The organism is Angustibacter sp. McL0619 (genome assembly GCF_049994355.1).
Lineage (GTDB): Bacteria > Actinomycetota > Actinomycetes > Actinomycetales > Angustibacteraceae > Angustibacter.
The window spans coordinates 2551504-2664823 of the sequence record NZ_CP188257.1; the positions used below are offsets into that span (position 1 = coordinate 2551504).

The 113320-nt window shown below is 71.2% G+C and carries 110 protein-coding genes, 1 tRNA gene, 1 pseudogene and 1 riboswitch (1 of these 113 cut by a window edge); of the genes and pseudogenes, 34 read left to right on the forward strand and 78 right to left on the reverse strand.

Translation table 11 applies throughout. The features are described from left to right. The 7 genes from ACPPVT_RS11825 to ald all read right to left on the reverse strand — a co-directional run. Positions 1–399, reverse strand: partial view of a pseudouridine synthase gene (locus tag ACPPVT_RS11825; protein WP_426560444.1) — the 5' end (the start) only. 612 nt of this gene lie to the left of the window's left edge; only the first 399 of its 1011 coding nucleotides appear in the window; the start codon lies at positions 397–399; the stop codon falls past the left edge of the window. Then, a complete protein-coding gene (scpB, locus tag ACPPVT_RS11830; RefSeq protein ID WP_426560446.1) occupies positions 396–1040 on the reverse strand; it encodes an SMC-Scp complex subunit ScpB in 645 nt (214 codons plus the stop codon). Before scpB ends, ACPPVT_RS11825 begins: the two co-directional genes overlap by 4 nt. 36 nt (positions 1041–1076) lie before the next feature. Beyond that, positions 1077–2465, reverse strand: a complete 1389-nt coding sequence (locus tag ACPPVT_RS11835; RefSeq protein ID WP_426560448.1) for a glycoside hydrolase family 25 protein — start codon at positions 2463–2465, stop codon at positions 1077–1079. 41 nt (positions 2466–2506) lie between these two features. Then, a complete protein-coding gene (locus tag ACPPVT_RS11840) occupies positions 2507–3361 on the reverse strand; it encodes a segregation and condensation protein A (RefSeq protein ID WP_426567139.1) in 855 nt (284 codons plus the stop codon). A 33-nt stretch (positions 3362–3394) separates the two neighbouring features. Then, a complete protein-coding gene (locus ACPPVT_RS11845; RefSeq protein ID WP_426567140.1) occupies positions 3395–4231 on the reverse strand; it encodes a ParA family protein in 837 nt (278 codons plus the stop codon). Between the two features lie 199 nt (positions 4232–4430). Then, the gene (gene xerD / locus ACPPVT_RS11850) at positions 4431–5378 is read right to left on the reverse strand and encodes a site-specific tyrosine recombinase XerD (protein WP_426567141.1); all 948 of its coding nucleotides are present in this window, start codon (positions 5376–5378) and stop codon (positions 4431–4433) included. 11 nt (positions 5379–5389) lie between these two features. Beyond that, positions 5390–6505 carry an alanine dehydrogenase gene (ald, locus tag ACPPVT_RS11855; RefSeq protein ID WP_426560450.1) on the reverse strand — a complete coding sequence of 372 codons (1116 nt, stop codon included), beginning with the start codon at positions 6503–6505 and terminating at the stop codon, positions 5390–5392. 167 nt (positions 6506–6672) lie between these two features. Between ald and ACPPVT_RS11860 the strand changes: the two genes are divergently transcribed. Next, entirely contained in the window at positions 6673–7290 is a 618-nt protein-coding gene (locus ACPPVT_RS11860; RefSeq protein ID WP_426560452.1) for a hypothetical protein, read from the forward strand. A gap of 3 nt (positions 7291–7293) precedes the next feature. Here ACPPVT_RS11860 and ACPPVT_RS11865 read toward each other — a convergent pair whose 3' ends face one another. After that, on the reverse strand, positions 7294–7707 hold the full coding sequence (locus tag ACPPVT_RS11865; RefSeq protein WP_426560453.1) for a pyridoxamine 5'-phosphate oxidase family protein: 414 nt from the start codon (positions 7705–7707) through the stop codon (positions 7294–7296). Positions 7708–7749: 42 nt separating this feature from the next. Here ACPPVT_RS11865 and ACPPVT_RS11870 point away from each other — a divergent pair, with 42 nt between their 5' ends. Both ACPPVT_RS11870 and ACPPVT_RS11875 read left to right on the forward strand, forming a co-directional pair. Next, entirely contained in the window at positions 7750–8376 is a 627-nt protein-coding gene (locus ACPPVT_RS11870; protein WP_426560455.1) for a nitroreductase family protein, read from the forward strand. Between the two features lie 69 nt (positions 8377–8445). Next, on the forward strand, positions 8446–10890 hold the full coding sequence (locus ACPPVT_RS11875; RefSeq protein ID WP_426560457.1) for a DNA gyrase/topoisomerase IV subunit A: 2445 nt from the start codon (positions 8446–8448) through the stop codon (positions 10888–10890). Between the two features lie 4 nt (positions 10891–10894). Here the strand turns inward: ACPPVT_RS11875 and ACPPVT_RS11880 are convergent, their stop codons facing one another. Beyond that, positions 10895–13033: a DNA gyrase/topoisomerase IV subunit B gene (locus ACPPVT_RS11880; protein WP_426560459.1), complete on the reverse strand. Its 2139-nt coding sequence runs from the start codon at positions 13031–13033 to the stop codon at positions 10895–10897. A 244-nt stretch (positions 13034–13277) separates the two neighbouring features. Here ACPPVT_RS11880 and ACPPVT_RS11885 point away from each other — a divergent pair, with 244 nt between their 5' ends. Then, positions 13278–13505 (forward strand): DUF7455 domain-containing protein, encoded by a 228-nt coding sequence (locus ACPPVT_RS11885; protein ID WP_426560461.1) that lies wholly within the window; start codon positions 13278–13280, stop codon positions 13503–13505. A 73-nt stretch (positions 13506–13578) separates the two neighbouring features. Continuing rightward, entirely contained in the window at positions 13579–14055 is a 477-nt protein-coding gene (locus ACPPVT_RS11890; protein ID WP_426560463.1) for a DUF456 domain-containing protein, read from the forward strand. Between the two features lie 15 nt (positions 14056–14070). Here the strand turns inward: ACPPVT_RS11890 and ACPPVT_RS11895 are convergent, their stop codons facing one another. From ACPPVT_RS11895 to ACPPVT_RS11905, 3 genes are all read right to left on the reverse strand, one after another. Then, positions 14071–14883: a hypothetical protein gene (locus ACPPVT_RS11895; RefSeq protein ID WP_426560465.1), complete on the reverse strand. Its 813-nt coding sequence runs from the start codon at positions 14881–14883 to the stop codon at positions 14071–14073. Between the two features lie 110 nt (positions 14884–14993). After that, positions 14994–16571 (reverse strand): RNA polymerase sigma factor, encoded by a 1578-nt coding sequence (locus ACPPVT_RS11900; protein ID WP_426560467.1) that lies wholly within the window; start codon positions 16569–16571, stop codon positions 14994–14996. Positions 16572–16808: 237 nt separating this feature from the next. After that, positions 16809–17210 (reverse strand): universal stress protein, encoded by a 402-nt coding sequence (locus tag ACPPVT_RS11905; RefSeq protein ID WP_426560469.1) that lies wholly within the window; start codon positions 17208–17210, stop codon positions 16809–16811. A 132-nt stretch (positions 17211–17342) separates the two neighbouring features. On the opposite strand from ACPPVT_RS11905, the gene ACPPVT_RS11910 reads away from it, so the two are divergent. After that, positions 17343–19019, forward strand: a complete 1677-nt coding sequence (locus ACPPVT_RS11910) for a glutamate-cysteine ligase family protein (protein ID WP_426560471.1) — start codon at positions 17343–17345, stop codon at positions 19017–19019. On the opposite strand, the gene metX is transcribed toward ACPPVT_RS11910, so the two are convergent. The 5 genes from metX to ACPPVT_RS11935 form a co-directional block, all read right to left on the reverse strand. Beyond that, positions 19006–20145, reverse strand: coding sequence for a homoserine O-acetyltransferase MetX (metX, locus tag ACPPVT_RS11915; RefSeq protein WP_426560473.1), 1140 nt, complete (start codon positions 20143–20145; stop codon positions 19006–19008). The two genes, ACPPVT_RS11910 and metX, sit on opposite strands and share 14 nt — an antisense overlap. Next, on the reverse strand, positions 20145–21461 hold the full coding sequence (locus tag ACPPVT_RS11920) for a bifunctional o-acetylhomoserine/o-acetylserine sulfhydrylase (RefSeq protein WP_426560475.1): 1317 nt from the start codon (positions 21459–21461) through the stop codon (positions 20145–20147). The genes metX and ACPPVT_RS11920 overlap by 1 nt, the downstream gene beginning before the upstream one ends. Before the next feature lie 171 nt (positions 21462–21632). Continuing rightward, positions 21633–21747: riboswitch (SAM riboswitch) on the reverse strand. Between the two features lie 74 nt (positions 21748–21821). Further along, entirely contained in the window at positions 21822–22901 is a 1080-nt protein-coding gene (locus tag ACPPVT_RS11925) for a DUF4192 domain-containing protein (protein WP_426560477.1), read from the reverse strand. A gap of 113 nt (positions 22902–23014) precedes the next feature. Further along, on the reverse strand, positions 23015–23401 hold the full coding sequence (locus ACPPVT_RS11930) for a YkvA family protein (protein WP_426560479.1): 387 nt from the start codon (positions 23399–23401) through the stop codon (positions 23015–23017). A gap of 82 nt (positions 23402–23483) precedes the next feature. Next, positions 23484–24191, reverse strand: a complete 708-nt coding sequence (locus ACPPVT_RS11935; RefSeq protein WP_426560481.1) for an EcsC family protein — start codon at positions 24189–24191, stop codon at positions 23484–23486. 109 nt (positions 24192–24300) lie between these two features. On the opposite strand from ACPPVT_RS11935, the gene ACPPVT_RS11940 reads away from it, so the two are divergent. The 3 genes from ACPPVT_RS11940 (at position 24301) to ACPPVT_RS11950 (ending at position 27340) form a co-directional block, all read left to right on the forward strand. Then, positions 24301–25869 (forward strand): ATP-dependent DNA ligase, encoded by a 1569-nt coding sequence (locus ACPPVT_RS11940; RefSeq protein WP_426560483.1) that lies wholly within the window; start codon positions 24301–24303, stop codon positions 25867–25869. A gap of 137 nt (positions 25870–26006) precedes the next feature. Continuing rightward, a complete protein-coding gene (locus ACPPVT_RS11945; RefSeq protein WP_426560485.1) occupies positions 26007–26900 on the forward strand; it encodes a sulfurtransferase in 894 nt (297 codons plus the stop codon). After that, positions 26897–27340, forward strand: coding sequence for a SufE family protein (locus tag ACPPVT_RS11950; RefSeq protein WP_426560487.1), 444 nt, complete (start codon positions 26897–26899; stop codon positions 27338–27340). Before ACPPVT_RS11945 ends, ACPPVT_RS11950 begins: the two co-directional genes overlap by 4 nt. Positions 27341–27352: 12 nt before the next feature. Here ACPPVT_RS11950 and ACPPVT_RS11955 read toward each other — a convergent pair whose 3' ends face one another. Beyond that, positions 27353–27862 carry a hypothetical protein gene (locus tag ACPPVT_RS11955; protein WP_426560489.1) on the reverse strand — a complete coding sequence of 170 codons (510 nt, stop codon included), beginning with the start codon at positions 27860–27862 and terminating at the stop codon, positions 27353–27355. A gap of 145 nt (positions 27863–28007) precedes the next feature. On the opposite strand from ACPPVT_RS11955, the gene ACPPVT_RS11960 reads away from it, so the two are divergent. From ACPPVT_RS11960 to ACPPVT_RS11980, 5 genes are all read left to right on the forward strand, one after another. Further along, positions 28008–29780: a DNA polymerase gene (locus tag ACPPVT_RS11960; RefSeq protein ID WP_426560491.1), complete on the forward strand. Its 1773-nt coding sequence runs from the start codon at positions 28008–28010 to the stop codon at positions 29778–29780. A 13-nt stretch (positions 29781–29793) separates the two neighbouring features. Then, positions 29794–30618, forward strand: a complete 825-nt coding sequence (locus ACPPVT_RS11965; protein WP_426560493.1) for a patatin-like phospholipase family protein — start codon at positions 29794–29796, stop codon at positions 30616–30618. 45 nt (positions 30619–30663) lie between these two features. Further along, the gene (locus tag ACPPVT_RS11970) at positions 30664–31656 is read left to right on the forward strand and encodes a 1-acyl-sn-glycerol-3-phosphate acyltransferase (RefSeq protein ID WP_426567142.1); all 993 of its coding nucleotides are present in this window, start codon (positions 30664–30666) and stop codon (positions 31654–31656) included. Positions 31657–31743: 87 nt separating this feature from the next. Beyond that, complete coding sequence (locus ACPPVT_RS11975) at positions 31744–32559, forward strand: DUF1206 domain-containing protein (RefSeq protein ID WP_426560495.1); 816 nt, start codon at positions 31744–31746, stop codon at positions 32557–32559. Positions 32560–32638: 79 nt separating this feature from the next. Beyond that, positions 32639–34771 (forward strand): RecQ family ATP-dependent DNA helicase, encoded by a 2133-nt coding sequence (locus tag ACPPVT_RS11980; protein ID WP_426560497.1) that lies wholly within the window; start codon positions 32639–32641, stop codon positions 34769–34771. Here ACPPVT_RS11980 and ACPPVT_RS11985 read toward each other — a convergent pair. Both ACPPVT_RS11985 and ACPPVT_RS11990 read right to left on the reverse strand, forming a co-directional pair. Then, a complete protein-coding gene (locus ACPPVT_RS11985) occupies positions 34768–36114 on the reverse strand; it encodes an MFS transporter (protein ID WP_426560500.1) in 1347 nt (448 codons plus the stop codon). The genes ACPPVT_RS11980 and ACPPVT_RS11985 overlap by 4 nt on opposite strands. Positions 36115–36157: 43 nt before the next feature. Further along, positions 36158–37111 (reverse strand): acyl-ACP desaturase, encoded by a 954-nt coding sequence (locus tag ACPPVT_RS11990; RefSeq protein ID WP_426560502.1) that lies wholly within the window; start codon positions 37109–37111, stop codon positions 36158–36160. 151 nt (positions 37112–37262) lie between these two features. Between ACPPVT_RS11990 and ACPPVT_RS11995 the strand changes: the two genes are divergently transcribed. Then, positions 37263–38900: an ABC-F family ATP-binding cassette domain-containing protein gene (locus ACPPVT_RS11995; protein ID WP_426560504.1), complete on the forward strand. Its 1638-nt coding sequence runs from the start codon at positions 37263–37265 to the stop codon at positions 38898–38900. Between the two features lie 173 nt (positions 38901–39073). Here ACPPVT_RS11995 and selA read toward each other — a convergent pair whose 3' ends face one another. The 12 genes from selA to serA all read right to left on the reverse strand — a co-directional run bounded on the left by selA (position 39074) and on the right by serA (position 52050). Beyond that, positions 39074–40405 (reverse strand): L-seryl-tRNA(Sec) selenium transferase, encoded by a 1332-nt coding sequence (selA, locus tag ACPPVT_RS12000; protein ID WP_426560505.1) that lies wholly within the window; start codon positions 40403–40405, stop codon positions 39074–39076. 9 nt (positions 40406–40414) lie between these two features. Beyond that, a complete protein-coding gene (locus ACPPVT_RS12005; protein ID WP_426560507.1) occupies positions 40415–41197 on the reverse strand; it encodes an SDR family NAD(P)-dependent oxidoreductase in 783 nt (260 codons plus the stop codon). 33 nt (positions 41198–41230) lie between these two features. Next, complete coding sequence (locus ACPPVT_RS12010; protein WP_426560509.1) at positions 41231–41524, reverse strand: Fe-S cluster assembly protein HesB; 294 nt, start codon at positions 41522–41524, stop codon at positions 41231–41233. Positions 41525–41643: 119 nt separating this feature from the next. Next, positions 41644–42126: a DUF5709 domain-containing protein gene (locus tag ACPPVT_RS12015; RefSeq protein WP_426560511.1), complete on the reverse strand. Its 483-nt coding sequence runs from the start codon at positions 42124–42126 to the stop codon at positions 41644–41646. Continuing rightward, a complete protein-coding gene (gene selB / locus ACPPVT_RS12020) occupies positions 42123–43919 on the reverse strand; it encodes a selenocysteine-specific translation elongation factor (protein ID WP_426567143.1) in 1797 nt (598 codons plus the stop codon). The genes ACPPVT_RS12015 and selB overlap by 4 nt, the downstream gene beginning before the upstream one ends. Before the next feature lie 61 nt (positions 43920–43980). Then, positions 43981–44074 (reverse strand) — tRNA-Sec (locus ACPPVT_RS12025). Between the two features lie 103 nt (positions 44075–44177). Then, on the reverse strand, positions 44178–45104 hold the full coding sequence (gene nrfD, locus ACPPVT_RS12030; protein WP_426560513.1) for an NrfD/PsrC family molybdoenzyme membrane anchor subunit: 927 nt from the start codon (positions 45102–45104) through the stop codon (positions 44178–44180). Continuing rightward, a complete protein-coding gene (locus ACPPVT_RS12035) occupies positions 45101–46009 on the reverse strand; it encodes a 4Fe-4S dicluster domain-containing protein (protein WP_426560515.1) in 909 nt (302 codons plus the stop codon). Before ACPPVT_RS12035 ends, nrfD begins: the two co-directional genes overlap by 4 nt. Then, entirely contained in the window at positions 46006–49212 is a 3207-nt protein-coding gene (gene fdh, locus ACPPVT_RS12040) for a formate dehydrogenase (RefSeq protein ID WP_426560517.1), read from the reverse strand. Before fdh ends, ACPPVT_RS12035 begins: the two co-directional genes overlap by 4 nt. A 46-nt stretch (positions 49213–49258) precedes the next feature. Beyond that, positions 49259–50293 (reverse strand): L-glyceraldehyde 3-phosphate reductase, encoded by a 1035-nt coding sequence (mgrA, locus tag ACPPVT_RS12045; protein ID WP_426560519.1) that lies wholly within the window; start codon positions 50291–50293, stop codon positions 49259–49261. Positions 50294–50373: 80 nt separating this feature from the next. Further along, the gene (locus tag ACPPVT_RS12050) at positions 50374–50577 is read right to left on the reverse strand and encodes a cold-shock protein (RefSeq protein WP_426560521.1); all 204 of its coding nucleotides are present in this window, start codon (positions 50575–50577) and stop codon (positions 50374–50376) included. 276 nt (positions 50578–50853) lie between these two features. After that, positions 50854–52050, reverse strand: a complete 1197-nt coding sequence (serA, locus tag ACPPVT_RS12055; RefSeq protein WP_426560523.1) for a phosphoglycerate dehydrogenase — start codon at positions 52048–52050, stop codon at positions 50854–50856. A 110-nt stretch (positions 52051–52160) separates the two neighbouring features. On the opposite strand from serA, the gene ACPPVT_RS12060 reads away from it, so the two are divergent. Next, complete coding sequence (locus tag ACPPVT_RS12060; RefSeq protein WP_426560525.1) at positions 52161–52937, forward strand: spermidine synthase; 777 nt, start codon at positions 52161–52163, stop codon at positions 52935–52937. Here ACPPVT_RS12060 and ACPPVT_RS12065 read toward each other — a convergent pair. Next, entirely contained in the window at positions 52934–53857 is a 924-nt protein-coding gene (locus tag ACPPVT_RS12065) for a proteasome assembly chaperone family protein (protein ID WP_426560527.1), read from the reverse strand. The genes ACPPVT_RS12060 and ACPPVT_RS12065 overlap by 4 nt on opposite strands. Positions 53858–53974: 117 nt before the next feature. Further along, complete coding sequence (locus tag ACPPVT_RS12070; RefSeq protein WP_426560529.1) at positions 53975–54121, reverse strand: hypothetical protein; 147 nt, start codon at positions 54119–54121, stop codon at positions 53975–53977. A gap of 155 nt (positions 54122–54276) precedes the next feature. On the opposite strand from ACPPVT_RS12070, the gene ACPPVT_RS12075 reads away from it, so the two are divergent. The 3 genes from ACPPVT_RS12075 to fabG are packed head-to-tail and all read left to right on the forward strand — an operon-like array spanning position 54277 to position 57142. Beyond that, positions 54277–54591: a hypothetical protein gene (locus tag ACPPVT_RS12075; protein ID WP_426560531.1), complete on the forward strand. Its 315-nt coding sequence runs from the start codon at positions 54277–54279 to the stop codon at positions 54589–54591. Further along, a complete protein-coding gene (locus ACPPVT_RS12080; RefSeq protein ID WP_426560533.1) occupies positions 54588–56333 on the forward strand; it encodes a putative T7SS-secreted protein in 1746 nt (581 codons plus the stop codon). Before ACPPVT_RS12075 ends, ACPPVT_RS12080 begins: the two co-directional genes overlap by 4 nt. A gap of 56 nt (positions 56334–56389) precedes the next feature. Next, positions 56390–57142, forward strand: coding sequence for a 3-oxoacyl-ACP reductase FabG (fabG, locus tag ACPPVT_RS12085; protein WP_426560535.1), 753 nt, complete (start codon positions 56390–56392; stop codon positions 57140–57142). Here fabG and ACPPVT_RS12090 read toward each other — a convergent pair whose 3' ends face one another. Further along, a complete protein-coding gene (locus ACPPVT_RS12090) occupies positions 57143–58195 on the reverse strand; it encodes an App1 family protein (protein WP_426560537.1) in 1053 nt (350 codons plus the stop codon). 64 nt (positions 58196–58259) lie between these two features. Here ACPPVT_RS12090 and ACPPVT_RS12095 point away from each other — a divergent pair, with 64 nt between their 5' ends. After that, positions 58260–58883, forward strand: coding sequence for a flavin reductase family protein (locus tag ACPPVT_RS12095; protein WP_426560539.1), 624 nt, complete (start codon positions 58260–58262; stop codon positions 58881–58883). A 79-nt stretch (positions 58884–58962) separates the two neighbouring features. On the opposite strand, the gene ACPPVT_RS12100 is transcribed toward ACPPVT_RS12095, so the two are convergent. From ACPPVT_RS12100 to ACPPVT_RS12145, 10 genes are all read right to left on the reverse strand, one after another. Further along, entirely contained in the window at positions 58963–59103 is a 141-nt protein-coding gene (locus tag ACPPVT_RS12100) for a hypothetical protein (protein WP_426560541.1), read from the reverse strand. Positions 59104–59267: 164 nt separating this feature from the next. Next, entirely contained in the window at positions 59268–60050 is a 783-nt protein-coding gene (nagB, locus tag ACPPVT_RS12105; RefSeq protein ID WP_426560542.1) for a glucosamine-6-phosphate deaminase, read from the reverse strand. Between the two features lie 2 nt (positions 60051–60052). Beyond that, positions 60053–61195: an N-acetylglucosamine-6-phosphate deacetylase gene (gene nagA, locus ACPPVT_RS12110; protein WP_426560544.1), complete on the reverse strand. Its 1143-nt coding sequence runs from the start codon at positions 61193–61195 to the stop codon at positions 60053–60055. Beyond that, positions 61192–62178, reverse strand: a complete 987-nt coding sequence (locus tag ACPPVT_RS12115; protein WP_426560546.1) for an ROK family protein — start codon at positions 62176–62178, stop codon at positions 61192–61194. Before ACPPVT_RS12115 ends, nagA begins: the two co-directional genes overlap by 4 nt. After that, on the reverse strand, positions 62175–63611 hold the full coding sequence (locus ACPPVT_RS12120) for a glycoside hydrolase family 3 N-terminal domain-containing protein (RefSeq protein WP_426560548.1): 1437 nt from the start codon (positions 63609–63611) through the stop codon (positions 62175–62177). The genes ACPPVT_RS12115 and ACPPVT_RS12120 overlap by 4 nt, the downstream gene beginning before the upstream one ends. 10 nt (positions 63612–63621) lie before the next feature. Next, positions 63622–64548, reverse strand: a complete 927-nt coding sequence (locus tag ACPPVT_RS12125) for a carbohydrate ABC transporter permease (RefSeq protein ID WP_426560550.1) — start codon at positions 64546–64548, stop codon at positions 63622–63624. Further along, positions 64545–65459: a carbohydrate ABC transporter permease gene (locus ACPPVT_RS12130; RefSeq protein ID WP_426560552.1), complete on the reverse strand. Its 915-nt coding sequence runs from the start codon at positions 65457–65459 to the stop codon at positions 64545–64547. Before ACPPVT_RS12130 ends, ACPPVT_RS12125 begins: the two co-directional genes overlap by 4 nt. Before the next feature lie 98 nt (positions 65460–65557). Then, the gene (locus ACPPVT_RS12135) at positions 65558–66820 is read right to left on the reverse strand and encodes an extracellular solute-binding protein (RefSeq protein ID WP_426560553.1); all 1263 of its coding nucleotides are present in this window, start codon (positions 66818–66820) and stop codon (positions 65558–65560) included. Positions 66821–66909: 89 nt separating this feature from the next. Continuing rightward, positions 66910–68055 (reverse strand): ROK family protein, encoded by a 1146-nt coding sequence (locus tag ACPPVT_RS12140; RefSeq protein ID WP_426560555.1) that lies wholly within the window; start codon positions 68053–68055, stop codon positions 66910–66912. A 59-nt stretch (positions 68056–68114) separates the two neighbouring features. After that, positions 68115–70616: a DEAD/DEAH box helicase gene (locus tag ACPPVT_RS12145; RefSeq protein WP_426560557.1), complete on the reverse strand. Its 2502-nt coding sequence runs from the start codon at positions 70614–70616 to the stop codon at positions 68115–68117. A 47-nt stretch (positions 70617–70663) separates the two neighbouring features. On the opposite strand from ACPPVT_RS12145, the gene ACPPVT_RS12150 reads away from it, so the two are divergent. After that, positions 70664–71071 (forward strand): pilus assembly protein CpaE, encoded by a 408-nt coding sequence (locus ACPPVT_RS12150; RefSeq protein WP_426560559.1) that lies wholly within the window; start codon positions 70664–70666, stop codon positions 71069–71071. 10 nt (positions 71072–71081) lie between these two features. Here the strand turns inward: ACPPVT_RS12150 and ACPPVT_RS12155 are convergent, their stop codons facing one another. The 4 genes from ACPPVT_RS12155 to ACPPVT_RS12170 are packed head-to-tail and all read right to left on the reverse strand — an operon-like array spanning position 71082 to position 74290. Next, positions 71082–71246: a hypothetical protein gene (locus ACPPVT_RS12155; protein WP_426560561.1), complete on the reverse strand. Its 165-nt coding sequence runs from the start codon at positions 71244–71246 to the stop codon at positions 71082–71084. Positions 71247–71293: 47 nt separating this feature from the next. After that, positions 71294–72079, reverse strand: coding sequence for a GAF domain-containing protein (locus tag ACPPVT_RS12160; RefSeq protein WP_426560563.1), 786 nt, complete (start codon positions 72077–72079; stop codon positions 71294–71296). A 52-nt stretch (positions 72080–72131) separates the two neighbouring features. Then, positions 72132–73292, reverse strand: a complete 1161-nt coding sequence (locus ACPPVT_RS12165; protein WP_426560565.1) for an FAD-dependent oxidoreductase — start codon at positions 73290–73292, stop codon at positions 72132–72134. 56 nt (positions 73293–73348) lie between these two features. After that, entirely contained in the window at positions 73349–74290 is a 942-nt protein-coding gene (locus tag ACPPVT_RS12170) for an exopolyphosphatase (RefSeq protein WP_426560567.1), read from the reverse strand. 168 nt (positions 74291–74458) lie between these two features. Between ACPPVT_RS12170 and ACPPVT_RS12175 the strand changes: the two genes are divergently transcribed. Both ACPPVT_RS12175 and ACPPVT_RS12180 read left to right on the forward strand, forming a co-directional pair. After that, complete coding sequence (locus ACPPVT_RS12175; RefSeq protein WP_426560569.1) at positions 74459–74650, forward strand: hypothetical protein; 192 nt, start codon at positions 74459–74461, stop codon at positions 74648–74650. Beyond that, the gene (locus ACPPVT_RS12180; RefSeq protein WP_426560571.1) at positions 74647–75093 is read left to right on the forward strand and encodes an NUDIX domain-containing protein; all 447 of its coding nucleotides are present in this window, start codon (positions 74647–74649) and stop codon (positions 75091–75093) included. Before ACPPVT_RS12175 ends, ACPPVT_RS12180 begins: the two co-directional genes overlap by 4 nt. A 51-nt stretch (positions 75094–75144) precedes the next feature. On the opposite strand, the gene ACPPVT_RS12185 is transcribed toward ACPPVT_RS12180, so the two are convergent. Together ACPPVT_RS12185 and ACPPVT_RS12190 are read right to left on the reverse strand one after the other, a co-directional pair. Beyond that, positions 75145–76131 carry a sigma-70 family RNA polymerase sigma factor gene (locus ACPPVT_RS12185; RefSeq protein ID WP_426560573.1) on the reverse strand — a complete coding sequence of 329 codons (987 nt, stop codon included), beginning with the start codon at positions 76129–76131 and terminating at the stop codon, positions 75145–75147. Between the two features lie 100 nt (positions 76132–76231). Further along, positions 76232–76801 (reverse strand): HhH-GPD-type base excision DNA repair protein, encoded by a 570-nt coding sequence (locus tag ACPPVT_RS12190; RefSeq protein ID WP_426560575.1) that lies wholly within the window; start codon positions 76799–76801, stop codon positions 76232–76234. Between the two features lie 113 nt (positions 76802–76914). Here ACPPVT_RS12190 and ACPPVT_RS12195 point away from each other — a divergent pair, with 113 nt between their 5' ends. After that, entirely contained in the window at positions 76915–77844 is a 930-nt protein-coding gene (locus ACPPVT_RS12195) for a DMT family transporter (protein ID WP_426560577.1), read from the forward strand. Here ACPPVT_RS12195 and ACPPVT_RS12200 read toward each other — a convergent pair. After that, a complete protein-coding gene (locus tag ACPPVT_RS12200; protein ID WP_426560579.1) occupies positions 77787–79067 on the reverse strand; it encodes a cytochrome P450 in 1281 nt (426 codons plus the stop codon). The genes ACPPVT_RS12195 and ACPPVT_RS12200 overlap by 58 nt on opposite strands. Before the next feature lie 166 nt (positions 79068–79233). On the opposite strand from ACPPVT_RS12200, the gene ACPPVT_RS12205 reads away from it, so the two are divergent. After that, entirely contained in the window at positions 79234–80118 is an 885-nt protein-coding gene (locus ACPPVT_RS12205; protein WP_426560581.1) for a hypothetical protein, read from the forward strand. 19 nt (positions 80119–80137) lie between these two features. On the opposite strand, the gene ACPPVT_RS12210 is transcribed toward ACPPVT_RS12205, so the two are convergent. Then, positions 80138–81127 carry a sulfotransferase family protein gene (locus tag ACPPVT_RS12210; protein ID WP_426560583.1) on the reverse strand — a complete coding sequence of 330 codons (990 nt, stop codon included), beginning with the start codon at positions 81125–81127 and terminating at the stop codon, positions 80138–80140. Between the two features lie 46 nt (positions 81128–81173). Continuing rightward, positions 81174–81964 (reverse strand): annotated as a pseudogene (locus tag ACPPVT_RS12215) (alpha/beta hydrolase). A gap of 59 nt (positions 81965–82023) precedes the next feature. Here ACPPVT_RS12215 and ACPPVT_RS12220 point away from each other — a divergent pair. Beyond that, complete coding sequence (locus tag ACPPVT_RS12220) at positions 82024–82833, forward strand: class I SAM-dependent methyltransferase (RefSeq protein ID WP_426560585.1); 810 nt, start codon at positions 82024–82026, stop codon at positions 82831–82833. A gap of 9 nt (positions 82834–82842) precedes the next feature. Here ACPPVT_RS12220 and ACPPVT_RS12225 read toward each other — a convergent pair whose 3' ends face one another. The 4 genes from ACPPVT_RS12225 to ACPPVT_RS12240 all read right to left on the reverse strand — a co-directional run bounded on the left by ACPPVT_RS12225 (position 82843) and on the right by ACPPVT_RS12240 (position 85445). Beyond that, positions 82843–83274 (reverse strand): TIGR03668 family PPOX class F420-dependent oxidoreductase, encoded by a 432-nt coding sequence (locus tag ACPPVT_RS12225; protein ID WP_426567144.1) that lies wholly within the window; start codon positions 83272–83274, stop codon positions 82843–82845. Further along, on the reverse strand, positions 83271–83651 hold the full coding sequence (locus tag ACPPVT_RS12230) for an SHOCT domain-containing protein (protein WP_426560587.1): 381 nt from the start codon (positions 83649–83651) through the stop codon (positions 83271–83273). Before ACPPVT_RS12230 ends, ACPPVT_RS12225 begins: the two co-directional genes overlap by 4 nt. A 144-nt stretch (positions 83652–83795) precedes the next feature. Continuing rightward, positions 83796–84305 (reverse strand): mycothiol transferase, encoded by a 510-nt coding sequence (locus ACPPVT_RS12235; protein ID WP_426560589.1) that lies wholly within the window; start codon positions 84303–84305, stop codon positions 83796–83798. A gap of 21 nt (positions 84306–84326) precedes the next feature. After that, positions 84327–85445: a 5-methyltetrahydropteroyltriglutamate--homocysteine S-methyltransferase gene (locus tag ACPPVT_RS12240; RefSeq protein WP_426560591.1), complete on the reverse strand. Its 1119-nt coding sequence runs from the start codon at positions 85443–85445 to the stop codon at positions 84327–84329. A 148-nt stretch (positions 85446–85593) separates the two neighbouring features. Here ACPPVT_RS12240 and ACPPVT_RS12245 point away from each other — a divergent pair, with 148 nt between their 5' ends. After that, positions 85594–86202: a DUF5134 domain-containing protein gene (locus tag ACPPVT_RS12245; protein ID WP_426560593.1), complete on the forward strand. Its 609-nt coding sequence runs from the start codon at positions 85594–85596 to the stop codon at positions 86200–86202. Here the strand turns inward: ACPPVT_RS12245 and ACPPVT_RS12250 are convergent. From ACPPVT_RS12250 to ACPPVT_RS12295, 10 genes are all read right to left on the reverse strand, one after another. Continuing rightward, positions 86192–87052: a PhzF family phenazine biosynthesis protein gene (locus ACPPVT_RS12250; protein WP_426560595.1), complete on the reverse strand. Its 861-nt coding sequence runs from the start codon at positions 87050–87052 to the stop codon at positions 86192–86194. The genes ACPPVT_RS12245 and ACPPVT_RS12250 overlap by 11 nt on opposite strands. Beyond that, complete coding sequence (locus ACPPVT_RS12255) at positions 87049–87402, reverse strand: hypothetical protein (RefSeq protein ID WP_426560597.1); 354 nt, start codon at positions 87400–87402, stop codon at positions 87049–87051. The genes ACPPVT_RS12250 and ACPPVT_RS12255 overlap by 4 nt, the downstream gene beginning before the upstream one ends. A gap of 19 nt (positions 87403–87421) precedes the next feature. Beyond that, a complete protein-coding gene (locus ACPPVT_RS12260) occupies positions 87422–87808 on the reverse strand; it encodes a hypothetical protein (protein WP_426560599.1) in 387 nt (128 codons plus the stop codon). A 54-nt stretch (positions 87809–87862) separates the two neighbouring features. Further along, a complete protein-coding gene (locus ACPPVT_RS12265; RefSeq protein WP_426560601.1) occupies positions 87863–88279 on the reverse strand; it encodes a VOC family protein in 417 nt (138 codons plus the stop codon). Between the two features lie 102 nt (positions 88280–88381). Further along, positions 88382–89623, reverse strand: coding sequence for a family 1 glycosylhydrolase (locus ACPPVT_RS12270; RefSeq protein WP_426560603.1), 1242 nt, complete (start codon positions 89621–89623; stop codon positions 88382–88384). A gap of 1 nt (position 89624) precedes the next feature. Continuing rightward, the gene (locus tag ACPPVT_RS12275; protein ID WP_426560605.1) at positions 89625–90065 is read right to left on the reverse strand and encodes a VOC family protein; all 441 of its coding nucleotides are present in this window, start codon (positions 90063–90065) and stop codon (positions 89625–89627) included. After that, positions 90058–91443, reverse strand: a complete 1386-nt coding sequence (locus ACPPVT_RS12280) for an FAD-binding oxidoreductase (RefSeq protein ID WP_426560607.1) — start codon at positions 91441–91443, stop codon at positions 90058–90060. Before ACPPVT_RS12280 ends, ACPPVT_RS12275 begins: the two co-directional genes overlap by 8 nt. Further along, positions 91440–92090: an SDR family NAD(P)-dependent oxidoreductase gene (locus ACPPVT_RS12285; protein ID WP_426560609.1), complete on the reverse strand. Its 651-nt coding sequence runs from the start codon at positions 92088–92090 to the stop codon at positions 91440–91442. Before ACPPVT_RS12285 ends, ACPPVT_RS12280 begins: the two co-directional genes overlap by 4 nt. Beyond that, positions 92087–93328, reverse strand: coding sequence for an FAD-dependent oxidoreductase (locus ACPPVT_RS12290; protein ID WP_426560611.1), 1242 nt, complete (start codon positions 93326–93328; stop codon positions 92087–92089). The genes ACPPVT_RS12285 and ACPPVT_RS12290 overlap by 4 nt, the downstream gene beginning before the upstream one ends. 111 nt (positions 93329–93439) lie before the next feature. Continuing rightward, complete coding sequence (locus ACPPVT_RS12295) at positions 93440–93964, reverse strand: VOC family protein (RefSeq protein WP_426560613.1); 525 nt, start codon at positions 93962–93964, stop codon at positions 93440–93442. A gap of 72 nt (positions 93965–94036) precedes the next feature. On the opposite strand from ACPPVT_RS12295, the gene ACPPVT_RS12300 reads away from it, so the two are divergent. After that, a complete protein-coding gene (locus ACPPVT_RS12300; RefSeq protein ID WP_426560615.1) occupies positions 94037–94666 on the forward strand; it encodes an MBL fold metallo-hydrolase in 630 nt (209 codons plus the stop codon). A 14-nt stretch (positions 94667–94680) separates the two neighbouring features. On the opposite strand, the gene ACPPVT_RS12305 is transcribed toward ACPPVT_RS12300, so the two are convergent. The 9 genes from ACPPVT_RS12305 to ACPPVT_RS12345 all read right to left on the reverse strand — a co-directional run bounded on the left by ACPPVT_RS12305 (position 94681) and on the right by ACPPVT_RS12345 (position 104828). Further along, complete coding sequence (locus ACPPVT_RS12305; RefSeq protein WP_426560617.1) at positions 94681–97317, reverse strand: family 78 glycoside hydrolase catalytic domain; 2637 nt, start codon at positions 97315–97317, stop codon at positions 94681–94683. Positions 97318–97329: 12 nt separating this feature from the next. Continuing rightward, entirely contained in the window at positions 97330–98127 is a 798-nt protein-coding gene (locus ACPPVT_RS12310; protein ID WP_426560619.1) for an ATP-binding cassette domain-containing protein, read from the reverse strand. A 5-nt stretch (positions 98128–98132) separates the two neighbouring features. Further along, positions 98133–99218 carry an ABC transporter permease gene (locus tag ACPPVT_RS12315; protein WP_426560621.1) on the reverse strand — a complete coding sequence of 362 codons (1086 nt, stop codon included), beginning with the start codon at positions 99216–99218 and terminating at the stop codon, positions 98133–98135. Positions 99219–99221: 3 nt separating this feature from the next. Next, the gene (locus tag ACPPVT_RS12320; RefSeq protein WP_426560623.1) at positions 99222–100223 is read right to left on the reverse strand and encodes a sugar ABC transporter substrate-binding protein; all 1002 of its coding nucleotides are present in this window, start codon (positions 100221–100223) and stop codon (positions 99222–99224) included. 157 nt (positions 100224–100380) lie between these two features. Further along, entirely contained in the window at positions 100381–101286 is a 906-nt protein-coding gene (locus ACPPVT_RS12325) for a flavodoxin family protein (protein WP_426560625.1), read from the reverse strand. 31 nt (positions 101287–101317) lie between these two features. After that, on the reverse strand, positions 101318–102268 hold the full coding sequence (locus ACPPVT_RS12330; protein WP_426560627.1) for a ketopantoate reductase family protein: 951 nt from the start codon (positions 102266–102268) through the stop codon (positions 101318–101320). Beyond that, a complete protein-coding gene (locus ACPPVT_RS12335) occupies positions 102265–103239 on the reverse strand; it encodes a GlcG/HbpS family heme-binding protein (protein WP_426560629.1) in 975 nt (324 codons plus the stop codon). The genes ACPPVT_RS12330 and ACPPVT_RS12335 overlap by 4 nt, the downstream gene beginning before the upstream one ends. A gap of 2 nt (positions 103240–103241) precedes the next feature. Then, complete coding sequence (locus tag ACPPVT_RS12340) at positions 103242–104036, reverse strand: SDR family NAD(P)-dependent oxidoreductase (protein WP_426560631.1); 795 nt, start codon at positions 104034–104036, stop codon at positions 103242–103244. Positions 104037–104069: 33 nt separating this feature from the next. Beyond that, positions 104070–104828, reverse strand: coding sequence for an SDR family NAD(P)-dependent oxidoreductase (locus tag ACPPVT_RS12345; protein WP_426560633.1), 759 nt, complete (start codon positions 104826–104828; stop codon positions 104070–104072). 158 nt (positions 104829–104986) lie between these two features. On the opposite strand from ACPPVT_RS12345, the gene ACPPVT_RS12350 reads away from it, so the two are divergent. The 4 genes from ACPPVT_RS12350 (at position 104987) to ACPPVT_RS12365 (ending at position 108248) form a co-directional block, all read left to right on the forward strand. After that, positions 104987–105829 (forward strand): IclR family transcriptional regulator, encoded by an 843-nt coding sequence (locus ACPPVT_RS12350; protein WP_426560635.1) that lies wholly within the window; start codon positions 104987–104989, stop codon positions 105827–105829. After that, on the forward strand, positions 105826–106404 hold the full coding sequence (locus tag ACPPVT_RS12355) for a carboxymuconolactone decarboxylase family protein (protein WP_426560637.1): 579 nt from the start codon (positions 105826–105828) through the stop codon (positions 106402–106404). Before ACPPVT_RS12350 ends, ACPPVT_RS12355 begins: the two co-directional genes overlap by 4 nt. A 95-nt stretch (positions 106405–106499) precedes the next feature. Beyond that, positions 106500–107384 (forward strand): fumarylacetoacetate hydrolase family protein, encoded by an 885-nt coding sequence (locus ACPPVT_RS12360; RefSeq protein WP_426560639.1) that lies wholly within the window; start codon positions 106500–106502, stop codon positions 107382–107384. A gap of 21 nt (positions 107385–107405) precedes the next feature. After that, entirely contained in the window at positions 107406–108248 is an 843-nt protein-coding gene (locus ACPPVT_RS12365; protein WP_426560641.1) for a fumarylacetoacetate hydrolase family protein, read from the forward strand. Between the two features lie 35 nt (positions 108249–108283). Here ACPPVT_RS12365 and ACPPVT_RS12370 read toward each other — a convergent pair whose 3' ends face one another. Continuing rightward, positions 108284–108715, reverse strand: a complete 432-nt coding sequence (locus ACPPVT_RS12370) for a YdeI/OmpD-associated family protein (protein ID WP_426560643.1) — start codon at positions 108713–108715, stop codon at positions 108284–108286. Between the two features lie 199 nt (positions 108716–108914). On the opposite strand from ACPPVT_RS12370, the gene ACPPVT_RS12375 reads away from it, so the two are divergent. Beyond that, positions 108915–111965, forward strand: a complete 3051-nt coding sequence (locus ACPPVT_RS12375) for a S8 family serine peptidase (RefSeq protein ID WP_426560645.1) — start codon at positions 108915–108917, stop codon at positions 111963–111965. 179 nt (positions 111966–112144) lie between these two features. Then, positions 112145–113242 carry a DUF2278 family protein gene (locus ACPPVT_RS12380; RefSeq protein WP_426560647.1) on the forward strand — a complete coding sequence of 366 codons (1098 nt, stop codon included), beginning with the start codon at positions 112145–112147 and terminating at the stop codon, positions 113240–113242. The last annotated feature ends 78 nt before the right edge of the window (positions 113243–113320 follow it).

Genomic DNA, 113320 nt, shown 5'->3' on the forward strand with positions numbered 1-113320 from the left:
AACGACGACGTGGCCGTCCACCTGCACCCGCCCCGAGGCGATCATCACCTCGCAGGCACGCCTGCTGCCGACCCCGGCCTGGGCCAGCACCTTCTGCAACCGGACGCCGTCCTCGACGTGCACGTCGACCGCGACCGCCGGGATCGGCGCCTGGGCCCGGCGAGGCCGGCCGGGGCGCGGGTTGGCGCCCTTGCCGGCCGGCTTGCCGCCCTTGGCACCCGGCTTACCACCCTTGCCGACCGGCTTGCCACCCTTCCCGGCCGGCTTGCCACCCTTCCCGGCCGGCTTGCCCGCACCGCTGGGCCTGCCGGCACCCGAACCTGCACCAGGCTTGCCCTTCCCGGACCCGCCGCCGGGGTTGCCCTGGCCGGGCCCCTTGCGCGGTGCGCCGGGCGTCATCGGTGCAGTCCGTCGGACAGCTCGTCGAGCACATCGATCTCGGGCAGGTACGGGGCGAGAGCCGGCAGCTCGTCAAGCCCGGTCAGACCGAGCCGCTCCAGGAAAGTGGAAGTGGTCGCGTACAGGATCGCGCCGCTCTCGTGGTCGGTGCCGCGCTCCTCGACCAGCCCACGGCTGACCAGCGTCCGCATCACGCCGTCCACGTTGACCCCGCGGACCGCGCTGACCCGGGCCCGGCTCACCGGCTGTCGGTACGCCACCACGGCCAGCGTCTCGAGGGCTGCCTGGGTCAGTCGCGCCTGCTGCCCGCCGACCACGAACCGCTCGACGACGGGCGCGTAGTCCGTGCGGCTGAAGATCCGCCACCCACCGGCGACCTCGCGCAGCTCGAAGCCGCGACCCTGCTCGTCGTACTCCGCGGCGAGCTCGCGAACCAGCTGCGACACCTCGCCGGGCGGCAGCGCGAGGGTCTGGGCCAGCGTCATCTCGGCGATCGGCTCGTCCACCACCATCAGGACGGCCTCGAGCGCCCCACGGGCGCCGGAGGGCAGGTCGTCGAGCACCAGCTCGTCAGGCTGCGGCTCTTCCTGGGTGACCTGGTCGGGCTGGCCGTCGGCCGCCTGAAGCGGGTGGTCCGTCATGGGCGCCGAGTCTAGTGGCGCCGGGAGGGGTCGAGGTCAGCGGAGCCGGACGGTACGTGCCGCGGACCGGCTGGGCAGGATGGAAAGGGACCCGCCGAACACGGCCTGGTAGCTGGTCGCCCGGGTCGGGTGCACGGTGAGCGAGAAGCGTGCTGCGCTCGCAGAGGTGGTCACCGTGCGCACCGCGGTCCACCGGCCGGTGCCCACGCGCTGGTAGACCACCACATGCCTGCGGGTCAACGGGGTGCCGTTGGCGCGCAGCAGCCGACCCGACAGGTGCACGGTGCCGCCCTTGCGGACCCGCGACACGTCGGTGACCAGCTCGGTGCCGGTGACCACACGGTTCCGGATGGTGTGGCTGCGTTGGTAGGACCAGGACGCCGCGAACCGGGTGCTCCCCGAGAAGCGCACCCGGTACCGCGCAGCCGTGGTCGGCCTGAGCACGAACCGGTACGCGGCGGTGACCGCAGAGGTGCGGGTTTTGGCCACCGCAGTCCACGGGCCGAGCCCGACCTGCCGGTACAGCGTGACGCTGGTGTCGGTCAGCGGCACACCGCCGGCCCTCGTCAGCCGACCAGAGACCTGCCAGGGCGAGCCGCGGTAGGCGGTCGGACCCGTGGTCACCACGGTCGGGTGGGTGGCCGGGTGGGCGAAGGCGGCCAGCTGTGACGCGGATCCGTTGAAGACGTTCAGGTCGACGTCAGTGCCGATGCCGGAGACCCGACCTGAAGCGGAGTACTGGTGCACCGCGTACGTCGGCCACTTGCCGGGCAGGGACGGCGCACCGCTGGTCCAGTGCGCGATCCACAGCGGGTAGGCGTGGAAGGCGGTGCTGTCGTCCATCGCGCTGCGCCAGAACGACGGGGAGGTGTAGATCATGGGCTGGCGTCCGGTCAGGGCACGCACCGTGGTCAGCCAGGTGTGCGCCCAGCTGGCCAGCTGGGTCGGCTTGAGACCGCCGGAGGCCTCCAGGTCCAGGACGGGCGGAAGGTCCCCGGCGCCCTGCATCCCGCCCGTGACGGCCACGAAGGCACGCGCGTCGCGGACTGCCGAACCAGCGGTCTTGCGCGGCATGGCGTAGTGGTAGGCGCCGCGGTACAGACCGCGTGCCCTGGCTCCCGCCCGGTTCCGGGCGAAGCACGCGTCTCTGCTGGTCTTCATGCCGGAGGTCCGCGTCGCCCGGATGAAGACGAAAGTGCGGCTGGTGCGCGAGACCTTCGCCCAGTCGATGCCGCCCGTCGCGCAGGTGTCCGCGGGACCCGCGCTCTGCCAGCGCGAGACGTCGATACCCGCCGGGCGTGGCCGGACGGCCGCGGACGCGGCTGGCGCCGGCTGCGCGGCCAGCAGTCCGAGCGCCAGCGCCAGGCCGGCCAACATGCTGCTCAGGATGTGGGCGCGACGCACGGGGCGGAACGTGGCAGTCATACCAACCACCTCGACCGTCTTGGCCGGTGCTTGAGGGGTTGCTACTCCTGGTTGTGCTCTGCGGGCAGGTCTGGGTCGGGGAGGACGTCGTCGCCGTCGTCGAACTCGTCGCTGACCACGACGTCGCCCTGGTCGGCGCCGGTCCACCGGACGGTGAGCTCGCCGAGCGGGCTGACCTGCTCGAAGCCGACGGCGCCGTCCCGGAACAGCTCCAGCAGCGCGAGGAAGCGGGCCACCACCATCAGGGTGGAGTCGGCGTCGGCGATCAGCGTGCGGAAGGTGGTCGTGCGGGTCCGCCGCAGCACGTCGATGATCACCGCCGCCTGCTCGCGGACGCTCACCGCCGGCGCGTGCAGGTGGGCCAGCCCCACCGTCGGGGCGACCTTCGGCGTGAGCGCGGCCGCAGCGATGGCGGCGAGCTGCTCCGGCGTGATGCTCATGATCAGCTCGGGCAGCAGAGTGGCGAACTGTGGCTCCAGCGTGGTCTGCCGACCGACCCGCCGCCCGGCCTCCGCCATCCGCTCGGCGAACACGGCTGCCACCTGCTTGAACGCGCGGTACTGCAGCAGCCGGGCAAAGAGCAGGTCCCGCGCCTCGAGCATCGCCAGGTCGTCCTCGTCCTCCACCTGGGCCGACGGGAGCAACCGGGCGGCCTTGAGGTCGAGCAGCGTGGCGGCCACCACCAGGAACTCGCTGGCTTGGCCGAGGTCCCACTCCCCCGCCTCGCCGGTGTGGCTGCGGATGTGTGCCATGAAATCGTCGGTGACCGTGGCCAACGCGACCTCGGTGATGTCCAGCTGGTGCTTGGAGATCAGGCCCAGCAGCAGGTCGAAGGGGCCCTCGAAGACGTCACCGAGGTGCACCTGGAACGGTGCCGACCGGCCGCGTCCGGCCATCGGAGCGGCGTCGTCCACGACGACCACCTCGGATCAGGCGGCGTCGCCGCGGGCGATGAGCTCGCGGGCCAGCTGCCGGTAGGACTCGGCACCGGCGTGCGTCGACGCGTACGTGGTGATCGGCTCGGCGGCCACCGACGCGTCCGGGAACTTCACGGTGCGGGAGATCACCGTGCGGAACACGCTGTCGCCGAACGCCTCGACGACCCGGGCCACCACCTCACGACTGTGCAGCGTGCGGCTGTCGTACATGGTCGCCAGGATGCCGTCGATCTCCAGCGCCGGGTTCAGCCGGTCCTTCACCTTCTCGATGGTCTCCACCAGCAGCGCGACCCCGCGCAGCGCGAAGAACTCGCACTCCAGGGGGATCAGGACGCCGTGCGCCGCGGTGAGCGCGTTGACGGTGAGCAGACCCAGCGAGGGCTGGCAGTCGATCAGCACCACGTCGTAGTCGTCCAGGATCGGTCGCAGGGCACGGCCGAGCACCATCTCGCGGGCCACCTCGCCGACCAGCTGCACCTCGGCGGCGGACAGGTCGATGTTCGCCGGCAGCACGTCCAGACGCTCGATGGCGGTGTGCCGGACGACGGAGTGGATGTCGGTGGTGCGGTCCATCAGGACGTTGTAGATCGTCACGTCCAGCTCGTGCGGGTTGATGCCCAGCCCGACCGACAACGCGCCCTGCGGGTCGAAGTCGACCAGCAGGACCTTGCGACCGACCTCGGCCAGTGCCGCCCCGAGGTTGATCGTCGTCGTGGTCTTGCCGACGCCGCCCTTCTGGTTGCACATCGCGATGATCCGGGCCGGACCGTGCGAGGACAGCGGCGCGGGGTCCGGGAACTCGACCACCGGCCGACCGGTCGGCCCCATCGCGGCAGACGCCACCGCGAGGTGCGACCCGTCGTCCGAGGCCGTCAGCTGCGGCTGGTCCGATGCCGATGCGGTCTCGGCGGTCGGCGGGTGGGCGGTCACGGGCTGTCGGCTCCAGTTGCGGGCAGGTCAGGCGAGCAGTGTCCGTGACCCTAGCCGCGGGCGACGGCGGGCATCAAGGCGCCCCGCCGTTGTGGCCTCACAACGCTCGGGGATGTGCTGCCGCGTACACCTCACGCAGTCGCTCGGCCGTGACCAGCGTGTACAGCTGGGTCGTGGTGACGGAGGCGTGGCCCAGCAGCTCCTGGACGACGCGGACGTCCGCACCGCCGTCGAGCAGGTGGGTGGCGAACGAGTGACGCAGGGTGTGCGGGCTGACGTGCCCAGCCAGGTGGGCCCGGTCTGCGGCGGCGCGCAGCACGGTCCAAGCACTCTGCCGGGACAGCCGCCCACCCCGGGAGTTCAGGAACAGGGCGGTGGTGCCGCGCCCGGTGCGGGCCGAGCCGTTGGCGGCGAACCCGGGCCGGGCCCGCACCGTGTAGGCGTGCACCGCGTCCCGGGCGAAGGAGCCGAGCGGGACCACCCGCTCCTTGCGACCCTTCCCGAACAGCCGCACCGAGCCGTGCTCGAGGTCGACGTCGTCGACGTCCAGTCCGACCGCCTCGCTGATCCTGGCGCCGCAGCCGTACAACAGCTCGAGCAGGGCACGGTCGCGCAGCGAGGCGGCGGTGTCACCTAGCGAGGCCGCGTCCAGCAGCCGCTCCACCTCGGAGGTGCTGATGGCCTTGGGCAGCCGCTTCGGCGTGCTCGGCGGACGAACGTCCGTCGCCGGGTCGTGCGTGGTGACGTCCTCGAGCAGCAGGAACTTGTGCAGGCCTCGCACTGCGACCAGGCAGCGGGCGGCCGAGGTGGCGGTCAGCGGGCGGTGGTCGGCGTCGCCCTCGCGCAGGTGCGTCACGAACGCGGTGACGTCCCGTTCGGCCACCGACTGGGGGTCGGTGACCGAACGGTCGGCCAGGAACGCCACGTAGCGGCGCAGGTCGCGTCGGTAGGACGCGAGCGTGTTGACGGCCGCACCACGCTCGATCTCGAGGTGCTCCAGCCAGCCGGAAACGGCGCCGACGAGTGCCGTCGACGCCTGTGGCAGCGGCTGTGCGCTCAGCCGAGCACCTCCGCCAGGGACACCGACGACATCCCGTGAGCCGCGGCGACGGGCTCGTAGGTGACCGCACCGTCGTGGGTGTTCAGGCCCAGTGCGAGCGCTGCGTCCGCCCGCAGCGCGGAGCGCCACCCGCGGTTGGCCAGCTCGACCGCGTACGGCAGCGTGACGTTGGTGAGTGCGTACGTCGAGGTGTGCGGGACGGCACCGGGCATGTTGGCCACGCAGTAGAAGACCGAGTTGTGCACCTGGTAGGTGGGCTCGGCGTGGGTGGTCGGACGCGAGTCCTCGAAGCAGCCGCCCTGGTCGATGGAGATGTCCACCAGCACGCTGCCCGGCTTCATCCGCGACACCTGCTCGTTGGTCACCAGAGTCGGGGCCTTGGCCCCGGGCACCAGCACGGCGCCGATGACCATGTCGGCGTCCATGATCGCCTTCTCGACCTCGTAGGCGTTGGAAGCGACGGTCTGGCAGTGCCCCTGGTAGATCGCGTCGACCTGGCGGAGCCGGGCGACGTTGCGGTCCAGCAGCAGCACCTCGGCCTGCATGCCGAGGGCGATCGCGGCGGCGTTCATCCCGGACACGCCGGCACCGATCACGACGACCTTCGCGGCGTAGACGCCCGGGACCCCACCCATCAGGATCCCGCGTCCGCCCTGGGCGCGCATCAGCGTGGCGGCGCCGACCTGGGGCGCGAGCCGGCCGGCCACCTCGCTCATCGGCGCCAGCAGCGGCAGGCTGCGGTCCGCCAGTTCCACGGTCTCGTAGGCGATTCCGGTGACCTTGCGCTTGGCCAGCTCCTCGGTGAGCGGGCGATCGGCGGCCAGGTGCAGGTACGTGAACAGCGTCTGACCTTCGCGCATGCGGTGGTATTCGGAGGCGATCGGCTCCTTGACCTTCAGGATCAGGTCCCCGGTGGCCCACACGTCGTCCGCGGAGGACAGGATCTTGGCACCGGCTGCGACGTAGTCCTCGTCGAGGATGGACGAGCCGAGCCCGGCCTCGGTCTCGACGAACACTTCATGGCCGTTGCGCACGAGCTCGTTCACCCCGGACGGCGTGATCGCCACCCGGTACTCGTGGTTCTTGACCTCGCGGGGGATTCCGACCTTCACGGCCACACGTCCTTCTACGCACCGCCACCGCCAGGCGCCTTTGCCTCGCGGTCAACCCCGATCTGGAGTGGCAGCGCGAGTCTAGCCGGGGTAGGTGTGGCGTCCCGGCCTGCACAGTGTCTGCCGAGCAGGCGGTTCTCTACACCTCTCACGATCGGAGGGCCGACGTGCGGATCTACTCCCAGCTCCCGGTGCGAGCCGGACGCCAGGTGGTCGCGGACGCGCTGCTCGCCGTTTGGGTCGTCCTCTGCGTGCGCGCCGCCCTCGCCGTACATCGGTACACCCTTGCGCTGGCCGAGCCGGGCCGGCGTCTGGCGGACGCCGGGCGTGGCCTCGGCGCGAGCCTGTCCGACGCGGCGAACAGGCTCAGCGGACTGCCGCTGGTCGGCGACGACGTCCGAGGCCCGCTGGACGCCGCCAGCCGGGCCGCCGGGACGCTGGTCCGCGCGGGGCAGGAGCAGCAGCAGGCCGTCGAACGGCTCGCCCTAGTGCTCGCCCTGGTCGTCGCCGTGCTGCCGATCCTGGCGGCGCTCGTGCTGTGGGGCGTCCCCCGGATCGCCTTCGTGCGCCGCGCGCGGGCAGCCCAGCGGTTCGTCGACGCGGACGCCGACCTGGACCTGTTCGCCCTGCGAGCGATGGCCAACCAACCGATGCACGTGCTGGCCAGGGTGAGCGACGACCCCGCCGGCGCGTGGCGGCGCGGTGACGCCCCGGTCATCCGCGCGCTGGCCGTTCTGGAGCTGCGCGCCGTCGGCCTGCGACCGCCGCCCGTCACCTCTGGCTGAGCCTCAATCCTTGGCCCGTGCCTCGCCCCAGCCGTGCCAGTGCTCGATCTCGATCCAGGCGCTCACCCTGCGGCGATCCCTGGTCGGGTAGGGACGGCCCCCGTAGTGCCGGCTGAGCCGGTCGATGTCAGCCAGTCCCTCGTCGTCGCGCCAGCTCACGATGCGCCCGCGCACGCTCACGTGGGTGTACCACTCCCCATCCTTCAACGCGGTCAGGGCGATCCGCGCGTCCTGCCTCATCCACGCGACCCGGGCACGTCCGGCGTCCATGTTGACCAGCACGCGCCCGTCGTCCTCGACGAGGTACCAGGTGGCCACCGACATCGGCTGGCCGTCCGGCATCAGGACGGCGACCACGGCCGGGTTGGGCCGGCGCAGCAAGGCCATGGTGTCCTCTGGCAGGGGTGGCTTCGGCACGTTCGGTCCTCTCCTCGCGGCACGGGCTGCGACGATCCTGGCATGGAGCTGCACGAGGTGATCCGACGCCGACGGATGGTTCGCGCGTACGACCCCGGCCGGCCGGTGCCGGACGACGTGGTCGACCAGCTGCTGGAGCACGCGGTCCGGGCGCCGAGCGCGGGGTTCAGCCAGGGCTGGGACTTCGTGGTCCTTCGCGACCCACAGGTCCGAGGCAGGTTCTGGGACGCCACGACGGAAGACGAGGAGCCCGATGCCTGGCTGCGCGGGCTGATGTCGGCGCCGCTGCTGGTGCTCTGCCTGAGCGACAAGAACGCTTATCTGGACCGCTACGCCGAGGCGGACAAGGGCTGGACCGACCGGGCCGAGTCACGCTGGCCGGTCCCCTACTGGGACGTCGACACCGGCATGGCAGCGATGCTGATGCTGCTGACCGCCGTGGACCGTGGTTTGGGCGCGTGCTTCTTCGGCGTCCCACCCGCGGCCCACACCTCGCTGCGTGCCGCGTTCGACGTCCCCGCCGACCGACGGTTGGTCGGGGTGGTGTCGGTCGGCTACCCGGCTGCGGACCGACGCAGTCCGAGCCTGCGTCGTGGGCGTCGTCCGGTCGCTCAGGTGGCGCACGAAGGCCGGTTCGGCTCGCCCTACCGGACCGCCCGCGAGGGCTGAGCGCGACACCGGCGGCCGTGCAGCCCCGCCTGCGCGGTCCAGTCAGCGGTGTACGTGATGATGGACGCCATGGCCCGTCGTTCGTCGTCCACCCCACCGCCCGAGGACTACACGGAGCGGATCGTCGACATCGACGTCCAGTCCGAGATGCAGGACTCGTTCCTGGAGTATGCGTACTCGGTGATCTACTCGCGTGCCCTGCCGGACGCGCGGGACGGCCTGAAGCCGGTGCAGCGCCGGATCCTCTACTCGATGTCCGAGATGGGCCTGCGTCCCGAGCGCGGGCACGTGAAGAGCTCGCGCGTGGTCGGCGAGGTCATGGGCAAGTACCACCCGCACGGCGACGGCGCGATCTACGACGCGCTGGTCCGGATGGCCCAGCCCTTCTCGCTGCGCCTGCCAGTGGTCGACGGCCACGGCAACTTCGGCTCACCGGACGACGGGCCGGCGGCCATGCGCTACACCGAGGCCCGGCTGGCCCCGGCGGCCCTGCTGATGACCAGCTCGCTGGACGAGGACACGGTCGACTACGTCCCGAACTACGACGACCAGCTGACCCAGCCCGACGTGCTGCCGGCGGCGTACCCGAACCTGCTGGTCAACGGCGCCAGCGGCATCGCGGTCGGGATGGCGACGAACATGGCGCCGCACAACCTGGTCGAGGTCATCGGCGCGGCCCGGCACCTGATCGCCAACCCGGACGCGAGCCTGGACGACTTGATGCGCTTCGTGCCCGGCCCGGACCTGCCGACCGGAGGGCGGATCGTCGGACTGGATGGCATCCGCGAGGCCTACGAGAGCGGTCGTGGCTCGTTCCGCACCCGTGCGACGGCACGGATCGAGTCGATCACCCCGAGGCGCAAGGGGATCGTGGTCACCGAGCTGCCCTACGCGGTGGGCCCGGAGAAGGTCCGCGAAAAGATTGTCGACCTGGCTCGTGCCAAGAAGATCCAGGGAATCTCGGACGTCGTCGACCTGACCGACCGCAACCACGGCCTGCGGCTGGTCATCGAGGTCAAGAACGGCTTCAACCCCGACGCCGTGCTCGAGCAGCTCTACCGGCTCACGCCGATGGAGGACTCGTTCGGCATCAACAACGTGGCCCTGGTGGACGGTCAGCCTCGGACCCTGGGACTGCGCGAGCTGCTGAAGGTCTACGTCGACTTCCGCATCGACGTCGTGCGCCGGCGCAGCGCGCACCGGCTCGCCCGGCGCGAGGATCGGCTGCACCTGGTCGAGGGTCTGCTGATCGCGATCCTGGACATCGACGAAGTCATCGCGATCATCCGCTCCAGCGACGATGCTGACACGGCCCGCACCCGGCTGACCCAGGTCTTCGACCTGTCGACCGCGCAGTCGGAGTACATCCTCGAGCTCAGGCTGCGCAGGCTGACCAAGTTCAGCCGGATCGAGCTGGAGAAGGAGTCCGAGGAGCTGCGCCGGCAGATCGACGAGCTGCGTGCGGTGTTGGGCGACGACGCGGCCCTGCGCCGCCTGGTGTCGGAGGAGCTCGCCGAGATCGCCAAGACCCACGGCACGCCACGGCGGACCGTGCTGCTCGCGTCAGCCGGCGCGCCGACCCCGGCGGCCGCGGCGACGCCGCTGGAGGTCACCGACGACCCGTGCTGGGTGCTGCTGTCGTCCACCGGGCTGCTGGCGCGCACCGGCACCGACGACCCGCTGCCGGTGGCCGCAGACCGGCACCAGCACGACGCCATCGTCAGCGCGGTGCGCACGACCGCCCGAGGAGAGATCGCCCTGGTCACCTCGCGCGGTCGTGCCCTGCGGCTGTCCGCCCTCGAGCTCCCGGCGCTGCCGCCGACGAACGGGTCACCGAGCCTGGCCGGGGGTGCCCCGCTCGGCGCCTTCGTCGACCTGCCGCCCGGCGAACGGGTGCTGACCCTGACCTCGCTGTCCCCGGCCGGGCTCGCTCTCGGCACTGCCCAGGGCGTGGTCAAGCGGGTGCTGCCGGACCACCCCACCGGCCGCGACGAGTGGGAGCTGATCGGGCTCAAGGACGGCGACGAGGTGGTCGGGGCAGTCGAGCTGGCCAGCGAATCGGTGGAGCTGTGCTTCATCACCAGCGACGCCCAGCTGCTGCACTTCCCCGCCGCGACGGTCCGCCCGCAGGGGCGCCCCGCGGGTGGAATGGCCGGGGTCAAGCTGTCCGCCGGCGCCGGCGTCGTGTGGTTCGGAGCCGTGGACTCCACTGCCGATGCGGTCGTGGTGACGGTGGCGGGATCGACGGGAGCGCTGCCCGGCACCGAGCCCGGCTCGGTCAAGGTGACGCCGTGGTCGGAGTACCCGGGCAAGGGGCGGGCCACCGGCGGCGTGCGTTGCCACCGCTTCCTGCGCGGCGAGGACACCTTGATCCTCGGCTGGGCCGGAGCGACCCCGGCGCGCGCGAGCGCTGCCAATGGCGGCGCCGTCGACCTTCCTGCCGCGACCGGACGGCGGGACGGGTCAGGCACCCCGGCGGCCGCTCCGATCGCAGCGGTGGCGCCGCCGGCCTGACCGGTCAGGCGTCGATGCGTTCGCGGTCCAGGTCGGCCGCGCCCTCGACGATGAAGTCCTTGCGCGGGGCGACCTCCGAGCCCATCAACAGCTCGAAGACCCGCTCCGCACGCTCTGCGTCCGGCACCGTGACCCGGCGTAGCGTGCGGTGGCGAGGGTCCATGGTCGTCTCGGCCAGCTGGTCGGCATCCATCTCGCCCAGACCCTTGTAGCGCTGGATGGGCTCCTTGTAGCGCTTGCCCTTCTTCTCCAGCTGCTTGAGCAGGCTGCGCAGCTCGGCTTCGGAGTAGGTGTAGACGACGTCGTTCTTCTTGCTGCCGGGGTTGACGATCTCGACCCGGTGCAGCGGGGGCACGGCGGCGTACACGCGGCCGGCGTCGACCAGTGGCCGCATGTACCGGAAGAAGAGCGTGAGCAACAGGGTGCGGATGTGCGCGCCGTCCACGTCGGCGTCGGTCATCAGCACGATCCGGCCGTAGCGGCGGGCCTCGAGGTCGAACGAGCGTCCGGAGCCGGCCCCGACCACCTGGATGATCGAGGCGCATTCGGCGTTCTTCAGCATGTCCGCGACGGACGCCTTCTGGACGTTGAGGATCTTGCCGCGGATCGGCAGCAGGGCCTGGTAGTCCGAGGACCGCGCGAGCTTGGCGGTGCCGAGCGCGCTGTCACCCTCGACGATGAACAGCTCACTGCGCTCCAGGTCGCTGGTGCGGCAGTCCGCGAGCTTGGCGGGCAACGACGAGGTCTCCAGCGCGTTCTTGCGGCGCTGGGTCTCCTTGTGCAGGCGGGCGCTGATCCGCGTCTTCATCTCGGCGACGACCTTCTCGAGCAGTAGCGCCGACTGCTGCTTGGCACCACGCTTGGTCGAGGTGAGCAGCTCGGTGAGCTCCTTCTCGACCACCCGGGAGACGATCCCGCGCACGGCGTTGGTGCCGAGCACCTCCTTGGTCTGGCCCTCGAACTGGGGCTCGGCCAGCCGCACCGTGACCACCGCCGTCAGGCCGGCCAGCACGTCGTCCTTCTCGACCTTGTCGCCGCCGGCCTTCAGCCGACGCGCGTTGGTCTCGATCTGCTTGCGGAACGTCTTGAGCAGGGCGGCCTCGAAGCCGGCCAAATGCGTGCCGCCCTTGGGGGTGGCGATGATGTTCACGAAGCTGCGCACATGGGTGTCGTAACCGATGCCCCAGCGCAGCGCGATGTCGACCTCGCACTCGCGCTCGACCTCTGTGGCATTCATGTGACCCTGCTCGTCGAGCACCGGAACCGTCTCGTGGAAGTGCCCGGTGCCCTGCAGGCGCCATACGTCCGTGACCGCGCCGTCGGCAGCCAGGAAGTCGACGTACTCGGTGATCCCGCCCTCGTGCAGGAACACCTCCTCGTACGGGCCGGACTCCCCCGCGGTCCCGGGCAGCCGGCGCTCGTCGCGCAGCACCAGGGTCAGTCCGGGCACCAGGTACGACGTCTGCCTGGCCCGGGTGACGAGGTCCTCGTAGGTGAACTGCGCCTCCTTCAGGAACACCTGCGGGTCTGCCCAGTACCGGATCCTGGTGCCGGTGACGCCGCGCTTCGCCCTGCCGCTGACGTGCAGCTCGGAACGGGAGACGAACGGCTCGAACGGGGACTGCGGGGTGGGCTCGCCGCGCCCGTCCCCGAACGTGCCCGGCTCGCCGCGCCGGAAGCTCATCGAGTGCACCTTGCCGCCGCGCTCGACGTGCACGTCCAGGCGCGAGGACAGGGCGTTCACGACGCTCGCGCCGACGCCGTGCAGGCCGCCGGTGGCCGTGTAGGAGCTGCCCCCGAACTTGCCGCCGGCGTGCAGCTTGGTGAAGACCACCTCGACCCCGGACAGGCCCGTGCGTGGCTCGATGTCGACCGGGATGCCGCGCCCGTCGTCGTGCACCTCGACGGACCCGTCCGCGTGCAGGGTCACCTCGATGCGGTGACACACCCCGGCCAGGGCTTCGTCGACCGCGTTGTCGATGATCTCCCACAGGCAGTGCATGAGGCCGCGACTGTCAGTCGACCCGATGTACATGCCAGGCCGCTTGCGCACGGCCTCGAGCCCCTCGAGGACCGACAGGTGCCGGGCGTTGTAGTCCCCAGCCGGGGCCGGCCTGCGACGAGCAGCGGGCTGTGCGCTCAAGGGTGCTGTGCTCCTGGGTAGCTTTTTTGGTCGGCCGTCTCAAGGGCCCTCAGCAGGCTACCGATTCATACTGACAGCACCTCGGAGGCTGGCCCGCCGCAAGGTCGCTGCTTTTCTGCGTTGAGCGAACCACCGCCCAAGCTACCCGGCGGGAACGATCTGACGTGCTTGACTGTTATCCAGGTCGACGGCGCCGGATGTACCCGGCGCCACCGTTGTCCCTGACGAGGAAGAGGAAGGTGACGTGACCACTACTCTCGCCACCACCCAGCTCACCGCAGCCGACCGCTGCGACCGCTGCGGGGCGCAGGCCTACGTCCGTGTCGTGCTCATCAGCGGCGGGGAGCTGCTGTTCTGCGCGCACCACGGCCGTGAGCACGCCACCGCCCTGACGTCGGCCGCCGCTTCCATCACGGACGAGAGCGACCGGCTTCACGAGACCCCCGCCATCGCGCCCGAGGACGAGCGCTGACCTCGTCTCACTCGACGCCTCGACAGGCCCCGGCGCACTGCGCCGGGGCCTGTCGGGTCCCGGCGGGCCGACGATGACCGGCTTGGACGTCGTCGTGGGGCTGGGGGTCCTGGTGGGGTTGGCCGGGGTGGTCGTCCCGGTGCTGCCCGGCCTCGTGCTGGTTCTGGGCGCCATCCTGGTGTGGGCCATCGAGCGGCAGGACGCGACCGGCTGGATCGTGCTGGGCACGGTCGTCCTGCTGTTCGTCGTCGGTCAGATCGCGAAGTACCTGCTCCCCGGTCGCCGGCTGCGCGAGGCGGGCGTGCCGGCGTCCACCATGCTGGCTGGCGCCGGGCTGGGTCTCGTCGGCTTCTTCGTCGTCCCGGTGGTCGGGGTCTTCCTCGGTTTCGTGCTCGGGGTCTACCTGGCCGAGCTGGCCCGGGCGCGCTCGCACGCGCGGGCCTGGCCGATGACGCTGCACGCGCTCCGCGCGGCCGGCTGGAGCATCCTCATCGAGCTCGCCGCAGGCCTGATGATGGCCGGCACGTGGCTGTTGGGGGTCCTGGTCTGACCCGCACAGGATGGGTCAGCCGATGGTCAGCACCACGTTGTCGACCCGGCCGTTCAGCTGGTCGGTGTCACGGGCCAGAGCCCCGTCGTTGGTGAGCTTGCCGCCGATGCTCAGCGGTATGGCCGAGCCCGACGCTTGAACATCGCCTGTCGGGCCGTTCGCCGACCAGGTTTCGCTGGACAGCACCTCGCCGTACTCGTCGTAGTGCGTGGCGCTCAGCGACAGCGTGCTGCCGTCTCGCTGGCAGGTGAGGGTGTACCAGTCGCCGCGGACGACCTCGGCACCCTTGACCATCAGCGTGCCCGACGATCCCTTCACCCGGCAGGATGGGACTGCGTGGTCGAGCTGGAGCTTGTACTGGGCCTCGTCGGAGAACCGACCGCGCTGCAGAACGTTGTCGCCGTTGTCGCTGGCGGCGAAGCCCGGCACGCTCGTCGTCCCGACGTCGAGGCGCACGTCCGCGCCGAAGGTGAACGGCGCGGTGCCGGGGCTCAGCGGGTCCCCTGAGGTCGACCACACGCCGACCACCGCGCGGGGGCCGGAACCGTCGTCGGCGAACGTGGGCATCCGCGCCGCGTGGCCCTCGCCTGGCCTGCTCCTGACGGTGTCCAGCGTGCCGGTCGACTGGCCGACCACGGAGACGTCGACAGCGGCGGAGCCGAGGTTGGCCAGCACCGGGGTTCCTCCGGCGGCGTCGTTGAAGTCCAGCCGCAGCGCTTCGGCGGCCGCGCCGGGAGGCGTTGGTTCGGCTGCAGCGTCACTGCTGGCCGCCTGCACCGGCAATGACGCCAGCGCGAGGAATGTACCTACCACGAGTGCTCGGCGCATGGCCGCAACCCTCGCAGCCGTCGGCTCCGTTGTCGATTCGAGATGCGGCCTACTGCCCGGTGCCCTATCTGTGTGACCTGACGCAAGGGGGGGTTACGGGCTGGTGAGCCTCAGTCCAGGTAGTCGCGCAGGACCTGGCTGCGGCTCGGGTGGCGCAGCTTGCTCATCGTCTTGGACTCGATCTGCCGGATCCGCTCGCGCGTGACGCCGTAGACCTTGCCGATCTCGTCGAGCGTCTTGGGCTGGCCGTCGGTCAGACCGAAGCGCATCGAGACCACCCCGGCCTCGCGCTCGGAAAGCGTGTCGAGCACCGAGTGCAGCTGCTCCTGCAGCAGGGTGAAGCTCACCGCATCCGCAGGGACGACGGCCTCGGAGTCCTCGATCAGGTCACCGAACTCGCTGTCGCCGTCCTCGCCGAGCGGGGTGTGCAGGGAGATCGGCTCGCGGCCGTACTTCTGCACCTCGACGACCTTCTCGGGCGTCATGTCGAGCTCCTTGGCCAGCTCCTCCGGCGTGGGCTCGCGGCCCAGGTCCTGGAGCATCTGGCGCTGCACGCGGGCGAGCTTGTTGATGACCTCGACCATGTGCACCGGGATGCGGATGGTGCGCGCCTGGTCAGCCATGGCCCGGGTGATGGCCTGTCGGATCCACCACGTCGCATAGGTGGAGAACTTGTAGCCCTTGGTGTAGTCGAACTTCTCAACCGCGCGGATCAGTCCGAGGTTGCCCTCCTGGATCAGGTCCAGGAAGAGCATGCCGCGGCCGGTGTAGCGCTTGGCCAGGGACACCACCAGGCGGAGGTTGGCCTCGAGCAGGTGGTTCTTGGCCTTCTTCCCGTCCTGGGCGATCCACCACAGCTCGCGCTTGAACTTGGGCTCGATCTTGACGCCGGAGTTCAGCCGCTCCTCGGCGAACAGCCCGGCCTCGATGCGCTTGGCGAGCTCGACCTCCTGCTCAGCGTTCAGCAGGGCGACCTTGCCGATCTGCTTGAGGTAGTCCTTGACCGGGTCGGCCGTCGCGCCCGCCGTGGCGACCTGCTGCGCAGGAGCGTCGTCGTCGTCGTCGGTGATGACGAAGCCGGTCTCCTCGACATCCTCGGCGGCGTCGGCAGCCTCACCCTCGGGCACCTCGACGGGAGTCTCCGCGTCCTCCGCCTCTGGGGCGACGTCGGCAGCGGGGGTCTGCTTCTCTGCGGTCTTCCTCGCCGGGGCGGCCTTCTTGGCCGTCGCCGCCTTGGTCGCCGGCTTCGCGGCCGCAGCCACGGCGGCCTCCGCAGCATCCGGTGCGGTCGCCTTCTTGGCGGGGGTCTTCTTCGCCGGTGCGACCTTGCTGGCTGCCTTGGCCGGCGCCTTCGGCGCCTCAGCGGTCTTGGACGCAGCCTTCTTGGCCGCGGGCTTCGACTCGGCGCGCGCGGTGCTGGCCGACGCGCTTGTCCGCTTGGTTGCGGTCGCGGCTACGGCGCCGGCCGGGACCGCGTCGAGGTGCACCTGGACGCCGTGCTCGTCGAGGGTACGGAGCACTGCCTTCATCCGCTTCAGCGGGAGGTCAGCCTCTTCCAGGGCGTGCTTGACGGACTCCGCGTCAACGAAGCCGTTGGTACGGCCTCGGCGCAGGAGGTCCTGCAGTGCTGGATGCGTGAACTCCGCGGGGAGTGCGGAGCTGAACCGGGCGGTCGGGACCGACGACACGGACTACCTTTCGTCGCGGATGATCTGGTGGGCGCTCAGGGATGGCTTGGACTCGGCGGACGGGCAATCCGACCGGCATCCCGCACAACGCACAGAACCGGCCAAAAATGCCCGGGCCGCGAGAAACTTGCTCCCCCGGCCGGACTCAACATCCCATTGTGTCATGCGTTCGCAGAGTTCTGCTGGACCGGTCGCCCGTTCGGGCGTCGGTGCCGCGAACGGGGTGCTGTCACGCTGTCAGGCGTCGGCCTTGACAGCAAGCACCGGGCAGGGGGCGTCGAGCAGGATCCGCTGCGCGTTCGACCCCAGGATCAGCTTGCCGACCGGACTGCGACGGCGCAGGCCGATGACGATGAAGTCGGCACCGATCTCGGTCGCCACGGCGATCAGGTCCTCTGCCGGTTCGAGGCCACGCACCAGCTGACGCACCTCGTGCTCGATACCGGCCTCTGCCAGCTCGCGCTGCACTGCGGCGAGCTCGCTCTCGTAGCGGACGGCATCCTCGGAGGCGAGGTCCTTGCCCCCTCGGTTGGAGTTGATCACGACCAGGCGCGTTGAACGCAGCCTCGCCTCTTCCGCGGCCCGCCTCAGGGCGGCCTTGCCCTCGTTCGTCGGAACGAAGCCCACGACGATCGCCATCGATCCCTCCTCGCTGCCCGCGTCCGCGCTCCCGACGGACGGGGACGACCGTACCGGACACACCGTCGCCGTGCCGATCCGTAGGCTGGGCCTGAGCTGGACCGCGCACGCCTGACACGGGACGAGGTCACGATGCCGCAAGCCACGCCCGGACCCACGCTGGGGCTGGAAGAGGAGCTCCACCTGTGCGACGCGGCGAGCGGTGAGCTGCGCAGCCGGGCGGACGAGCTGCTCCCCGTACTGACCTCCGCTGCCCAGCGCGAGCGGCTAGGGCCTTCGGGCGCGGTGGTCGCCGAACTTCCGCTGTCCCAGATCGAGACGGTGACGGGGGTCAGCGCGGACGTCGAGAGCCTGCTCGGCCGCGCCCTGCACCTGCGCTCGGCGACCGCCGAGGCGGCGTCCGCACTGGGGCTTGGACTGCTCGCCGCCGGGACTCCCCCGCTGGGTGATGCCGCTGCGCAGACCGTCTCCCCCGACGAACGCTACGGCCGGCTGCGGGACCGCGCGGCCGGCCTGGTCGGCCAGCAGCTCATCGCCGGCATGCACCTGCACGTCGGGGTCGGCGTGGCCGACACGGCCGACTGGGCCGACGGGGCCGACGGGGAGAGCGCCGGTGAGGCGGACGACGACGCGCGGGTGGCGGTCGTCGCCGCCCTCCGGCCGTGGTTGCCGGCGCTGCTCGCACTGACGGCCAACTCGCCGTACTGGCTGGGCTCCGACACCGGGTTCGCCTCCTATCGGCAGGTGCACTGGCAGCGCTGGCCGGTGGCCGGGCCACCGCCGGTGACCCGGGACGCGCAGGGCTGGCACCGCGCGGTCTCGGCCCTGGTGGACGCCGGCGTGGTGGACGACGCGAGCTACGTCTACTGGGACGTCCGGCTGGCCACCCGGTTCCCGACGGTCGAGGTGCGCATCGCGGACGTGGTGCCCCGCCTCGAGGACGCTGTGGGCTTCGTCACCGTGGTCAGGGCGCTGGCCGCGGGAGCGCTGGCCGACCACGAGGCCGGACGGCGGGCCCCTGAGGTCGAGCTGACCGCTCTGCGCGCCGCGACCTGGCGGGCGGCCCGTTACGGCCTGACCGACCAGCTGGTGGACGCGGCGACCGGGAGCCTGGCCCCCGCGTACGAGGTGCTTCGTTCGATGCTGCGGGCCGCCGAGGTCGGGCTGGAGATCACCGGTGACGGCGAGCTGGCCCGGGACGGGCTGGCCCGGGTCGCGCGCGAGGGCAACGGTGCAGACCGGCAGCGCCGCGCGTTCGCGCGCTTCGGCTGGGCGGGCGTGCTGGACGTCATACGGGTCGACCCGGCCGCCGCTCTGCCTCGGGTCACCCAGGGCGACGGGAACGGGTGGGTCGAGTGCCGGTGCGGGCAGCGGCACTGGGGCCGGCACGGCGCCGCTGGGCTGCTGCTCAGCCGACCCGGCGAGGACGGAGTCGAGGTGCTGCTGCAGCTGCGCGCGCCGTGGACGCACCAGGGGGGCACCTGGGGCCTGCCAGGCGGGGCACGGGACAGCCACGAGAGCACGACCCAGGCAGCCCTCCGGGAGGCGCAGGAGGAGGCGGGCGTCGACCCGGCGGTGGTGGGCGTGCTGGGCGAGGACCGCGACGACCACGAGACCTGGTCCTACACCTACGTGCTCGCCGAGGCTGCGAGTGGCGCGAATGCCGCGGCGGCCAACCTCGAGTCGGACGCCGTGGAGTGGGTGCCGGTCGACGAGGTGGCAGCCCGCGCACTCCACCCGGCGTTCGCGCTGGCCTGGCCGCGACTGCGGTCCCGCCTCGCCGACCCGACCGGGGTCAGCGGACGCTGACCCGGATATCCAGGCCGTTCAAGCAGTCCCGCACCACCTCGCCGACCTGCGAGGTCTCGATCAGGAAGCCGTCGTGCCCGTACGGCGAGCTCACCGTGCGTAGCTGGCGGGCCGTCGGCGCGCCGTCCACGATCTCCACGGACAGCCGTGGCGGGTAGAGACGATCGCTGTCCACGGCTGCCACGTGCAGGTCGCAGCTGATCCGTTGCAGCGCAGCGCTGGTGCCGCCTCGGCCTCGCCCGACGTCGTGCGAGTTCATGGCCTCGGTCAGCACCACGTACGACCCGGCGTCGAAGCGTCGGCGCAGCTTGTCCGCGTGGTGGTCCAGGTAGCTCTCCACCGCGTAGCGACCGGACCCACCGATCGGCTGCTCGTCGCCCTGGGCCTCGCGCCCGAACCGCTCGGCGAGCTCCAGCTCGCTGCGGTAGGTGACGTGCGCGATGCGACGGGCGATGCCCAGCCCGGCGACCGGTCCGGGTCCATCGGCCTCGTGGTAGTCGCCGCCCGCCCAGTTCGGGTCGGCCCGCACCGCAAGCAGCTGCGGCTCGCACCAGGCGATCTGCTCCGCGGTGGCGTAGGCCGACGAGGCCAGCACCACGGCGGAGCGCAGGCGGTTCGGGTAGGTCACGGCCCACTCGAGCACCCGCATCCCACCCATCGAGCCGCCGATCACGCTGGCCCACGCGTCGATGCCCAGCCGGTCCGCCAGGCGCGCCTCGGCTGTCACCTGGTCGCGCACGGTGATGAACGGAAACCGCGATCCCCAGGCCCGTCCGTCGGGCGCCGGGGACGCCGGCCCGGTGGTCCCCTGGCAACCCCCGAGCACGTTCGGCGCCACCACGAACCAACGATCGGTGTCCAGTGCTCGACCAGGCCCGACCAAGGCGTCCCACCAACCTGCGGTGGGGTGACCGCTGCCCGCCGGGCCGGACACGTGGCTGTCACCGGTCAGGGCATGCAGCACTAGGACGGCGTTGTCCCGGGCCTCGTTCAGCGTCCCCCAGGTCTCGTAGGCCACGGTGACGTCCGGCAGCGCGCCCCGGGCCTCCAGGGTGAGCGTGCCGACGTCGGCGAACTGGCGACGACCGGTCGGATCGTCGTCCCCCCAGGCTCCGCCGCCACTCATCAGGAGACCTTGGCCGCGCGGAAGCCAGCCTCCAGGTCCGCGAGGATGTCGTCGATGTGCTCGATCCCGACCGCGAGCCGGACCAGGCCCGGGGTGACACCGCTGGTCAGCTGCTCGGCCTCGGTCAGCTGGCTGTGGGTGGTGGACGCAGGGTGGATCACCAGGCTGCGCACGTCGCCGATGTTGGCTACGTGGCTGTGCAGCTCGAGGGCCTCCACGAATCGCTGACCCGCTTCGAGGCCGCCGTTGATCTCGAAGGCCAGGACGGCGCCGGGCCCCTTTGGGGCGTACTTCAGCGCCCGCTCGTGCCAGGGGCTGCTCGGCAGGCCCGCGTACGCGACGCTCTCTACCTCGTCGCGACCCTCGAGCCACTCCGCGATGGCCTGCGCGTTCTGAACGTGCCGCTCGACGCGCAGGCTGAGGGTCTCGATGCCCTGCGCGATCAGGAAAGCGTTGAAGGGTGAGGCGGCCGGACCAAGGTCACGCAGCAGCTGGACTCGCGCCTTGAGGATGAACGCCAGGTTGGCACCGAGCGCTCCGCCGACGCCGAGGTCACGCGCGTACACCAGGCCGTGGTAGCTGGGGTCGGGCTGGTTGTAGTTCGGGAACTTCTCGGGGTCCTGGGCGAAGTCGAAGGTGCCGCCGTCGACGATCACCCCGGCGATGGACGTGCCGTGGCCGCCGAGGTACTTCGTCGCGGAGTGCACCACGATGTCAGCGCCCCACTCCAGCGGGCGGATCAGGTACGGCGTCGCCACGGTGTTGTCCACCACCAGCGGGACGCCGTGCGCGTGGGCGACCGCCGCAACGCCTTCGATGTCGAGCACGTCCGAGCGCGGGTTCGCGATCGTCTCGGCGAAGAACACCTTGGTGTTGGGGCGTACCGCCGCCTCCCACGAGGCGAGGTCGTCGGGGTCGTCGACGAACGTCGTCTCGATGCCGAGCTTGGGGAACGTGTAGTGCAGCAGGTTGTAGGTGCCGCCGTACAGGCTGGGACTGGCCACGATGTGGTCGCCCGTCTCGGCGATGTTCAGCAGCGCCAGGGTCTCGGCCGACTGCCCGCTGGCCACCAGAAGCGCACCGACGCCGCCCTCGAGGCTGGCGACCCGCTGCTCCACGGCGTCCGTGGTCGGGTTCATCAGGCGGGTATAGATGTTGCCGAACTCCTTGAGCGCGAACAGGTTTGCCGCGTGCGCGGTGTCGTTGAACACGTACGAGGTGGTCTGGTAGATCGGCAGGGCGCGGGCCCCGGTCGTCGGGTCGGCGGTCTGGCCGGCGTGGATCTGACGGGTCTCGAAGGACCATCCGTCGTTCATGAGAGCTCCTGATGAGTCTGCGGCTGCTTGGCAGCCGGGAGGGTGCGGGTGCGAGAAGGGGTCACCGGACGCGAGCGTCGGGCGGGCGTGCGGGAGGAACGACAGAGGTCGTCAGGAGTGCATTCGACAGGTCACGAGAGGCTCCAAACAGGTGGGGCCCGCTCGGTGACGGACCCGCGCTTGCCGGTCGCAGTTGCGGACCGGCCAGGTCATCACCCGGGGCACCCCACCGCGGTTGGAGGGTTGCCGGCCAGCAAGCCGGGGCTACGCGCTGGCACTCATGACCTCCTTGAAGACTAGCAAGCACGCTCGGGACCGTCCACGGACTGGTCTGGCGTCCCAGATGTCGAGATGGACGCGTCAGCGCCGGCCACGAGGACTGATGCCCGCTCGCAGGACCCCGTCCACCAGCAGGGCCATGCGGTACCCGGCGTCGAGCCGCAGGGCGCGCTCGATCGCGAGGTTCGCGAGGGCTCCGTCACCGGCGTGCCAACACTGCAGGGCGAACAGGGTGAGTGGGCTGACCGCCCACGTGCCGTCACTGATCCGGGCGAGCTCCCCCAGTAGCGACGTCACGGCGTCGTGGGTCGGCGGGAGCCCCGGCATTCCCAACGGCGACCGGTGCGCGGGCTCAACGTGCCGGTCGCTGAGCCAGCTGACCCAACGCATGGCCACCGAGTCGCGGATGACCGTGTCCGCCAGGCCGGCAACCAGGAGCGCCGCCTCGGCTGCGGTCACCGGCACCGCCGCGGAAGCATGGTCGGTGCGTCGGGCGACCAAGTCGGCGAACAGCCGGACCACCCGTGCCTCACCGTCGTCAGGATCGCCGCCGACCAGCTCGTCCCACTGCCGGTCGGCGAGCTGTGAGATCACGCCTGTGAGGTCTCGGTCACCGGCGGCCACCTGGGCGCGCAAGTCCTCGCGGTCGCCCACCGGTGCCCGCCCGAGCGCGACCAGGGCCGCTGCAGCTGGCGCGCACGACGCCTCGGCCAGCGGCGTCCCTTCGTCGGGGCAGCAGTCCGGCTCCCAGCAGCTGTAGGACCAGAACCCGTCCGACCCGATGAAGCAGGCCTCCCGGACCCCGACCCCGGCCACGGCGAGCTCCAGCTCGAGCACGTCGACGAGGTCCTGCCAGGGCCGGTCCTTCGGATGCCACGGCACGTCGTCGTAGATCAGGACGGCGACCTCCTCCGGGTCGTCCGCCAGCAGGTGTTCGACGAGCTCCTCGACGACCTGCTCGACGTCTTCGCTGCAGCGAGGCAGATCGACTCGGGCGACGAGGCTGCAGCGCAGCCGCGGGTGACGCAGCGAGATGGTGACCAGGCTGTGCCGCGGGGTGAAGCCGACCAGGTAGGGCACTGCGCCGACCAGGTCGGCGGGGCTCGCCAACCGGATCGGTTGCTGCAGCTGGGGATCGTGTCGTTCGGTCTCAGCGGTCATGTGGTCCACGATGGGCGAGAAGCCTCGAGCCGGGTCGTCGAAGGAACCGACCTGTGGACGGTGGGAACAACAACCGAGGTTGTGGACGACGGCCCTGACCGTCGTCCACAGGGTCAGTCGTGCAAGACCTGGCCGTCGATCACCGGACCCGGCCGTCCCGGGGCCTCAGGTGCACCGTTGCGCTCCCAACGCAGGAAGTCAGCGGTCTCCATCAGCAGTCGGCCGACCAGCCACGCCGCGACGACCGCGTCGTCCGCGATCCCGATCAACGGCAGGAAGTCGGGCAGCAGGTCGATCGGTGAGACCACGTAGACGACCCCCAGCGCGAGCACACCGAGCTGCCCGGGGGTGGTGCCGTGGTAGCGACCCCGCAGCGTGGCGACCACCAGACGAGGCACCGCGCGCAGGCTCGCCATCAGGCCCGGGGCGCCTGGGCGTGTCGCACCGCGCAGCGCGCGCCAGACGGCCAGGAACGCGGCGCCCTTGCCCCGTGCAGCCATGATGGTCCCCTCTCGTCCCGCAAGTCCGTTACTGCAGGTTCGACGCTAGCCGGGCCGCAGAGGTTCCGCCACGCGGTCGTGCTCAGCGACCGAGCGCCGCTGGCGCATGGGGGAACTCCCGTCGTGCCTGGTCCGCGATGCGGCGCAGCAGGAAGACGTCGAAGCCCGCGCCGAGTACGCCGCCCACGATCGGCACGCCCCGGCCGAGCCGAGGCGCCGCGCTGCGACCCACCCTGGCCACGAGCCGGAAGCCGATGGCCTTGTTGAGCACCATCAGCGCCGGGCCGGGCAGGCGACTCGTGGCGAGTCCGGCCAGCCGACCGGAGTGCTGCACACCGGCGCCGCGCAGCAGGTCCTCGGCGTCCGCACCGACGAGGGTCAGCAGCACGGCCGACCGGACTCCCTGCTGGCGCAGGTCGTAGCCCCGCAGGCACGCGACCGTCGCGACCATCCGGGTGGCGATCGCGTAGAACTCGAGCACGTTGACCGGCAGGGCGAGAGGCAGCGTGAAGAACCCACCGAGGCCGGTCACGAAGCCGCCGGCAGCGGCGGCCCTGACGTGGCTGCGAATCACTGCGTCGATCGCCTGCTCGGCGTCGCCGTGACCGCTCAGCGCGCCGTCCGCGACGTTCTGGGCCGAGTCGAACGGACCGCGCCCGTCGATACCGACGTCAAGCAGCTTGTCGACGAAGGCGCCGGCCTGGGCGGCCATCACGCTGGCCTGGGCGGCAATGCCCTTGTCGCCAGGCTCCACGTCACTCTCCTGCAGCACGTCGTCCTCCTCGGGCATCCGATGCCAGCTCCGGTCGTGTCACCGATGATGCCGTGTTCCACGGTGCCGCGCAGGCCGACCGCCCGCAGGTCGCGAGGTTGTCGGTGGGACCGGCCAGGATGGGCGGATGCTGCTCGCCGAGGTCGCCACCGCCAGTCGGCAGATCACTGCCACGTCTGGACGGCGCGACAAGATCGCGCTCCTCGCGCGGTGCCTGCAGCGCGCGGCCACCGACGACGACCCGTCGACGGTCGCTCTGGCGGTCAGCTACCTGTCCGGCGAGCTGCGCCAGCGCCGGACGGGCATCGGCTACGCCGCGCTGCGAGACACCTTGCCGGCAGCGCCCGCCGCCGCACCGACGCTGACGCTCACCGAGGTGGACGCGGCCTTCCAGCGGTCGCAGGAGCTGTCCGGCGCGGGGTCGCAGGCGGCCAGGACGTCACTCGTCGCAGCCGTGCTGTCGCGCGCGACGGCCGACGAGGCGGCGCTGCTGCGCGGACTCCTCTCGGGTGAGCTGCGTCAGGGGGCGCAGTCGGGGCTGCTGCTCGAGGCCGTCGCGGTCGCCGCGGACGCTCCTGCCACCGAGGTCCGCCGGGCGGTGACCCTGAGCGGTTCGCTCGCCGAGGTCGCGGACGCCGTACTGTCCCGGGGCCGGCAGGCACTCGGGGAGTTCACGCTGCAGGTCGGTCAACCGCTTTCGCCCATGCTCGCCAAGACGGCGCCCTCGCTGTCGGCGGCGCTGACCACGCTCGGCCCCTCCGCCGTCGAGTGGAAGCTCGACGGGATCCGGATCCAGGTACACCGCGACGGCGACGACGTCCGGGTGTTCACCCGGACGCTGGACGAGGTCACCGACCGGGTTCCCGAGGTGGAGGCGCTGGCCCGAGGGCTCGCCGTGCGGTCGGTGGTGCTGGACGCCGAGGCGATCGCGCTGCGGCCGGACGGCCGGCCACGAGCGTTCCAGGAGACCGCCTCGCGGGTCGCCACCCGAGGTGCACGGGCCGCTGCCGTCGCCGAGAGCACGCCGCTGACCACGTTCGTGTTCGACGTCCTGTCGGCTGACGGCGTCGACCTGACCGGCGAGCCGCTGACCGCGCGGCGTCGAGTGCTCGAGTCCGTTGCGCCGGCGCACGTGGTGGTCCCCCAGCTGGTGGCCGGACCGGACGACGGCCCGCGGGCCGAGGAGTTCGCGGCTGACGCACTCGCGCGCGGCCACGAAGGTGTCGTGGTGAAGGCGCTCGACTCGCCCTACGCGATGGGACGACGCGCGTCCGGCTGGCTCAAGGTCAAGCCGGTGCACACCCTCGACCTCGTCGTGCTCGCCGCCGAATGGGGTCATGGCCGCCGCGCGGGGTGGCTGTCCAACCTGCACCTGGGTGCACTCGACCCGGACGGTCGTTTCGGGCCGCCCGGCGGCTTCGTGATGCTCGGCAAGACGTTCAAGGGCATGACGGACGAGCTGCTCACCTGGCAGACCGGCGAGCTCGTCGCGCGGGCCCAGGGGCCGACCGACGGCTGGGTCGTCCCGGTCCGTCCCGAGCTGGTGGTCGAGATCGCGCTGGACGGAGTGCAGACGTCCCCGCGCTATCCGGCCAGCGTGGCTCTGCGGTTCGCCCGCGTCGTCCGTTACCGACCCGACAAGACCCCGGAGCAGGCAGACACCATCGAGTCAGTCGAGCGGCTGCGCGCGGGATGACCCCGGTAACTGTCCACATCGCGGTCCTTTCGCTGCCCCGCTGGAGCCCGAGACGTCCGGCCTGGGATCATCGACGACGCCCAAAGTGTTGACCCTGTGACACACGAACCAGCCCACCCGACCCCGGAGGACCAGTCGTGACCCTGCCGAGCGACCCTGACGCCAAGCTCGCCGAGTACGCACACCCCGAACGCCTGGTCACGACCGAGTGGCTGGCGGCGCACCTGAGCGACGACGGACTGGTGGTCGTGGAGTCCGACGAGGACGTGCTGCTCTACGACAGCGGGCACATTCCCGGTGCGGTGAAGGTGGACTGGCACACCGACCTCAACGACCCGGTCAACCGGGACTACGTCGACGGCGCCCGGTTCGCCGAGGTCATGGGCGAGCGCGGCATCTCACGCGATACGACGATCGTGGTCTACGGCGACAAGAACAACTGGTGGGCGGCCTATGCCCTCTGGGTCTTCACGCTGTTCGGCCACGCGGACGTCCGGCTGCTGGACGGCGGACGGACGAAGTGGATCGCCGAGGACCGCGAGCTGACCCGCGAGCAGCCGGCGCCGACCGTGGTGGACTACCCCGTCGTGGAGCGGGACGACTCCGCCATCCGCGCCTTCAAGGACGACGTGCTGGCTCACCTCGGTGGCAAGCTGATCGACGTCCGCTCCCCCGGCGAGTTCAGCGGCGAGCTGCTGCACATGCCCGACTACCCGCAGGAGGGTGCGGTGCGTGGCGGTCACGTTCCTGGCGCGCGCAGCGTGCCGTGGGCGCGGGCGGCGGCGGACGACGCGACGTTCCGGTCCCGCAGCGAGCTGGAGGCGATCTACGAGGGCGAGAAGGGCCTGACCTCCTCGGACGACGTGATCGCCTACTGCCGCATCGGCGAGCGCTCGTCGCATACCTGGTTCGTGCTGACCCATCTGCTGGGCTACGGGTCGGTGCGCAACTACGACGGCTCGTGGACCGAGTGGGGCAACAGTGTCCGGGTGCCGATCGCCGTCGGTCCTGACGTGGACGGCGGCCGATGAGCGAGGACCGCGCACCACTTCCGCCGGCCCTGGCCGAGCTCGCCGAGGACTTCCACGAACTCGGCGCGCGAGACCGGCTGCAGCTGCTGCTGGAGCTCAGCGACGAACTGCCGCCGCTCCCGGAGCGCTACGCCGGGCACCTTGAGGCGATGGAGCAGGTGCACGAGTGCCAGTCGCCGCTGTTCCTCGCAGTCGAGGCGAACGCCGAGACGGTCCACGTGTTCTTCGACGCTCCCAGGGAGTCGCCGACGACCCGTGGCTTCGCCGGAATCCTGCACGCCGGCCTCGACGGGCTGGCACCCGAGCAGGTGCTCGCAGTGCCGGACGACGCGCCGTACCGCTTCGGCCTGGCCGAGGCCGTCAGCCCGCTGCGGCTGCGCGGGATGGTCGCCATGCTCGCCCGGATCAAGCGCCAGGTCCGCGAGCAGTCCGCAGCCTGAGCGGACGAGGGATCAGGTCGAAGCGTCACGCTCGGCCTCCAGCATCAGCTGCCGGACGACCTCCTGGGCGGCGAAGTGCAGCGTGCTGAGGGCGTGGATGCCGTCGGTCAACGGCCGCTCGGGTGCCGTCGCGGCGCGCTGACCGGTCGGGATCAGCGCTCGTAGCGTCACGTACCCGGCACCGGGTGGCCCGACGTCCTGCGTCGGCTCGAGCTCAGCCAGTCGCGCCTGCAGTACCAGCAGCAGGCCGCGGGCCGCCGCCCGCACATCGTCGTCGCCGACCTCGCCGCCGGCCCAGTGCTTGCCGGTGCTGGTGAACAGCTCGGCGGTGCCGTCGTGGCGGGCCACGAGGGTGGAGCCGCCCCAGGGCAGTCCGGTCTCCACAACGGCGGCCCAGACGTCGGGCAGGCGGGGCGTGGGACGCCAACCGGACCCGGCCGCCTCGGCGGTGAGCGCAGCCAGCCGCCGCTCGCCGTACTCCGCGCGCGGGTCGCTCAGCTGGGTGCGTCGTCGTCCGAACACGGTCTGACGGTAACCGGCGCTCAGCGCAGCGTCATCTGCGGTTCACCGAGCGACGACAGACCGTTTCCGCTGCGCAAGAGTCTGTACGGATCGGACAAGCCGCAGCGCTGCGACGGGAGTCGGTGGCACCCGCCACAATCGGGTCGTGACCGCCCTCGATCCCGTGACCGCGCTGCGCACCGAGGGCGCCAACCGCGGTGCAGCGGTGGCGCTGGCGACCCACCCGAAGGTCGGCACGGCGCTCGCGTTCGCCGGCCACAGCTGGTCCTGGTCGCCCGAGGAGCAGACACCGGGCGAGATCGTCCAGGCGATCGAGGCCGAGCTGCGACCGCGGTGGGTCTGGTGGTCCGCGACCGCGGTCGCCCAGCCCCTCGTCGGCCAGGGCGTGCACCTCGCGACGTGCTGGGACCTGGCCGCGGTGCACCGGCTGCTGGCCGGTGGAATGGACGACGAGCCGCCACAGATCTGGGCCCTGGTGCAGGGGCTCGACCCGAGGGCGGCGCCGCGGACCGGGCAGCTCGACCTGCTCGCCAGCACGGCCGCGCCGGACGCCGGCCCGGGTGACCCGACCTCCCCGATCGAGCCGAGCGGCCACCTTCGCGCCGAGTGGGTGGACGGTGGGTGGTGGCGAACCGCGGCCCGGCTTCGGGCCTGGGCCGAGCTGGCCGACCAGGCCCGGGTCGGGCAGTTGGCCCGGCTGGCCGAGCGAGCCAGGGCGGCGACCGTGACCGGCGACCCGGAACGCACCGCGCACGCCGAGTCGACCGCGGCCCTGCTCTGCGTGGAGCTCGAGCAGGACGGGTTGCCGATCGACGTCGTCCAGGCGCAGGAGCTGATCGGCGCGGCGGTCGGCCCGCGACCCACGGACGCGCGGCACGCGGCGTCCCTTCGTCACCAGCGCGACCGCGAGGTGCTGCGGCACACCCAGCAGGCGCAGGGAGTGAACGTCGACCTGCGCAACCCGGCGCAGGTCCGCGAGCTGCTCGCCGCGATCGGCATCGACGTCCCGGACACCCGTTCGTGGCGCCTGGAGCCCTGGCGCGACCAGCACCCGCTGGTTGCGGCCCTGCTCGCGTGGCGAAAGGCGGACCGGATCGCGACGACCTACGGCTACGGGTGGCTGGACCGGTACGTCGGCCCGGACCAGCGGCTGCGCGGGCCTTGGCAGGGCAGCGACGGCGCAGCCGGCCGGATGACCGCCGGTGCCGGGCTGCACAACCTGCCGGCCGAGCTGCGACCGGCCGTGGCGGCACCGCCGGGGTGCGTCCTGGTGCGCGCGGACCTGGGCCAGATCGAGCCGCGCGTGCTGGCCGCTGTGTCGCAGGACCCCAACCTGGCCGCCGCCACCCGCGACGACGACCTGTACCAGCCCGTGGCCGCGCGGCTGCACGTCGAGCGACCGGTCGCCAAGGTGGCCGTGCTCGCCGCGATGTACGGGCAGACCAGCGGCACCGCCGGCGAGGCGCTCAAGGGGCTCGACCGCGCCTACCCGGTCGCGATGAGGTACCTGCGTCAGGCCAGCGACGAGGGTCGCGCGGGAAGGGCCGTCTACACCCACGGCGGACGTCGGGTGCCGATGTGGGGCAGCACGGCGGGCCTGGAGCCGCCGGCCGAGGCCGCGCTATCGGCCGCCCGCGGACGGTTCGCCCGCAACGCGGTCGTCCAGGGCGCGGCCGCCGAGCTGTTCAAGGCGTGGAGCGTGACCGTGCGGGCGACGGCGCGGCCGATGGGCGCGCGGATCGTGCTGTGCCTGCACGACGAGGTGCTGGTGCAGGCGCCGCAGGAGCGCGCCGACGACGTGGTCGCCCTGCTGCACGGCACGCTGCAGTCGGTCGGTGCCGCCTGGGCTCCTGGCACGGGCGTGCGGTTCGTCGCGGACGTCCGCGTGGTCCATCGGTGGTCCGAGGCCAAGGAGTGACACGATCGGGCCCATGAGCGCATCGGTCGACGTCGCCTTCGTGCTCGGCGGTGGCGGCGTGCTCGGGGCCAGCGAGGTCGGGATGCTGCAGGCGCTGCACCAGCGGAGCATCCGGGCCGACCTGGTGGTCGGCACCAGCGTGGGTGCCATCAACGGTGCGATGCACGCCGCGTACCCGGACGACAGCGCCGAGCTCGGCGTGCTCTGGCAGTCGATGACCTCGTCGTCGGTCTTCGGCGGCTCCGCTCGCCAACGGATCCGGCACATGACCCGGACGCCGATCTCGTTGCACGGCAACCAGGCGTTGCGCGACCTGCTCGACACCCGGCTGAAGGGGCTGGAGTTCGCCGACCTGAAGATCCCCTTCGAGTGCTGCGCCGCATCCATCGAGCGAGCCGCGGAACACTGGTTCTCGGACGGTCCGCTGGTCGACGCCATCCTCGCCTCGAGCGCGGTGCCCGGGCTGTTCCCGCCGATGCGCATCGGGGACGAGCACTTCCTGGACGGCGGCCTGGTGAACTCGATCCCGATCGCCCGGGCGATTTCGCGAGGCGCGCGAACGGTCTACGTGCTGCAGGTCGGCCGGGTCGAACGTGAGCTCGGCCCGCCCACCCGGCCGTGGGAGGTCGCGACGGTGTCCTTCGAGATCGCCCGCCGGCACCGGTTCGCCCGTGACCTCGCCGAAGTCCCTGAGGGGGTGCGGGTGCACGTGCTGCCCAGCGGGGACACGGAGACATCGCTAGCCTCCCTGCGCTACCGCAACACCGCGGCGGTGCCACGGCGCATCGAGCAGGCCAGGCTGGCCACCGCGGCCTACCTCGAGGCACCGGAGGTCTGAGTGCTGCCACCCGTGCTCGTCCGGCGACTTCTGATCGCGCCGGCGATGGTGCTGCTCGCGCTGCTGGCCGTGACCCTGGCGCCGATCTGGCTCATCGTGCTGACCGCGCTGTCGCCGTTCGTGCCCTTCGGCAAGTGGCGTCCGCTGCGGGTGGGTTGGCTGCTGCTGCTGCACGTGCTGCTCGAGGCCGGCATCCTGCTGGCGCTGCTCGTGCTCTGGGTGGTCAGCGGCTTCGGCTGGGCGATCCGGCGTCCGGCGTTCCAGCGCACCCACTACGACATCGTGCAGTTCTACCTGTCCGTGCTGTTCCGCGAGTGCCGGCGGGTGCTCGGCGTCCGGGTCGAGGTCGATGGTCCCTCGCCTGCGTCCTACCAAGGCCGCCCCCTGCTCGTCTTCTGCCGGCACGCCGGGCCGGGAGACTCCTTCCTGCTGATCCATGCGCTGGTCAACTGGTACGACCGCGAGCCCCGGATCGTGCTGAAGGACACGCTCCAGTGGGACCCGGTCATCGACGTCCTGCTGGGGCGGCTGCCGAACCGGTTCATCCGGCCGGCACCCAGTCAGGGCGGCGAGGCGCTGGTCCGGCAGATCGGCGAGCTCGCCAGCGGCCTGGACGACAACGACGCCTTCGTGATCTTCCCCGAGGGCGGCAACTTCACCGCCCGACGCAAGGCCAGGGCGATCGCCCGGCTTCGCGCCGACGGCCTGGTCGAGGCTGCCAAGCGAGCCGAGCAGTTGCGCTACGTGCTCCCGCCTCGTCCCGGTGGGGTCGGCGCCGCGTTGCAGGCGGCCCCCGACGCGGACGTCGTCTGGGTGGCGCACACCGGGACCGACCACCTGATGTCCGTCGCGGACGTCTGGCACGCGCTGCCCCTGGACCAGACCATCCGGATGCGTTGGTGGCAGGTGCCGGCCGGTGAGGTGCCGGAGGGCGAGGAGGAACGCCTCGCCTGGCTCAACGACTGGTGGAAGCGCATCGACGACTGGATCGACGAGCATCGCGACGTCGAGCGGGCGCCCGCCGGACCACCCGGCTGAGCGGTCTCGCCGCGCGCCACACCCTCCTGTGCGCCATCATCGGCTGCGCCCCGCGATCCGGGGCGACGCTGGCAACGGGAGGCCCAGATGAGCACGCAGGACGTCACCGGCCAGGCAGGCGACGCCGTCCGCCGCGCGGCCGACAGCACCTGGCTGGAGCGCACCGCGCGGGTGGGCTACGTGGTCAGCGGCCTGCTGCACCTGCTGATCGCCTGGATCGCGCTGCGGGTCGCCTGGACCGGCTCGCAGGCCCACGCGGACCAGTCCGGGGCACTGCGCCTGCTGGCCGAACACTCGTGGGGCAAGGCACTGCTCTGGCTCGGCGTGGTCGGCTTCGCCGGCCTCATGCTCTGGCAGATCGCGGACGCCGTGTTCGGCCGGCACGGCGACGATGCCAAGGAGCGGGCCGGCGCCAGGGTCAAGGCGATCTCGAAGGCCGTGGTGTACGCCGCCTTGGCCTACAGCAGCTACGCGTTCGCCCGTGGCGCAGGCAAGTCGAGCAGCTCGCAGACCAAGGACTTCACCGCGACGGTGCTCTCACACAATGGCGGACGCATCGTCGTGGTGCTGATCGGCCTGGTCGTGATCGGCGTAGGCGGCTACCACGTGTACAAGGGCTGGACGCGAGGCTTCCACAAGGACCTCATGCGCCGCCCCGGCAAGGCGGTGGAGGCGCTCGCGGTGGCCGGCTACGTCGCCAAGGGCGTGGCACTGGTCATCGTCGGCGGGCTGTTCTGCGTCGCGGGGGTGCAGCGGCAGCCGAGCGAGGCGACCGGTCTGGACGGCGCGCTGAAGACCTTGCGCGAGCAGCCTTTCGGGTCGTGGCTGCTCACGATCGTGGCCCTCGGCCTCGCGGCGTACGGCGTGTACTCGTTCGCCCGGGCCAGGCTCGCCCGGCTCTGAGGGCCCTGACCATCGCGCCGGCGGCCGGGCCCGTGGACGGCCGGCCAGCGGTGTCGGCCGCGTCGCGTACGGTGCCACGGTGACCTCATGGACCCCGACGACCGCCGGCGACGAGACCCTCGAGCAGGATGCGCAGCGCGTCCTGGCTACCCTCGTCGGGCGCCCCGACGCCACCTTCCGGGACGGGCAGCTCGAGGCGATCCGCGCGCTGGTCAGCGAACGACGCCGGGTGCTCGTCGTGCAGCGGACCGGGTGGGGCAAGTCCGCGGTCTACTTCGTGGCCACCGCGCTGCGCCGCGCGCAGGGAGCCGGCCCCACGCTGATCGTCTCGCCGCTGCTCGCCCTGATGCGCGACCAGGTGGCCGCTGCCGCTCGCGCCGGGGTGCGGGCCGTGACGATGAACTCGGGAAACGCCGAGAGCTGGGGCGAGGTCAGCGCACAGCTGGCGGCGGACGAGGTCGACGTGCTGCTGGTCAGCCCCGAGCGGCTGAACAACCCCCGCTTCCGATCCGAGCAGCTGCCCGACCTGGCCGCCCGCTGCGGGCTGCTGGTGGTGGACGAGGCGCACTGCATCAGCGACTGGGGGCATGACTTCCGCCCGGACTACCGCCGGATCCGTGACCTGTTGACCACCCTGCCCGACGGGACGCCGGTGCTCGCGACCACCGCGACGGCCAACGCCCGGGTGGTCCAGGACGTCGGTGAGCAGCTCGGCGCAGGCGGGCATGACGTCCTGACCCTGCGCGGTCCGCTGGCCCGACAGAGCCTGCGGCTCGGCGTGCTCCGGCTCCCGACCGCGCAGGACCGGCTCGCCTGGCTGGTCGCCCATCTGCACGAGCTGCCGGGCAGCGGCATCATCTACACCCTCACCGTGTCCGCCGCAGAGGACCTCGCGGCGCTGTTACGCGCCTCCGGGCACCAGGTGCAGTCCTACACCGGCCGCACCGACCCGGGTGACCGCGTCGAGGCCGAGGACCTGCTGCGCCGCAACGAGGTCAAGGCGCTGGTGGCCACCAGCGCCCTGGGCATGGGCTTCGACAAGCCAGACCTCGGCTTCGTCGTGCATGTCGGAGCACCGAGCTCGCCGATCGCGTACTACCAGCAGGTCGGCCGAGCTGGACGAGCCACCGAGCGCGCCGACGTGCTGCTCCTGCCGGGTCGCGAGGACGTGGACATCTGGCGGTACTTCGCCAGCGCCTCCATGCCGCGCCGCGAGGACGCCGCCGCCGTGCTGGGCACGCTGCGCGCCAGCGGGTCGGCGATGTCCACCGCCGCACTCGAGACCGTGGTCGACGTGCGACGCACCAGGCTCGAGCTGCTGCTCAAGGTGCTGGACGTCGACGGCGCGCTCTCGCGGGTGCAGGGTGGCTGGACGGCGACCGGTGCCGACTGGTCCTACGATGAGGAACGCTACGACCGGGTGGACGCCGCCCGCCGCCGCGAGCAGCAGCTCATGCTCGACTACGAGAGCACAGAGCAGTGCCGGATGGCGTTCCTGCAGGAGTCGCTGGACGACGACACCGCCGCACCCTGCGGGCGGTGCGACCGGTGCGCCGGCGGCTGGTACCCGACCGACCTGCCCACCGACGCGCGCGAGCGTGCCGACGAGCAGCTGTCCCGGGTGGGAGTGGAGATCGAACCACGCGCCCAGTGGCCGAGCGGCATGGCGCGCCTGGGCGTTCCGGTCAGCGGACGGATAGCCGCTGAGCAGCGGCCGCTGTCCGGCCGGGCCGTCGCCAGGCTGACCGACCTCGGGTGGGGGCAACGCGTCCGCGAGGTGCTGGACGCCGCGGACGGCCCGGCACCCGAAGGGCTCCGGCAGGCGGTGGTGGCAGTGCTGCGGGACTGGCGCTGGGAGCAGCGACCGGTGGCCGTCGTCGCGATCCCCTCCAGGCGCAGGCCAAAGCTGGTCGGGTCGGTCGCGGACCACCTCGCCGAGGTCGGGCGGCTGCCGCTCTTGGGCACGCTCGAGCTGCTCGACGGCGGACCGACCGGCGAGCCGGGCGGGAACAGCGCGTTTCGACTGGCCGGGGTGTGGGGCCGGATCGTCGTACCGGACTCGGTGCGCGAGCGGCTGGTCGAGCTGGACGGCCCGATCCTGCTGGTGGACGACCTCGTCGACTCCCGGTGGACGATGACCACCTGTGCCGCGGCGCTGCGCGAGGCGGGCGCTGACGAGGTGCTCCCGCTCGCGCTCGCGGCGGCGGGCTAGTGCCGCGGTCGGCCTCGCCGCCGGGCGATGGCCTCGCGGATGGGCGGGACCACGACTCCGGACTGCGCCAACCGGCGGCGGACCTTGCGTCGGGTCACCAGGATCCCGGTGACCCCGAAGCCCCAGATGACGTACTGCACGCACCAGGCGAGCTTGAACGACGACAGGTCGTAGGTGGCTGCGCGGCCGGCGCCGCCGCCGGCGGGCGACACGGCGTCCAGCACCAGGCCGACGCCGAGGATCGTGAGCAAAGACGCCACGAAGCCACCGATGTTGACGATCCCGGTGGCGCTGCCCAGCCGGGCGGCCGGGTTGAACGTCCGCGCGAAGTCGAAGCCGATCATCGACCCGGGACCACCGATCGCCAAGGCGCCGACCAGGAACAGCAGCAGCCACAGCGGCGCACGTCCCGGCCACGCCAGCACGGACGTCCAGGCCACCACCGTGATCGCCACGATGCCCAGTACCAGCCAGGAACGGCGCAGCGGGTGGCGGGCCACCAGTCGTCCGAAGATCGGGCCCGCCGCGATGGCGGCCAGCACGAACACCGTCATCAGGGCGCTGGCCACTCGCGGCGACTGCCCTTCCCCGGAGACCAGGAACGGGAACCCCCACAGCAGCGCGAACACGGTGCCGGAGAACTGGGTCGTGAAGTGGGTGAACAATCCCAGCCGCGTCCCGGGGTGCCCGAACGCGGCCACCAGCTGCCGCCGGACCTCATGCATGCTGGGCGAACGGCGCAGCGGTCCGGAGCCGGGCGGGGTGTCGCGGACGAACGCGAACGCCAGCACGGTGACCACCACCCCGGCCGTGGCCGCCACCAGGTACGTCGGCGTCCAGCCGGGGCCGTGCAGCAGCCACACCAGCGGGATCGCGCTGAGGATCTGGCCGAGCTGTCCGGTCAGCCCGGTGAGCTGGGTCATCAACGGGTTCAGCCGCGCCGGGAACCAGGCCACGACGAGCCGCAGCACGCAGACGAAGGTCATGGCGTCACCGGCACCGACCAGCACTCGCGCGGTGATCGCGCCGGGCATGGTCGTGGACACCGCGAGCAACGCCTGGCCGGCGGACATGACCAGGCCGCCGAGCACGATGAGCCGCTTGGACCCGAACCGGTCCAGCGCCACTCCCACCGGGATCTGCAGGCTCGCGTACACCAGCAGCTGCAGCACGGCGAAGGTCGCCAACGCGCTCGCCGAAGCGTCGAACCGCTCAGCGGCCGAGATGCCCGCGACGCCGAGCGAGGTGCGTTGCAGCACCGCGATGACGTACGCCAGCAGACCAGCACCCCAGACCAAGAACGCGCCGCGAGGGATCGTCGCGGTGGTCGTGGACGAGGTCACGCGAGCATCCTCCCGCGTGGGTGGGGGTCGTGCAGCGGTCGGCTCAGCCGACGCGCTCGACGACGTGCCCTCGAGCCGCCTGCCGGGCCAGGTAGGTGTCGCGCTTGTCCTCGAAGCGGACCGCGGCCTCCTCCAGCTGGTCGAGCAGGCCGGCGAGCTCCTCGCGCGCCTTCTCGCCCTCAGTGGTCAGGCCCTCGCGGTCCCACACCTTCCAGGTGCGCAGCACCGGGGCGAGCACCTCGTCCTTGTGGATCCGCAGGTCGTAGATGCCGGCCATCGCGATCTGCACCGACCGACGTCCGAAGTCCTCGATGGTGTGGCCAGGCATCTGGAACGTCGAGACCACGTCGCGCACGGCCTGCAGCGTCTGGTCGGGGGCGATCTCCAGCGCCCCGGCGAGCAGGTTGCGGTAGAAGACCATGTGCAGGTTCTCGTCCTGGGCGATGCGGGCCAGCATCTGCTCGCAGTACGGATCCTGGGTGTACTTGCCGGTGTTGCGGTGCGAGATGCGCGTGGCGAGCTCCTGGAAGGACACGTAGGCGACCGAGCGGAGCATCTCGTCGTGGTCCTGCTCGAAGCCCTGCCCCATGTGCATCATCCGCTCGCGCTCGAGCTGCTTGGGGTCGACCGCGCGGGTGACCAGCAGGTAGTCGCGCAGCGCGATGCCGTGCCGCCCCTCCTCAGCCGTCCATCGGTCGACCCAGGTGCCCCAGGCGCCGTCACGGCCGAAGGTGTCGGAGATCTCGCGGTGGTAGCTGGGCAGGTTGTCCTCGGTGAGCAGGTTGACGATCAGCGCAGTGCGCGCCGTCGGGCTCATCTTGGACTGCTCCTGCGTCCAGGGCTCGCCATCGAAGATGCCGTCGTAGTTGCTGCCCTCGCTCCACGGCACGTACTCGTGCGGGAACCACTCCTTGGCGGCGCCAAGGTGCCGCTCGAGCTCGCGCTCGACGATCGGCTCCAGTTCTTGGAGCAGCTGCAGCTGCGTGAGTTCCTTCATGAGAGGCACCACCCTACGTTGCCGTAACCTACGCTTGCGTAAGTTAGTGTGCCCGCTACCCGGCCTCAGGTCCAGCCCAACCCGGCGTGGCGCGCGACACTCACCGCGAATTCACACGACTGTCACGCACGGTGTCGATAGCGTCAACACCATGAGCGCCACGATCCTCGCCCGCGACCTCGCCGCCGGGCACGGCGCTCGATCGCTGTTCAGCGGCCTCGACCTGGTGGTCGGCCCGGGGGACGTCGTCGGGCTCGTCGGGCCGAACGGGGCGGGCAAGTCCACCCTGCTGCGGCTGCTCGCCGGGATCGACCGGCCGGAGTCCGGGCGGCTCACCCTGTCTCCGCCGGCCGCCCAGCCCGGCTACCTGCCGCAGGAGGCGGACCGCCGCCCAGGTGAGTCCGTGCGCGACCTCGCGCACCGCCGCACCGGCGTCCTCGCCGCCCAGCAGCGGCTGGACGCCGCCACCGAAGCCCTCACCCAGAGCCTGCCGGGCGCGGACGACGAGTACGCCGACGCGCTCGAGGTGTGGCTGCACCTGGGCGGGGCCGATCTGGACGAGCGGGCCGAGGCGGTGGCTGAGGAGGTCGGGCTCGGCGTCCGGCTGGATGCGCTGACCAGCACGCTGTCCGGTGGTGAGGCGGCACGGGCGGGCCTGGCCTGCCTGCTGCTGTCCCGGTACGACGCGTACCTGCTCGACGAGCCCACCAACGACCTGGACCTGGCGGGCCTGGAGCAGCTCGAGCGCTTCGTCCGCTCCGTGCGCGCGCCGGTGGTGCTGGTCAGCCACGACCGGGAGTTCCTGGCCCGCACGGTCAACCAGGTGGTCGAGCTCGACCTCGCCCAGCAGCAGGTCGGGGTCTTCGGTGGCGGCTACGACGACTACCTGCGTGAGCGGGAGGTCGCTCGTCGGCACGCCCGAGAGGCGTTCGAGGACTACGACGCGACGGTCGGTCGGCTCTCCGAACGCGCCCGGACCCAGCGTGCCTGGGCCGACAAGGGCACCCGGAACGCCTTGCGCAAGGCCACCGACGGCGACAAGAACGTCATCCACCACAACCGGGAGACAGCCCAGAAGCAGGCGGCGAAGGCCAAGCAGACGGACCGCCTGATCGAGCGGCTCGAGGTGGTCGAGGAGCCCCGCAAGGAGTGGCAGCTCCAGCTGGACATCGCTGCGGCCGGACGCTCCGGTGCAGTCGTGGCAGTGGCCCGTGGCGCCGTCGTCCGGCGGGACGGCTTCACGCTGGGACCGGTGGACCTGCAGCTGGACTGGGCCGACCGGGTCGTCGTCACCGGACCGAACGGCTCGGGCAAGTCCACGCTGCTCGCGCTGCTGCTCGGGCGGGTGGTCGCGGACGAGGGCAGCGTCTCACTGGGCTCGGGCGTGCTGGTGGGCGAGGTCGACCAGGCGCGAGCCGCGTTCGACGGCCCGGACCTGCTGCTGCACCGTTTCGGCTCGCACCTACCGGACTGGCCGACGGCCGAGGTGCGCACTCTGCTGGCGAAGTTCGGCCTGGGCTCCGAGCACGTGCTGCGGGCGTGCGAGACCCTCTCCCCCGGTGAGCGCACCCGGGCGGCGCTGGCACTGCTGCAAGCACGCGGGGTCAACCTGCTCGTCCTCGACGAGCCCACCAACCACCTCGACCTGCCCGCCATCGAGCAGCTCGAGCAGGCGCTGGAGTCCTTCAGCGGCACCGTTCTGCTGGTCACCCACGACCGGCGCATGCTGGCCACCGTGCGCTCGACCCGGCACTGGGCGCTGGACGCCGGCCGGCTGACCGAGTCGTGACCCGACGCTGACCAGCTCGGGACGGTCAGTCCTGGGCGGTGCGCTGCGGTGCGGTCGCACGGCGACGTTCGGACCAGCACAGGTACTACCAGGCCGCCGACACCACGGTGCTGCGGTCCGACAGCGAGGCCGTTGGCGGTCAGGTCGGGTCCGCGGTCAGGTCGGGTCCGCGGTCAGGTCGGGTCCGCGCAGGTCGAGCGGACGGCGGCCGTCAGCGACTCGTCCTGCGCTGCGGGAACCGACCTCAGGTCCAGCAGCAGTGCGCCGCCCTCGACCCGTCCGACCACGGGCGTGGCGGCGCGTCGCAGGGATCCGCTGTGCTCGGCAGGCAGCCGAACGGCCCAGCTCGGCAGGGCCAGCTCCGGCGCGCCGCCAGCACCGACCCTGGCCGTGCACGGCACCGCCTGCGCCGGTATCCCGCTCTGCCGCAAGGACTCCACGACTGCCTCGGCCCGTCGGCGCAGCTGCTCGGCGTCCGCCTCCAACGCCCGGATCACGGGTGTCGCAGGGCCGCGGACCGTGGCCTCGAGCGCGGCGAGCGTGAGCTTGTCCACGCGCAGCGCCCGCGCCAGCGGATGGCGTCGGAGGCTCTCGACGAGCTCGACGCGCCCCAGCATCAGCCCCGCCTGCGGACCACCCAGCAGCTTGTCCCCGCTGCCGGTGACCAGGTCGGCTCCGTCGCGCAGCGCAGTGGCAGCGTCCGGCTCGTCCGGCAGCAGCCGGTGCGGCCGCAGCAGTCCGGAACCGAGGTCGGCGACCAGCGGCACCCCGAGCGGGCCGAGTGCGGCCGCCAGCTCAGCAACGGACGCATTCGCCGTGAAGCCCCGCACCACGAAGTTCGACGGGTGCACCTTGAGCACCATCCCGGTCTGCTCCCCCACCGCGTCCAGGTAGTCCTTCAGCGTCGTCCGGTTGGTGGTGCCGACCTCACGCAGCCGGGCACCGGTGGAGCCCAGCAGGTCGGGCAGGCGGAAGCCGTCACCGATCTCCACCATCTCACCGCGCGAGATGAGGATCTCGCGGCCGGCGGCGAGGGCGGTGGCCGCCAGCACCAGCGCGGCGGCTCCGTTGTTCACCACGTGCACCGCGCCGGCCTCCGGCACGGCCTCGGCGAGGGCGGCCAGGGCCCCGCGGCCGCGTCGGGCTCGCTCACCGGTGGACCGGTCGAACTCGACGTCGGTGGGCCCGGCCGCCGCCGCCACAGCGTCCACCGCCGCCGACGACAGGGCGGCGCGACCCAGGTTGGTGTGCAGCAGGACGCCGGTCGCGTTGATCACCGGAACGAGCCCACTGGCGTTGGCAGGCAACGACTCCAGCACGGCCTCGACCACCGTCTCCGCAGTGAGCCCGCCGGTTCGGACCCGCTCCTGGGCGCTGACGACGGCGGCCTTCACCAGCGCGGGGCCGAGGCGGTTGATCGGCTCGGCCAACCGCTCGTCGGCCAGCAGCCGGTCGGTACGGGGAACGTGACGACGGGGGTCGTGACTCGTTGCGGCGGTGGGCATCCCGGCGGCCTAGCTGGTCCGGTGCACCTTGTGCGGCGCGGCCTGGGCCAGCGGTTTGACCACCAGGAGATCGATGTTGACGTGCGGGGGACGGGTCACCACGTACGCGATCGTGTCTGCGATGTCCTCAGCGGTCAACGGTGCCTCGACGCCCGCGTAGACGGCGTCGGCAGCGGCCTGGTCGCCGTCGAAGCGCACCAGCGAGAACTCGTCGGTGCGCACCATGCCCGGGGCGATCTCGCTGACCCGCACCGGTCGGCCGTTGAGCTCGAGCCGGAGCGTCTGTGCCAGTGCCGACTCGGCATGCTTCGCGGCGACGTAGCCGCCGCCCTTCTCGTACGCCAGATGGCCGGCGATCGAGCCGGTGACCACCACGTGCCCGCCGGAACCGGCCTGCAGGGCCGGCAGCAACGCCTTGACCATGCGGACCGAACCCAGCACGTTCACGTCGTACATCCGGCGCCAGTCCTCGACGTCGGACGTGGCGACCTCGTCCATGCCGAACGCCCCGCCGGCGTTGTTGACCAGGACCGCTACATCGGTGAGGTCCTCGGCAAGAGCCGCCACCGAGGCGTCGTCGGTGACGTCCAGGGTCACCGCCCGGACGCTCTCGAGCTCTGCGGCGAGCTCGTCCAGCCGGGCCCGGCGGCGAGCGGCTGCCACCACGTCGTACCCCTCGGCAGCAAGTCGGCGGACGGTCGCCGCGCCGATACCGCTGCTGGCTCCGGTCACGACGGCCAGCGGTCTCGTGCGGGTGCGCGCCGGCCCGGCGTGAGAGGCGTCAGCAGTCATGTCCGAAGCCTATGGCCGGACCGGCGCAACCGCTCAGGCCCCGGGTGCCCTGCCTCCGGCGGGTGCGGCCAGGAAGAACGACACCTGGCCGCCGTCCACGTTCGCGTCCAGCGTCTGGTCCTCCAGCAGCGCGGAGGCCTGCTTCTCCAGGTACACCTGCACACCACCGGCCTCGATCACGTCGTCGCCCGGTGCAGCCGCGTCCACGACGCTGAGCTCCAAGCCCTGCTCGCCCGGGGCCAGGCGCAGTCCTGCGTGGTTCGATGCCTCGGGGCTCTGGGTGAGGCCGCGGACGACGTCCACAGCCTGATCGGTCAAGGTGAGCATGCTCGCTCCTGTCGATCGGGATCCTTCGGACCCTCCACCCTGACCACGCTGGCCCAGCGGCAGTCAAACCGAAGTTCCGCAGCCGTGCTCAGTCCCGGGCGTGTCGTGCCGACGCGACCTCAGGGCTCGTCGACGATGTGCACCGCGGCCTCCTCGGCGGACGCGCCGGCGCCGTCGATGCCCGCGTCCCAGCCGACCATGTCCTTCTCGGAGTCCTCCCGGACGCCCTCGTCGAGGTCCACCAGCCGGCCGGCGCGCTGGTCGCCGACCTCATCGTCGCCGGCGAATCCGTCGTCCCAGTCGTCGACCGCGTCGGGGTCGTCCCGGTCGCCGGGTTCGTCCGCGAGCGGGTCGTCGAACGCGGCGTTCGGGTCCGGCTCCTCCTGAGCCATCCGTTGCTCGAGACTCTCGCCGCGGCGAGCCTCCTCGAAGGTGGTGCCGAACGCGTTCACCCCTCGCGGTTTCTCCGGCGGGCTGTAGCCCTCGTCCAGCGGGTCCACCAGGCCCCGGTCGTCCAGGTTGTCCTCGGCCCCCGGCTGGTCCTCGTCGTCCACGCTGAACACGCCGCTGCTGTCGACCTCGCTGTCCGGCTGATCGGTCATGTCCCGAGCCTGCCACCACTGGCCGGAGTTTGCGCGAGCACCCGCAGACCTTCGTCGTCGCGGACGGTCAGCGACCGCTGGTCGAGCAGCTCCAGCAGCGGCACGGCGACCCGTCGCGAGGTCTGCCAGACGTCACGCGCCGCGGCCACCGCGAACGGCGGGTCCAGGGCTGCCAGCAGCCGGACGGCGCGGTCCACCGCGTCCGGGGTCAGCAGGACGCCACCGCCGCAGTCCACCAGGTGACCGGTGCGCACCGCGGCTGCGACCTCGCGACGGCCCAACCCCAGCTCGGTCAGCCGTTGCCCGGAGGCAGCTGGCACGGGCTCGGACGCCAGGTCCAGCTCGGTCACCAGCTGACGGACGGCGCTGGCGACGTCGTCGGGCAGGTGCTGCGGGTCGTCACCCCCGCGCAGCACCCGACCCCGAGTGATGGTCAGCGGTGGCCGGACCAGCTGCGGGACGACCTGCACGGACGGCAAGGACAGCTCGGCGCGGGCCGACTCCAGGGGGAGCCCGCGGTCCAGTGGATGCTGCGCGTCGTGCTGGGCCACGAGCTCGCTGAGCCTGCCGGACAGCCGTTCGGCGAGCCCGTCGTGCACCAGCCACTCGCCGACGGCACCGTGCGCTTCGAGTGCGGCCGCTGGAACGCCCATCGCCAGCAGGTGCGCGCCGGAGACCACGCCCCGACGCTGGACCTCCTGCTCGACGTCCGCGTCGCCCGTCGCCCTCGCCAGCTCGATCGCACGGACCTTGGCCGCACCGCGCCGACGCAGGCTCGGCGGGTCGACGTCCAGGACCCGGACGCCGGTGAGCACCCGACGCTGCCCGGGGTCGCGCAGCAGCCCGGCGTCCCCGAGGTGCAGTCGGAGCGGGCGCTCGAGGCGTAGTCGCCACAGGTCCTCGCCGAGCGGCCGGACGTGAACCGTGACCTGAGCCGAGCCCACGTGCAGCACGGCGGTGGACGGCGCTCGGTCGGGTGTCGCCGAGCAGCGGACGTCGACGATCTCGGTGCGCCAGAACGCGTCCGGGCTGACCAGCGCGTCGCCGCGGCTCACCCTTTCGCGGGCCACCCCGCGCAGGTTGACCGCGACCCGCGCCACGGCCGGCACCTGCGCGTGCTGCTGCTCCAGGCTCTGCAGCCCGCGCACCGTCGCCGTCGTCCCGTCGTCCAGCTCGAGCAGGTCGCCCTGCCGGATGGTGCCGGCCGACAGGGTGCCCGTGACGACGGTGCCCGCGCCCCGGATGGTGAACGAACGGTCCACCCAGAGCCGGACCGGCGCGTCCTTCGCCGGCTGCGGCAGGCTGCGCACCAGCCGCAGGATCGCGGCGCGCACGCTGTCCAGCCCGGCACCGGTCCGTGCACTGGCGCTGACCAGCTCAGCACTCGCCAAACCGGTGTGCCGCAGCCGATCCCGCACGTCCTGCCCGACCGGGCCGGGGTCCGCCAGGTCGCTGCGTGAGACCACCACGACGCCGTGCCGGACGCCGAGTGCCTCGATGGCGTCCAGGTGCTCCTGGGTCTGCGGCATCCACCCACCGTCCGCCGCCACCACCAGCACGACGGCCGGCACCGGGCCCAGCCCGGCCAGCATGGTCGGCACGAACCGCTCGTGGCCGGGCACGTCGACGAAGGCGATCGTCTGGTCATCCAAGGTGGTCCAGACGAAACCCAGGTCGATCGTCAGGCCGCGGCGCTGCTCCTCGGCGTACCGGTCGGGCTCCTGCCCGGTCAGAGCACGGACCAGGGACGACTTGCCGTGGTCGACGTGGCCCGCGGTGGCCAGCACGTGCATCACGGTCCCAGCCTGCCAGGCGGGCACAACCGCACTGCGGCAGGCGTCGCGACTGAGGGGCGCGGAGGCGGACGGGAATCGAACCCGCCAGACCGAGATACTCGGTCTCGTCGGTGTTGAAGACCGCGGGGACCACCAGGTACCCAGACGCCTCCCCGCGCCACAGCAGCGGCTGGGACCCGGCGGCCCGAGGCTACTCGGACGACAGCCTCCCTGGGACGGTGGCCTGCCTGTCGGAATCCTGCTGATCGACCTGCACTACTCGGTCGCCGCTGATGGGCGGCGTGCACTGAGCCGGTCCCGCTGCGGGCCGACGGTGTACTTGGGGTCCTTGGCCGACGCGAGCCCGGCCTGGAACACCGCGAACCGCAACAGGATCGAGCTCGCCGCCAGCGCCGACCCGGAGGCCACGGACACGGTACGGGACCGCCGTCCGAGCATCGCCCCGACCGCTCCGGCGACGCCCAGCGCCCGGGAGGCCGTCCTGAGCCGGCCGGGCCGACCCGTCCGGTAGGGCTCGGCGAGACTCCCGAGCCGCGTCTCGATGCCAGCCTCGGCGGCGAGCTCGACAGCGGTACCCAGCACCGCCATCCGCCTCGCCGGCCCGCTCTCGTCGAGCGGCGCCAGTGCCAGCGCCACCCCGCCGGCCGCCGACGCCGCGCTGCCGGCGAACAGGAACGGCAGCTCGCGGTGGGCCTCGTGCCAGGCCGGGACGGCGGTGTTGGCCAGCAGGGCGGCGGTGTACGTGGCCAGCGGTGCCCCGAGCGCGGCGGCGCCCAACCCGGCCGCCCGGCCCAGCAGGGGGAGCCGGCCGGAGACCGACGATGCAGCTGCCGCAGTGGCGAGCCCGCCGAACGGAGCGAGGATCCACGACCCGACGGACAGCGGGGACGTCGGCTTGAACACCCGCAACATGTTCAGGAACCGCTCGGGCCGGCCGAGGTCGTGCACGAGTGCGACCGTGCCGGCCGCCACCCCCACGGCAGCACCGACACGGGTGACCCGCTCCAAGCCGGGGCGACCGGACGCAGCCGCACCCTCGGCCAGGATCGCCGAGACCCCCGCGTACCCGCCGATGGCGAGGTACAGCGGCACGTCCGGCTGCTTCCAGACCGGCGCCTTGAGGACCGGGCGCCCGTAGTAGGAGTCGAACTCCGGCTCGGGGACCAGCGAGCGCTCCCTCACCGGCGCCGTCCCAGGAACGCGGCCGCGCCGGCGACCAGCAGACCCGCGGCGGCCGCACCCACGTGCGCCCACATCGAGGGCAGGTCCCGCGTGGTCACCACCGGGTCCGGCGGCAGCCCGTAGACCTCGGGCTCGTCCAGCAGCAGGAAGAACGCGCCAGCCCCGCCGACCCCGTCGTCCGGGTCGTGGCCGTACAGCCGCGCGGCGTCGACTCCCCTGTCGTGCAGCACCTGCACGCGCTCGGCGGCCCGCTCACGCAGCTCGTCGAGCGGACCGAACTGGATGGACTGGGTCGGGCACGCCTTGGCGCAGGCGGGTTCGAGGCCGTCCCCGATGCGGTCGTAGCAGAGCGTGCACTTGAAGACCCGGCCGTCCTCCTTGCGCTGGTCGATCACGCCGTACGGGCAGGCGGGAACGCAGTAGCCACAGCCGTTGCAGACGTCCTGCTGGACGATGACGGTGCCGAACTCGGTGCGCACCAGGGCCCCGGTCGGGCAGACGTCCAGGCAGGCGGCGTGCGTGCAGTGCTTGCAGACGTCGGACGACATCAGCCACCGGATCTCGGCGCCGGCCTCGGCTGGTGGACCCTCGGGCGGGCCGACCGCAGCGGACGTCGCGGGCGGGCCGACGGCCGGCATGCCCAGGTCCGTGACGGGTCGGGTCTGCTCGATGAACGCCACGTGCCGCCAAGTGTTCGCGTCCAGCTGGGTGGAGTTGTCGTAGCTCATGCCGGTCAGCGAGATGCCGTCCTCGGGCACCAGGTTCCACTCCTTGCACGCCACCTCGCAGGCCTTGCAGCCGATGCAGACCGAGGTGTCGGTGAAGAAGCCCACCCGCTGCGGCGGCGCGGCGTACCCGGCGTCACCGGCGACGTCGTCCAGTCGTCCGGACCAGCTGCTGCTCACGAACCGCTCCCCTCGCTGGTGCCGGCACGACGACGGTAGTCCTCGACGAACTCGGTCAGCCCGGCACCGCGCGGACGACGCCCCGCCACCACGTCACAGGTCCCCACCTTGCCCTGGATGTGCACGTTCGGGTCCATCGTGACGTTGACCAGGTCGTTGGCGGGATCGCCGGTGCTCAGACCGCTGCCGCCCCAGTGGTAGGGCAGCCCGACCTGCTCGACCCGGTGGCCGTCGACGCGCAGCGACCGCATCCGCTCGGTGACCAGCACGCGGGCCTCGATCGCCGTCCGGGAGGTCACGATCGTGGCCCATCCGCCGTTACTCAGCCCGCGCTCACGGGCCAGCGCCGGCGAGACCTCGCAGAACATCTCGGGCTGCAACTCGGCCAGGTAGGGCAGGGTGCGGCTCATGCCGCCGGCTGTGTGGTGCTCGGTCAGCCGGTAGGTGGTGAACACGTAGGGGAAGACGTCGCTGCCCGCCGGGTTCACCGGGTTCGCCCGGTGCGGCAGCCGCTGACCCGCCGGGTTGTCGCGCTGCGCGTAGAGCCGGTTCGGCACTGGCGACTCGCGGGGCTCGTAGTGGGCGGGCAGCGGGCCGTCGGCCAGGCCGGTGGGCACGTACAGCCAGGCCTTGCCGTCGGTCTGCATGATGAACGGGTCCTTGCCGCCGATGGCGTCCGGCCCCTTCGCGTCGTCGGCCGGGACGTGGTCCGGTGGCCGGTCGACGATGAAGTCGGGCACGTCGTGACCGGTCCACCGACCGGCCTGCTCGTCCCACCACACGTAGGCCTTGCGCTCGCTCCACGGTGTGCCGTCCGGCGCCGCGGAAGCCCTGTTGTACAGCATCCGGCGGTTCGCCGGCCACGCCCAGCCCCACTCGGGCGCCACCCAGCTCTGCTCCTGGCCGGGTCTGCGGCGAGCCGCCTGGTTCGTCTCGTCGGCGTAGACACCGCAGTAGATCCAGCAGCCGGACCGGGTACTGCCGTCGTCCTTCAGCTCGGTGTAGGCACTGAGTGCGGCGCCGTCCGGCCCGGTGCCGTTGATCTCGCGCAGCACTGCCTCGGCGCTCGGCTCGGGTCGGCCGCGCTCGAGGCTGCCTGTCTCGAGCGGGTAGTCCCAGGTCAGGTCGAGCAGCGGACGGTCCCGCTCGTCGGTGGAGCCGACCAGCTTGGCGCGGATCCGCAGACCGAGCTCGTAGTAGAACTGGAGCTCGCTGGTGGCGTCGCCAGGTGGGTCGACGGCCTTGTGGTGCCACTGCAGCATCCGCTGCGTGTTCGTGAACGAGCCGCTCTTCTCGGTGTGTGCGGCCGCCGGCAGGAAGAACACCTCCGTCGCGATGTCCTCGGTGCGCAGCTCGCCGGTGGCGATCTCCGGTCCGTCCTTCCAGAACGTGGCCGACTCGATCATCACCAGGTCGCGGACCACCAGCCAGTCCAGGTTCGCCATGCCGAGGCGCTGCAGCTTGCCGTTGGCCGAGCCGACAGCCGGGTTCTCACCGACCAGGAAGTAGCCCTTGCAGTGCCCCTCGATCTGCGCGATCACGGTGGGGTAGCTGGAGTGGTCGCCGGTGACCCTTGGCAGGTAGTCGAAGCAGAAGTCGTTGTCCGCCGTGGCAGTCTCGCCCCAGTAGGACTTCAGCAGGCTCACGGTGTAGGCACGCATGTTGCCCCAGAACCCAGTCTTGCCGGCGTCCTCCTCGACGAACGTGTCCAGATCGAGGTGCTGCTCCGCGTGCGGCATCGGGATGTAGCCGGGCAGCAGGTTGAACAGGGTGGGGATGTCGGTCGAGCCCTGGATGCTCGCATGCCCGCGCAGCGCCATGATGCCGCCGCCGGGGCGCCCGATGTTGCCGAGCAGCAGCTGCAGGATTGCTGCGGTGCGGATGTTCTGCACGCCGGTGCCGTGCTGGGTCCAGCCGACTGCGTAGCAGATGGCCGTGGTCCGATCCCGCCCGCTGTTGGCGGTGATCGCCTCCGCGACCCTGGCGAAGTCGGCGGGCGCGATGCCGCAGATCTGCTCGACCAGCTCGGGGGTGTACCGCGCGAAGTGCCGCTTGAGGATCTGGAACACGCAGCGCGGGTGCTGCAGGGTCTCGTCCCGCTCAGGCTTGGCGTGCACGCTCGGGCCGCCGGAACCGGCGGTCTCGGACTGGGCGGCGTCGTGCCGGTTCCCTGCCGCCGCCGCCTCGGGCGCGTTCTCGTACTGCCAGGACGACGAGTCGTAGCTGCCCGTCTCGGCGTCGTAGCCGGAGAACAGCCCGTCCAGGTCCTCGGTGTCGCGGAAGTCCTCGCCCACGATCGCGGCCGCGTTGGTGTACGCGACGACGTACTCGCGGAAGTCGAGGTCGTTGCTCAGCACGTGGTTCACCAGCGCGCCGAGGAACGCGATGTCGGTTCCGGCCCGCAGCGGCACGTGCAGGTCGGCCACTGCCGAGGTGCGGGTGAACCGCGGGTCGACGTGGATGACCGTGGCGCCGCGCGCCTTGGCCTCCATCACCCACTGGAACCCGACCGGATGGCATTCGGCCATGTTCGAGCCCTCGATCAGGATGCAGTCAGCGTTGGCCAGGTCCTGCTGGAAGGACGTCGCGCCGCCGCGACCGAACGAGGTCCCCAGACCGGGGACGGTTGAGGAGTGTCAAATGCGGGCCTGGTTCTCGATCTGCACCGCGCCCATGGCGGTGTAGAGCTTCTTCATCAGGTAGTTCTCTTCGTTGTCCAGCGTCGCCCCGCCCAGGCTGGCGACACCCATGGTGCGGCGGACTCGCCGTCCGTCCTGCTCCCACTGCCAGTACTCGCGGCGGGTCGAGATGACCCGGTCGGCGATCATGTCCAGCGCGGTGTCTGCGTCCAGGTCCTCCCAGTCGGTGCCGCCGGGACGGCGGTAGCGGACCGTGGTCACCCGCTGCGGCGAGGTGACGAGCTGCTTGCTGGCGCTGCCCTTCGGACACAGTCGCCCGCGCGAGACCGGGCTCGCCGGGTCCCCCTCGATCTGGGTGACCGCACCGTCCTTGACGTACACCTTCTGGCCGCAACCGACTGCGCAGTACGGGCACACCGAGTCCACGACGGTGTCCGCCTGCTCGGTGCGCGCAGTCAGCCCGTCCGTGCGGGCGGAGCGGACTGCGTCACCGCGGCCGAGCGGGTCCGTGCCGGTCATCTGGCGATAGGCCGGCCACCCCTGGATCCACGTCCGCGCGCCCATAGCCGCAGCAAACCACTCGCCGCCCGCCCCCGCCACCGCAGCGCCTTCAGGAGTCGCTGGAGCGGTGCCAGAGGTTGATCCCGGCCTCCACCGCGTCCCCGTCGATCGCGGCCAGCTCGTCGTCGCTGAACGAGAGGTTGTCCAGCGCGGCCACATTGGCTTCGAGCTGGCGCACGCTGCTCGCACCCACCAGGACCGAGGTGACCCGCTGGTCGCGCAGCGCCCAGGCCAGCGCCAGCTGGGCCAGCGACTGGCCGCGCTCCTTGGCCAGCTCGTTGAGCGAGCGGATGTGCCGCAACGTCTGGTCGGTCAGCAGCTCGATCGACAGGGACTTGCCCTGGCTGGCGCGCGAACCCTCCGGCACGCCGTCCAGGTACTTGTCGGTGAGCATGCCCTGGGCCAGCGGCGAGAAGGCGATGCAGCCGGCGCCCTCGGTCTCCAGGGTGTCCAGCAGGCTCTCCTCGATCCAGCGGTTGAGCATCGAGTAGGACGGCTGGTGGATCAGCAGCGGGGTTCCCATGGCCCGCAGGATCGCGGCGGCCTCGCTGGTGCGCTCGGGCGAGTACGACGAGATGCCGGCGTAGAGCGCCTTGCCGGACCGCACGGCGTGGTCCAGCGCACCCATCGTCTCCTCGAGCGGGGTCTCCGGGTCGAAGCGATGGCTGTAGAAGATGTCGACGTAGTCCAGGCCCATCCGGGACAGCGACTGGTCGAGGGAGGCGAGCAGGTACTTGCGCGAACCCCACTCGCCGTACGGCCCGGGCCACATGTCGTAGCCGGCCTTGCTGGAGATGACCAGCTCATCGCGGTAGGGCCGGAAGTCCTGGGCGAAGATGGTGCCGAAGTTGGCCTCGGCGGCGCCGTACGGCGGGCCGTAGTTGTTCGCGAGGTCGAAGTGCGTGACCCCTAGCTCGAACGCTCGGCGCAGGGTCGCGCGCTGACCCTCGATGGCGAAGTCGTCGCCGAAGTTGTGCCAGAGCCCGAGCGAGACGCCGGGTAGCTGGAGGCCGCTGCGCCCGCAGCGGCGGTAGGTCATCGAGTCGTAGCGGTCTTCTGCGGCGCGGAACGGTGCGGGGATCATGGGGGCCAGTCTGCTCCGATGTCGCCGAGACGCACGACGGCCCCCCACCGAGGCGGGGGGCCGTCCTGACGCAGCCGAAATCAGATGGGCTGAACGTTCTCAGCCTGGGGGCCCTTCGGGCCCTGGGTGATCTCGAACTCGACGCGCTGGTTCTCGTCCAGGCTGCGGTAGCCCTGGGTCTGGATCGCCGAGTAGTGAACGAAGACGTCAGCGCCGCCGCCGTCCTGAGCGATGAAGCCGAAGCCCTTCTCAGCGTTGAACCACTTCACAGAACCCTGTGCCATGCCGTTGTCCTCCAGGGGACGTACTGCGACCGGCACTGTGCCGGTCTGATGCAGGATCATGCATCCCCACGTTGGAGCTGTGGCCCTAGCGAGCGGAGCCCGTGAACATCGGCGCCAGCGACGGATACGCCGTCCCGAGCGCCGATCAACGCAAGAAATCCGAACTGCAGCGCATCCCATTATGCCATCTGGGGGGCATGCCGCCAGGGTTGTCGCCCAACCTGATGAGCGCGAACGGCGCCCATCATCGCGGGGCGGACAGGGACGGCTCGACGGTCAGGACAGCACGCGCAGCCGGATCGTCTCGGGCATCCGCTCGAGCCGCTCGATGATGTCCGGGGTGTAGTCCGCGTTGACGTCCGTCACCAGGTAGCCGACGTCTGCACGGGTGCTCAGGTTCTGCGCCTCGACGTTCACCCCGTGCTCGGCGAACAGGGCGTTCACCGTGGCCAGCACGCCGGGGACGTTGCGGTGCATGTGCGCGAGCCGGTGCGACCCCGACAGTTCGCCGGCCCCGATCGGCGGCAGGTTCACCGACAGGGACGTCGCACCGCCCTGGGCGTAGGAGATCAGCTTGCCCGCGACGAAGCGACCGATGTCCTGTTGCGCCTCCTGCGTGCTGCCGCCGACGTGCGGGGTGAGGATCACGTTGGGCAGCCCGCGCAGGTCGGACTCGAACGGGTCGCCCTGCCGCTTGGGCTCGAAGGGGAACACGTCGATCGCCGCACCGGCGATGTGGCCGGACCCGATGTGCTTGCTCAGCGCCGAGGTGTCCACCACGAAGCCGCGGGACATGTTCATGAACAGCGAGCGCGGCCGCATCGCCGCGAACTCGCGCTCCCCGAACAGGTTCTGGTTGCCAGGGCGACCGTCCACATGCAGCGAGATGACCTCGGCGGTCTCGAGCAGCTCGGTGAGGCTGCCGCAGCGACGGGCGTTGCCCATCGCCAGACGGTCCTCGGTGTCGTAGAAGTACACGGACATGCCCAGCGCCTCGGCCAGCACGGACAGCTGCGAGCCGATGTTGCCGTAGCCGACGATGCCCAGCGTGCGCCCGCGGACCTCATGCGACCCCTTGGCCGACTTGTCCCAGATCCCGGCGTGCATGGCTGTGTTCTTCTCGGTCAGCCGGCGGGCCAGCGCGATGATCGCCCCGATGGTCACCTCGACGACGCTTCGGGTGTTCGAGTACGGCGCGTTGAACACCGCGACGCCGTTTCCGGTGGCGCCGGTCAGGTCGATCTGGTTGGTGCCGATGCAGAACGCGCCGATCGCCTGCAGCTGGGGCGCGGCGGCCAGCACCTTCTCGGTCACGAAGGTGGTCGACCGGATCCCCAGCAGGTCGACGCCGGGCAGGGCCTCGATCAGCTCGGCCTCGTCGAGCGCGCCGGAGCGGGTCTCGACCTCGTGGCCACTGGCGCGCAGCAGCTCGGCCGCGTCGGCGTGGATGTTCTCGAGCAGCAGTGCGCGCACGCCGTCTCTCCCGGAGCGTCGTCGGTAACAGGCCATCAGAGTACGAGGCGCCACCGACAGGTGAGACGCCGGTCCGCCAGCTGGACGACGCGTCGGCCTAGGCTCGGCGCGTGAACGAGCCGGCCGAAGGGTCCTCACCAACCGTCGTCCCCGACCCTGACGACCCGCAGGGCTTCACGATGGTGGTGTCCGGCGTGCCAAGCAGCTACGTGCACCTCGGCGACCCGACCCGGCTGGAGTTCGAGTACGTGCGGTGGGCCGGGGACGTCATCGACGTGATGGCGGCGGACGGCGAACCGGTGCACACGGTGCATATCGGGGGCGCCGGCTGCACGCTGGCGCGGTACGTGGCGGCCACCAGGCCCCGGTCCCGCCAGATCGTGCTGGACGACGATCCCGCAGTGATCGCACTCGCGCGCGAGGCCTTCGGCTACAGCAGACGCAGCGGCTTCCGGCTGCGCGAGGCCGACGGCCTGGCAGGCCTGAGGCCGCTGGACGCCGGCCAGTTCGACCTGGTCATTCGGGACGCCTTCGCCGGTGACACCACTCCCCCGCACCTGACCACCACCGAGTTCGTCGGCCAGGCGGCGCGCGTGCTGGCCACGGACGGGCTGTACGTGGCCAACATCGCCGACCGGCCAGGGCTGCGGCTGGTTCGTCGGGAGGTGGCCACCGCACTGACCCGTTTCACGCACGTGGCGCTCGTCGGCGAGACGCAGCACCTGCGCGGGCGGCGCTACGGCAACGTGCTGCTGGTGGCGTCCCGCCGCGCCCTGCCGGTGGCCGACCTGACCCGCCGCGTGGTGAGCGGGCCCGTCCCGGCGCGGGTGGTGCCGCCGTCCGAGACGCGCCGGCTGGCGTCCGGAGCAGAGCCGATCACGAGCTAGGCGCCGGGATCCTCGGGCGCCTCCGACTTCAGGAACCGCTCGACCTCCGCGGCCAGCTCGTCGGCCGACGGCAGCAAGGCGTCGTCGGTGGCCAGCAGGCTCCGCCGCTCGCGCCCGCCTGCGTAGGCGTCGTACTGCTGCTCGAGCGCGGTGACCACCCGCGCGACCTCCTCCGAGCCGGCGACCTGCTCGGCGATGGCCTCGCGGGTCTGCTCGGCGGCACTGAGAAGCTCCGAGCGCGGCACGACGAGGCCGGCCTGCTCAGTGAGCGAGTCCAGCAGCACGGCCGCGGCGTCGGGGTAGGGAGTGTCGGCGAGGTAGTGCGGTACCTGCACCACGAACCCCAGGGCGGCGTGGCCGGCCTCGCCGAGGCGCAGCTCCAGCAAAGCCGCGGCCGAGCCCGGAATCTGGACGGTGCCAGGCCACGACTGCCCCTGCGGCACCAGGTCGCCGCGGTTCGCGTGCCCGATCACCCCGAGCGGACGGGTGTGCGGGACCGGCATGCCGATCGCGTGCAGACCGATCGTGCGGCTGACGTCGAAGTGCTCCACGAGCTGCGCCACCGCCGCGGCGAACCGCTCCCACTGGGTGTCCGGCTCGGGACCGCGGAGCAGCAGGAAGACCTGGCCGTCCCGGTCGCGCACGGAGTACAGCAGCAGTTCGGGACGCTCGTACGAGGCGTAGTGGTTCTGGTCGTAGACCATCGCCGGGCGCCGGGAGCGGTAGTCCACGAGCTGGTCGGCATCGAACGTCGCCACCACCTCGTGCGGCAGGCTGGTCAGCAGATGGTCCGCGACCAGGCGCGGCGCCGACCCGGCGTCCACGAAACCGTTCAAGGCGTGCACGAGCGTGCTCGAAGGACCCGGCACCAGGTCCGGTGACGGTTCGGCGAGCGTGTACAGAGTGCGAGGGTCGAGCACGTGGGTCCTCCGTCGTGGGCGACGTCATGAACGGCTGGCAGCCGAGGTCGCCAACGGTGACAACGCTCGAGGGGGTCTGAACCATCCCGCGCGCGGCCCCGGGCGGCACAGCCCTGCTCAGGCCGGGCGGGAGTCCTCGTCCCGAGCGGCGACCGGGAGCGGGCGACCGTCGCGACCCAGGCGCAGCCGGCGCGGGTTCGCCACACTCTGGCCTCCGCGCGGACGCTCGGCACCGGTGACGACTGCGGTGGTGTCCTGGCTCATGTGCCCTCCTGACAGTTGAAGACTTGACTATTCTCGCAGACCTCGGGCCGGGCTCTGACACCGGGTGCTCGCAGCCTGTGGACGAAGACCGAGGCACCCGGCCGAGACTCCCTACCGTTGTCGATCATGAACACGACGACGAAAGGCGGTCGACCATGAGCGAGGTGGCGTACTCCGTGGTCCCGGACGCCTTGGAGCTCGAGGCGCAAGTGGCCGAGCGGGCCGCCGATGCCGTCCGCGATCTGCGCGGCCACCCAGGAGTGCTCCGGGGCAGGGCCCGGGAGTGTGGGGACGACGAGCTGGGCGACGCGCTGATCGCGATGGCGGCGGCTTGGGACGAGACGCTCGGCGACCTGGCCGGCGAGGCCACCCGCTGGCAGGTGCTGCTGCGGATGGCGGCGGACACCTACCGCGCGGCCGAGGCCGGCGCAGTGCCGTCAGGCCCGGCCTCCTGGCTGGCGCAGCGGTGACCCGAGCACCGGCGGTCGTCGAGGCCGCCCCCCGGGCCTTCCCGGCTGCGAGCGACGGCTCGGACGTGGTTCCTGGCCGGGTCAGCCGGGTTCTCGAGGCCGCCGAGCAGCTCGACGAGATCGCGGACGGCCTGCTGAAGCTGGCGGCGATCATGCAGCGGATGTCACCGCGGGGATGGCGCGGCCGCGCCGCCCGGGCGTTCGTGTCCGCCCTGCAGCTGGACTGGCAACCGGTGGGCCGGGCCGGCGCGGTGATGTCGCAGGCCGCGGAGCACCTGCGATGCCATGCCAGCGTGCTGGACCGCGCGCAGCGCCACGCGGACGACGCCGTGCGCGCCGACCTGCAGGCAAGCCGGGTCACCACGCAATGGGCGATAGCGGGTGCACCGGGCACGGACCCGATGGCCGCGACCCGGGCGCAGCTGAACGCCCAGCTCGTCGCCGACCGTGCGGCGGTGCGCGCGAGCGGAGCCGACTGCGCGCAGGCGCTGCGCCGGTGCCGCGACCTCGCGCCGCAGCCGCGACCCTGGTGGCAGCGACCCACCCACTCCCTGCGGTTATGGCAGGGCGACGTGGGACTGGGCGAGCTGAAGGCGGTGAGCGGGCTGCTCGCCACCGCGCTTACGTTCAACACGAACCGTGCACTTCTCGACCCGGTCGGCTACGGACACGACGTGGCGACGCAGGTCAACGGCGCCGCGAGGCTCGCGACCCACCCGGGTGACCTCGTACGCAGCGTCCTCGACCTCGACACCTGGCACGACAGCCGGCAGATCTGGGCCGGCGCCGTTCTTCCCGGCGTCGCGGTGGCTCTCGCCACGGACAACCCCTTCGCCACCACCAAGCTGTCCTCGTTCAGGCTGCAGGCTCGCGCCGCGCTTCCGACAGCCGACGGGCGAGCATTGAGGGCCACCATGGCCGACACCAGCCGGTTCAGCCGCTCCGGGCTGCGGGCAGGCGACGTCCGGCCGTACGCGAGCGAACCCAGCGAGCTGGGCACGGTGACCCGGCTCGACCCGGTGTCCAGCGCCGTCGCGAACGTGACACGCAGAGACGCGAGATTCGGTGAGCGGCTGGTCACCGCGCGGGTCGAGTCGATGGCGGGCGGGCTCGGCGGCGTGCGGGTCAAGCCGGAGACCGTCCTCAAGGACGAGACCTCGTTGAACCGCAAGTTCGCCGGCGAGCTCGCGAAGTCGCCCGCGCCGACGCCCACCAGGATCGCCGCGACGGTCAACGACTGCGTCCGCTACACCATCGTGTACCCGGACGCGGTGTACGCCGAGAAGTCGGTGCGGACGGTTGAAGGGCTGCGAGCTGCGGGTTTCGGCCTCGTCAAGGCCAAGTCGACCTGGGACGGCCCGCGGTACCGAGGTCTCAACCTCACGCTGCACGACCCGGCCTCCGGTCGGCTGTTCGAGGTCCAGACTCACACCCCGGACAGCTTCCAGGCGGGCGAGGACACCCACGACCGCTACAAGCTGTTCCGGGATGTCGGGGTCCGGCCGTTGCACAAGCACCAGCTCGAGCGCGAGATCGGCTGGCGCTACCAGCAGGTCCCGACGCCACCCGGTGTTCGGGACCTACCCCTGCTGCTCGACCGGTTCGGCATCGACGCCCCGGCAGAGTCGACCGCACCGACGAAGCTGTCGCTCGATGGACGCCGGCTCGCCCTGATGTCGGCCGGGGGCACGGCCGGCTACGGCGCCGGGCGCGGTCCGGTGCCGCCTGACGACCCGCGCTGACCCACGCTCTGCAAGGATCGTGGCCTTCGAAGCGCGACGAGACGAGGAGCTGTCGGATGGGTGCACTGGATGGACGCGTCGCACTGGTCACCGGAGGGGCGCGCGGCATCGGTGCCGCCACTGCGCGGCGACTCGCCGCGGACGGTGCGACGGTCGCGCTGCTCGACCTGGACGAGTCGGCAGCCGCCGCAACGGCTGGCGAGATCTCGCCGAACGCGATCGGGGTCGGCGCCGACGTGCGCGACCCGGACGCGGTCCAGCGAGCGGTCGACACCGTGGCCGGCCGACTCGGCGGGCTGCACATCCTGGTGAACAACGCCGGCGTGACCCGCGACAACCTGCTGTTCAAGCTCACCGAGGACGACTGGGACACCGTCATCGGGGTGCACCTCAAGGGCGCGTACCTGATGAGCAAAGCAGCGCAGAAGCACTTCGTGGAGCAGAAGCACGGTCGCATCGTGAACCTGTCCAGCGTGTCGGCGCTCGGCAACCGCGGCCAGGCGAACTACTCCGCCGCCAAGATGGGACTGCAGGGCTTCACCCGCACGCTGGCCATCGAGCTCGGCCCCTTCGGCGTCACCGTGAACGCCGTCGCACCCGGCTTCGTGGTCACCGAGATGACCGATGCCACCGCGCAGCGTCTGGGCATCACTCCCGAGCAGCTTCGTGAGGCGAGTGCGCAGGCGGCGCCGGTTCGACGCGTCGGGTACCCGGAGGACATCGCCAACGCGATCGCGTTCTTCGCCAGCGACGCAGCCTCGTTCGTGACCGGTCAGACGCTCTACGTCGACGGCGGCGCAAAGCTCTGATCAGGGCCGCAAGGTGTCGTCCTCGGTGATCCCGCGCTCGCGCAGCAGCTCCACCAGACCGTGCCCGCTCGGCGCCTGGACCCACGGCATCGTGGAAGTCGCCGACAACGGGACCCGTTGCCCTGGCAGCGGTGTGGGCGTTCCGTGGGTGAGGACCTGCTCGGTCACGCCGAGCTCGCGGATCGCCACCAGCCTGATGTGCTCCGGCCGCGCCCAGGCCAGCTCCTCGTACAACGCCGGGTCGTGCTGGCCGTCGTCCCCGACCAGGACCCAGCGCAACTGGGGCAGCTCGTCGAGGAGGCGGCGCAGCGTGCGCCGCTTGTGGTCCTGACCGGAGCGGAACCAGCCGTCGGGGGTCGGCCCCCAGTCGGTCAGCAGCAGCGGACCGTCCGGGAAACCCCGGCGGCGCAGGAACCGTTGCAGCGCAGGGGCCAGGTTCCACGCACCGGTCGACAGGTACACCACGAAGGCGTCGGGGTCGTGCCGGGTCAGCGTGCGGTACAGCTCGGCCATCCCCGGGACCGGACGCCGGGACTCCTCGTGCCGCACGAACGTGTTCCAGAACGCCAGGAAGGGCCGGGGCAGGGCGGTGACAAGCACGGTGTCGTCGATGTCGCTGATCACGCCGATCCGCTCCTGCGCGCCGACCACCCGGATCGGCGCTTCGGCGACCACGCCGTCGGCGATGCGCAGCTCGGCCGTCACCCATCCCGGCTCCAGGTCGGCCTCGACCACCAGGTCGATGTAGCCGCCTCGTGCGGACTCGACGACCTGGCTGCGCCCACCCACGTCGACGGTGACCGGGACGCCGCCCAGCTTCGCGCTGACGAAGTGCCTCCAGCCCCGCACGGCGACGTCGTCGCGCTGGCCGACCCCGGGCGGCGACAGCAGCACCCGTCCCAGAACCCTTGCCCACGACTGCGTGCCGTAGCCGGCGTAGGGAATCACCCGGGGCCGCCAACCCCGGCGGAACAGCAGCCGGGCCAGCGCTCGGTTCAATGCGTCCTCGGTGCGGGCCGCGCGATGCATCGGCTCAGCGGCAGGCACGCTCACCCCTCCACCATAGGAGGCGTGAGCCGCCCGGGTGACGTACGCGGCGTGCCCGTACGGTGAAGACGTGGATGACCGGCTCGAGCTCACCGTCGCGGACCTGCGGCGTGGTGCGACCTATCCCTGGCTCACGTCCGTCGTCGTGCCGCGGCCGATCGCCTGGGTGAGCAGCCTGTCGGCGGACGGTGTACGCAATCTCGCACCGCACTCGTTCTTCACGGTGGCCAGTGCCGAGCCACCGATCGTCTCGTTCACCTCGGTGCGTACCAAGGACTCGCTGCGCAACATCCGCGCCACCGGGGAGTTCGTGGTGAACCTGGCGACCCGCGAGCTGGCCGAGCAGGTCAACCGCACCGGAACCGACTTCCCGCCGGAGGTCGACGAGCTGCAGCTGGCCGGCCTCACGCCCGCCCCGAGCGTCCTGGTGGCACCGCCGCGGGTGGCCGAGTCACCCGTTGCCCTGGAGTGCGTGTTCGCCGGCGAGCACACCTTCACCGAGGATGGGCGAGGCAGCACCGTGGTGTTCGGCCGCGTCGTGCACCTGAGCGTCTCGCGCAGGACGATCGCGGACGACGGACTGCCCGACATCCACGCCCTGCACCCGGCCGCTCGGCTGGGCCGGGACCAGTGGTCCGCCATCGGCGAGGTCTTCGAGCTGGCTCGTCTTCCGTACGAGGCGACCGGCCCGTAGCCGGCCCAGACAGCACTGCGCCGGGAGAGGCTCGTGGCCCCGCCCGGCGCAGGTCGTGAACTGCTGGCGCTCTGGACGCTCAGGCGACCTTGAGCTGTGCGAGCTCGGCGTCGAACTCAGCAGCGAGCTGGTCGACCAGTGCCAGGTCGTCGGCCTCGACGGCCTGGTTGACCCGCTCGATGTAGGTGGTCTCGATGGCGGTCAGGATGCGGTTGGACATGGTGTTGTCCCTCTCGATGGACGGACCCCGCCTCTGCTGGACCTCGTCGTCGAAACAGCGCTCCTTGCGCTACAGCAGGACCAGTGGTCCATGATCAATTCTAGGGCCCGTGCATGGCCCGGTCGACGGTGAGACCGATATCAGCGAGTGAGTCGGCTCACACGTCAGATTCCTTGCCAGGCGGGCTTCCCGCGCCACACCTGGTCGTAGTACTCGCGCAGCCTGAGCTCGCCCGCTGCGGCAGCGTCCAGCAGAACCGTCACGTGCGGGTGCAGCTGCAGCACCGAGCCCGGGCAGGACGCGCTGACCGGACCCTCGACCATGGCGGCGACGGCGGCCGCCTTGCCGCCCCCGGAGGCGAGCAGGACCAGGTGCCTTGCCTGCAGGATCGTGCCCAGACCCTGGGTGATGACGTGGCGCGGGACGTCGTCCGGGTGGCCGAAGAAGCGCGCGTTGTCCGCCCGGGTCTGCGGCGTGAGCGTCTTGACCCGGGTGCGCGAGGCCAGCGACGAACCGGGCTCGTTGAAGGCGAGGTGCCCGTCGCTGCCGATGCCGAGAAGCTGGACGTCCACTCCCCCAGCGGACTCGATGTCCGACTCGTACTGCGTGCAAGCGGCCGGCACGTCGTCCGTATCGCCGTTCGGGCCCCGAACAGCCCCCGGCGCGAAGTCCACCCGCGAGGCCAGCTCGCGGTCGATCACCTGCCGGTACGCCTGGGGGTGGCCGGCGGGCAGGCCGACGTACTCGTCCAGGGTGAAGGCACGAGCCTGGGCGAAGGACACCTCGCCCGCGTCGTACAGCGCGACCAGCGCGTCGTAGACCGGCAGCGGGCTCGAACCAGTTGCCAGCCCGAGCACCGCAGAGGGCTTGCGCCGCAAGAGGTCCGCGATCGCATCCGCTGCCAGCGCGGCGCGTTCCGACACCTCCGACAGGACGATGACCTCCACGGCTAAGCCACCTCCCTGCCGTGCACCAGGACCCGGGTCACCTCGAGGTCGTCGTCCAGGACGACGACGTCTGCCCGGTCACCGGGACGCACCCGCGCGAGCTCGACTCCCAGCAGCCGCGCCGGCCGGCTGGTCACGGCCCGGATGGCGTCCAGCTCGCTGGCACCGACGCGGACGACCTCGCGCACCGCACCGGCCAGCGTGCTCACGCTCCCGGCGATGACGCCGTCCGGGTCACGCGCGACGCCTTCGGCGACCGTGACGGTCCGCCCCCCGAGCTCGTAGCGCCCGTCCCCCTGCCCGGCCGCGGCCATGGCGTCAGTGATCAGGACCCATCCTCCACGGGCGGCCGTCAACGCCACCCGCAGGGACTCGTCGGCCAGGTGCACGCCGTCGCAGATCAGCTGGACCACGACGTCGGACCGCGACAGGGCGGTACCGGCGAGCCCCGGCTCCCGAGCGGTGATCGGGGCCATCGCGTTGAACAGGTGCGTCACCGTCCGGGCGCCGGCGTTGAACCCGGCGTTCGCCGCGACAGCGCCGCAGCCGCTGTGCCCCAACGAGACCAGCATGCCGCGATCGACGGCCCACCGGATCACCTCGAGGGCACCGGGCAGGTCCGGGGCGATGGTCATCCCGGTCACGCGGGAGTGCCCGACGAGGGCGGCGAGCTCGGCGACGTCAGGGCTGCGCAGGTGCTCAGGTGCGTGCACGCCGGCCCGCTGCGGCGACAGGAACGGCCCTTCCAGCGCGGCACCCAGCAGCCGGGCGCGTGGACCGTCGCCGCCGCGCGCGCCGGTACCGGAGGTGGCGGCGCCGGCAGCCAGCGAGTCGACGTGAGACAACGCCGCGCGGGTGCGCTCCGGCGGCGCCGTGACGAGGTTGGCCACGAACGCCGTCACCCCGTCCCGAGCCAGCGCGGCCGCTGCCTGCTGCCAGCCACCGGCGTCGGCCTCGAGCAGGTCCACCCCCGCGTACCCGTTGACCTGCAGGTCGACCAGGCCGGGAACCGCCGTGCCGGTGCCCGCGGGCGTGAGACCCACCTGGGTGACGAGTCCGTCGGCCACCTCCACGTCGCCCTCGACCAGGACGTCGTCCACGACGGCGCGGGCCACTCCCAGCCGACGGGCGTCCCCGGCGCTCACGACGACATCTCGTCGACGGAGCTGTCCGGGAGCAGGGTGTCGGGAATGGCAGTGAAGCTCTCGAGCAGGCTGTCCCTGGCCAGTACGGCTGCGCCGACAGCGGCCACCGGGGACTGGGACGGCAGCAGCGAGACCCGCTCAGGCAGCCGCATCGCGGCCAGGAACGCGGAGCCAGCCTCTGCCGCGAGCAGCTCGGAACGCACGACGTCCAGCAGTGGCTGGCCGACCCCGGTCACGCCACCCGCCAGGACCACGTGCTCGACGTCCCAAGCGAGGACCAGCAGTCGCACGGCCGCCGCGACGCCCGCGCCGAACGAGCGCACCGCCGCTGCCGCCGACTCCTCGCCCGCGCCGGCCGCGGACCACACCGAGCTGCCGTCCTCGTGCGCAGGCTGCCAGGCCGCCGACAGGGCGGAGCCGGACGCGATGGTCTCCAGGCAGCCGCGCTGACCGCACGAGCACCAGCGGCCCAGCGGGTCGACCGGGATATGGCCGATCTCGCCGGCCCCACCGCGAGAGCCTCGGTGCAGGCTGCCGTCGACCACGATTCCGGCGGCCAGCCCGGTGCCGATGCTCAGCACCGCCAGGTCACCGCGCCGGGCGCCGGCCAGCCGGTGCGCCCCCACCGCCACCGCGTTCACGTCGTTCTCGACGCTGACCGGGACGCCGAGCTCGCGCTGCAGCGCGGCGCTCAGGTCGACCGGGTCCGCCCCGAGGTCGAGGTTGACCGCGTGTGAGACGGAGCCGTTGGACGGGTGGACGAGCCCCGGGATGCCGACGCCGACCGCGGTGAGCTCGGTCAGGGTGGAGCCGGCCATCTCGGTCGCCTGTCGTACCGCCTCCGCCGCGGTGGCCACCACGCCCGCCGCGCCGCGCTCGGTGGGCAGCCGAACCTGGCCGAGTACCCGGTTCGCGTCGTCCACGACGACTGCGAGCGCCTTGGACCCCCCGATGTCGACCCCCGCGACGAGGCCAGCGGTCACGACGCGGCTCCGGACAGCACGGCGTCCAGCGCGGACGAGCTCGCGGCCGAGGCACCCCAGGTGCGCAACGTGCCGGGCGGTATGGGGTCGGAGTCTGCGGGCCAGCCCATCTCGACCACCACGGTGTCGGGCCGGGCTGCCACGACCTGCGCGATCAGGTGTTGCGCCCACGGGTGGCGGTGGGCGTCGCGGACCAGGACGACGACGGGTTCTGGACCGAGGTCCAGCCAGGGCTGGTCGCCTTGGCGGACGTCGCGGGCCTTGCCGCCGGACAACACGCTGCCCTGCTCCGGGAGTCCCCAGGGGGCGTGCCCGACGGCCTCGTTGGTACCGGTGAGCACCCGCAGCACTTGGGCGTTGACCACGGTAGCTAGTGGTTGGCCGCCGGTGTCGACCGCGCGCCGCGCTGCCTGCGTGCTCGCCTCCGGGTTCGGTGCGGCCTTGGCGTGGGCGCGCAGCTCGGCCAGCCTGGCGGCGGCGACGTCCACTCGTGAGGCGGCGTCGGTCAGCCGCTCCCAAGGCAGGTCGCCATTGCCGACCGCGTCCACGATCGCGTCGACGACGTCCTGGACGCGCTGGTCGGTGAACGACGAACCGAGGCAGAGCAGGTCCACTCCAGCCGCGAGGGCGAGGACGGCCGCGGCGGGGATGCCTCGGCCGCCGCTGGCGCCCTGCATGTCGAGGGCGTCGCTGACCAGCAGGCCGGTGAAGCCGACCTCCTCGCGCAGCAGCCGGGTGGCCGCAGCGCTGAAGGTGGCGGGGACGTCCGGCTCGACCGCCGGGACCACGACGTGCGAGGTCATCACGGCGACGGCGCCGGCCCGCACCCCTGCGACGAAGGGCACGAGCTCACGCTCCCGCAGGACCTCGAGCGGTTCGGTGACGGTCGGGAGTGCGAGGTGCGAGTCGACGGTCGTGTCACCGTGGCCGGGGAAGTGCTTGAGGCAGGCACCGGAGCCGGCGGACTGCACACCCCGGACCCAGGCCGACACGTGCCGGGCGACCAGGGTGGGGTCAGAGCCGAAGCTGCGCACGCCGATCACCGGGTTGTCCGGCGTCGAGTTGACGTCGGCCACCGGTCCGAGGTCGAGGTCGACGCCGTGGGCCAGCAGCTCGGTGCCCACGTCGGCGGCGACCGCGAGCGTCAGCTCAACGTCGTCCGCCCGGCCCAGGACGGCGTGCCCGGCGTGCGGGCTGCCTTCCAGGTAGTAGAGGCGGGTGACGTCGCCGCCCTCCTCGTCCAGCGAGGTGATGGCCAGCGGGTTCACCTCGTGCACCGCGCGGTTCAGGGCTGCGATCTGGGGGCGGTCGACGATGTTGGTGCCGTACAGGCAGATCCCGCCGAGCCCGTGCTCGAGCCGTCGCCGGGCCCAGTCGGGCAGCGTCGGGCCGTCGAACGAGGCAAGCAGAACGCGGGCTGCGAGCCCTCTCACGTCGTCCACGTCAGCCCTTCACCGCGCCGGAGACCAGTCCGGAGGCCATGCGGCCCTGGACGAACAGGAAGAACACGATGACCGGGATGGTCATCAGCGTAGAGCCGGCCATGATCGCGCCCCAGTCGGTGCCGCTGTTGACCTGGCGGAACGAGCGCAGCCAGACCGGCAGGGTCAGGTGGTCGGGGCGGTTCATCAGGACCAGCGCCAGGACGAACTCGTTCCAGGCCTGGATGAAGGCGAACACGCCGGTGGCGACCAGCCCGGGCCCGATCAGCGGCAAGGTGATCGAGCGGAACGAGCGCAGCCGCGAGCAGCCGTCGATCATCGCCGCCTCCTCCAGTTCGACCGGGATCCCTGCCACGAAGCCTCGCAGGGTCCAGATCGTGAAGGGAAGCACGGCGGCCACGTAGACCGCGGACAGCCCGAGCACGGTGTTGGTCAGGTGCCAGCCGTCGAGCAGCCGGAACAGCGAGATGATCATCGCCTCGCCGGGCAGCATCTGGATGGCCAGGATCAGGACGATGAATCCGCGCCGGCCCAGGAACGTGAAGCGGGCGATGGCCAGTGCCGCCAGCAGCGCGATCACCAGCGCGACGGCCACGGAGACGCCGGTCACCGACAGGCTGACCCGCAGCGCGGCGAGGAAGGGGAACTGGGTGTCGCCTTTGAGCACGGTGCGGAAGTTGTCCAGGGTCGGCGACACCGGCGCGAAGGTCGGGTCGACGCTGCGGATCTTGTTGTTCGGCAGGAACGACGTGCTGATCATCCAGTAGACCGGGAAGACCGAGACGACGAAGACGGCCAGCCCGGCGACCGTGTACAGCACTCGCTGCACCCGCTTGCGGGCCCGGCCGCGACCCACCTGCACCGACCGCTGCGAGGCGCGCGCGACACCCTCGAGGGGGCTCGCCGGGAAGTCGAGGGCGGCGCTCATGAGACGTCCTCCTGGATGACCTGTCGCACGTAGACGAACGAGACGGCGAGCATGATGACGACGAGGATCACGGCGATCGCGCTGCCGGTGTCGAAGCGGCCCTGGGCCACGCCCACCTGGTAGATGTACACGCCGATCGTGCTGGTCTTGGCGGTGATCCCACCGGCGTCCTGCAGCGCGAAGATCTGGGTGAACACCCGCAGGTCCCAGATCACCGACAGCATGGTCAGCAGGAGGACGACGGGGCGCAGCAGCGGGTAGGTGATCAGCCGGAACCGTTGGAACGCCGAGGCGCCGTCCAGTCCGGAGGCCTCCAGCAGCTCCTCCGGGACCTGGGTCAGCCCGGCGTACAGCGTGAACGCGACGAACGGGATCGACTGCCACGTGATGACGACGGTGGCGACGAAGAAGAACGAGATGGGTTGGATCAGCCACGAGTGGCCGAGCATGTTCATCCCGGCGGCGCTGAGCAACCAGTTCAGCACGCCGTACTGGGTGTCGAACATCCAGCCCCAGATGACGATCGCGGTCAATGCCGGCATGGCCCAGGCCAGCAGCAGCCCGAGCGTGACGGTCAGCCGCATCACCTTGCCGAGCTTGGTGAGCAGCAGCGCGACCAGCATGCCCAGCACCATGGTGACGGCCACGTTGACCACGCAGAAGATCGCGCTGCGACCGAGGACGGCCCAGAACTGCGGGTCGGTCAGGACGGTGCGGTAGTTCTGCAGCCCGACGAACTCGGGCGGGGCGCCGAAGACCTGTGCTCGACCGAACTTCTGCGTCGACATGACCAGCAGCCGCACCAGCGGGTAACCGGTGAGGACGACCAGCAGGACGAAGGTCGGGGCGAGCAGCAGGTACGGCAAGGGTGAGCGGCGCTTGATGCGAGCCACGATGGTGCTGCCGCTCACCCTTGCCTCCCTGGTGCGATGGATGGTGTCTCCTTGGTCGGAGCCCATCATCGCGAAGGGCTCAGCTGTCAGTGCTGCGTCTGCGGTGCTGGATCAGATCAGCGGTTGAGAGCTGCGGTGATCTTCGCGTCCGCTGCGGTCGCCAGGCTCTGCACGTCGCCACCCTTGGCGATCTGGACGAACAGGTCCTCGAGGATCTTGTCGGACTCGACGTTCGCCCAGCCCGGAGCGGCCGGGGTGCTCTTGGTGTTGCTGGCGGCCTGGCCGATCGCCTTCGCGACGTCGTCCGTGCCCAGCGCGGAGAACAGCGACTTCTTGGCCGGGATCAGACCAGCCTTGGCCATCTCGGTCTGGTAGCCGTCGCTGAGCAGCACCTTCATCAGGCCGTAGGCCAGGTCCTGGTGCTTGGACTTCGCGGCGATCGCGATGTTGGAGCCACCGAGGAAGACCGGCGCGGTCTGACCGGCGGACGCGCCGGGCAGGGCGAAGACGCCGAGCTTGGACTCCATCTTCGGGCAGCCGGCCTTCGGGTCCAGGATCGAGCCCTTGACCCAGCCCGGAGCCGACAGCATGCCGATCTGGTTGGCGCAGAACGGAACCTGCGGGTCCGTCTCGTTGCCGTCCTTCGCAGCGCCCGAGGCGTTCTGCATGACCTGCTGGACCTGCTTCAGACCCGCCACCGACTGCGGCGTGGACAACGAACCCTGCCACTTGCCGTCCTTCTCAACGGCCAGGTCGCCACCGGCGGACCAGATGTAGGGGAGCGCGTTGCGCCAGTCCTGTCCCGGGAAGTAGATGCCGGAGAAGGGGTTCTTCTTGCTCTCCTTCTTGAGCTTGGCGCCCTCCGCGACGTAGTCGTTCAGGGTGGTCGGCACTGTCTTGACCAGGTCCTTGCGATAGAACACCAGTCGCGAACCGGCGTAGTAGGGCGCCGCGAAGAGCTTGCCGTCATAGCTGCCCGCGTCGACGAAGCCCGAGAGCAGGTCGTCGCCGCCGAGCTCGGCCTTCTTGTCGCTGATGTCCTTGAAGGCGCCGGCCGAGGTGAAGGCAACCGCCTGGGTGTTGCCGACCTCGACGACGTCGGGGCTGTCGCTGCCCGACAACGACGTGGTCAGCTTGTCGACGAGACCGTCCCAGACCTGCTGCTCGATGACGAGCTCGGCCTTGGGGTTCTCCTTCTCGAACGTGGCCTTGGCGTAGTCCCGAGCCGCCTGGGGCGTGTCGGTGCCGACCAGCCAGAGCCGGATCTTGGTCTTACCTCCCGCGGTGGCGGCCTCGTTCGACGAGTCCGTCGAGCTGCCACACGCGGTCAGGGCGACCGCCGCAGCCAGAACGACTGCGGCAGACCGGATGTGCTTCACGTGGATCCTCCTGCACTGATGTGGGCGAACGCCGGACGACGACCGCCTGGGCACTGCTGGGCGACTTACCTGGTAGGGCTCAGCCGGGGTCAGGAAACCCCGAGCTGACCGGACAACACGAGAACCGCGGCACCGGTGAGGACGACGTCCTCGCCGAGCGCGGGCATTCGGAGATCGACGTCCTCGCCGACGACGGGCATGCACCGACGTCGAAGGACGCCGAGTGCGGTGTCGAGCAGCGGACCGCCGAGCAGCTCAGGCGGACCGCTGAGCACCACCTCGCGCAGGTCGAGTGCGCTGATGATGGGTGCGATCGTGGTGCCCAGGTAGCGACCGGCGCGAGTCAGCACCTTGCGGGCGCCGGCCTCGTCCTGGCCCTCCAGGGCGTGACGCAGGGCCGGTGCCGAGATCACGGTCTCCAGACAGCCGGTCCGGCCGCAGGCGCATTCGTCGCCGCGCTCGTCGACGGTCATGTGGCCGATCTCGCCGGCCGCCAGGTGCTGCCCGGCCAGGAGCGCACCTTCGAGCAGCAGCCCGGCACCGACACCCTTGCCGACCCGGACCAGCATCAGGCCGTGCTCGCCGGCGTCGCCGAAGGTGAACTCGCCGAGGGCGGCGGTGTTGGCGTCGTTGGCCACGTGCACCGGAAGGCTCAGCGCCTCGCCGAGCAGGTGCGCCAGCGGCACTGCGTTCCAACCCAGGTTCGGTGCCTGCAGGACCACGCCGTCGGCGTCCACCAGACCGGGCGTCGCGACCCCCACCCCGAGCAGCGGTCGGTCGGTGAGCGCGACGAGGTCGAGGCACAGCTGGATCACCAGGGCGACGGCGGCGTCACCGGTGAGCCCCGCCAGCGCGACGTCCCGACGCTCCAGGATCGCGCCGCTCAGGTCGACGACGGCACCGCACAGCCGGTCCTCGTCGGACAGGTCGACGGCCAGGATGTGTTTGGACTGGTGCCGCAGCCCCACCAGGGTCGCGGGCTTGCCCACCCGGCTGCCGGGCTTGGCGCCGAGCTCGCTGAGCAGGCCGTCGCCGATCAGCTCGGCGACCAGGTCGCTGATGGTGACCCGGGTCAGCCCCGTCTCGCGGCTGAGGTCGGCACGCGAGGACGGCCCGGCGTGGAACAGTGACTGCAGTACCAGCGACCGGTTGTGGCTGCGGGCGTGCTCGGGGAGCACCTTGGCAGTCGGCCGCAGGGTCCGGCGCAGTCCGGACGGTGTGCTGGGGAGCGTCACGCCGGTTAGTAAAGACTCCTACCAAATAATCTGTCAAGGGATCTAACAAATTCGGCGGGTCACGAAACAGATACGTTCCGCAGGAGCACGACTGCGGCCCCCTCCTCGTTCGACCGCGCCAGGTCGACCTCCGCCTCGAACGACCAGTCGTGGTCGCCCGCGGGGTCGTCCAGCACCTGCCGGACCCGCCAGGTCGCAGTCCCCCGCTCGACCTGCAGCAGCTGGGGTCCGCGGGCATCCGGTCCGGTACCGATGTCCGCATGCTCGGCGAAGTACGGCTCCAACGCTGCGCGCCACCGCGCGGCGTCCCAGCCGACCTGCTCGTCCAGCTCGCCGAGCTCGTTCCACCGGGCCAGGGCGGCGAGCTCGACCCGGCGGAACATGGCGTTGCGCACCAGCACGGTGAAAGCCCGCAGGTTCGCCGTCAGCGGCCGCGGCGCGGCGTCAACCTGCGCCGCGGCATCGGGCCGGTTCGGATCGACCAGCTGCTCCCACTCGTCGAGCAGACTGGAGTCCGTCTGCCGCACGATCTCGCCCAGCCACTCGGTGAGGTCGACGATCGCCTCGGTGCGGCTGGCCTCGGGCACGGTGCGGCGCAACGCCTTGTACGCGTCAGCCAGGTAGCGCAGCACCAGCCCTTCGCTGCGGGACAGCCCGTACAGCTGGATCAGCTCGCCGAAACCCATCGCCCGCTCGTGCATGTCGCGCGCGACGGACTTCGGCGACAGCTCGTAGTCGCCGACCCACGGGTGCCCGGTGCGGTAGGTGGCGAAGGCGTGCTCCAGCAGCTCGGCGAGGGGCTTGGGCCAGGTGACCTCCTCCAGCAGGTCCATCCGTTCCTCGTACTCGATGCCGTCGGCCTTCATCTGCGCAACCGCCTCGCCGCGAGCCGCGAACTGCTGTGCGAGAAGGACTTGCCGCGGGTCGTCCAGGGTCGCCTCGAGCACGGACAGGACGTCGAGGGCGTAGGTCGGCGACTCCACGTCGAGCAGCTCCAGTGCGGCCAGGGCGAACGTGGACAGCGGTTGGTTGAGCGCGAAGTCGGCCTGCAGGTCCACGGTGAGCCGGGCGCGCCGTCCGGTCTCGTCCGGTTCGGCGAGCTGCTCGACCACCCCCGCTGAGAGCAGCGCTCGGTAGATGCCGACGGCCTGCCGGACGTGTCGCAGCTGCTGCGCGCCGGTCTCGTGGTTGTCGCGCAGCAGGTGCCTGAAGTGCGCGAGCGTGTCACCAGGACGCCCGATCACGTTGAGCACCAACGAGTGCGTGACCCGCAGGCGGCTCTTCAACGGCTCGGGCTCGGCGGCGACGAGCCGCTCGAACGTCTCCTCCGACCAGGTCACCTGGCCCTCGGGCGCCTTCTTGCGCTGGACCTTTCGCCGCTTCTTCGGGTCGTCCCCGGCCTTCGCCAACGCACGCTCGTTCTCGATCACGTGCTCGGGAGCCTGCACGAGCACATAGCCGCTGGTGTCGTACCCGGCGCGACCGGCCCGCCCGGCGATCTGGTGGAACTCGCGGGCGTTCAGCCGGCGCTGGCGGTGCCCGTCGTACTTGGTCAACCCGGTCAGGACGACGGACCGGATCGGGACGTTGATGCCGACCCCGAGCGTGTCGGTACCGCAGATGACCTTGAGCAGTCCGGACTGCGCGAGCTGCTCAACGAGTCGCCGGTAGCGCGGCAGCATGCCGGCGTGGTGCACGCCGACGCCGTGCCGCACCAGGCGGGACAGCGTCTTGCCGAAGCCCGACGTGAACCGGAAGGCACCGAGGTGCGCGGCGATAGCGTCCTTCTGCTCCCGGCTGGCGACGTTGGTGCTCATCAGGGCCTGCGCCCGTTCGAGGGCCGCGGCCTGGGTGAAGTGCACGACGTAGACCGGGCTCTGCCTCGTGCTGAGCAGCTCGTCGAGGGTCTCGTGCAACGGGGTCAGCACGTAGCTGTGGCTGAGCGGGACGGGCCGTTCCACACCGGAGACCACGGCGGTCGCCAAGCCGGTGCGACGGGTCAGGTCGTCGCGGAAGAACGACACGTCGCCGAGGGTCGCGGACATCAGCACGAACTGGACCTGCGGCAGCTCGACGATCGGCACCTGCCAGGCCCAGCCGCGCTGCGGGTCGCCGTAGAAGTGGAACTCGTCCATCACCACCTGGCCGAGGTTGGCGAACTCCCCCTCGCGCAGCGCGAGGTTGGCCAGGACCTCTGCGGTGCAGGCGATGATCGGGGCATCCGCGTTCACGGCCGCGTCGCCGGTGACCATGCCCACGCTCGCCGAACCGAACTGCTGGCAGAGCGTGAAGAACTTCTCGCTGACCAGGGCCTTGATCGGGGCGGTGTAGTAGCTCCGTCGACCGCTCGCGAGCGCGGCGAAGTGGGCGCCGGTCGCCACCAGGGACTTCCCGGACCCGGTCGGCGTGGACAGGACCAGGTTGTTGCCGCTGAGGATCTCGATCAGCGCCTCGTCCTGAGCCGGGTACAGCGCGATCCCCTGCTCCGCCGTCCAGGTGGTGAAGGCGTCGTACAGGGAGTCGGCGTCGGGCGCCTCGGGGACCAGGTCGGTGAGCAGCATCGCTCCCCCATCGTGCCTGGTCCGCTCGCACGGGCGACACTGAGGTGATGATGACGCTCGAGCTCGCCCAGCGGTTGGCCGACGCTGGCCTGCGCTGGCTCCCCAAGCCCGGCGACCGGTTCTGCATCCCCAACCGGGACATGGACGACGACGTCTTCGTGCTCAGTGACATGACCGTCGAGGTGCACGACCTGCCGTCCGGGCGGGTCATCGGGTTCAACGGGACCACCGAGTGGGCGCTGGACGAGGTCGCCCAGCGGGACGCGCTGTGGATTCCCCGCGAGAGCCAGCTGCGCGACCTGCTCGGCCAACGGTTCCTGCGGCTGGAGGCAGTCCCTGACGGGTTCGCTGTCACTGTCAGCGCGGCCGACCCGGACGACGAACTGGTCCGTGCGGTCGACATCGACGCCGAGCGCGCCTACGCCCGGGCACTCCTGGCCGTGCTCGGCGGGTGAAGGGCAGCGCTCAGGAAGCCTGACGCCGCAACGGGTGAGCGACCCGGGCCTCGACCGTGCGTCGAGCCTGCTCGCGGGCCCTGCGAACCACCTCGGGGAAGTACTCCTCCGGACCGATCCCGCCACGCAGCCAGCTGCGACCGCGCTCGTCCACGACCTTGTCCCGCTTGACCACGAGGAGCCCTCCCTTGGTTCCGGTCGATGATACGCCCGCCCGGCCCGTCACAGCTGCCCTTGGGCCGCTCCGAGCAGGTTCGCCAGCACCCGCACGAGCTCGACGTCGTCCTCCGTCAGGTCGCCGACCTGCGGCGCGTCGACGGTGAGCAACCCGAGCGGCAGCTGTCCCGCGGTCACGGCGACCGCCACCACGGTGCGGTACCCGGAGCCAGCGGTTGGCGTCACCATCGGGCTCACCGTCACGTCGTCGACGAACACGAAGTCGCCCTGTCGGACGACGTCCAGCACCGCGTCACCGTCCGGCGTGCCAGCGCCGAACCGCTGGCGCGGCTGCGTGGACCGCCCGCCCCAGCTCTCCCTGGTCAGCCCCAGGCCGTCGCGGTCCAACCGGTAGAAAGCGCTGCGCGCCTCGGGCGCGGTCAGGGTGACGGCGGCGTCGACGACCGCCTGGCAGACCTGGCCCGCCACGTGGGCGCGGTCCGCGTCGGTCGTGGTGCCGGCGAGCTCGCCCAGGTAGCTGGTGATCGGCGCGAAGACGCCGTTGATGGTCAGCGTCAGCGCGGCCTCGGCGTCGATGGCGACCTGCTCGAGGCTCTGCCGTTGCCGTCGGAACCGATGCTGCTGCAGCAGGTTCGCCAGCACGGCGAGCCCGGCGAGCATCGCACCGACGGTGAGCAGTAGGGCCCGGGCCGACCCGGTGGACAGCCCGGCCTGCGCCGAGACCACGAACGTGGCCATCGCCGCCACGACCGCCAACGTGGTGAGCAGCACCCCGCCGACAGACCTCGTCCACCAGGGCGCACGCGTCTGAACGACGTCGGCTTCTCGCACGCGCCGACCCTAGCGGGACCGGGTGACAGACGGGACGAATGGGGCTACGTCACTAGCGCCCGAGCACGTGCCCGAGCGCGCCGCCCGGGCTGTTCTTCAGGTCGCCGCCGCTTGCGAACCGTCGCGCGCTGAACGTCGCCACGTCGGCGTCCGGCGTCCGCCCCTCTGCCAGGTCGGCCAGCAGGATGCCCATCAGCGCGGAGAACTTGAAACCCTCGCCGCTATCACCGCAGGCGACGACGATGCCGCCAGGCAGGGTGTCGAGGACGAAGCGGCCGTCCGGCGAGTCCGTCCAGCTGCAGACCTGCGCGTCCAGGACGTGCGCCGGGAAGGCCGTCAGGTCGCGGGCCACCCGTTCGGCCGTCACGGCGACGAGGTGCACGTCCGGGCTGCGGTCGTGGTCGCCCTCGACGTAGTCGCGCAGGGGGCGGTCCAGTCCCACCTTGTAGCCGAGCCCCGGTGTCGGCATCGCGTACATGCCGGGCACGCCGTCGCGCGGCCCGTCGAACAGGCAGGGCAGGTCGTCCGTCCTTGCGCTCGTGGTCGGGTCACCGAAATGCACCACCTGCTCCAGGTGCGGCCGCAGCGGCAGCTCCAGACCGACCTGTGCGAGCAGCGGGCCCGCACCTGGCCCGGGCGCCAGCACGACGACGTCCGCGTCCAGGCTCCGACCGTCGGCACAACCGATCCGGACGCCGGACGCGCGCGTTCGGATCTCGGTCACGACCTGGCCGGACCGGACGACTCCCCCGGCTGCTGCCAGCAGCGCGGCCTGCGCTGCCATCGACTCGCCGGCGAGCAGCGGGCCGGCGTCCGCCTGCCAGACGGCCGCCCGGCCGTCCGGTCGCAGGCCGGGAAACCGTGAGGCCACGTCCTGCGACGCGACGACCTGGTGCTCGACCCCGACCTCGCGCAGCGCCGCCTGGACGGCCTCGAGGGAGACGTCGTCGCGCCACAGCAGGCCGCGGCGCAGGTGCACGGTTCGTCCGCTGCGGCTGGCGAGCCTCTCCATGGCATCGATGCTGCGCAAGGCCAGTCGCACTCGCACCGCGTCAGGGTGGGTGAGCCGCCACAGCCGGGTCGGACCCGACGAGGAGGAGAGCCGGTTAGCGATTCCGTGCCGGTCGAGCAGGACGACGTCGTGGCCCCGGCCGGCGAGCTCGGCAGCCGCGGGCAGGCCCCAGGCACCCGCACCCACGACCACGCACCTCACGGGAGGAGTCTAGGTCGCCGGCCGCGGCGACAGGGGACGCCGAGCGACACGCACGCTCAGACGGGAAGCGCCTCGTTAACGGTCACGGCGATGCTCTGCAGCACGTGATCGGCCACGTCGTGCCCGACCTGGCAAGTGCCCGCCGCGTGGTGACCACCACCGCCGTTCTCCAGGCAGATGGCGCCAAGGTCGACGGGCGAGGTGCGGTCCAGGATCGACTTGCCGAGGGCGAGCACGGTGTTCTGCTTGTTGCGACCCCAGATGACGTGGGCGGAGACCCGGCACTGCGGGAACAGCGCGTAGACCATGAACCGGTTGCCGGCGTGGATGACCTCCTCGTCGCGCAGGTCCACCACAACCAGGTCCCCCATCACGGTGCTCACCCGACGCAGCTGCTCGACGAACTTCTCGGTCTGCTCGTTGAACAACTCGACGCGCTCGGCGACGTCCGGGGTGGCCAGGATCTGCTCGACCGAGTCCTGGTGCAGGACCTCGTCGATGAGCTGCATCATGAGCTGGTAGTTGGAGATCCGGAAGTCGCGGAAGCGTCCCAGGCCGGTGCGGCTGTCCATCAGGAAGTTCAGCAGCGTCCAGTCGGTGGGGTTCAGGATGTCGTCCAGGTCGTACTGGGCGGAGTCGGCCTGGTCGACCCCCCGCATCAGCTCCTCGGAGATGTTCGGGAAGACCTCCGCTCCACCGTAGAAGTCGTAGACCACCCGTGCCGCGGACGGTGCGTCGGCGTCGATCACGTGGTTCGCCCGGTGCCCGGCGTTGCGCAGCGTCTCGCTGTGGTGGTGGTCGAAGACGATGTGCGCAGCGGCCGCGTACGGCAGGTTTGTGAGGATGTCGCCGTCGGTCACCTCGACGAGCCCGTCCTGCACGTCCTTGGGGTGCACGAAGGTGATGTCGTCGATCAGGTCCAGAGCCCGCAGAAGCACCGCGCACACCAGCCCGTCGAAGTCGCTGCGGGTGACCAGCCGGTACTTGCGCGTACTCATCGGAGTCCTCTTCATCGCTCGGAGCAGGCAGTCCTTTGCCCGCACCCTCTGTTTCGGCGGGCCCGGCGGGGCTGTCGATCCACCGAACGGGTGACGCTGGGGGTCGCGCCGGGCCGCGTTCGGCGGGAGGCTGGACGAGGCCGCACCCCACGCAGGAGGGACGACGCGATGACCACCCAGGACGAGCAGGTGCCGGACGGCGTCCCCGAGGCGGACTACGTCGAGCAGCACACGTTCGCGGACGGCACGGACGACGAGGGAGACCTGGTGCCGGACCTGGACCGCGAGGACGACGCCGATGTCGCGGATCTGCAGGACCAGTCCACGCCGGCACCCGTGGACGACGACGAACGTCGGTGACGAACCCCGTTCCAGGCTCGCCCACGCTCGTCGTCGGTGCCGCACTGATGGACGCTCTCGACCGCCCCCGCAGGCTGCTGGCCGCCCGACGTAGCCGGCCACCGCAGATTGCCGGGCACTGGGAGCTGCCTGGGGGCAAGGTCGAGCGCGGCGAACTCCCCCAGGAGGCGCTGCACCGGGAGCTGCGCGAGGAGCTCGGGATCGGTGTCCGGCTGGGCGCGGAGCTCGTGGGGCCGGACGACGGCTGCTGGCCCATCTCGTCCGAGCTCGCGTTGAGGGTGTGGCTCGCCGAGGTCACCCACGGCCGACCGACGGCAGACGACAGCCACGACGAGCTGCGCTGGCTGGACCACGGTTCGTGGACCCGCCTGAACTGGCTGCCGGCGGACCTCCCGGTCGTAGAGCAGCTGGCCCGGCTCTGCGAGCCGGGCCCAGCGGGCTGACCCAGCGGCGAGCCCGGCGCCCTGCGACCGCCCTGCGACCGCGCTACGACCTCAGTCGACCACGGTCATCGGGATGCCGAACAGCGGGAACACGTGCTCGGTGTCCAGGAACATCGTGAACTCCACGACCTTGCCGCCCTGCACCCGCAGCACCTGCAGCGACCACGGCTCGAACGCCCCGCCCGGCCCGCTCGGCCGGTACTGCGCGAACGCGGGCATGCCGTTCGCGCGAGTGCGCACCAGCCGGGAGCCCTTGCACTCGATGCCCGGACCGGCCCACCAGGTGAGAATGTCGTCCCGCCCGCTGAGCCACAGCTCGTACGGCGGCATCGACTGGGTGGCGTCCTCCTTGATCAGCGCGGTGAGCGCAACCATGTCGTAGCGCTCGAAGGCGTCCAGGTAGCGCTCCAGCAGCTCGCGGTCCTCGTCGCTGAGGTCGCTCGACGTCTCGTTCTCGGAGGGGTCGCGCTCGGCGATCGTGGCCCGGGCTCGCTGCAAGGCGCTGTTCACCGAGGCCACTGACGTGTCGAGCAGCGAGGCCACCTCGGCGGCCGGCCAGGCCAGCACCTCACGCAGGATCAGCACCGCACGCTGACGCGGAGGCAGGTGCTGCAGCGCGGCGATGAACGCGAGGCGGATCGAGTCGCGCTCGACCGCCCGCTCGGCCGGGTCGCTCGCCGCCAGCACCTGCTCGTCCGGGATCGGCGTCACCCACGTCGCCTCGGGCAGGATCCCGCCATGCGGCGCGCTGGCGGAGCTGGCTGGCCCGAGGTCCATCGGGCGGGCCCGGCGTTGCCGGCCGTCCAGGGCGTCGAAGCACACGTTGGTGGCGATCCGGTACACCCAGGAGCGCAGGCTGGACCGACCCTCGAACCGGTCGATGGCCCGCCAGGCGCGAACCATCGTGTCCTGAACGGCGTCCTCGGCCTCGAACGCCGACCCGAGCATCCGGTAGCAGTAGCCGGTCAGCTCGTGGCGGAAAGACTCGAGCTGGTCCGCCGCACCAGCCCCGGACCGCTCGACAACCAGATCCGTCATTGCGCGCACCTCTCGCCGCTGCTCGCCCGACGTCCGCCGAGCGACACGAACCACCCTAAGTGGGGGCACCGACAAACGACAGGGCCGCCGCCCGGACCGGTCAGCCGGCAGCAGCCTTGGCGGCTGCCTTCTTCAGCTGCTTGTACTCGCGGACCTTCACCAACGAGTCAGCGTCGACGACGTCGGCTACCGAGCGGTAGCCCGGCAGGGCGTAGTCGCCGGCCGCGGCCTCCCAGCCGTCCGGACGCACGTCCAGCTGCTTGGCGAGCAGCGCCACGAAGATCTGGGCCTTCTGCTTGCCGAACCCCGGCAGCGCCATCACCCGCGCGAGCAGGTCACTGCCCGACGTCGCCTCGGTCCACAGCCGTGTCGTGTCACCGTCGTACTCGTCGGTGATCACGCGCGCGAGGTCCTGCAGCCGAGCGGCCATCGAACCCGGGAAGCGGTGGATCGCCGGCGGCCGGCTGCACAGCGCGGTGAACTCCTGCGGGTCGGCCTGCGCGATCGCCGCCGGGTCGAGCGTGCCGAACCGGTCGAGCACCTTCCACGGCCCGCGGAAGGCGTGCTCCATGCCGTACTGCTGGTCGAGCATCATGCCCACCAGCGGGGCGAACGCGTGCTCGTCCAGAACCTTGTCAGCTGCCACGTCGTTGGCGATCCCGAAGCCCATCTCGTCATGCTCTCACGCTCGGGCAGGGGCCCGGGGCGGCCCAGCGGGTCGGGCCGGGCGACACTGGATCGACCGGCACCGCAGGGCGTGCCCCCTTCAGAATGGACCGATCCGTGGATGTGTCGAGCTGGGTCGCGGCCGCCGTGGCGCTCGCCGCAGCCGTCTGCTTCGGCTGGTCGACGGCGCTCATGCACCACGGCGCCTCCGGCGCCTCCCCCGGAAGTCGCGGGATCGCCCTGCTGCGCCACGTCTTCACCCAGTGGAAGTGGCTGATCGGACTCGCTGCCAGCCTGTTCGGGCTGGCCCTGCACACCGTTGCGCTCGGGCTTGGTTCCCTGACCCTGGTGCAGCCCATCGTGGTGACCGGACTCTTCTTCTCGCTGGTCTTCCGGGACGCCCTGGATCGCCACTGGCCGAGTCGTCGCACCCTGACCTGGGGCGCCGTCACGGCCGCCGGGCTGGCGGTCTTCCTGGCCGCGACCGGCTCGTCCAACGGAACCGACCTGCCCGACGACCGCGGCGCCGCCGTCCTCATCGGGTTGGGCCTGATCGGCGCGGCAGTGGCCTGGAACCTCGCGCCACGGCGGCCGGTGCGGTCCGGGCTGCTGCTGGGCACGGCCGGCGGGATCGTGTTCGGTCTGATGGCCGGCTCGCTCAAGGCGACCACCGGCGCGTGGGCGCACCACGAGCTGTTCACGTCGTGGCCGTTGTACGCCGCGGTGACGATCGGCCTGACGGGGTTCCTGCTCAACCAGCACCTCTACCACCGCTCGCGACTCGCGGACTCGATCCCGATGCTCAACCTGGTGAACCCGTTGGTGGCCCTGGTCTTCGGCGTCGTGGTCTTCGACGAGCGGCCGCGGTCCAACCCGCTCGCGGTGCTGCTCGAGTGCGTGGGGCTGGCGGCCGTACTGCTCGGGATCTTCTTCCTGGGCCGGGGCGAGGGCGCGGCACAGGAGGCACCGCAGGTGCCGGCGGCCAGGTCCTACGCCGGCCGGAGCCTGACCGGCAGCGAGTCCACTCCGAAGACGACGGACTGCTGACGGAACTTGAGCTCGTCCGGGTCGACGGCCAGCGCCAGGTCGGGCAGCCGCCGGGCGATCGCCCGGAACGCGGTGCGCAGTTCCATCCGGGCCAGCTCGGCTCCCACGCATCGGTGGAACCCGTGCCCGAACGCGAGGTGCGAGTCAGCCCGGCGTCGAGGGTCGAAGTCATCGGGCTCTGCCGCGAACCTGGCGTCCCGGTTGGCGCCGCTCAACGAGCAGATCAGCGCGTCGCCGGCCGTGATGCGCTTGTCGAAGAGCTGTAGGTCGTGCCGCGCGAACCGCGGGAACCCGGTCTGCACCACCGACAGGTACCGCAGCAGCTCCTCGACGACTGCGACGACCGCGTCGTCGTCCTCGCGGATCAGCTGGATCGCCTCGGGGTGCTGGATCAGGGTGAGCGCGCCGAGGCTGAGCAGGCTGGCGGTGGTCTCGTAGCCGCCCAGGAACACACCGTCCGCGAGGCCGGCGAGGTCGAGGTCGTCGATCTCGTCGCCGTGCTCGCGCAGGATCGCGCCGATCAGGCCGGTGCCGGGCTCGGCGCGCTGCCGGGCGACGACGTCCAGCAGGAACGCGCGGGAGGTGGACGCCGCTCCGAACAGTCCGATCCCGCCTCCGGTCAGGTCGAACCGGGTGGCCCCCAGGTGACGGAACGCCTCCCGGTCCTCAGGCTCGACGCCCAGCAGCTCGCAGATGACCAGGAAGGGGATGGGGAACGCGAAGTCCGGGACGAGGTCGACCACCGGGCCCTTGGCCTCGAGGACGTCCAGCTGGTCATCCACGATCTGGGTGATCCGAGGCTGCAGCCGGGCCAGACGTCGCAGGGTGAACTCCGGGGTGAGCAGCGCCCGGAGCCGGGTGTGGTCCGGCGGGTCGGTCAGCCCGAGGCCGCCGACCGAGTGGGCCGCGGTGGTGCCGTGGCTCGGCACGAGCCGCCGGATGTCGTTGCTGTAGCTCGTCCGGTCGGCCAGCACGGCGCGGACCTCGGTGTGCCCGGTGACCAGCCAGACGTTGAACCCACCGAACCGGAGCAGTCTGCTCACCCGATCGCGCTCGCGCCGCCGTCCCAGCGCCGGCACGGGGTCGACCCCGTCCCGCCGGAAGGGCAGCAGGAACGACTCGGGCGCGAACGGCACCCTGGACAGGTCCAGGTCGCCGGCGACGGCCTTCTTCAGCACCCGACGGCCGAGCCAGCGTGACACCGGCGCGCTGAGACTGGTCATCCCCCTAGTGTGGCCCCGACGCGGTCCGCTGAGCCGCAACCCCACGCGATCCGCGAGCGAGTCCCGGTCGAGCGGCGCTCGCTGCTCGTCGAACGGCAACGAAACGGCGGTCACGAGTAGGTGCATTCGCTCTCCGGGCAAGGTGCGGCATCCCTAGGATCGGATCGTGCCCACGACAACCAACCCGTTGCCGAGCATGCACGGGGCGCAGGTCGTGATGGCGGCGCCGGCGCCCGGTCCCGGCAACTGGGCCGGGGCGGCGAGCGCCGTCCTGGTGGACGGCACCATCTGGCTCGTCTACCGGGTCCGTCGTCCGCTGAGCAGCGGCCGCGGGGTCGCCGTGGTCATCGCCCGCTCGAGCGACGGCGTGCACTTCGAGCAGGTCTGCGCAGTGCGTCGTACCGACTTCGGCGCCGAGTCGTTCGAGCGCCCCGTGCTCGTCCCACTCCCCGAAGGCGGGTGGCGGCTCTACCTGTCCTGCGCCACACCGGGATCCAAGCACTGGTGGATCGACTCGCTGACCGCGGCGACGGTCGAGGGGCTGGTCACCGGAGAGCGTCGCGTCGTGCTTCCCGGGGACGACGCGAATGCGCTCAAGGACCCGGTGATCGAGGTACGGGCCGACGGCTGGCACATGTGGGTGTGCTGTCACCCACTGGGCGAGCCTGGCCACGAGGACCGGATGACGACCCGGCACATGACGAGCGCGGACGGGCTGTCCTGGACGGACCGCGGGGTGGTGCTTCGCGGCCGTCCCGGCCACTGGGACGCGCGAGGCGCGCGAGTGACCGCGGTGCTCTCACACGACCCGCTGACCGTGCTCTACGACGGGCGTCCGGACGCCGAGTCCAACTGGTTCGAGCGCACCGGCGTCGCGGCGGTCGTCGACGGGGAGCTGCGCGCGCTCGACGACGTCGCGATCGGTTCGCCGCACGGCGACGGTGCGCTGCGGTACGCCTGCGCCGTACTGCTTCCGGACGGCCGGACCCGGTTCTACTTCGAGGCATCACGTCCGGACGGCGCGCACGACCTGCTCACCAGCGTCGCCTGAGGGCACGTCCCGCGACAGTTCAGCTGTGCGCACGCTGTCGTGCGGCGAAGGAGCCGCGGTCGTCGTGCGATCGCCAGTCCGCGAAGCTCGCCCCGGTGACCTGCTCCAGCAGCTCGATGTCGTCGGCGAAGCTCGCCAGCAGCTGAGCACGGTGCTCGGGCTGGAGCCGAGGGCGCGGCGTCCCACGGTCAGCCTGCAGCGCCCGGACCAGCGGTCGGCTGAGCTGTCGCCATCGCTGCGGGTGGGTGAAGGCGCCCAGCGTGGCCCCGGTGCGTACGGCGCGACCGAGCAACGCTGCCCGGGCACCGGGCGTGACGTACGGCCGGTGGTTGTCGGGCGGGATCCGTGTCACGACTCCGGGTGCGACGCCGATGAACTGGCTGACCCGGTCGAGCGTGGCGCCCGGCGCGTCGACCAGCTCGCGGTACCGCAGCACCAGCACCTGCTCCCGGTCCACCCGCGAGTACAGGTCGGCCAGCTGACGGCCGTACAGGCCGAGGCCGCGGTACCGCCAGAAGGGCGCCCAGCCGGCGGCCACCCGCTCGTCCTCACGCCTGAACGCGGACAGGAAGTCGGCGTCGGGCTCGAGCCCGTCCGACCACAGGTGCATCCAGTTCGAGTAGGCGCGATCGACGGGATCGCGCAGCACGACGACGAGCCTGACCCCAGGCAACTCCTCGACGATCCGGCGGCGGGCAGTGGAGCTCCAGAGGTAGAACGGCGTGCTCTCGCCGCGAACGGCGCCCTCGGGAGCCGCCGCGAACAGTGCCTCGTAGTCGTCCCTGCGCCAGACCCACTCCCGGTTGCTGTGCGCGTCGCCAGGACCGCGGTAGCTCGGCGGGGGGACGTCGTCGCACAGGTAGTACTTGGGCTCCTTCAGGTGCGGAGCAGCCGGTGAGGTGAGGTGGATGTCCGGGTGCCCGGCCAGCGCGGCGTGCAGCGCCGACGTGCCGGCCTTGGGAGCGCCCACGACGAGGAAGTCCGGCCGCGGGTCACGGGTCGCGCTCATGCTGCGCAGTGTATTGTCTACCAACCCAGTTGACTTAACTTTCTCATCATCCGGAACCGACCGCTCTCAGCGGCAGCCATGCCAGCACGTCCTGGATGACGGTGTCCCACAGCGACCACTCGTGCCCTCCAGGACGCAGGTCCGTGGTCACCTCGATCCCACGCCGCCCGGCGGCTTCCAGGAACGGGGTGCTGCCCACGATGAGCTCGTCGTCCGTCCCGCATCCGACGTACAGCGCGGGCAAGGCCGCCCGGGCGTCGTCGTCCAGCCCTTCGAGGACGCCGACCAGGTCGTCGTCCGACCCGGACAGGTCGCGTCCGTCGAAGACCACGGACAGGACGTCGTCACGCAGCCGGTCGACCCGTTGCAGCCCAACCAGATCCAACGCCCCGGACAGGCTCGCCGCCGCAGCAAACCGCTCCGGGTGGTGCAGCGCCCACTTCATCGCGCCGAACCCGCCCATCGACAGCCCTGCCACGAACGTGCCGCCCGGCTGGTGGAGACGCGGAAGAACCGCTCGACGACCTCCGGCAGCTCCTGCGTCATGAACGTCCAGAACCGCCCTCCGTGGACCTGGTCGCAGTAGAAGCTCCGCTGAACCTGCGGCATCACGACCGCCAGCCCCAGCGCCTCGGCGTAGCGTTCGATCGAGGAGTACCTCGTCCAGGCCGTCGCGTCGTCGCTGAGCCCGTGCAGCAGGTAGAGCACCGGTGGCGGCCCCTGTCGCGCATTGCCCTGGACGCCGATCTGCGCTTCGGTCGGCTGCGGGAGCAGCACGGTCATCGAGGTCCCGACGGCGAGCACGTCGGAGAAAAAGTCGCACCTGATCAACGCCATGGTCGCCTCCGCCACCAGGGGGGGTGTTCGCGCGGGCTGCGCAGTGGGACCGTCATGCCATGACAGGTGACGAAACCTATGTCTACCGCCAGTCCTGGGAGCAGGAACGCGCGCGGCTGGCGGGCCTGTCCGCCCAGTTCGACCCGGGCACGAAGAGGCATCTGCGAACCATCGGTGTCGCCAGCGGCTGGCGCTGCTGGGAGGTGGGCGCGGGAGCCGGCAGCATCGCGGCGTGGCTGGCGGACGAGGTCGGCGAGACGGGCCACGTGCTCGTCACCGACCTCGACACCCGCTTCGTCGAGGAGCTGGCCGGCGACCACGTCCAGGTACTGCGGCACGACCTGACGGGCGACGAACTGCCCGAGGGTGAGTTCGACCTGATCCACGCTCGTGCCGTGCTCGAGCACCTGCCGTCCCGCGAGCGCACCTTGCGGCGACTGGTTGGCAGGCTGCGTCCGGACGGCGTGCTGTTCCTGGAGGACGTCGTGTTCGGCGGCACGCACCTGTCGCTGTCCCTGCCGATGATCTCCCCGGCCGCGGCAGCGGGACTGCTCAGCAGGGTGCAGGAGGCCGTGGCCGGCGCGTTCCGCTCCGTCGGCGCCGACCCGGAGTACGGGATGCTCCTGCCGGAGCGCCTGATCGACGCCGGGCTGCAGGACGTGAACGCCGAGCTCAGCACGCTGCTGACCCGCGGCGGCACCGACGAGGCGCAGTTCTATCGGCTCAGCATCGCCGAGCTGGGCGAGCGACTGGTCGAGCACGGGCTGCTGGACCAGGTTGACCGCCAAACGATCGACGAGCTGCTCAATCACGAGGACACCCGTTGGCCGTCCGTTGCCATGATGAGCGCCTGGGGACGACGTCCATGACTTCATGGTTCATCCCGGATCGCCTGCGGCCCAACCGGACCAGCGGCTGACGTCGACGACCAGAACCGGACCGGCCGGCGGCTGCGCCAGGTACTGCTCGTACCGCGAGACCAGCAGCGCCACGCCGTGGCGAGCCTCAACGTCAGCCGGCTCGAGGACCCGCGCGTCGCCGTCCGCCCTGACCCACCACAGCGCCACCCAGTCGTCGTCGTACTGGTCGACCAGCAACGCGACCGCCGGGTTCGCGCGGACGTTGGCGAGTCGGCGAAGGTCGTTGCTGCGCTTGGGTTTGTGGTCGACCGCGCTGTACACCCGCTCGCCCTCGACAGCGAACACCAGAGGGACGACGTGCGGACGTCCACCCGGACCGCAGGTCGCGAGCCGGGCGACCCGCGCGCCGGCGAACCGGGCGCGGGCCGCCAGCGGGCTGAGTGAGGTCAGGCGAGGGCCTTCGCCTTGAGGGAGTCGAACTCGCTCTGGTTGATCGCGCCCGAGTCGAGCAGCTCCTTGGCGTGCTTGATCTGTTCCGCCGGCGAGGCCCCGGAGCCGGCCACGCTCTTGATGTAGGCATCCTGCTGCGCCACAGCACCCTTGACCGCCGACGCCTGCCGCTCGGCCATGCCGCCGCCGCGCGCGATCAGGTACACCAGCGAGGTGAGCAACGGCAGGACGATCAGCAGCACGATCCAGATGGCCTTGACGATTCCCGAGGTGTCACGGTCGCGGAACAGGTCGGTGATGATCGCGAACAACACCATGAGGTAGGCGATGAAGGCGAACGAGATGATGATGAACCAGACGACATCCCAGAAGGACATGACACATCCCTTCGTCACGAGCACGGTCCGAGCCGTGGCCGCGGTGCTGCCTCCGTCCCTCGGAGGTACCGGTTCCACGCTGACGACTCATCGACCCTGGGGCATCACCCGTGACGGGTGATGACGGTCTGCGACCGCAGCGGCTCAACGGGCCTCGAGGAGCCCGCGCAGGAAGGCGGCCTGCCCCAGGTGCTGGGCGTCGTCGTCCACCACGCTGACCAGGCGCACGCCCAAGGTGACCGGCGGGTCCCAACGCTTGTCGACGACGCGGTCCAGGTCGGCGTCCTTCACCCCACCGAGCACCCGGGCGCTCTGCGCCAACGCGTCGTCCAGGTAGCCGGTCAGCAGAGCACCGTCCTCGACCCGCACCCGGGCGACCTCGTCGCTGCTGTGCCCGTATCCCGTGTCGGCGGCATCGAGGGGCAGCCCGAAGCGTTCCGCCCAGCCGTTCGTGAACCACACCTGCTCCACCTCGAACGCGGCGGCAACCTGCGCGTCCTGCACCCGGGCCGCGTGCCAGACCAGCCAGGTGATCGAGTTCGAACGCCCGTCGATCCGGGCGTTCAGCTGCTCGCCGGTCAAGCCCTCGACGACCGACCTGGCACCGTCCCCGATCCGGCTGAGCGCGTCGTTCAGGACGTCGATCCCGTTCATCTCGATCCTCTCGCTGGGCAGTCAGCCCCAGACCTGCTCGGCCGTCCGGACGACGAGCCGCAGCTTGGCGAACTGTTCCTCAGGGGTGAGGGCGTTCCCCTCGACGGTCGAGGAGAAGCCGCACTGCGGTGACAGGCTGAGCTGGTCGAGCGGCACGTAGCGGCTGGCCTCGTCGATCCGCCGCTTCAGGTCGTCGACGTCCTCCAGCTGCGGGCTCTTCGTGGTGACCAGGCCGAGTACCACCTGCTTGCCCGGCGGGACGAACCGCAGCGGCTCGAAACCGCCGGACCGCTCGTCGTCGTACTCCAGGAAGAAGCCGTCCACGTCCAGTCCGCCGAACAGCGCCTCGGCCACGAAGTCGTAGCTGCCGGAGGCCGCCCAGGAGGACCGGTAGTTCCCCCGGCAGAGGTGCGTGGTGACCCGCAAGCCGGGTGGCCGATCGGCCAGCGCCGCGTTGATGGTGCGGATGTAGCGCTCGTGCTGGTGGTCGGCGTCCTCACCCAGCGCGGTCATCCGGGCTCGTTCGGCCGGGTCGTTCAGGTAGGCCAGGCTCGTATCGTCCAGCTGGAGGTAGGTGCAGCCGAGCTCCGCCACGGCCGCGACCTGGCTGGCGTAGGCGGCGGCCAGGTCGGCCCAGAACACGTCCAGGTCGGGGTACACCGAGCGGTCGATGGAGGCCGCGCCGCCGCGGTAGTGCACCATGCTGGGCGACGGGATGGTGAGCTTGGGCGTCAACCCGTCGACCTGCGCCTGCAGGAAGCTGAAGGCTTCCTCGAAGATGGTGCGCGGCAAGGTGATCGGCTCGTCGATCCGCAGCCCGGCGGCCGTGAAGTCCAGGTCGCCTTCGGCGTTGTGGAAGTGCACCTGGAGCTGCTCGTCGGTGCGCTGCACGCCGCCGAGCTGGTAGATGAAGTCCATGTGCCACGAGGTGCGCCGGAACTCGCCGTCCGTCGCCGACTGCAGACCCGCCTCGGCCTGCTGCCGCACCACCTGCGTGACGCACTCGTCCTCGACCGCGCGCAACGCGTCGTCGTCCAGCCGGCCAGCTGCGCGGGCCGCCCGCGCGTCCAGCAGCCGCTGGGGTCGCAGGAGGCTGCCGACGTGGTCGGCCCGGAAGGGCGGTGCCGTGCGCTGCGTCATGGGTCGTGCCTACCACGCCCGCAGTCGATGTGCCTTCGGAGCCAGCACGCTCTGCCGCGGACATCAGCGATGACTGCGGTCGTGGTTGACAGTCTCATCCAGCAGGGCCGACGCTGCCGGTCTGGTCGTGCGAGGCGAAGGAGCCGTCGTGGCGGGACCGATGTGGCTCGACGTCGCGCTCGCCGTGCTGATGGTGGGGTCCGCCGGCTACCACCTCGACCGGCTGCGCCGGGCAAGAGGCCGGGGCCGGCGCCGGCAGCCGGACGTCGCCCACCTGGTGATGAGCGGCGCCATGGCGGTGATGCTGGTGTCCCACCTCGGTGCCGGGCTGCTGCTGCTGTCCGCCGCAGCGTTCGTCCCGTTCGCGACCTACTTCGTGGCGCGCAGCGTGCAGGCGCTGGTCGGTGCCGGGCCGATGGGGGCGGCACCAGCGCTGCGGCAGGCGCTGGCCGGCTGCGCCATGGTCGTCATGCTCGCGGCAGGCGCCGGCGTACTCTCCCCCGCCAGCGGGACGTCCGCGACGTCGGGGACGGTGGCGCTCGGTCATCACGGTGCGGTCGGGCAGACATCAGTGGCCGTGCCGCCAGGCGCGACGGAGCACCCGGCCGGGCTAGCGCTGACCTGTGCCGCCCTCCTGGTGATGATCGCGGTCACCGCGGCCTGGCAGGCCCGCGGGCTGCGGCGCCCGTCCTGGCAGAAGGGTTGCCAGCTCGCGATGAGCGCCACGATGGCCTACATGCTCGCGCTCATGCTCTGAGCGGGACGGCGGTGCCGCGCACCCGCACCCGCGGGTCGCCGGCCACCAGACGGACCCGCAGGACGCCCGGCCGGCCGAGGTCCTCGCCCTGGCGCAGGGTCAGCTCGGCGTCCGGCGACGCCAGCCCCAGGGTGCGCAGGTAGTGGCCGAGAGCGAGGGCCGCGGCACCGGTGGCCGGGTCCTCGACGACGCCGCCGACCGGGAACGGGTCCCGCACGTGCAGCACGGTGGCGTTCTCCCGCCACACCAGCTGGACGGTGGTCAGGTCGAGACGGCGCATCAGCGCAGCCAGCTCGTCGAAGTCGTAGTCCAGGTCGGCGAGCCGAGCCCGGGTCCTGGCGGCGAGTACCAGGTGCCGGACCCCGGCGAACGCGATGGCTGGCGGAACGTCCGCGTGCAGGTCGTCCCTGCCCCAGCGCAGCGCGGACAGCGCCTCGTCGACCGCGTCGCGGGCGACCTGCTCCACCGCCGGCTCGACGCTGGTGAGCTCGGCCTCGAGCAGGCCGTCGTCGCGTCGAGTCACCTCGACCGGGACCGGCCCGGCGGCGGTGCGCAGCAGCAGCGGGCCGACACCGAGGGCCTCGCCGAGCACGACACCGGTCGCGACGGTGGCGTGACCGCAGAACGCGACCTCAGCGAGCGGGCTGAAGTATCGGAGGACGACGTCGCGGCCCTGCCGCTCGGTGACGAAGGCGGTCTCGGAGTGGCCGAGCCGCGCCGCGACCGCCTGCATCTGCTGCTCGGTCATGCCCGCAGCGTCCGGCACGACGCCAGCCGGGTTCCCACCGCTGGGGACGTCGGTGAAGGCGGCGTACTCCAGCTCCTGCCGCGGCCCCCAGGGCAGGCTCACGGTGAAGTCGTCGTTCCGGGTTTGGCCCGGTCCGTCCGGCTGAACGAGAGGGCGATGATGGCCAGCACCGTGGCCGGCAGCAGCAGGATTCCGATGGAGGCAAGGCCGAGGATCATGCAGACGGCGAACAGGACCGACGCCACCGCGGCGCTCACCCAGCTCCTGGTGACCGCAGTGGCGACGCTGCAACCGATCGCGGCCAGGACGAGCACGACGTAGAACCAAGCCACCCCGACATCGCCCTGCTTCAGCACCAGCCACACGTAGACGCCGAGGAAGACGACGCCGAAGACGGCCGCCACCACCGAGGGCCGGCGGGCGCGGAAGCCCGAGGTGTTCGCTGCACTCATGTGCGCAGCATCTCAGAGGTCAGCTGCGGCGCTCCTCGACGACCCTCTTGACCAGGAAGAAGGGCAGGATGAACGCGGCGAGGGCGCCGGCCAGCCAGACGATGAGCGCGGCAAGGATCCAGGTCGAGACGCCGTCCACCTGGATGCCGTCGGAGATGACGTTCGTGATGACGAGTGCGACCAAGGTCGAGATGATCCCGACTCCCCCGCTGAACGCACCGGCGCCCTTGGTCACCGCGTTTGTGAGCATCGGCGACAGGATCGCCTGCACGATCGCGAAGATGATGGCGACCTCGAAGTACGCGGACGTCTCGATGCTCAGCCCGTCCAGCAGCAGATCGGCGACGAGGATGCCGACGAACGCCGACACGAAGTAGACCAGAAGCCTGATCAGGAAACGGATCACCTGATCAACGTAGCCCCCGCGACCCTGGGGGTCGAGACGCCCGAAGGGCGAGTACTAGCCCGCGCTGCCGGAGATGTTGACCAGCCAGGTCACGCCGAACTGGTCGACGCACATGCCGAAACTGTCACCCCACGGCGCCTGCTCCAGGGGCACGCTCACGGTACCGGCGCTGGAGAGCTTGTCCCAGTAGCCGCGCAGCTGCGCGTCGTCGTCGCCGCTGAGCGACACCGAGATGGAGGATCCCGAGCTGTACTCCATCGAGTTCGGGGTGTCGGCGGCCATCAGCGCGAGGCCGCCGGGTGCCTCCAGCACTGAGTGCATGACCTTGTCCGCCTCGGCGGGATCCTCGCTGGCCTGGAACTCGGCGAAGGTGCTGATGCTCAGCTCGCCGCCGAAGACCGACTGGTAGAACTCCATGGCCTCACGAGCGTTGTCTCGGAAACCAAGGTAAGGGTTGAGCCGGGTGCTCACGGGTCCGCTCCGATCGTCAGAGAAGGGACTGGACCTCCGAGGCTACGTCCAGGCGTCCCGTGATTCCAGAGCGTTCAGCCGCCGCCCTTGCGCCGGCGGCCCTCAGTCGACTCCGTTCGCGGCGACGATCGACGCGTAGACGTCGGCGCTGCCCTTTCGGGTCCGCGCGAAGGTTTCGCGGTCGACGGAGTGCAGCCCGAGCTGGTGCCCGTAGCCGAAGATCCACTCGAAGTTGTCCATCAGCGTCCAGTGCAGGTAGCCGAGCACGGGCACGCCCTCCTCGACCACGTCGAGCAGTCCGCGCAGTGACGGCGCGAGAAATCCGGCGCGCAGCGCGTCGTCGGAGGTGGACACGCCGTGTTCGGTGACCAGCACCGGGATCCCCGTGGTTCGGTGGGCGTATCGCACCGCGCCGGCCAGCGACAGTGGCTCGATCGCCGAGCCCAGCTGGTTGACCGGCGCCCCGACACCGACCGGCACCGCACCCTTGTCGTCGTATCGGATCTGCTCGTAGTTCTGCACGCCGACGAAGTCGTCCGCGCGCACCAGGTCGAGCCAGCGCTCGTACACCTGGGCTCGCTTGCGGTCGCGGATCGACGGGTCGTCACCGACGACCTGGTCGTCGACGATCGCCAGGCTCAGTCCGACGGGCAGGTCCGGACGATGGGCCTTGATGGCCGCTCGGGCCGCTTCGTGGCCGGCGGCGAGACCATCGGCGATGGCGTCCATCTCCTCCGGCAGCACCACGTTCGAGAGCCGGTACCGGCTGACACCGGCCGCCGCGCCGGCGGCGGCCAGGGTTGCCCGCTCGAGGTCGCGGACGAAGTCGGGCAGGTCAAGCCAGGTCAGCAGACGCGGCAGGTTGGGCTCGTTGAGCGTCACCGCGACGGCGATGCGGTCGCCGAACGCGGCCATCACCTGGTCGCAGTAACGGGCGAACAGTCGTGGCGCCTGCTCGTCCAACCAGCCACCGCGCATCGCGAACCAGTGCGGCGAGGTGAAGTGGTTGAACGTGACCACCGGAGCCATCCCGCGCTCCACGCAGCGGTCAGCGATCGACGCGTAGTGCTGCAGGGCCGCGCTCGAGAACTCACCGTCGGCCGGCTCGACCCGAGCCCACTCGACCGAGAACCGGTATGCGTTCAACCCCAGGCCGGCGGCCAGGTCGACGTCCTCGCGCCACAGCTCGTAGCCGTTGCAGGCCCTGCCGGAGGCTTCGCGAAACACCGATGGCTGCACGTGCTCGGCGAACCACGTGTCGCTGCCAGTGTTGTCGCCCTCGTTCTGGTGCCCCGCACCCGCTACCCCCCACCAGAAGCCGTCGGGAAAGCGTCCTGCCGTCATGTCACTCCTCTTGCCCGCCGGTCGTCGACCGGTCCAGCAGTTCGACGAGGTTTCCCTCGGGGTCGGCCACGAACGCCATCCGCACGCCCGCCTCTGGCGAAGGCCTCGGTGTCATCACCGCTCGTGCTCCCAGTCCGAGCAGCCGCTCGAACGTCGGGTCCAGGTCCGAGACATCGAAGGCGATGTGGCCGAACGCCTGCAAGAGCGCAGCCTCAGCCGGGTCAGCTGCCCGCAGTCCGGGCTGGGATCCCGTGCGGTGCAGCAGCTCGAGGCGGTCCCCGCGACCGGGGTGGATGAGCATCACGACGTCCAGGTCTGACGCGTCCACCCGCAGTGCCAGCTCGCGGACGAAGCCGAAGGCGGTGCAGTACCAGGACTCCGCGGCGCCGAGATCGGCGACGTTGAGGCCTACGTGGTCCAGGCGTGGCACGCGTTCAGCCATGGACGTTCAGCCTCGCCGGGTCCGCGGACAGGTACGAGGCGAACCGCCCGTCCGGGTCTCGCTCGGCCCGGATCCCCTCGAGTCGGACGAGCTTCTCGTCGGTGAGGAAACGGTCCTGGCGGCGGGTGAAGTCGGTGTCGCCGAGGTAGACCCCGACTCCGCCAGCCGCCGCGATCGCCGCCGTCTGCCGGTGCACCCGCGACCGGTAGCGCTCGTCGTCGGCCTCGTCGCGGTAGATGAGGTAGGTGGCGACGTAGACGTTGCCCTGCACCGAGAACGCCATGTCGGGCAGTTGGCGGGTCGGCGCCCAGCCGTACCAGATCGAGAACGAGTGCTCGGTGTCGAGCGCACGCCAGACGTCCAGCAGCAGCGGTGCGAGAACCGTCGCGGGCGCGTCCGTCCAGGTGCAGTCGACCGCGTACCGATGCCCCTCGGGGTTCTGGCCGGCCTGAGCCAGGCTCTCCTGCTCGATCGACGTGGCGCTGGTCACCCGCCCCAGCTCTCGGCCCTGCACCGGGCACTCCCCCAGACCGGCCAGCAGCTCGCGGGCCTCGTCGTCCGAGTCGGCCAGGCACGTCGTGTGCAGCAGCAGCACCGTGCCGCCGGGGTGACTGGTGCCGTCGTACAGCGGGACGTCGGGCAGCCGGGTGGCCGCCAGCACCGGCTCGACGCGGCGGTCCAGAACGGGCAGGACCTCGTGCAGCCAGTGCACCACCGCCTCGGCGTCGTCCAGGTCGAAGGTCCAGGTGTCCTGCCACATCACGGGAGGGAGCGGGTGGGTCTGCAGGTGGAAGGTCGTGACGATTCCCGGGAAGCCGGGGCCGGCGCCGCGGGCCGCCCAGTACAGGTCCGGGTTCGACTGCGCGTCGGCGCGCACCAGCTCGCCGGCCGCGGTGACCACCTCGACCGCCACGATGCTCTCGCAGGCCCAGCCCAGCGCTCGACCGTTCCAGCCCTGACCACCCTGCAGGAGATAGCCACCGAGGCCCACACCCGGGCAGTGACCGACTGGGAAGGCTCGGCCCAGCGCGGCCAGGAACGGTGCGAGCTCCAGCGCGCCGGTGGTCGCGGGGCCGGCAGCGACCACTCCGGTTGCCTCGTCGTAGGCCAGCGCTCGCAGGACGCCGAGGTCGATCAGCAGCGCGTCATCGTGCAGGCTCCAGGCCGCCCACGAGTGACCACCCGAGCGGATGCTCACCTTCCAGCCACGCTGGTTCGCCAGCCGGACGCCGGCCGCCACGTCGGCGGCGTCGGCGGCCTCGAGGATCGCCGCCGGGAACCGGTCGGGCCGGCGGGCGTTGAAGATGCGGCCGACTCTGGCCCGCTCGTAGCCATCGTCGCCGCACAGCATCAGCCGGCCGCGCAACGGCCCGCTCATCCGACCACCGCCGCGCCGCCGTCCACTGGCAGGTTCGCGCCGCTCACGTGCGACGCCTCGTCGCTGGCCAGGAAGAGGATCGCGTTCGCGACGTCCTCGGGCTGACCCCACCTGCGCAGCGGAACCCGGGACAGGATCTGCTCGGTCGGGCTGTCCGGCCCGTGCAGCAGCGGGCTGGTCTGCGGCGTCTCGGTCATCGCCGGGCTCACGGCGTTGACCCGGATGCCGTGCGGGCCGCCTTCCACGACGAGCTGGTTGGTCAGCGCCAGGACGCCGCCCTTGGCTGCGCCGTGGGCGTTCTGCGGCATGAACCAGGCACCGCGGGAGCCCGAGATCGAGCCGATGTTGACGATGGATCCGCCACCGCGCGCCACCAGGTGCGGCCTGGCCGCCCGGGTCACCAGGAACACGATATCCAGCTCGTTGCGCATCGTGAAGGACCAGTCGTCGTAGGACAGCACGTCGATCGCGTCCATCCGGCCACCGGCCGATCGCACGAGCTCGACGGTCTGCTGCGAGGACTCGGCCCACAGGTCGCAGCCGACCACGTGAGCACCCTCGCGGGCGCAGACCAGCGCCGTCGCCCTCCCGATGCCGCCACCGGTGCCGGTGACCAGGACGACCTTGCCGGCCAGCCGACCGGTCACGAAGTGGCCGGCTCCTGCGACGCCTTCGCCAACCCGCCGCCGCCGAAGTTCTTGTCATGGTCGAGCGTCATCCGCAGGATCGGGTAGGCCGTCTCGCGCATCTGCTGCTCGTAGCCGCCGATCGCCTCGATCAGCTGCGCCTCGCCGCGGGCGACCCGGTCCAGCTGCTCCACCAGCAGGGCGGCGTCGTTGAGCGACAGGTTCGCTCCCATGCCGAGGGTGGGCAGCATGCCGTGCGCCGCATCGCCGACGATCGTGACGCGGGACGGCTCCCAGCTCTCCTTGGGCTCGATGAAGCCGAACGGGATCATGAAGATGGAGTCCGGGTCCATGCCGGCCACCAGCGCCTGCGCCGCGGGGTGCCAGCCCTCGACGGCAGCGAGCATCGACTCCTGCATGAGCCCGGGGGTCTCGGCCGTCCACTCCCGGGTCGGCGGCACGACGGTGCCCGGGGTCACGCTGCAGCTGATCATCACGTACCCGGACTCGGGGTCCAGGTGCACGTCCGGAGCGATCTCGGCGGCGGCCTCGTCCGCGGCCCGGCGCGGCCGGAACGTGGCGATGAGCAGTCGCGAACCCTTGCGGTCCACGGCCATCAGCACACCCTGGTTGAGGATGTCGGGCATCAGCTCGTCGAGCTCGGGGGTCAGCGGGGTGCGGCCGTACACTCCGATCCCCTTGATCCCGGTCGCAACCACCGGGACGTCCGGGAACAGCTGGCCACGGACGGCCGACCGGATGCCGTCGGCCCCGACCAGGACGTCGCCACGAGCGGTCCGGCCGTCGGCGAGCGTCACCGTCACGCCGTCCGCGTCCTGGTCGTAGGAGACGACCGGAGCACCGACGTGCAGCCGGTCGCCGAGCCGACCGGACAGCACCTGGCGCAGCGTGCGGCGATGAACCCCGGTGTGCGCGCGGGGTCCGGTGTTCGGCGGACCCATGTGCGGGCGCGAGCTGAGCTCGTTGAACTGGTTGTCCAGCACGATCGACTCCGGCCGGTCGTAGGACTCGCGTGAGGTCTCCAGGTACAGCTCGAACAGGTCGTCGGGCAGGACCCGGCGCAGTGCCTCACCACCGATCGCGTTGAAGTGCAGGTAGTAGCCCTGCTTGCGGTCCAGATCGACGTCCCGCTCGAACACCTCGACGGTGTGGCCCGATCTCAGCAGCCCCTGGGCGGTGGCCAGGCCGGCGAGACCCCCACCGGCGATCAGCACGTGCAACGGTCGGTCGTCGTTCACAGCCGCTCCTGAGGTGCTAGGTGCCGACCGCTTCGTCGCGGCCGACTCTCGTTCTATGAAAGTTGCTTTCGTGGATGAGCCTAGATCGTCTGCGCGCAGGAATCCAGGGTTTCAGCCCTGCATCGGCCGCATCATGTCGTCACCGTCCCAGCCGTCCGCGAGGGCGGACAGCCGGCGGTGCATCCCGAGGATCGGCGGTCCGGCCCGGTGGACCTCGATCGGGTGCGGGAACAGCTGTCCACCGTCGTGCCAGGCCACCGACACCGCGCCGGAGGACGCGGTGTGGATCAGAGCGCAGCCGAGGGAGTCCAGCCGGGCCGACTCCGCCTCGAGGTCGTCCACGACCCAGCTGACGTGGCCCACCCGGTCGGTGCCGATCCGGTACGAAGCAGCCAGTGCGGGGTCGACCGAGTGCACTACTGCGAGCTCGATCACGATCGGCCCCCAGGCCGCGAAGGCCGCCGTGTGGTCAAAGTAGGTGGGGTCCTGGACCGCCGTCCCGTCAGCGAGCACGAACTCGTCGAACCGGACGTGCGGGTGCACCAGGAACGGCCCGACACCGAGCGTCCGGACGGCCAGGTCGACCGCCGCGCCGAGGTCCTCGACCCAGTAGCCGATGTGGTGCAGCGGTCCCACGGCGGCCTCCCTGGCGAGATCGGCAGTGCTCGTTCTGTGGAAGTCATATTCTGACAGTGAGAGTATGTCTCGGTGAAGCTCACCCACCTAGGCCACGCCTGCCTGCTCGTCGAGACCGACGGCGCTCGACTGCTGCTGGATCCCGGCACGATGTCCGCGTTCGACGACGTGCGCGACCTGGACGCCGTCCTGGTCACCCACCAGCACCCGGACCACCTCGACGTCGCCCGGCTCGCCCCGCTGCTCGCCGCCAACCCCGGGGCCGCCCTGGTGGTCGACCCGGACTCGGCCACGGCGGTGCCGGACCTGCCCGCCACCCACACCGTGGCCCGCCCCGGCGACCGGCTGACGTTCGGCGGAACGGCGGTCGACGTGCTCGGCGGTTTGCATGCAGCGGTCTACCGCGACGTACCGGGCTGCACCAACTCCGCCTACCTGGTCGGGGGCGGCGCGCTGCTGCACCCGGGGGACTCGTTCTTCGTCCCGGAGCAGGACGTCGACGTCCTGGCTGTCCCGGTGGACGGCCCGTGGCTCAAGCTCGCCGAGGCCGTCGAGTACGTACGTGCGGTGTCCCCGCGGGTGGCCGTGCCGATCCACGAGGGCGAGACCACGGACCCGGCCAAGTACGCGGGCATGCTCGGCGCGTTCAGCCCGGCCGGTGTGGTGACCCGGCTGACCGCAGGCGAGCCCCGCACCCTCTGAGCACCGGTCCGCCCTCACGGTGCGGCCGTCGTCCAGCGGTGCGACCCGGCGCCGGCCGAGGCGACCCCGCCGCCCGGCAGCTCGACGGTTGCGGTGGTGCCGCCGGGCACGTCCAGGGCCAGCGCGAGCTCACCGCCCGCGATCCGCCAGGTCACCGAGATCGTGCCGAACGGGCTGTCGTGCCGCGCCGAGGCTGAGGTCAGGCCTCCTCCCGGCTGCGGCCGCACCCGGAACGTCCGGTAGCCCGGCGACGTGGGCTGGAGCCCCGCGACGTACTGGTGCAGGAACGAGATCACGGCACCCTTGCTGTAGTGGTTGAGCGACTCGTGAGCCACCCCGTCGGCGTCGACCCCGTTCCAGCGCTCCCACACGGTCGTGGCTCCGCGCTCGACCATCGTCAGCCAGGACGGCTCGGTGCCCTGCTGCAGCAGCTCATAGGCGGTCGCCAGGTGACCGGAGTCGGCCAGCGCGGGGAGCAGCAGCCCGGACGACAGGAACCCGGTGCCCAGGTGACCGCCGGCCAGGACGACAAGGTCCACTAGCCGTTGTGCCACACCAGGTCGCAGCTCGTCGGGGACCAGATCGAACGCCAGCGCGCGCACATGCGCCGCCTGGGTCTGCACCCGCAACGACCCGTCGTCGTCCAGGACGGTCGCCCGCCAGGCCTCCAGGGCGCCCGCGGCAACCCGCCGGTACCGAGCGACGACGTCCGGTGCCGCGCCGACCAGCTCGCCGACCAGGGCTGTCGTGCGCGCCGAGCGGTGCAGGTACGCCGTGGCCACCTCGGACTTGTCCGCGCCGGCGAAGGCCCGGAAGTCGGTGATCTCGGTGCCCGGCTCCAGCCACTCGCCCCAGTGAAACCCGGTGTCCCACAGGAATTTCTCGTAACCGGCCGGTTCTGGGCTGATCGCGACGCGTCCCGGGTGCCGGTGCTGCTCGGCGCGGTCGATCGCGTAGTCCAACCAGGCGGTCGCCGACGGCCAGCTCTCGCGCAGCAGGGACGCGTCGCCGTAGGCCTGGTAGAGCTCCCAGGGAGCGCTCACCACGACGTCGCCCCAGCCCGCGGAGCCGTTCAGCGCGCCGAGCGGGCCGTCGAACCCCTCGGACGGCGGGCAGGGCGACATGTTGGCGACGCAGCCGTCCGCACGTTGGTCCAGCGCGACGTCCCGCAGCCACTTGCGGCTGAAGCCGAGGACGTCGTACAGGAACGCGGCGGTCGGCGCGAACACCTGCCAGTCCCCCGTCCAGCCGGCCCGTTCCCGCTGCGGGCAGTCGGTCGGGATGTCGCACACGTTGCCGCGCAACGACCACACGACGGCCTCGTGCAGCCGGTTCAGCCGGTCGTCGCTGCACTCGAACCAGCCCGTCCGGCGCAGGTCGCTGTGCACGACGACACCGGTGACGTCGTCCGCTGACAGCTGTCCCGGGTGGCCCTCCACCCGCACATAGCGGAACCCGTGGGTGGTGAACCGGGGCTCGAAGACGTCAGCCGGCAGCCCTGCGGAGACGACCTCGTCCACCTGCCCGACCGGCAGCGGCTCCGGGATGATCGGCAGGTTCACGTCCAGGTGAGCGGTGGTCAGGTCGCCGTCGGCGTCGAGGTGCTCGCCGTGCCGCAGGGTGATCGTCGTGCCGGCCGGCCCGAGGTGGGTCAGCCGCGTCCAGCCGTTGACGTTCTGGCCCAGGTCCACGATCTGCGAGCCGTCCGGCAGCCGGACGACCGACACCGGCCGCAGCTCCTCGACCCGGCGAACCGGTGGGGCGACCGGCGGCACGACCGCCACGTCGACGGCACGGATGACGCAGTCGCGCCACTGGCCGCCGAGATCGACGATGTGGTCCGCGTGCACGCGTGCGTCGACCAGGCGCCGGTCCTCGCGCTGGCCGGCGATGAGGTCGGCGACCAGGACGTGCGACGCCGCAGTGCGCCAATTCTCCCCAGTGGCTGTCAGGGTCGTCCACTCGTTGTCGCGCCTGGACTCGAGCTGCAGGCGCAGTGCCAGGTCGGTGCCGAACTGGTCCACTGCGCGAGGCATGCCGACCCGTCCGCGGAACCAGCCGTCGGCCAGCAGGACGGCGACGACGTTGCGGCCCGCCCGCAGCTGCTCGGACACGTCGTAGCTCTGGGCCTGCACCCGGCGTCCGTACTGGGTGTACCCGGGAGCCAGCTCGACGTCGCCGACGCGCGCACCGTTCAGGAAAACCTCGTACAGGCCCATCGCACTGACGTGCAGGCGGGCGAACTGCGTGGCCGGCGCGTCGAACGTCGTGCGCAGCCAGTACGCCGGACGGGCACCCTCCGGCGTGTCGCTCTCGTCCACCCCCACCCAGGATGCCGTCCAGTCCTCCTCTGCCAGCAGGCCGCTCTCGAGCAGGATCGGGTCGCTCCAGTCGCTGGGCCCGAGGTCGGTGACCACCTGTACCCGGGCCAGTGCCGACCGGCGCGAACGGTCGAAGCCGGGCACCGAGACGAGTGACTGGGCGTCGCCGGACACGGTGCCGGAGTCGTAGCCGTCGTCGGTGACCAGCCGAAAGGCGTCCTGACGGCTGGCGCCCTCGGGAAGCCACCAGGACAGCGCGGGAGCGTCGCCGCGGCCGAAGGGGTCACCGCCGACGAGGTCGACGCGCAGACCGTGTGGGGCACCCGCCATCGTCGCTCCGCGTCAGGCGAACATCGACGCGCGCGCTCCGGTGATCCACCCGACGAGCTGGTCGTTGTCCGTCTCGGACGTCGGGAGGTCGGCGACCTTGCGCCCGCGGTTGAGGACGGCGATCCGGTCGCAGACCTGCATGGCCAGCGGCAGGTTGTGGGTCACCAGGACCAGGGCGATCCCCTGGTCGGCCATCCGGCGGATCAGGTTCTGCACCTGCAGCGTCTGCTCGTAACCGAGGGCGGCGGTCGGCTCGTCCAGCAGCAGCACCCCGTTGCGGTCGCCGGTGACCCGCGTCGCGCTGCGGGCCAGGGCCACCACCTGACGCTGCCCGCCGGAGAGCATCTCGACCGGCCTGGTCACGGCCGCGCTGCGGACGCCGAGCTGGTCGAGCTCACCCTGGGCGCGCCTGCGCTGGGCCTTGCGGTCCACGAAGCCGAGCCAGCCGAGGGGACCCTTGCGCAGCACCTCGCGCCCGATGCTCAGGTTGGTCGAGATGTCCTGCGCGTCGACGAGTGCCAGGTCCTGGTAGACCATCTGGATGCCGGCCCGAGTGGCCGCTCCGGGCGAGGAGAAGACAGTCTCCTCGCCGTGCACCGCGATGGTCCCAGACGTCGGGCGGTGAGCGCCGGACATGATCTTGAGCAGGGTGGACTTGCCGGCGCCGTTGTCCCCGAGCAGCCCGACGACCTCACCCTGGCCGACGTGGAAGTCGATCGCGTCAAGGGCGCGGACGAAGCCGTAGTGCATGTCCACCGCGCGCAGGTCCAGCGCTGGTGTCGCTGCGGTGCTGTCGTTGTCGTGAGCCACGCCGGTCACCTCGTTCCCGTGTGCACGGACGCCTGTGCGGTGCTCACCAGCCGGTTCGACACCGCCGTGGAGATCCACTTCTCCAGGCCGAGCGAGGCCAGCAGCAGCACACCGGTGACACCGGTGCCCCAGAACGGGTCGATGCCCTTGATGGTGAGCCCGTTGGAGATCGTGGCCAGGATCAGCGCACCGACCAGCACCCGAGGCAGGCTGCCGCGACCGCCGGCCAGCGAGACACCGGCAAGGGCGACCGCGGTCAGCGCGGTGAAGATGATCCCCGGGCTGGCCGCCGGGTTCGCCTCGGTCACCACGGCTGTCGTGACCAGCCCACCGAGCGCGGCACAGCTGGCGCTGACGACGAAGCCGAGCACCTTGTACCGGTCGCTGTGGATCCCGGAACGCCGGACGGCCTCGGGGTTGCCGCCGACGGCCATCAGCCGGATGCCGTCGCGGGTGCGGGTCAGGAACACGGTTCCCACCAGGAAGACCGCGCCGGCTATCCAGACCGGAGCGGGCACGCCGACGTACCGCTGGGTGCCCATGAACGACAGGTCGGTCAGACCGGGGATCGTGTAGCCACCGGCGATCAGCGAGGCGGCCGCGGTGGTGATCGACAGCATGGCGATGGTCACCACGATGGGGTTGAAACCGCGCAACGAGATCAGGCCGTTCAGCACGCCGACCACGACGCCGACGACCATCCCGGCCACCAGCCCCATCCAGACGGGGTGGCCGTGGGTGAGCAGCCAGCCGCAGACGCACGCCGCGACCGCGGCGGTGCCAGGGATCGACAGATCCAGAGCACCGCAGATGATCCCGACCGCCACCCCAGCCGCGAAGATCGCGGTCAGCGCGGCCGCGTTGGCGATCAGGATGGCGTTGTTCACGCTTCCGAAGTACGGGTTCGCCCAGATCGAGAACCCGATGAGCAGTGTCACCCACAGGACGAAGATGCCGCGGTCGCGGACGAAGATCAGGGCACGGATGCCAGCCGGGTCAGACGGCGGCTGGCTCGGCGAGGCGGGGGCGGTGGGCCCTGCCGGAGCAGGGGCCACCGCCTCGTTCGCCTCACCGGGGATCGTCATGCTCATCGCTCAGCTGTCGGCAGTGATGATCTTCTGCGGCACGACCAGGACCAGACCGTTCGCCTTGGGGTCGGCCTGCATCTTCACCAGGGTGTCGAACGACTGCTTCATGTCGTCCTGGAACTGCAGGGCCACGGAGGCGAAGACCGAGCCGGACTTGACGTTGGCCAGGACCTCGTCGTTGCCGCCGAAGTCGGTCAGGCAGGGCAGCTTCTTACCGGCCGCCTTGTAGGCGCCCAGAGCGCCCAGCGCGGCCTCGTCCGTGGTGCCCATGATGGCGTTGATGCCTGGCTGTCCCTGCAGGGCGTTGCCGATGTCGGTCTGCCCCGAGGGCCTGTCCTTGACCACGATGGACTGCACGACCTTGGCGTTCGGTGCGGCCGCCTTCAGCCCGGACAGCGCGGCCGCCTCGAACTCGGCCTTGCCCGCCTGACCCGGCGTCGACTGGGCGAACAGCACCTCGGCGTTGCCCCCCAGCTTCTGCGTGATGCACTTGCCGAGCTGGTCACCGAGCGCGGTGCCACCGGCCGTGTAGTCGATGTAGTCGAAGGTGATTCCCGGCTGGGGCCCGGAGAACCCCCACTCCTCCGGCTTGCCGTTGACCAGGATCGGGATGCCCTTGGACTGGGCCGACTTGATCGTCTCGCCCATCGACTTGGGCGCGACCGCGATGACCCAGGCGGCGCCGACGCGGCCAGAGTCCAGCACGGCGTTGAGGTCCTGCACCTGCTTGTTCGGGTCGAAGTTGGGGTCTTGCACGATGACCTGCCAGCCCTGGGAGCCGGCGTACCCCTTGACGCCCTCGGACAGCCCCTTGAGGGCCGGCGGTGCCAGGGACAGGGGCGAGAAGACCAGGGTCTTCGGCAGCTTGGACGCCCCCGCGCCCGAGCCGGACGTTGCCGCGGACGAGGTGCCGTCGGAGGACGAACCGCACGCGGCGAGCAGCAGCGTCGTCGCGCCCATGGCGAGTACGGCCAGGGTGCGCGAGTGGCGCCGGCGGGGTGAGCTCACGGGATCTCCTCGGATCACTGGGACCGGCACTTTCACATCGTGAAAGTGACTTTCTAACAGACTCATACGTTAGGACGGCGGGAAGTGGATGTCTACGGTTTACGGCTACGTTTCGAACTCGTGACCCGACCGGATCCGGACGTACTGCACCTGTCGGTCACTCGCCCGGGCGGACCAGGTACGGCGTGTCCTGGTACGGCGCAGCGCGCTCCTCGATCAGGTCATGCAAAGCCCCGTGACGCTGTGCCGTCTGCACGATCTCCCGGTAGTGCTCGCGCTTCTCGTGCATCGAGATCACCGAGGTCGACAGGTCGGTCCACTCGATCGCGCACGCGTCGGTCAGCCGCCCGCGCGCACCGCAGGTCGCGCACTCGACGTCCCGGCCGGAGAGCACCACGACGTCGAGCCGGCACATCGGGCAGAGCCCCGGGGCACCGAGGTAGTCGGCGTCCTCCCAGGTGCGTCCGAGCTGGCTGGCCACGTTGTGCCCCAATGCTGCGGCACGAGCGACCGCCTGCTCGTCCAGGACGACGGACCGCGGCGTCCCGGCTCCGCCGACGAGCATCTGGTCGACCACCTTGATGTGCATCGAGAAGGCCAGCGTGTGCATCACCGGCAGGGCCAGCGCCTTCCACTGCGGCGTCAGCGCCCCACCGCAGGCGATGAGACCCGCTACTCGCGGCTTGAGCACCCGCTCGTCCACCCGGAACGGCACGGCCGGCTCCTCGCCTGCGCGACGGATTTCCAGCAGCGCCTCGATGATCGCCGCGTCTGCGTTGGGGCCGAGCAGCCGGTCCGCGAGCAGCTTCAGCCGCCCAGGGACCGACCGGCTGATGATCGGCGCGCTGACCAGCCAGGCGTCGCAGCCGACCAGGCGTTCCCAGAACCACCAGGCGTCGTCCGGCTCCTGCGGGTCAGGACCCGAGGGCAGCCGAAGGTCGTCCAGGCGAACCAGCTCGATCACGGCACCGTCCGACTCGGCGGAACGCAACGCCTCGAGCAGCAGGATCTCTGCGCTCCCGCCCGCTGAGCCGCAGGACAGGCCGAGCGTCAGACCAGCCATCCAGGTGTCCTCTCGTTCCGTGGTGGGCGAGTCAGGCCGTGGGGTTCGACCGGTCGGGCCACGAGCTCTCCAGGCCGTGCACGAGGGCGACCATCGCCCGGTGCAACGGGGTGTCGACGCCGACCCTGGCCCCTTCCTCCGCGATGCCACCGTTCAGCACGTCGATCTCGGTGGGCCGCTGCGCGAGCACGTCCTGCAGCATGGAGGGCTTGTGCCAGAACGCCTCTTCGATGGCCTCCTGCACCGAGTCCGCCGGGTCGCGGAGCAGCTGGACCCCGGCCGCGGCGCACACCCGCAGGGCCTCCGCGACCAGCGCGTCCACCTGCGCGCGCAGACCGGGATCGGTGCAGACCTGGCCGACGGTGAGCCCGGTCAGTGCGGACAGCGCACTGGTCGCCGCGTTGAACACCACCTTGGTCCACTGCGGGCCACGGGCGTCCGGCAGCGCGTGGGTGCGCAGCCCACCGGCGGTCAGCAGCTCGGCGAGCCGGGCGATCTCGTCCTCGCGAGCCGGGCTCGGCTCGAACGGACCGAACCAGGAGTCCCCCGGCGCGTCGTAGCGCACCGTTCCCGGTGCGGTGACCGCGCCGGCGGTGACGATGCTGCCGCGCATGACCCGGGCCAGCACCTGCGCGACGACCTCTTCGTTACCGATCCCGTTCTGCACGCTGACGACTGCTGCGTCGGTCAGCGCGGCTCGTGCTGCCCGGACCGCCGTACGGGTGTGCAGCGACTTGGTCGCGACGATTCCGAACTCGCACGGCGGCAGCCGTTCCGCGTCCGTGACTGCTCGCACCGCGGCGACGAAGTCGGCGTTTCCGCTGACCCGCAGCCCGTCACGCTCGATGGCCTCGACGTGCTCGGCCCACGGGTCGACGGCCCAGACCTCGACGCCGGGGACGCGGGCCAGGTGCGCGGCGTACAGGCTGCCGATGGCTCCGCAGCCGAGGACTGCGACCCGCACGGGCTGCTCGGCGCTCACCCGCTGGCCGCCTCACCGGCGATCCGGGCGCACGCCGTGGGATCGGCGCCGGCCACGCCGAGGCCGCCGACGACTCGGTCGGACACGACCAGGGGGACGCCACCGGGGGCGGCCAGGAAGGCAGCGGGTGAGAGCGAGCCCAGAGTCCCGGACGATGCGCCGAACAACGTTGTCAGCTCCGCGCTGGGCACACCGAACCGGGCCGCGGCGGAGGCGGTGGCCAGTGCGACGTCGACGCCGGCGGCGACGGCGTCGTCCATCCGGTCCTGCTGGATGGGGTCTCCCCCGCGGTCCACGACGGCGACCGAGACCCGCAGGTCCTGCGCCTGCGCGAGGGCGATCGCCCTGTCGCACAGGTCGATCGCCCAGTCGAGCTCGTGCTGCGCACTGGCTCGCGGCGCCGGCTTCATGCCGAGGCTGTCCTGCGAGGAGACGACCAGGTCGCCGAACCGCTGCTCCCAGCGTGCGCGGTCGTCGCCGTGCTGCCCGACGTAGCCGGTGCCGAGGGCGTAGGCGATGAGCAGGTCCTCCGGATTGGCCGGCTCGCCGTCGGCGCTGACCACCTCCGGGGCGACCCCGGCCGGCAGGAAGGGGCTGACCGTGGCGCCGGAAGCCGCAAGACCGCCGACCACGACGCCGTCCAGCAGGACCGGCATCCCGCCGGCTCCCGGGAACAGCGCCTGCGGTGAGGCAGCCACGAAACCCTGCGAGATCGGCGCGGGCAGCGTCGTCATCCGCTTGAGGTGCTCGGCGCTCGGAATCTGCTGGGTGGCAGAGATCCACGCCTTGGACCGCGCCCTGGTCATCCCACCCGGGCCGCCGTGGTCCAGCCGTGACGCGGTCACCAGAGCGCCGCTGGAGCCGACGACGGCCAGGCCGCCACGCAGCCCCAGCTGCTCGGCCTTGTCGACGGCCCGGGCAACCAGCTCACGTGCTTGTGCCAGTGGCAGGTCCCGAGGGTGCACGCTCATGCTCAGGCGCCGACCATGTTGTAGCCACCGTCGGCGACCATGTAGGTGCCGGTGATGTGGCTGGCGTCGTCGGTGGCCAGGAACAGCGCGGCGCCGGCCACCTCGGCCGGTCCGGGGATGCGTCCCATCGGGGTCAGCGAACGTAGTTGGTCGCCCCGGCCCGACCGCCAGTCCTCACGGCCCAGCGTCGCCTCGGTCTCGATGAAGCCTGGGGCGAACACGTTGACCCGCACCGTCGGCGCGAACGCGTGCGCGTAGGACTTGGTGGCCCCGAGGATCCCGTACTTCGCTGCCGCGTACTGCGGAGCACGCGCGCTGCCGCGGACGATGACGGTCGACCCGATGTTGACGATGGCACCGTGCCCCTGCTCGAGCATCCGCTGGCCGAACTCGTGGATGCAGGCCATGGTGCCCTTGATATCGACCGCCAGGACGTGGTCGATGGACTCTTCGGTGATGTCCCGCCAGGACATCTGCTCGCGGGCGACGTCACCGACGTTGTTGACCAGGACGTCGACCTGGCCGAGCGCCTCGAACGCGGTCTCGGCCATGGCTGCCACCTGGGACCACTGGACGATGTCGGCCTGCAGCAGCACCGCCTCGGCACCCAGCTCGCGCACCCTGTCGGCGGTCGCCTCGGCGCCAGCCGCCGAGCTGCGGTAGTGCACCCCGACGGCCCGGGCGCCCTCCTGCGCGGCGCGCACGGCGATCTCGGCACCGAAGCCGGTGCCGGCTCCGGTGACCACGACAGAACGACCCTCGAAACGACGCTGGACGGGGACTGGAGGCAGAGGCACGGCGATGTCCTTCGGGCGCAGGGATAAGAGGTGTCAGACGAGTGTGCGGCCGCCGTCGATGTACAGGCACTGACCGGTGATGAATGCGGCGCGTTCGGACAACAGGAAGCTGACGGCGTCGGCCACCTCGGCGGGCCGGCCGAGCCGGCGGGCCGGCACCAGGGACTCCAGCTCAGCGCGGTGCCCCTCGCTGTCGAGGTAGTCCCGGGTGAGGTCGGTCTCCACGTAGCCGGGACCGACCGCGTTGACCGTCACGCCGTAGGGCGCCCACTCGCGCGCCATCACCCGCATCAGCTGGTTGATGCCGCCCTTGGTGGCCGCGTACGGCGCGTGGTGCGGGTGCGCCAACAGCGCCGAGACGGACGACACGAAGACCATCCGCCCCGTCCCGGCCGCAACCATCCGACGTCCGACCTCCTGGCCGAGCCACCACGCCGTGGACAGGTTCAGGGTGAGGATCGACTGCCAGTCCTCGTCGCCGAGCTCCAGCACCGGACGGCGGTCGTTGCGACCGACCGCGTGCAGGAAGAGCTCTGGTGTCCCGATCAGGTCGGTGGCGTCCTGGACGACGGCGCGGCTGCCCTCGGCCGACGCGACGTCGGCGAGCAAGGTGGTGACTTTGCCGTCGACCGCCCGCACGGCCTGGGCGACGGCGTCCAGGTTTGCCTCGTCGCGGTCCACGACGACGACCCGGGCGCCCTCCGCGGCCAGGCCGACGGCGCTCGCCCCGCCGAGCCCCCCGGCACCGACGACGAGCGCCGCTCGGCCCGCGAGCCCAAGCCAGTCAGTCATGCGCCACCTCGTCCGGTACTGTTCTCACATCATGAAAGTCGCTTTCCACTACCCTAGGCAGTCCACGCGAGCCTGTCCAGGCTCGGCCCCCCTCCCCCCTAGGCTGACGTCGTCCGGGGCCGGACACCGCCGCCGCAACGAGCACGAAGGACGATCGGATGCCGCCGAAGAACAAGGTTCCCTCCTCAGCTCTGCGTGCCGGCGCGCTGGCGACCGGTCCGGCGACGGACAAGCCGGAGTACCGCGTCGAGGCGCTCGCCAAAGGTCTGCGAATCCTCAGCCTGTTCGACGAGCAGCGGCCCTCCTGGCGGGTCACCGACCTGGCGTCGGCCGCCGGACTGCCCATGCCGACGGTGTACCGCGTCGTGCAGACCCTCGCCGCCGAGGGCTATCTGGACCACCTCCCGAACGGCGACTACCGGCCCGGGGTCCGCACCCTGACTCTCGGCACCGCCGCGCTGCGCAGCCTCGACCTGGTCGGTCTCGCGACACCGCGGCTGCAGCAGCTCGGCGAGAGCACCGGCGAGACGGTGAACCTCGCGGTGCTGAACGGCGACCGCGTGCTGTACCTGATCCGGATGCGCAACTCCGACCTGGTGACTGCGAACATCCAGGTCGGCTCGACGCTGCCGGCCGTCACCACGTCCATCGGCAAGCTCCTGCTGGCACACCTGGACGAAGCAGACCTTCGCTCGCGGGTCACCGAGGAGTCGTTCGCCTCGCAGCACGGCCCGAACGCGAAGGTCTCGCTGGACGAGCTGAGCGACGAGTTCGAGCAGATCCGCCAGCAGGGCTGGGCGATGCAGGACGAGGAGCTGGCGTACGGGCTGCGCTCGGTGGCCGGGCCCGTCACCGGACCGGACGGCCGGGTCGTGGCCGGGGTCAACCTGGCGGTGCAGGCGCGCGACTGGTCGACGCAGCGCATCGTGCGTGAGCTGCGGCCGGTGCTGCTGGACACCTGCAGCGCGATCTCGGCCCTGCTCGCCGGCGGCCCCGCATGACGACCTCGGCGCGGATCACGAAGCTGACGCCGGACTCGCTGGACGACGACCAGCGCGCGGTCTACGACGCGGTGGCGGGTGGGCGACGCGCCCAGGGGCCGCAGCTGTTCCGGCTGGTCGATGACGAGGGCGGGCTCGAGGGTCCGTTCAACGCGTTCCTGCTTCAGCCGCGGCTGGGCCTTGCCCTGCAGGCGGTCGGCTCGGCCGTACGCTACGAGACGTCGCTGTCCGACCGGGCCCGCGAAATCGCCATCCTGGTGGTCTCGGTGCACCGGGACTGCGCCTTCGAGTGGTACGCGCACGAAGCCGTGGGTCGGCACGTGGGGCTGACCGACGGCGACCTGGAGGCCTTGCGGGAGCACCGTTACGACGCGTTTGGCGCAGTGCAGGAGACCGTGGTCGCGCGCTCGACGCATCTGCTTCTGGAGGCCGGCGACCTGGACGACGAGGCCTATGGCGAAGCCGTCGAGGTCCTAGGAGTCCAACAGGTCTTCGAACTGCTCACCTTGGTGGGCTACTACGACACGTTGGCACTGCAGCTGCGAGTGTTCCGGGTGCCGCCACCTTCGGTCTGACCCATGCCGGAGTCGACCGTGCGCTTGACACGTCGTTGACGCCCTCGGATCATGTTCTGAAACTAACTTTCGCAGAGTGAGAGATTGGACCCGCTATGAAGCTCGTGACGTTCGACGAAGGCCGCGTGGGCTACCTCGACGGTGAGGACGTCGTGGAGCTGGCCGTCGCATCGACCCGCGAGTACTTCGAGCGCGGTAGCGACGTGTCCGAGACCGGTGAGCGCCTCGCCCTGGACTCGGTGCGACTGCGCGCACCCATCGTGCCCAAGAAGTTCTTCCACACCGCGGGCAACTTCTCCGACCACCACGAGGAGCTACAGGCGGTCAACTGGTCGCACCCCGTGCACAAGGGCATCGTGTTCTTCCAGAACGTCGACGCGATCATCGGCCCGGACGACGCCGTCGTCTACCCCGAGGGCCTGACCAAGGAGCTCGACTACGAGCTCGAGCTGGCGATCATCATCGGCAAGAGCGGCAAGTTCTTCGGGCCTGAGGAGGCCGAGGACTACATCGCCGGCTACATGGTCTTCAACGACATCACCGCCCGCGACATCCAGCGCCGCGAGATGCAGTCCGGGGTGTTCTCGTTCTCCAAGGGCATCGACACCTTCTGCCCGATCGGTCCGTGGATCGTCACCAAGGACGAGGTACCCGAACCACAGAACCTTCGGATGGAGCTGCGGGTCAACGGCGACGTCCGGCAGCGGGGCAACACCTCGCAGATGCTCATCTCGCTGCCCCACCTGGTGGCCTACCACTCGGCCCAGGGCTACAGCGCTGGGGACGTGCTGACGACCGGCACGATCTCCGGTGTGGCTGCGGTGCAGCCGAACCCGTTCGACTTCTATCTGCGCCCTGGTGACCGGATCGAGGCGGAGATCGAGGGAATCGGCCTGCTGCGCAACCAGGTCGTGCCGTGGAGCGCCGCACACGACACCGAGCCGTACACCACCGACCTCTACTCCTCCACCGCCGGCTGACGGCGCAGAGACCGAGGACTGATGAGGTTCGGCACACTCGACGGCCGTTTCGTACTAGTCCGTGAGGACCAGGCGCTCGACGTCGCCACCGCCTCCGAGGGCATCCTGCCCGCGGACACCCTGGCCGCCCTGAAGCGCTGGGACGACGTGCTCCGCTGGTCTGAGTCGGCCGACTGGTCCGGAGCCGTTCCCCTTGCCGCAGAACAGCTCGGCGCACCGGTGCCGGCACCGCGTCAGGTGTTCGCCATCGCGCTGAACTACCGACCGCACGCCGCCGAGGCAGGCTTCGTCGCTCCCGAGCAGCCACTGGTCTTCACCAAGTTCCCCAGCTGCATCACCGGACCGATGGCGACCGTCGAGCTGCCCGACGGGAACGTCGACTGGGAGATCGAGGTGGTCGCGGTGATCGGGCGCGGCGGCTACCGCATCCCGCGCAGCTCGGCCTGGGAGGCGGTGGCGGGCGTCACCGTGGGTCAGGACCTGTCCGAGCGGGTGCTTCAGCTGGCCGGTACTCCCCCGCAGTTCTCGCTGGGCAAGTCGCACCCCGGTTTCGGGCCGACCGGGCCCGTCGTGGTGACGGTCGACGAGCTGACCGACCGCGACGACATCGGCTTCGAGTCACGGCTCGGCGACGAGATCATCCAGCACGGTCGCACCAGCGACCTGATCTTCCCGGTGGACGACCTGGTGGCCCGACTGTCCGCCGTGTGCCCGCTGCTCCCGGGCGACCTCATCTTCACCGGAACGCCTGCAGGAGTGGGCAACCGGCGTACGCCGCAGCGCTTCCTGCAGCCCGGCGAGACGCTCGTCAGCCGCGTCGAGGGCGTCGGGGAGATCCGCCAGAAGTTCACCGCCCGTTCCTGACCGAGCCTGCTGGTGGCTCCGGTGCTGGCAGTGCCTTAGCCGAGCGCGACCACCACGCGGGCGATGCGGCGCTCACGCGTCGCCGCAGCCTTGGCCTCCAGCACGCTGCGTACGTGCTCCTTGCGGTGGGTGTACGCCAGGGCATCGAAGGCGGCGCGCAACCCTGCGTCGTCCAGGGCCCGCGCGAGGTCGTCCGGCACGTCCACCGTCCTCGGCTGGTCGTCCAGCTCGACGGTGACCTCGTGCTCCTCGCCGCCGGCCACGCCGGCGCTGTCGCGGTGCGTCGCCGCCAGCGGGATGAGGAACCGACCGCCCATCGGGGCGACGGTCGAGCGGTACGTGTAGCCGTTGAGGGTGACCACGACCGGTGGCGTTCTGCCGCGTCCCAGCCCCACCACGACATCCTCGGGGACGTCGATCCCGACGTTGTTCCCATTGAGCACCAGCACGGTCCGATAGGTCGCCACCCACCCACCGTGCCAGGTCGCGAAGGCCAGGACAAAGGCCGCAGAAGGAGTTCGGGGCAACTCGGGCATCCCTTGACGCGCCTCGCCCGATACCGATAGACCGCCACCACCGCAGGGCGATCTTCGCGCCTGCCGGGGGAGGAGTTGGACCATGACCCGAGTCCAGACGCGGCGCCCCGCCGGAGCCACGCTTCGATCCGTGCGCCACGCAGCCATCGCAGTTCTCGTCACCGGGCTCGCGGTCCTCGGGGTAGCCCCGACCGCCGGGGCGGCACCCAACGGAACCGATCGCTTCACCAAGGCCCCGTCGCACGCTACGAAGCTCAAGACTCCGATCGGTCTGAGCGACGCACAGATCACGGTCGTCGTGCAGCTCGCAGCGCCACCCGTGGCGCTCGCGCAGGCCGCCGCGTCGTCCCAGCTGTCCCGGTCCCAGCAGTCCGACCGGCGCGCGCAGCTCAAGGCCGACCAGCGCCCGGTCGTCGACCGGGCCCGCGCCCTCGGCGGGACAGTGCTCGGGCAGTATCAGAGCGCCTACAACGGCGTGAAGGTCCAGATCTCCCGCAGCAAGGTCGGCGCGCTGAGCGCGCTGCCTGGCGTGGTGGGCGTCCACGAGGTCCAGCTGATGAAGCCGGACAATGTGCACGGCGTCCCGCTGATCGGTGCACCGGCCGTCTGGGACGGCGTTGCCGGCAAGCACGGTGAGGGCATCAAGGTCGCCATCATCGACACCGGCATCGACTACACCCACGCCGACTTCGGCGGCCCCGGCACCGTCGCGGCCTACACCGCGGCGCACGCAGCGGAGACCAGCGCGGCCGACCCCGCCCTGTTCGGCCCCGGCGCACCCAAGGTCAAGGGCGGCATCGACCTGGCTGGTGATGCCTACACCGGTAATAACACGCCGCAACCTGACCCGAACCCGTTGGACTGCAACGGTCATGGCTCGCACGTGGCCGGGACGGCAGCCGGCTTCGGCGTGCTGGGTGACGGCTCGACCTACACCGGTTCCTACGATGCGAACACGGTGAGTGGCAACTCCTGGATCGTCGGTCCCGGTGTTGCACCGAAGGCGGACCTGTACGCCGTGCGTGTCTTCGGCTGCACGGGCTCCACCGGCCTGACCATCGACGCCATCGACTGGGCGGTGGCCAATGGCATGGACGTCATCAACATGTCCCTGGGCTCGCCGTTCGGAGGCTCCGACGACCCGAGCGCAGTCGCCGCGGACAACGCGACCAAGGCCGGCGTCATCGTCGTCACCTCCGCCGGCAACAGCGGACCGAACCCGTACATCGTCGGCTCGCCGAGCACCGGCACCGGCGTGATCAGCGTCGCGGCGGACGACCCGACGCAGTCCATCCCCGGGGCGTCCCTGGCGCTGAGCACCGGCGGCTCGCCGCTGACCTCTATCGTCGCCAACGGCGCGGCGATCGCGCCGGGCACGACCCTGCCGATCGTCGTCCTGCGGAACCCGGACAGCAGTGTCTCGCTGGGCTGCAACCCGCAGGAGTACCTGAACGCGAACGTCACCGGCAAGCTCGTCGTCGTCGCCCGCGGCACCTGCGCCCGGGTGGCTCGAGCGGTCTTCGGCCAACAGGCCGGAGCGGCAGCGGTGCTGATGATCAACAACGCCGCCAGCCTGCCGCCGTACGACGGTCCGATCACTGGGAACCCGGACACGGGTGAGAAGTACATCGTCACAATCCCGTTCCTCGGAGTCAGCTCGACCGACGGGCCAGCCGTGGTGGCGGCCGACGGCGGAACGGTGACGCTCACGCTGAGCGACATCGCCAACCCCGGGTTCGAGTCCATCGCGAGCTTCAGCTCCGGTGGCCCGCGCTCTGGTGACAGCTGGCTCAAGCCCGACGTGACCGCGCCGGGTGTGGGCATCTTCTCGGTCGGGGTGGGCACCGGGAACGGTTTCGCGGTGCTGTCCGGCACCTCGATGGCCTCACCGCACACCGCGGGCATGGCTGCCCTGGTGAAGCAGGCCCATCCGGCCTGGGGCCAGGTCCCGTACTGGAAGGCAGCCATCGTGAACACCGCGGATGCCGGCAAGGTCGTCGGCTACAGCACCCGGCTCGCCGGGTCCGGTCTGATCCAGGCACCTGCGGCGACCAAGACCCAGGTCGTGGCCACCGGCAACCCCGGCACGGCCACGCTGAACTTCGGCTACGCCGAGCTGTCCAGCGACCTGAGCCGCACCCGGTACGTGACCCTGCGAAACTTCTCCGCGTCGAAGGTCACCTTCACTGTCGGATCTGCACACGACGCCGGCAGCCCGCACACGCTGACACCGGCCCGCACGACCGTGACCGTCGGCGCGAACAGGACGGCCCAGGTCGGGATCAAGCTCAACGTGCCGGCGACCACCGCCGGCACCTCCAGCGCCTTCAACGACGTCGCCGGGCTCGTCACCTTCACCCCCACCGGTGGCGGTAACAGCGGCATCGCCCTCAACGTGCCTTACTACCTGGTGCCGCAGGCCGCCTCCAAGATCGCGACGCAGCTCAATGTCAAGCAGCTGGGGAACACCGGATCTACGACGGCGACGATCAGCAACATCGGCGCACCCGTCGCCGGTGTGGCTGACTGGTACGCCTGGGGCCTGTCCGACACCCAGGACCCCGGGCTCGGTTCGAACGACCTCAGGGCGGTCGGGGTGCAGTCGTTCCCGGCCGACGGTGTCCTGGCGTTCGCGGTGAACACGTTCACCAGGTGGTCCAACGCCAGCGAGGACGAGTTCGACGTCTTCGTCGACGTGAACAACGACGGCGTCGACGACTTCGACGTCATCGCTGCTGACTTTGGCACGCTCACCACCGGGACCGCCAACGGTCAGACGGCAGTGGCGGTCTTCAACCTGAACAACGGATTCGGGTCGATCAACTTCCTGGCCGACGCGCCGTTTAACAGCACGTCGATGGTCTTGCCGGTGCTGAACAGCCAGCTGTGCGGCACCGCGGCCTGCCTGGACGAGAACGTCCCGATCAAGTATCACGCCATCGGCTACTCGGTGACGGACGGTTCCGCTGACGCGGTTCCGGGCTTCGGGACCTTCAACCCGGCGCATCCGGCGGTGAACACCGGGATGTTCGACAGCGTGGCACCCAACGCGACGGCGTCCGAGATAGTCACCCTCGACAAGGCAGCGTTCGCCACCGCCCCGTTCCTCGGCCTCATGGTCGTCAGTCACGACAACCGGGGAGGGTCGGAGGCCAGGCTGTTCCATGTCACCGTGCACTGACCGGCTAACAGCTTCACAGCGTGGCAACGGCGGTCGCCCCGGCGACCGCCGTTGCCACGGTGGCCGCCGGATCACGGACGCGGACGTCGAGCTGCGCAGGCACCGGTAGCGGTAGCTGTATCTGGGCCGGCTCGCCTCGACTCTGGTTGACGGGTGTGTCTACGGCGGAGGTGATCGACATGGTCAGTGGCTACGGAGTGCTGCGCGGAACTCCGGACCGATGGGTGCGCGAGGAGGGCGACGCGACACCGCACCTGCAGGTGCGCGTACTCGAACCATCCGGCCAACCCTGGCGGATCGCGATCAACGTGCAGTCCGACAGCGGCTCCGAGGTCGTCTACTGGCTCGTCGACCCGGTCCCGGCGCATCCGGTGCTTCCCGGCCTGCTCGCACTGCCAACAGGTTTCAGTGCCGCCGCGCCCACCGCCGGCGCGGCGCTGGACATGGTGCGGGCTCCTCTCTTCGCCTGGGCGAACGGCAGGGCCCTGCCGGCCAGCGGCAGCGCCGCAGCCGACGACCTGCAGGACCTCCTGTCCTTGCACCTCCAGCTGTGCAAGGACGCCGGCGGCGAGGTCTTCGCGTTCGGCGAGCGGTTCAACAGCAACCTGCACAAGCCGATCGACGCGGAGTTCGGCAACACCGACGGTCTGCACGGCATCCACGACATCCACCTCAACCAGGGGAACAAGGGTGCCCACGCGGGCGACAACGGCGTTTACCAGGACGGCGGCCTGCTGCTGCGATACGACGGGCGCGACGTCGCGCTGATGCTGGGCTTCCAGACCCAGTGGGTACCGACGGACGACCATGGGAACGCGACCCCCCAGTCGAGTTCCATCGCACAGCTCATCGCCACCCCCACCCCGACCCCGATCCCGACGCCCACCCCGACGCCCACCCCGACGCCCACCCCGACGCCCACCCCGACCCCGACCGCCACCGCCTATCTCGAGCGCGCGCTGCTGAACCCGACCGGGGACGACACCGCTGCGGAGGTGGTGGTCCTCGGCAACCTCGCCACCACCGCGATCTCCTTGGAGGGCTGGAAGCTGACCGACAAGAACGGTCGGGTCACCCGGATCGGCGACCTCGCGCTAGCCGCCGGCGGCTCCGCATCGCTCGCCCTGGACGGCACCGGCGTCCAGCTCAGCAACAAGGGCGGCAGCCTGGTCCTGCACGATGCCCAAGGACAACAGGCCGACTCCGTCACGTTCAGCGCGGCCGACGCGAACGCCGAGAACCGCTACGTGCGGTTCACCCGCTCCTCAGCCGGCTGACAACCGCTGGGCGACCACGGTTGCGACGCGCACGCCGCCGTCGACCCGCAGCCAGTGCGCCCGGTCACGCCCTGCGCT

Excerpts from the sequence above, each read along its gene's own strand:
- scpB (WP_426560446.1), bottom strand. The coding sequence starts at position 1,040 with ATGACGGACCACCCGCTTCAGGCGGCCGACGGCCAGCCCGACCAGGTC.
- ACPPVT_RS11835 (WP_426560448.1), bottom strand. The coding sequence starts at position 2,465 with ATGACTGCCACGTTCCGCCCCGTGCGTCGCGCCCACATCCTGAGCAGC.
- ACPPVT_RS11840 (WP_426567139.1), bottom strand. The coding sequence starts at position 3,361 with ATGGCCGGACGCGGCCGGTCGGCACCGTTCCAGGTGCACCTCGGTGAC.
- ACPPVT_RS11845 (WP_426567140.1), bottom strand. The coding sequence starts at position 4,231 with ATGGGGCCGACCGGTCGGCCGGTGGTCGAGTTCCCGGACCCCGCGCCG.
- ACPPVT_RS11870 (WP_426560455.1), top strand. The coding sequence starts at position 7,750 with ATGGAGCTGCACGAGGTGATCCGACGCCGACGGATGGTTCGCGCGTAC.
- ACPPVT_RS11875 (WP_426560457.1), top strand. The coding sequence starts at position 8,446 with ATGGCCCGTCGTTCGTCGTCCACCCCACCGCCCGAGGACTACACGGAG.
- ACPPVT_RS11890 (WP_426560463.1), top strand. The coding sequence starts at position 13,579 with ATGACCGGCTTGGACGTCGTCGTGGGGCTGGGGGTCCTGGTGGGGTTG.
- ACPPVT_RS11895 (WP_426560465.1), bottom strand. The coding sequence starts at position 14,883 with ATGCGCCGAGCACTCGTGGTAGGTACATTCCTCGCGCTGGCGTCATTG.
- ACPPVT_RS11905 (WP_426560469.1), bottom strand. The coding sequence starts at position 17,210 with ATGGCGATCGTCGTGGGCTTCGTTCCGACGAACGAGGGCAAGGCCGCC.
- ACPPVT_RS11910 (WP_426560471.1), top strand. The coding sequence starts at position 17,343 with ATGCCGCAAGCCACGCCCGGACCCACGCTGGGGCTGGAAGAGGAGCTC.
- metX (WP_426560473.1), bottom strand. The coding sequence starts at position 20,145 with ATGAGTGGCGGCGGAGCCTGGGGGGACGACGATCCGACCGGTCGTCGC.
- ACPPVT_RS11920 (WP_426560475.1), bottom strand. The coding sequence starts at position 21,461 with ATGAACGACGGATGGTCCTTCGAGACCCGTCAGATCCACGCCGGCCAG.
- ACPPVT_RS11925 (WP_426560477.1), bottom strand. The coding sequence starts at position 22,901 with ATGACCGCTGAGACCGAACGACACGATCCCCAGCTGCAGCAACCGATC.
- ACPPVT_RS11930 (WP_426560479.1), bottom strand. The coding sequence starts at position 23,401 with ATGGCTGCACGGGGCAAGGGCGCCGCGTTCCTGGCCGTCTGGCGCGCG.
- ACPPVT_RS11935 (WP_426560481.1), bottom strand. The coding sequence starts at position 24,191 with ATGCCCGAGGAGGACGACGTGCTGCAGGAGAGTGACGTGGAGCCTGGC.
- ACPPVT_RS11940 (WP_426560483.1), top strand. The coding sequence starts at position 24,301 with ATGCTGCTCGCCGAGGTCGCCACCGCCAGTCGGCAGATCACTGCCACG.
- ACPPVT_RS11950 (WP_426560487.1), top strand. The coding sequence starts at position 26,897 with ATGAGCGAGGACCGCGCACCACTTCCGCCGGCCCTGGCCGAGCTCGCC.
- ACPPVT_RS11965 (WP_426560493.1), top strand. The coding sequence starts at position 29,794 with ATGAGCGCATCGGTCGACGTCGCCTTCGTGCTCGGCGGTGGCGGCGTG.
- ACPPVT_RS11970 (WP_426567142.1), top strand. The coding sequence starts at position 30,664 with ATGGTGCTGCTCGCGCTGCTGGCCGTGACCCTGGCGCCGATCTGGCTC.
- ACPPVT_RS11975 (WP_426560495.1), top strand. The coding sequence starts at position 31,744 with ATGAGCACGCAGGACGTCACCGGCCAGGCAGGCGACGCCGTCCGCCGC.
- ACPPVT_RS11990 (WP_426560502.1), bottom strand. The coding sequence starts at position 37,111 with ATGAAGGAACTCACGCAGCTGCAGCTGCTCCAAGAACTGGAGCCGATC.
- ACPPVT_RS11995 (WP_426560504.1), top strand. The coding sequence starts at position 37,263 with ATGAGCGCCACGATCCTCGCCCGCGACCTCGCCGCCGGGCACGGCGCT.
- selA (WP_426560505.1), bottom strand. The coding sequence starts at position 40,405 with ATGCCCACCGCCGCAACGAGTCACGACCCCCGTCGTCACGTTCCCCGT.
- ACPPVT_RS12005 (WP_426560507.1), bottom strand. The coding sequence starts at position 41,197 with ATGACTGCTGACGCCTCTCACGCCGGGCCGGCGCGCACCCGCACGAGA.
- ACPPVT_RS12010 (WP_426560509.1), bottom strand. The coding sequence starts at position 41,524 with ATGCTCACCTTGACCGATCAGGCTGTGGACGTCGTCCGCGGCCTCACC.
- ACPPVT_RS12015 (WP_426560511.1), bottom strand. The coding sequence starts at position 42,126 with ATGACCGATCAGCCGGACAGCGAGGTCGACAGCAGCGGCGTGTTCAGC.
- selB (WP_426567143.1), bottom strand. The coding sequence starts at position 43,919 with ATGCACGTGCTGGCCACCGCGGGCCACGTCGACCACGGCAAGTCGTCC.
- mgrA (WP_426560519.1), bottom strand. The coding sequence starts at position 50,293 with ATGATCCCCGCACCGTTCCGCGCCGCAGAAGACCGCTACGACTCGATG.
- ACPPVT_RS12050 (WP_426560521.1), bottom strand. The coding sequence starts at position 50,577 with ATGGCACAGGGTTCTGTGAAGTGGTTCAACGCTGAGAAGGGCTTCGGC.
- ACPPVT_RS12070 (WP_426560529.1), bottom strand. The coding sequence starts at position 54,121 with ATGAGCCAGGACACCACCGCAGTCGTCACCGGTGCCGAGCGTCCGCGC.
- ACPPVT_RS12075 (WP_426560531.1), top strand. The coding sequence starts at position 54,277 with ATGAGCGAGGTGGCGTACTCCGTGGTCCCGGACGCCTTGGAGCTCGAG.
- fabG (WP_426560535.1), top strand. The coding sequence starts at position 56,390 with ATGGGTGCACTGGATGGACGCGTCGCACTGGTCACCGGAGGGGCGCGC.
- ACPPVT_RS12100 (WP_426560541.1), bottom strand. The coding sequence starts at position 59,103 with ATGTCCAACCGCATCCTGACCGCCATCGAGACCACCTACATCGAGCGG.
- ACPPVT_RS12125 (WP_426560550.1), bottom strand. The coding sequence starts at position 64,548 with ATGAGCGCCGCCCTCGACTTCCCGGCGAGCCCCCTCGAGGGTGTCGCG.
- ACPPVT_RS12145 (WP_426560557.1), bottom strand. The coding sequence starts at position 70,616 with ATGCTGCTCACCGACCTGGTCCCCGAGGCGCCCGACGCCGACTCCCTG.
- ACPPVT_RS12150 (WP_426560559.1), top strand. The coding sequence starts at position 70,664 with ATGATGACGCTCGAGCTCGCCCAGCGGTTGGCCGACGCTGGCCTGCGC.
- ACPPVT_RS12170 (WP_426560567.1), bottom strand. The coding sequence starts at position 74,290 with ATGAGTACGCGCAAGTACCGGCTGGTCACCCGCAGCGACTTCGACGGG.
- ACPPVT_RS12175 (WP_426560569.1), top strand. The coding sequence starts at position 74,459 with ATGACCACCCAGGACGAGCAGGTGCCGGACGGCGTCCCCGAGGCGGAC.
- ACPPVT_RS12185 (WP_426560573.1), bottom strand. The coding sequence starts at position 76,131 with ATGACGGATCTGGTTGTCGAGCGGTCCGGGGCTGGTGCGGCGGACCAG.
- ACPPVT_RS12190 (WP_426560575.1), bottom strand. The coding sequence starts at position 76,801 with ATGGGCTTCGGGATCGCCAACGACGTGGCAGCTGACAAGGTTCTGGAC.
- ACPPVT_RS12200 (WP_426560579.1), bottom strand. The coding sequence starts at position 79,067 with ATGACCAGTCTCAGCGCGCCGGTGTCACGCTGGCTCGGCCGTCGGGTG.
- ACPPVT_RS12210 (WP_426560583.1), bottom strand. The coding sequence starts at position 81,127 with ATGAGCGCGACCCGTGACCCGCGGCCGGACTTCCTCGTCGTGGGCGCT.
- ACPPVT_RS12220 (WP_426560585.1), top strand. The coding sequence starts at position 82,024 with ATGACAGGTGACGAAACCTATGTCTACCGCCAGTCCTGGGAGCAGGAA.
- ACPPVT_RS12230 (WP_426560587.1), bottom strand. The coding sequence starts at position 83,651 with ATGTCCTTCTGGGATGTCGTCTGGTTCATCATCATCTCGTTCGCCTTC.
- ACPPVT_RS12235 (WP_426560589.1), bottom strand. The coding sequence starts at position 84,305 with ATGAACGGGATCGACGTCCTGAACGACGCGCTCAGCCGGATCGGGGAC.
- ACPPVT_RS12240 (WP_426560591.1), bottom strand. The coding sequence starts at position 85,445 with ATGACGCAGCGCACGGCACCGCCCTTCCGGGCCGACCACGTCGGCAGC.
- ACPPVT_RS12255 (WP_426560597.1), bottom strand. The coding sequence starts at position 87,402 with ATGAGTGCAGCGAACACCTCGGGCTTCCGCGCCCGCCGGCCCTCGGTG.
- ACPPVT_RS12270 (WP_426560603.1), bottom strand. The coding sequence starts at position 89,623 with ATGACGGCAGGACGCTTTCCCGACGGCTTCTGGTGGGGGGTAGCGGGT.
- ACPPVT_RS12275 (WP_426560605.1), bottom strand. The coding sequence starts at position 90,065 with ATGGCTGAACGCGTGCCACGCCTGGACCACGTAGGCCTCAACGTCGCC.
- ACPPVT_RS12280 (WP_426560607.1), bottom strand. The coding sequence starts at position 91,443 with ATGAGCGGGCCGTTGCGCGGCCGGCTGATGCTGTGCGGCGACGATGGC.
- ACPPVT_RS12305 (WP_426560617.1), bottom strand. The coding sequence starts at position 97,317 with ATGGCGGGTGCCCCACACGGTCTGCGCGTCGACCTCGTCGGCGGTGAC.
- ACPPVT_RS12315 (WP_426560621.1), bottom strand. The coding sequence starts at position 99,218 with ATGAGCATGACGATCCCCGGTGAGGCGAACGAGGCGGTGGCCCCTGCT.
- ACPPVT_RS12325 (WP_426560625.1), bottom strand. The coding sequence starts at position 101,286 with ATGGCTGGTCTGACGCTCGGCCTGTCCTGCGGCTCAGCGGGCGGGAGC.
- ACPPVT_RS12335 (WP_426560629.1), bottom strand. The coding sequence starts at position 103,239 with ATGAGCGTGCACCCTCGGGACCTGCCACTGGCACAAGCACGTGAGCTG.
- ACPPVT_RS12345 (WP_426560633.1), bottom strand. The coding sequence starts at position 104,828 with ATGACTGACTGGCTTGGGCTCGCGGGCCGAGCGGCGCTCGTCGTCGGT.
- ACPPVT_RS12350 (WP_426560635.1), top strand. The coding sequence starts at position 104,987 with ATGCCGCCGAAGAACAAGGTTCCCTCCTCAGCTCTGCGTGCCGGCGCG.
- ACPPVT_RS12355 (WP_426560637.1), top strand. The coding sequence starts at position 105,826 with ATGACGACCTCGGCGCGGATCACGAAGCTGACGCCGGACTCGCTGGAC.
- ACPPVT_RS12360 (WP_426560639.1), top strand. The coding sequence starts at position 106,500 with ATGAAGCTCGTGACGTTCGACGAAGGCCGCGTGGGCTACCTCGACGGT.
- ACPPVT_RS12365 (WP_426560641.1), top strand. The coding sequence starts at position 107,406 with ATGAGGTTCGGCACACTCGACGGCCGTTTCGTACTAGTCCGTGAGGAC.
- ACPPVT_RS12380 (WP_426560647.1), top strand. The coding sequence starts at position 112,145 with ATGGTCAGTGGCTACGGAGTGCTGCGCGGAACTCCGGACCGATGGGTG.